General features: G+C 41.2%; 100 protein-coding genes and 16 pseudogenes (1 of these 116 running past the window's edge). 58 read left to right on the top strand and 58 right to left on the bottom strand.

Annotation, left to right across the window (positions count from 1 at the left end; genetic code table 11):
• Positions 1 to 527: 527 nt before the first annotated feature.
• Positions 528 to 1,737, bottom strand: a pseudogene (locus tag ACE1CA_RS06680) (IS1380 family transposase).
• Positions 1,738 to 1,912: 175 nt separating this feature from the next.
• Between ACE1CA_RS06680 and ltrA the strand changes: the two are divergent.
• Positions 1,913 to 3,664, top strand: a complete 1,752-nt coding sequence (gene ltrA / locus ACE1CA_RS06675; protein WP_486517694.1) for a group II intron reverse transcriptase/maturase — start codon at positions 1,913 to 1,915, stop codon at positions 3,662 to 3,664.
• Between the two features lie 211 nt (positions 3,665 to 3,875).
• Here the strand turns inward: ltrA and ACE1CA_RS06670 are convergent, their stop codons facing one another.
• Positions 3,876 to 4,781, bottom strand: a complete 906-nt coding sequence (locus ACE1CA_RS06670; RefSeq protein WP_486517693.1) for a tyrosine-type recombinase/integrase — start codon at positions 4,779 to 4,781, stop codon at positions 3,876 to 3,878.
• Between the two features lie 7 nt (positions 4,782 to 4,788).
• Between ACE1CA_RS06670 and ACE1CA_RS06665 the strand changes: the two genes are divergently transcribed.
• The 3 genes from ACE1CA_RS06665 to ACE1CA_RS06655 are packed head-to-tail and all read left to right on the top strand — an operon-like array spanning position 4,789 to position 6,748.
• Complete coding sequence (locus ACE1CA_RS06665; protein ID WP_486517969.1) at positions 4,789 to 5,175, top strand: double zinc ribbon domain-containing protein; 387 nt, start codon at positions 4,789 to 4,791, stop codon at positions 5,173 to 5,175.
• Between the two features lie 60 nt (positions 5,176 to 5,235).
• Positions 5,236 to 6,348: an IS630 family transposase gene (locus ACE1CA_RS06660; protein ID WP_486517692.1), complete on the top strand. Its 1,113-nt coding sequence runs from the start codon at positions 5,236 to 5,238 to the stop codon at positions 6,346 to 6,348.
• A 46-nt stretch (positions 6,349 to 6,394) separates the two neighbouring features.
• Positions 6,395 to 6,748 carry a hypothetical protein gene (locus ACE1CA_RS06655; RefSeq protein WP_413276555.1) on the top strand — a complete coding sequence of 118 codons (354 nt, stop codon included), beginning with the start codon at positions 6,395 to 6,397 and terminating at the stop codon, positions 6,746 to 6,748.
• 77 nt (positions 6,749 to 6,825) lie between these two features.
• Here ACE1CA_RS06655 and ACE1CA_RS06650 read toward each other — a convergent pair whose 3' ends face one another.
• Complete coding sequence (locus ACE1CA_RS06650; protein WP_413276556.1) at positions 6,826 to 7,665, bottom strand: HEAT repeat domain-containing protein; 840 nt, start codon at positions 7,663 to 7,665, stop codon at positions 6,826 to 6,828.
• Positions 7,666 to 7,982: 317 nt separating this feature from the next.
• On the opposite strand from ACE1CA_RS06650, the pseudogene ACE1CA_RS06645 reads away from it, so the two are divergent.
• The 4 genes and pseudogenes from ACE1CA_RS06645 to ACE1CA_RS06630 all read left to right on the top strand — a co-directional run.
• Positions 7,983 to 8,471, top strand: a pseudogene (locus ACE1CA_RS06645) (IS1634 family transposase); the annotation flags it as partial.
• A 129-nt stretch (positions 8,472 to 8,600) separates the two neighbouring features.
• Positions 8,601 to 9,077, top strand: coding sequence for a DNA polymerase (locus tag ACE1CA_RS06640; RefSeq protein WP_486517691.1), 477 nt, complete (start codon positions 8,601 to 8,603; stop codon positions 9,075 to 9,077).
• A gap of 289 nt (positions 9,078 to 9,366) precedes the next feature.
• Positions 9,367 to 9,636: a hypothetical protein gene (locus ACE1CA_RS06635; RefSeq protein ID WP_413275561.1), complete on the top strand. Its 270-nt coding sequence runs from the start codon at positions 9,367 to 9,369 to the stop codon at positions 9,634 to 9,636.
• Positions 9,636 to 10,013: a clan AA aspartic protease gene (locus ACE1CA_RS06630; RefSeq protein WP_413275562.1), complete on the top strand. Its 378-nt coding sequence runs from the start codon at positions 9,636 to 9,638 to the stop codon at positions 10,011 to 10,013. Before ACE1CA_RS06635 ends, ACE1CA_RS06630 begins: the two co-directional genes overlap by 1 nt.
• A 41-nt stretch (positions 10,014 to 10,054) precedes the next feature.
• On the opposite strand, the gene ACE1CA_RS06625 is transcribed toward ACE1CA_RS06630, so the two are convergent.
• On the bottom strand, positions 10,055 to 11,284 hold the full coding sequence (locus ACE1CA_RS06625) for an AAA family ATPase (RefSeq protein WP_413275563.1): 1,230 nt from the start codon (positions 11,282 to 11,284) through the stop codon (positions 10,055 to 10,057).
• A 134-nt stretch (positions 11,285 to 11,418) separates the two neighbouring features.
• Between ACE1CA_RS06625 and ACE1CA_RS06620 the strand changes: the two genes are divergently transcribed.
• The 3 genes from ACE1CA_RS06620 to ACE1CA_RS06610 all read left to right on the top strand — a co-directional run bounded on the left by ACE1CA_RS06620 (position 11,419) and on the right by ACE1CA_RS06610 (position 13,234).
• Positions 11,419 to 12,123, top strand: a complete 705-nt coding sequence (locus ACE1CA_RS06620) for a hypothetical protein (protein WP_413275564.1) — start codon at positions 11,419 to 11,421, stop codon at positions 12,121 to 12,123.
• A 173-nt stretch (positions 12,124 to 12,296) separates the two neighbouring features.
• Positions 12,297 to 12,728: an aminoacyl-histidine dipeptidase gene (locus tag ACE1CA_RS06615; protein ID WP_413275565.1), complete on the top strand. Its 432-nt coding sequence runs from the start codon at positions 12,297 to 12,299 to the stop codon at positions 12,726 to 12,728.
• Positions 12,729 to 12,916: 188 nt separating this feature from the next.
• The gene (locus tag ACE1CA_RS06610) at positions 12,917 to 13,234 is read left to right on the top strand and encodes a hypothetical protein (RefSeq protein WP_413275566.1); all 318 of its coding nucleotides are present in this window, start codon (positions 12,917 to 12,919) and stop codon (positions 13,232 to 13,234) included.
• Positions 13,235 to 13,603: 369 nt separating this feature from the next.
• Here ACE1CA_RS06610 and ACE1CA_RS06605 read toward each other — a convergent pair whose 3' ends face one another.
• On the bottom strand, positions 13,604 to 14,029 hold the full coding sequence (locus ACE1CA_RS06605; RefSeq protein WP_413275567.1) for a hypothetical protein: 426 nt from the start codon (positions 14,027 to 14,029) through the stop codon (positions 13,604 to 13,606).
• Between the two features lie 239 nt (positions 14,030 to 14,268).
• On the opposite strand from ACE1CA_RS06605, the gene ACE1CA_RS06600 reads away from it, so the two are divergent.
• The 4 genes from ACE1CA_RS06600 to ACE1CA_RS06585 all read left to right on the top strand — a co-directional run bounded on the left by ACE1CA_RS06600 (position 14,269) and on the right by ACE1CA_RS06585 (position 17,084).
• Entirely contained in the window at positions 14,269 to 15,297 is a 1,029-nt protein-coding gene (locus ACE1CA_RS06600; RefSeq protein ID WP_413275569.1) for an IS4 family transposase, read from the top strand.
• A 141-nt stretch (positions 15,298 to 15,438) separates the two neighbouring features.
• Positions 15,439 to 16,338: a glycoside hydrolase family protein gene (locus tag ACE1CA_RS06595; protein ID WP_413275762.1), complete on the top strand. Its 900-nt coding sequence runs from the start codon at positions 15,439 to 15,441 to the stop codon at positions 16,336 to 16,338.
• Between the two features lie 90 nt (positions 16,339 to 16,428).
• Positions 16,429 to 16,593 (top strand): peptidoglycan-binding domain-containing protein, encoded by a 165-nt coding sequence (locus ACE1CA_RS06590; protein ID WP_486517690.1) that lies wholly within the window; start codon positions 16,429 to 16,431, stop codon positions 16,591 to 16,593.
• Positions 16,594 to 16,745: 152 nt separating this feature from the next.
• Positions 16,746 to 17,084 (top strand): hypothetical protein, encoded by a 339-nt coding sequence (locus tag ACE1CA_RS06585; RefSeq protein WP_486517689.1) that lies wholly within the window; start codon positions 16,746 to 16,748, stop codon positions 17,082 to 17,084.
• Here the strand turns inward: ACE1CA_RS06585 and ACE1CA_RS06580 are convergent.
• Both ACE1CA_RS06580 and ACE1CA_RS06575 read right to left on the bottom strand, forming a co-directional pair.
• Positions 17,047 to 17,225 (bottom strand): annotated as a pseudogene (locus ACE1CA_RS06580) (C4-dicarboxylate ABC transporter). The gene ACE1CA_RS06585 and the pseudogene ACE1CA_RS06580 sit on opposite strands and share 38 nt — an antisense overlap.
• Before the next feature lie 132 nt (positions 17,226 to 17,357).
• A pseudogene (locus tag ACE1CA_RS06575) lies at positions 17,358 to 18,672 on the bottom strand (IS1634 family transposase).
• A gap of 279 nt (positions 18,673 to 18,951) precedes the next feature.
• Between ACE1CA_RS06575 and ACE1CA_RS06570 the strand changes: the two are divergent.
• Positions 18,952 to 19,482, top strand: coding sequence for a caspase family protein (locus tag ACE1CA_RS06570; RefSeq protein ID WP_459563547.1), 531 nt, complete (start codon positions 18,952 to 18,954; stop codon positions 19,480 to 19,482).
• On the opposite strand, the pseudogene ACE1CA_RS06565 reads toward ACE1CA_RS06570, so the two are convergent.
• From ACE1CA_RS06565 to ACE1CA_RS06540, 6 genes and pseudogenes are all read right to left on the bottom strand, one after another.
• A pseudogene (locus ACE1CA_RS06565) lies at positions 19,379 to 19,588 on the bottom strand (TnsA endonuclease N-terminal domain-containing protein); the annotation flags it as partial. The gene ACE1CA_RS06570 and the pseudogene ACE1CA_RS06565 overlap by 104 nt on opposite strands.
• On the bottom strand, positions 19,566 to 19,739 hold the full coding sequence (locus ACE1CA_RS06560) for a hypothetical protein (protein WP_413275765.1): 174 nt from the start codon (positions 19,737 to 19,739) through the stop codon (positions 19,566 to 19,568). The pseudogene ACE1CA_RS06565 and the gene ACE1CA_RS06560, both read right to left, overlap by 23 nt.
• Before the next feature lie 298 nt (positions 19,740 to 20,037).
• A complete protein-coding gene (locus ACE1CA_RS06555) occupies positions 20,038 to 20,244 on the bottom strand; it encodes a Mu transposase C-terminal domain-containing protein (protein ID WP_413275766.1) in 207 nt (68 codons plus the stop codon).
• A 526-nt stretch (positions 20,245 to 20,770) separates the two neighbouring features.
• On the bottom strand, positions 20,771 to 21,202 hold the full coding sequence (locus ACE1CA_RS06550) for an RrF2 family transcriptional regulator (RefSeq protein WP_486517688.1): 432 nt from the start codon (positions 21,200 to 21,202) through the stop codon (positions 20,771 to 20,773).
• Positions 21,203 to 21,282: 80 nt separating this feature from the next.
• Positions 21,283 to 21,750, bottom strand: a complete 468-nt coding sequence (locus tag ACE1CA_RS06545; RefSeq protein WP_413275768.1) for a YidH family protein — start codon at positions 21,748 to 21,750, stop codon at positions 21,283 to 21,285.
• 58 nt (positions 21,751 to 21,808) lie between these two features.
• On the bottom strand, positions 21,809 to 22,825 hold the full coding sequence (locus ACE1CA_RS06540) for a sulfate/molybdate ABC transporter ATP-binding protein (RefSeq protein ID WP_413275769.1): 1,017 nt from the start codon (positions 22,823 to 22,825) through the stop codon (positions 21,809 to 21,811).
• Between the two features lie 73 nt (positions 22,826 to 22,898).
• On the opposite strand from ACE1CA_RS06540, the gene ACE1CA_RS06535 reads away from it, so the two are divergent.
• The gene (locus ACE1CA_RS06535) at positions 22,899 to 23,486 is read left to right on the top strand and encodes a Crp/Fnr family transcriptional regulator (RefSeq protein ID WP_413275770.1); all 588 of its coding nucleotides are present in this window, start codon (positions 22,899 to 22,901) and stop codon (positions 23,484 to 23,486) included.
• 96 nt (positions 23,487 to 23,582) lie between these two features.
• Here the strand turns inward: ACE1CA_RS06535 and ACE1CA_RS06530 are convergent, their stop codons facing one another.
• The gene (locus tag ACE1CA_RS06530) at positions 23,583 to 24,023 is read right to left on the bottom strand and encodes an RrF2 family transcriptional regulator (protein WP_413275771.1); all 441 of its coding nucleotides are present in this window, start codon (positions 24,021 to 24,023) and stop codon (positions 23,583 to 23,585) included.
• A gap of 386 nt (positions 24,024 to 24,409) precedes the next feature.
• On the opposite strand from ACE1CA_RS06530, the gene ACE1CA_RS06525 reads away from it, so the two are divergent.
• Positions 24,410 to 25,216: a prohibitin family protein gene (locus ACE1CA_RS06525; protein ID WP_413275772.1), complete on the top strand. Its 807-nt coding sequence runs from the start codon at positions 24,410 to 24,412 to the stop codon at positions 25,214 to 25,216.
• A gap of 9 nt (positions 25,217 to 25,225) precedes the next feature.
• On the opposite strand, the gene ACE1CA_RS06520 is transcribed toward ACE1CA_RS06525, so the two are convergent.
• The 4 genes from ACE1CA_RS06520 to ACE1CA_RS06505 all read right to left on the bottom strand — a co-directional run bounded on the left by ACE1CA_RS06520 (position 25,226) and on the right by ACE1CA_RS06505 (position 28,864).
• Positions 25,226 to 25,690 carry a DUF7980 family protein gene (locus ACE1CA_RS06520; RefSeq protein ID WP_413275773.1) on the bottom strand — a complete coding sequence of 155 codons (465 nt, stop codon included), beginning with the start codon at positions 25,688 to 25,690 and terminating at the stop codon, positions 25,226 to 25,228.
• 164 nt (positions 25,691 to 25,854) lie between these two features.
• The gene (locus ACE1CA_RS06515) at positions 25,855 to 26,505 is read right to left on the bottom strand and encodes a hypothetical protein (protein ID WP_413275774.1); all 651 of its coding nucleotides are present in this window, start codon (positions 26,503 to 26,505) and stop codon (positions 25,855 to 25,857) included.
• Positions 26,506 to 26,564: 59 nt separating this feature from the next.
• Positions 26,565 to 27,272 carry a cadmium resistance transporter gene (locus ACE1CA_RS06510; RefSeq protein ID WP_413275775.1) on the bottom strand — a complete coding sequence of 236 codons (708 nt, stop codon included), beginning with the start codon at positions 27,270 to 27,272 and terminating at the stop codon, positions 26,565 to 26,567.
• A gap of 86 nt (positions 27,273 to 27,358) precedes the next feature.
• Positions 27,359 to 28,864: an APC family permease gene (locus ACE1CA_RS06505; RefSeq protein ID WP_413275776.1), complete on the bottom strand. Its 1,506-nt coding sequence runs from the start codon at positions 28,862 to 28,864 to the stop codon at positions 27,359 to 27,361.
• Between the two features lie 203 nt (positions 28,865 to 29,067).
• Here ACE1CA_RS06505 and ACE1CA_RS06500 point away from each other — a divergent pair, with 203 nt between their 5' ends.
• Together ACE1CA_RS06500 and ACE1CA_RS06495 are read left to right on the top strand one after the other, a co-directional pair.
• The gene (locus ACE1CA_RS06500) at positions 29,068 to 29,991 is read left to right on the top strand and encodes a LysR substrate-binding domain-containing protein (RefSeq protein WP_413275777.1); all 924 of its coding nucleotides are present in this window, start codon (positions 29,068 to 29,070) and stop codon (positions 29,989 to 29,991) included.
• 104 nt (positions 29,992 to 30,095) lie between these two features.
• Positions 30,096 to 30,368 carry a hypothetical protein gene (locus ACE1CA_RS06495; protein ID WP_413275778.1) on the top strand — a complete coding sequence of 91 codons (273 nt, stop codon included), beginning with the start codon at positions 30,096 to 30,098 and terminating at the stop codon, positions 30,366 to 30,368.
• 3 nt (positions 30,369 to 30,371) lie between these two features.
• Here the strand turns inward: ACE1CA_RS06495 and ACE1CA_RS06490 are convergent, their stop codons facing one another.
• The 3 genes from ACE1CA_RS06490 to ACE1CA_RS06480 form a co-directional block, all read right to left on the bottom strand.
• The gene (locus ACE1CA_RS06490) at positions 30,372 to 30,863 is read right to left on the bottom strand and encodes a DUF1634 domain-containing protein (protein ID WP_413275779.1); all 492 of its coding nucleotides are present in this window, start codon (positions 30,861 to 30,863) and stop codon (positions 30,372 to 30,374) included.
• A 1-nt stretch (position 30,864) separates the two neighbouring features.
• On the bottom strand, positions 30,865 to 31,701 hold the full coding sequence (locus tag ACE1CA_RS06485) for a sulfite exporter TauE/SafE family protein (protein ID WP_413275780.1): 837 nt from the start codon (positions 31,699 to 31,701) through the stop codon (positions 30,865 to 30,867).
• A gap of 640 nt (positions 31,702 to 32,341) precedes the next feature.
• Positions 32,342 to 32,599 carry a hypothetical protein gene (locus ACE1CA_RS06480; RefSeq protein WP_413275781.1) on the bottom strand — a complete coding sequence of 86 codons (258 nt, stop codon included), beginning with the start codon at positions 32,597 to 32,599 and terminating at the stop codon, positions 32,342 to 32,344.
• A gap of 199 nt (positions 32,600 to 32,798) precedes the next feature.
• Between ACE1CA_RS06480 and ACE1CA_RS06475 the strand changes: the two are divergent.
• A pseudogene (locus ACE1CA_RS06475) lies at positions 32,799 to 33,465 on the top strand (transposase family protein).
• A gap of 12 nt (positions 33,466 to 33,477) precedes the next feature.
• On the opposite strand, the gene ACE1CA_RS06470 reads toward ACE1CA_RS06475, so the two are convergent.
• Positions 33,478 to 33,609 carry a hypothetical protein gene (locus tag ACE1CA_RS06470; protein ID WP_486517687.1) on the bottom strand — a complete coding sequence of 44 codons (132 nt, stop codon included), beginning with the start codon at positions 33,607 to 33,609 and terminating at the stop codon, positions 33,478 to 33,480.
• A gap of 137 nt (positions 33,610 to 33,746) precedes the next feature.
• Here ACE1CA_RS06470 and ACE1CA_RS06465 point away from each other — a divergent pair, with 137 nt between their 5' ends.
• Positions 33,747 to 34,745, top strand: a complete 999-nt coding sequence (locus ACE1CA_RS06465) for an IS630 family transposase (RefSeq protein ID WP_486517479.1) — start codon at positions 33,747 to 33,749, stop codon at positions 34,743 to 34,745.
• A 7-nt stretch (positions 34,746 to 34,752) separates the two neighbouring features.
• Here the strand turns inward: ACE1CA_RS06465 and ACE1CA_RS06460 are convergent.
• The 19 genes and pseudogenes from ACE1CA_RS06460 to ACE1CA_RS06370 form a co-directional block, all read right to left on the bottom strand.
• Positions 34,753 to 34,869, bottom strand: a pseudogene (locus ACE1CA_RS06460) (aldo/keto reductase); the annotation flags it as partial.
• Positions 34,870 to 34,871: 2 nt separating this feature from the next.
• On the bottom strand, positions 34,872 to 35,084 hold the full coding sequence (locus tag ACE1CA_RS06455; RefSeq protein WP_413277527.1) for a hypothetical protein: 213 nt from the start codon (positions 35,082 to 35,084) through the stop codon (positions 34,872 to 34,874).
• 23 nt (positions 35,085 to 35,107) lie between these two features.
• Positions 35,108 to 35,368: a nuclear transport factor 2 family protein gene (locus tag ACE1CA_RS06450; RefSeq protein ID WP_486517686.1), complete on the bottom strand. Its 261-nt coding sequence runs from the start codon at positions 35,366 to 35,368 to the stop codon at positions 35,108 to 35,110.
• Between the two features lie 151 nt (positions 35,369 to 35,519).
• The gene (locus tag ACE1CA_RS06445) at positions 35,520 to 35,699 is read right to left on the bottom strand and encodes a Rossmann-fold NAD(P)-binding domain-containing protein (protein WP_413277529.1); all 180 of its coding nucleotides are present in this window, start codon (positions 35,697 to 35,699) and stop codon (positions 35,520 to 35,522) included.
• 42 nt (positions 35,700 to 35,741) lie between these two features.
• Positions 35,742 to 35,813 (bottom strand): annotated as a pseudogene (locus ACE1CA_RS06440) (hypothetical protein); the annotation flags it as partial.
• The gene (locus tag ACE1CA_RS06435; RefSeq protein WP_486517990.1) at positions 35,795 to 36,010 is read right to left on the bottom strand and encodes a hypothetical protein; all 216 of its coding nucleotides are present in this window, start codon (positions 36,008 to 36,010) and stop codon (positions 35,795 to 35,797) included. The gene ACE1CA_RS06435 and the pseudogene ACE1CA_RS06440, both read right to left, overlap by 19 nt.
• A 157-nt stretch (positions 36,011 to 36,167) precedes the next feature.
• Complete coding sequence (locus tag ACE1CA_RS06430) at positions 36,168 to 36,806, bottom strand: antibiotic biosynthesis monooxygenase (protein ID WP_413277526.1); 639 nt, start codon at positions 36,804 to 36,806, stop codon at positions 36,168 to 36,170.
• 247 nt (positions 36,807 to 37,053) lie between these two features.
• Positions 37,054 to 37,329: pseudogene (locus ACE1CA_RS06425) on the bottom strand (pentapeptide repeat-containing protein); the annotation flags it as partial.
• Between the two features lie 2 nt (positions 37,330 to 37,331).
• The gene (locus ACE1CA_RS06420) at positions 37,332 to 38,198 is read right to left on the bottom strand and encodes a calcium-binding protein (protein WP_413277524.1); all 867 of its coding nucleotides are present in this window, start codon (positions 38,196 to 38,198) and stop codon (positions 37,332 to 37,334) included.
• Between the two features lie 81 nt (positions 38,199 to 38,279).
• Positions 38,280 to 40,355 (bottom strand): glycosyltransferase, encoded by a 2,076-nt coding sequence (locus ACE1CA_RS06415; RefSeq protein WP_459563700.1) that lies wholly within the window; start codon positions 40,353 to 40,355, stop codon positions 38,280 to 38,282.
• Positions 40,356 to 40,500: 145 nt separating this feature from the next.
• Complete coding sequence (locus ACE1CA_RS06410; RefSeq protein ID WP_486517685.1) at positions 40,501 to 41,757, bottom strand: calcium-binding protein; 1,257 nt, start codon at positions 41,755 to 41,757, stop codon at positions 40,501 to 40,503.
• 274 nt (positions 41,758 to 42,031) lie between these two features.
• Positions 42,032 to 42,958 carry a calcium-binding protein gene (locus ACE1CA_RS06405; protein WP_413280816.1) on the bottom strand — a complete coding sequence of 309 codons (927 nt, stop codon included), beginning with the start codon at positions 42,956 to 42,958 and terminating at the stop codon, positions 42,032 to 42,034.
• Positions 42,931 to 43,068 (bottom strand): hypothetical protein, encoded by a 138-nt coding sequence (locus tag ACE1CA_RS06400; RefSeq protein ID WP_413280817.1) that lies wholly within the window; start codon positions 43,066 to 43,068, stop codon positions 42,931 to 42,933. Before ACE1CA_RS06400 ends, ACE1CA_RS06405 begins: the two co-directional genes overlap by 28 nt.
• A gap of 19 nt (positions 43,069 to 43,087) precedes the next feature.
• Positions 43,088 to 43,285 (bottom strand): annotated as a pseudogene (locus ACE1CA_RS06395) (calcium-binding protein); the annotation flags it as partial.
• Positions 43,286 to 43,477: 192 nt separating this feature from the next.
• Positions 43,478 to 44,743, bottom strand: coding sequence for a calcium-binding protein (locus ACE1CA_RS06390; protein ID WP_413280800.1), 1,266 nt, complete (start codon positions 44,741 to 44,743; stop codon positions 43,478 to 43,480).
• A gap of 54 nt (positions 44,744 to 44,797) precedes the next feature.
• Complete coding sequence (locus tag ACE1CA_RS06385) at positions 44,798 to 47,260, bottom strand: pentapeptide repeat-containing protein (RefSeq protein WP_413280801.1); 2,463 nt, start codon at positions 47,258 to 47,260, stop codon at positions 44,798 to 44,800.
• 65 nt (positions 47,261 to 47,325) lie between these two features.
• Entirely contained in the window at positions 47,326 to 49,290 is a 1,965-nt protein-coding gene (locus tag ACE1CA_RS06380) for a pentapeptide repeat-containing protein (protein ID WP_413280802.1), read from the bottom strand.
• 181 nt (positions 49,291 to 49,471) lie between these two features.
• Positions 49,472 to 52,537, bottom strand: coding sequence for a pentapeptide repeat-containing protein (locus tag ACE1CA_RS06375; RefSeq protein ID WP_413280803.1), 3,066 nt, complete (start codon positions 52,535 to 52,537; stop codon positions 49,472 to 49,474).
• A 616-nt stretch (positions 52,538 to 53,153) separates the two neighbouring features.
• Entirely contained in the window at positions 53,154 to 53,831 is a 678-nt protein-coding gene (locus ACE1CA_RS06370) for a response regulator transcription factor (protein ID WP_413280804.1), read from the bottom strand.
• A gap of 318 nt (positions 53,832 to 54,149) precedes the next feature.
• On the opposite strand from ACE1CA_RS06370, the gene ACE1CA_RS06365 reads away from it, so the two are divergent.
• The 7 genes and pseudogenes from ACE1CA_RS06365 to ACE1CA_RS06335 all read left to right on the top strand — a co-directional run.
• A complete protein-coding gene (locus tag ACE1CA_RS06365) occupies positions 54,150 to 54,668 on the top strand; it encodes a phycocyanin subunit beta (protein WP_413280805.1) in 519 nt (172 codons plus the stop codon).
• Between the two features lie 141 nt (positions 54,669 to 54,809).
• The gene (locus ACE1CA_RS06360; protein WP_413280806.1) at positions 54,810 to 55,298 is read left to right on the top strand and encodes a globin family protein; all 489 of its coding nucleotides are present in this window, start codon (positions 54,810 to 54,812) and stop codon (positions 55,296 to 55,298) included.
• A gap of 135 nt (positions 55,299 to 55,433) precedes the next feature.
• A complete protein-coding gene (locus ACE1CA_RS06355; protein ID WP_459563701.1) occupies positions 55,434 to 56,270 on the top strand; it encodes a phycobilisome rod-core linker polypeptide in 837 nt (278 codons plus the stop codon).
• A 190-nt stretch (positions 56,271 to 56,460) separates the two neighbouring features.
• Positions 56,461 to 57,231: pseudogene (locus tag ACE1CA_RS06350) on the top strand (HEAT repeat domain-containing protein); the annotation flags it as partial.
• A complete protein-coding gene (locus tag ACE1CA_RS06345) occupies positions 57,205 to 57,795 on the top strand; it encodes a HEAT repeat domain-containing protein (protein ID WP_486517968.1) in 591 nt (196 codons plus the stop codon). The pseudogene ACE1CA_RS06350 and the gene ACE1CA_RS06345, both read left to right, overlap by 27 nt.
• 276 nt (positions 57,796 to 58,071) lie before the next feature.
• Positions 58,072 to 60,645, top strand: a complete 2,574-nt coding sequence (locus tag ACE1CA_RS06340; protein WP_413280809.1) for a PAS domain S-box protein — start codon at positions 58,072 to 58,074, stop codon at positions 60,643 to 60,645.
• Between the two features lie 180 nt (positions 60,646 to 60,825).
• Positions 60,826 to 61,044 (top strand): annotated as a pseudogene (locus ACE1CA_RS06335) (pirin-like C-terminal cupin domain-containing protein); the annotation flags it as partial.
• A 146-nt stretch (positions 61,045 to 61,190) separates the two neighbouring features.
• Here ACE1CA_RS06335 and ACE1CA_RS06330 read toward each other — a convergent pair.
• Positions 61,191 to 61,898, bottom strand: a complete 708-nt coding sequence (locus tag ACE1CA_RS06330) for a helix-turn-helix transcriptional regulator (protein ID WP_413280811.1) — start codon at positions 61,896 to 61,898, stop codon at positions 61,191 to 61,193.
• A gap of 128 nt (positions 61,899 to 62,026) precedes the next feature.
• Between ACE1CA_RS06330 and ACE1CA_RS06325 the strand changes: the two genes are divergently transcribed.
• Positions 62,027 to 62,494 carry a DUF6220 domain-containing protein gene (locus tag ACE1CA_RS06325; protein WP_413280812.1) on the top strand — a complete coding sequence of 156 codons (468 nt, stop codon included), beginning with the start codon at positions 62,027 to 62,029 and terminating at the stop codon, positions 62,492 to 62,494.
• A 7-nt stretch (positions 62,495 to 62,501) separates the two neighbouring features.
• Here ACE1CA_RS06325 and ACE1CA_RS06320 read toward each other — a convergent pair whose 3' ends face one another.
• Complete coding sequence (locus tag ACE1CA_RS06320) at positions 62,502 to 62,657, bottom strand: hypothetical protein (RefSeq protein WP_486517684.1); 156 nt, start codon at positions 62,655 to 62,657, stop codon at positions 62,502 to 62,504.
• A 6-nt stretch (positions 62,658 to 62,663) separates the two neighbouring features.
• On the opposite strand from ACE1CA_RS06320, the pseudogene ACE1CA_RS06315 reads away from it, so the two are divergent.
• Positions 62,664 to 62,943: pseudogene (locus tag ACE1CA_RS06315) on the top strand (IS5/IS1182 family transposase); the annotation flags it as partial.
• Between the two features lie 230 nt (positions 62,944 to 63,173).
• Here the strand turns inward: ACE1CA_RS06315 and ftsH are convergent.
• On the bottom strand, positions 63,174 to 64,964 hold the full coding sequence (gene ftsH, locus ACE1CA_RS06310; RefSeq protein ID WP_486517683.1) for an ATP-dependent zinc metalloprotease FtsH: 1,791 nt from the start codon (positions 64,962 to 64,964) through the stop codon (positions 63,174 to 63,176).
• 454 nt (positions 64,965 to 65,418) lie between these two features.
• On the opposite strand from ftsH, the gene ACE1CA_RS06305 reads away from it, so the two are divergent.
• The 3 genes and pseudogenes from ACE1CA_RS06305 to ACE1CA_RS06295 all read left to right on the top strand — a co-directional run bounded on the left by ACE1CA_RS06305 (position 65,419) and on the right by ACE1CA_RS06295 (position 67,853).
• On the top strand, positions 65,419 to 65,808 hold the full coding sequence (locus tag ACE1CA_RS06305; RefSeq protein ID WP_413280814.1) for a hypothetical protein: 390 nt from the start codon (positions 65,419 to 65,421) through the stop codon (positions 65,806 to 65,808).
• Positions 65,809 to 65,986: 178 nt separating this feature from the next.
• Positions 65,987 to 66,277, top strand: a pseudogene (locus ACE1CA_RS06300) (transposase family protein); the annotation flags it as partial.
• A 187-nt stretch (positions 66,278 to 66,464) separates the two neighbouring features.
• Positions 66,465 to 67,853, top strand: coding sequence for a hypothetical protein (locus ACE1CA_RS06295; protein ID WP_486517682.1), 1,389 nt, complete (start codon positions 66,465 to 66,467; stop codon positions 67,851 to 67,853).
• 358 nt (positions 67,854 to 68,211) lie between these two features.
• On the opposite strand, the pseudogene ACE1CA_RS06290 reads toward ACE1CA_RS06295, so the two are convergent.
• A pseudogene (locus tag ACE1CA_RS06290) lies at positions 68,212 to 68,379 on the bottom strand (IS4 family transposase); the annotation flags it as partial.
• A 281-nt stretch (positions 68,380 to 68,660) separates the two neighbouring features.
• On the opposite strand from ACE1CA_RS06290, the gene ACE1CA_RS06285 reads away from it, so the two are divergent.
• A complete protein-coding gene (locus ACE1CA_RS06285; RefSeq protein ID WP_459563621.1) occupies positions 68,661 to 69,023 on the top strand; it encodes a PIN domain-containing protein in 363 nt (120 codons plus the stop codon).
• Between the two features lie 123 nt (positions 69,024 to 69,146).
• On the opposite strand, the gene ACE1CA_RS06280 is transcribed toward ACE1CA_RS06285, so the two are convergent.
• The 3 genes from ACE1CA_RS06280 to ACE1CA_RS06270 form a co-directional block, all read right to left on the bottom strand.
• On the bottom strand, positions 69,147 to 70,433 hold the full coding sequence (locus ACE1CA_RS06280; RefSeq protein WP_413278214.1) for a DEAD/DEAH box helicase: 1,287 nt from the start codon (positions 70,431 to 70,433) through the stop codon (positions 69,147 to 69,149).
• A gap of 182 nt (positions 70,434 to 70,615) precedes the next feature.
• On the bottom strand, positions 70,616 to 70,882 hold the full coding sequence (locus ACE1CA_RS06275) for a Precorrin-3B methylase (protein WP_413278215.1): 267 nt from the start codon (positions 70,880 to 70,882) through the stop codon (positions 70,616 to 70,618).
• Positions 70,883 to 70,939: 57 nt separating this feature from the next.
• Positions 70,940 to 72,682 (bottom strand): ABC transporter ATP-binding protein/permease, encoded by a 1,743-nt coding sequence (locus ACE1CA_RS06270; protein WP_413278216.1) that lies wholly within the window; start codon positions 72,680 to 72,682, stop codon positions 70,940 to 70,942.
• Positions 72,683 to 72,789: 107 nt separating this feature from the next.
• Between ACE1CA_RS06270 and arfB the strand changes: the two genes are divergently transcribed.
• The 3 genes from arfB to ACE1CA_RS06255 all read left to right on the top strand — a co-directional run bounded on the left by arfB (position 72,790) and on the right by ACE1CA_RS06255 (position 75,203).
• Positions 72,790 to 73,206, top strand: coding sequence for an alternative ribosome rescue aminoacyl-tRNA hydrolase ArfB (gene arfB / locus ACE1CA_RS06265; protein ID WP_413278217.1), 417 nt, complete (start codon positions 72,790 to 72,792; stop codon positions 73,204 to 73,206).
• Positions 73,207 to 73,672: 466 nt separating this feature from the next.
• A complete protein-coding gene (locus ACE1CA_RS06260) occupies positions 73,673 to 74,446 on the top strand; it encodes a 7-carboxy-7-deazaguanine synthase QueE (RefSeq protein ID WP_413278218.1) in 774 nt (257 codons plus the stop codon).
• A 28-nt stretch (positions 74,447 to 74,474) separates the two neighbouring features.
• Positions 74,475 to 75,203 (top strand): AIM24 family protein, encoded by a 729-nt coding sequence (locus ACE1CA_RS06255; RefSeq protein WP_413278219.1) that lies wholly within the window; start codon positions 74,475 to 74,477, stop codon positions 75,201 to 75,203.
• 68 nt (positions 75,204 to 75,271) lie between these two features.
• Here ACE1CA_RS06255 and ACE1CA_RS06250 read toward each other — a convergent pair whose 3' ends face one another.
• Positions 75,272 to 75,886 carry a DUF3611 family protein gene (locus tag ACE1CA_RS06250; protein ID WP_413278220.1) on the bottom strand — a complete coding sequence of 205 codons (615 nt, stop codon included), beginning with the start codon at positions 75,884 to 75,886 and terminating at the stop codon, positions 75,272 to 75,274.
• A 300-nt stretch (positions 75,887 to 76,186) separates the two neighbouring features.
• Here ACE1CA_RS06250 and ACE1CA_RS06245 point away from each other — a divergent pair, with 300 nt between their 5' ends.
• Complete coding sequence (locus ACE1CA_RS06245) at positions 76,187 to 77,476, top strand: family 10 glycosylhydrolase (RefSeq protein WP_413278221.1); 1,290 nt, start codon at positions 76,187 to 76,189, stop codon at positions 77,474 to 77,476.
• Between the two features lie 124 nt (positions 77,477 to 77,600).
• Here ACE1CA_RS06245 and ACE1CA_RS06240 read toward each other — a convergent pair whose 3' ends face one another.
• Positions 77,601 to 78,632 carry an AI-2E family transporter gene (locus ACE1CA_RS06240; RefSeq protein ID WP_413278222.1) on the bottom strand — a complete coding sequence of 344 codons (1,032 nt, stop codon included), beginning with the start codon at positions 78,630 to 78,632 and terminating at the stop codon, positions 77,601 to 77,603.
• 260 nt (positions 78,633 to 78,892) lie between these two features.
• On the opposite strand from ACE1CA_RS06240, the gene ACE1CA_RS06235 reads away from it, so the two are divergent.
• The 4 genes from ACE1CA_RS06235 (at position 78,893) to ACE1CA_RS06220 (ending at position 92,944) form a co-directional block, all read left to right on the top strand.
• The gene (locus tag ACE1CA_RS06235) at positions 78,893 to 79,036 is read left to right on the top strand and encodes a hypothetical protein (RefSeq protein WP_413278223.1); all 144 of its coding nucleotides are present in this window, start codon (positions 78,893 to 78,895) and stop codon (positions 79,034 to 79,036) included.
• A gap of 33 nt (positions 79,037 to 79,069) precedes the next feature.
• A complete protein-coding gene (locus ACE1CA_RS06230) occupies positions 79,070 to 82,867 on the top strand; it encodes a Yip1 family protein (protein ID WP_413278224.1) in 3,798 nt (1,265 codons plus the stop codon).
• A 553-nt stretch (positions 82,868 to 83,420) separates the two neighbouring features.
• A complete protein-coding gene (locus ACE1CA_RS06225) occupies positions 83,421 to 92,423 on the top strand; it encodes an ExeM/NucH family extracellular endonuclease (RefSeq protein WP_486517681.1) in 9,003 nt (3,000 codons plus the stop codon).
• A gap of 131 nt (positions 92,424 to 92,554) precedes the next feature.
• Positions 92,555 to 92,944: a hypothetical protein gene (locus ACE1CA_RS06220; RefSeq protein WP_413278226.1), complete on the top strand. Its 390-nt coding sequence runs from the start codon at positions 92,555 to 92,557 to the stop codon at positions 92,942 to 92,944.
• 86 nt (positions 92,945 to 93,030) lie between these two features.
• On the opposite strand, the gene metH is transcribed toward ACE1CA_RS06220, so the two are convergent.
• Positions 93,031 to 96,579, bottom strand: a complete 3,549-nt coding sequence (gene metH, locus ACE1CA_RS06215; RefSeq protein ID WP_413278227.1) for a methionine synthase — start codon at positions 96,577 to 96,579, stop codon at positions 93,031 to 93,033.
• A 153-nt stretch (positions 96,580 to 96,732) separates the two neighbouring features.
• On the opposite strand from metH, the gene ACE1CA_RS06210 reads away from it, so the two are divergent.
• Complete coding sequence (locus ACE1CA_RS06210; RefSeq protein ID WP_459563622.1) at positions 96,733 to 97,341, top strand: Uma2 family endonuclease; 609 nt, start codon at positions 96,733 to 96,735, stop codon at positions 97,339 to 97,341.
• A 32-nt stretch (positions 97,342 to 97,373) separates the two neighbouring features.
• The gene (locus tag ACE1CA_RS06205; RefSeq protein ID WP_413278229.1) at positions 97,374 to 97,796 is read left to right on the top strand and encodes a DUF433 domain-containing protein; all 423 of its coding nucleotides are present in this window, start codon (positions 97,374 to 97,376) and stop codon (positions 97,794 to 97,796) included.
• A 21-nt stretch (positions 97,797 to 97,817) separates the two neighbouring features.
• Here ACE1CA_RS06205 and ACE1CA_RS06200 read toward each other — a convergent pair whose 3' ends face one another.
• Both ACE1CA_RS06200 and ACE1CA_RS06195 read right to left on the bottom strand, forming a co-directional pair.
• Complete coding sequence (locus tag ACE1CA_RS06200; protein ID WP_413278230.1) at positions 97,818 to 98,561, bottom strand: hypothetical protein; 744 nt, start codon at positions 98,559 to 98,561, stop codon at positions 97,818 to 97,820.
• A gap of 538 nt (positions 98,562 to 99,099) precedes the next feature.
• Positions 99,100 to 99,807 (bottom strand): GUN4 domain-containing protein, encoded by a 708-nt coding sequence (locus ACE1CA_RS06195; protein WP_413278231.1) that lies wholly within the window; start codon positions 99,805 to 99,807, stop codon positions 99,100 to 99,102.
• 159 nt (positions 99,808 to 99,966) lie between these two features.
• Between ACE1CA_RS06195 and ACE1CA_RS06190 the strand changes: the two genes are divergently transcribed.
• The 4 genes and pseudogenes from ACE1CA_RS06190 (at position 99,967) to ACE1CA_RS06175 (ending at position 101,644) form a co-directional block, all read left to right on the top strand.
• The gene (locus tag ACE1CA_RS06190; RefSeq protein ID WP_413278232.1) at positions 99,967 to 100,488 is read left to right on the top strand and encodes a DUF29 family protein; all 522 of its coding nucleotides are present in this window, start codon (positions 99,967 to 99,969) and stop codon (positions 100,486 to 100,488) included.
• A gap of 60 nt (positions 100,489 to 100,548) precedes the next feature.
• Positions 100,549 to 100,794 (top strand): annotated as a pseudogene (locus ACE1CA_RS06185) (GAF domain-containing protein); the annotation flags it as partial.
• A gap of 90 nt (positions 100,795 to 100,884) precedes the next feature.
• Complete coding sequence (locus ACE1CA_RS06180) at positions 100,885 to 101,502, top strand: exopolysaccharide biosynthesis protein (protein ID WP_413281151.1); 618 nt, start codon at positions 100,885 to 100,887, stop codon at positions 101,500 to 101,502.
• 61 nt (positions 101,503 to 101,563) lie between these two features.
• On the top strand, positions 101,564 to 101,644 hold the full coding sequence (locus ACE1CA_RS06175) for a hypothetical protein (protein ID WP_486517967.1): 81 nt from the start codon (positions 101,564 to 101,566) through the stop codon (positions 101,642 to 101,644).
• A 45-nt stretch (positions 101,645 to 101,689) separates the two neighbouring features.
• On the opposite strand, the gene clcA is transcribed toward ACE1CA_RS06175, so the two are convergent.
• The gene (gene clcA / locus ACE1CA_RS06170; RefSeq protein ID WP_413281150.1) at positions 101,690 to 103,030 is read right to left on the bottom strand and encodes a H(+)/Cl(-) exchange transporter ClcA; all 1,341 of its coding nucleotides are present in this window, start codon (positions 103,028 to 103,030) and stop codon (positions 101,690 to 101,692) included.
• Positions 103,031 to 103,174: 144 nt separating this feature from the next.
• Here clcA and ACE1CA_RS06165 point away from each other — a divergent pair, with 144 nt between their 5' ends.
• The 8 genes from ACE1CA_RS06165 (at position 103,175) to ACE1CA_RS06130 (ending at position 109,405) form a co-directional block, all read left to right on the top strand.
• Positions 103,175 to 104,764, top strand: a complete 1,590-nt coding sequence (locus ACE1CA_RS06165; protein ID WP_413281149.1) for a hypothetical protein — start codon at positions 103,175 to 103,177, stop codon at positions 104,762 to 104,764.
• Positions 104,765 to 104,876: 112 nt separating this feature from the next.
• On the top strand, positions 104,877 to 105,119 hold the full coding sequence (locus ACE1CA_RS06160; protein WP_413281148.1) for an acyl carrier protein: 243 nt from the start codon (positions 104,877 to 104,879) through the stop codon (positions 105,117 to 105,119).
• A gap of 148 nt (positions 105,120 to 105,267) precedes the next feature.
• Positions 105,268 to 105,831 (top strand): HMA2 domain-containing protein, encoded by a 564-nt coding sequence (locus ACE1CA_RS06155; RefSeq protein WP_413281147.1) that lies wholly within the window; start codon positions 105,268 to 105,270, stop codon positions 105,829 to 105,831.
• Between the two features lie 182 nt (positions 105,832 to 106,013).
• The gene (locus tag ACE1CA_RS06150) at positions 106,014 to 106,781 is read left to right on the top strand and encodes a DUF1345 domain-containing protein (RefSeq protein ID WP_413281146.1); all 768 of its coding nucleotides are present in this window, start codon (positions 106,014 to 106,016) and stop codon (positions 106,779 to 106,781) included.
• Positions 106,782 to 106,812: 31 nt separating this feature from the next.
• Positions 106,813 to 107,484 (top strand): DUF1345 domain-containing protein, encoded by a 672-nt coding sequence (locus ACE1CA_RS06145; RefSeq protein WP_413281145.1) that lies wholly within the window; start codon positions 106,813 to 106,815, stop codon positions 107,482 to 107,484.
• Between the two features lie 19 nt (positions 107,485 to 107,503).
• Positions 107,504 to 108,214 carry an MntP/YtaF family protein gene (locus tag ACE1CA_RS06140; protein ID WP_413281144.1) on the top strand — a complete coding sequence of 237 codons (711 nt, stop codon included), beginning with the start codon at positions 107,504 to 107,506 and terminating at the stop codon, positions 108,212 to 108,214.
• Between the two features lie 41 nt (positions 108,215 to 108,255).
• A complete protein-coding gene (locus ACE1CA_RS06135; RefSeq protein WP_413281143.1) occupies positions 108,256 to 108,927 on the top strand; it encodes a MarC family protein in 672 nt (223 codons plus the stop codon).
• A 292-nt stretch (positions 108,928 to 109,219) separates the two neighbouring features.
• Positions 109,220 to 109,405 carry a PCP reductase family protein gene (locus ACE1CA_RS06130; protein WP_413281142.1) on the top strand — a complete coding sequence of 62 codons (186 nt, stop codon included), beginning with the start codon at positions 109,220 to 109,222 and terminating at the stop codon, positions 109,403 to 109,405.
• 118 nt (positions 109,406 to 109,523) lie between these two features.
• Here the strand turns inward: ACE1CA_RS06130 and ACE1CA_RS06125 are convergent, their stop codons facing one another.
• Genes ACE1CA_RS06125 through ACE1CA_RS06115 form a run of 3 tightly spaced genes read right to left on the bottom strand, consistent with a single transcriptional unit; the run spans position 109,524 to position 114,612 of the window.
• Entirely contained in the window at positions 109,524 to 110,504 is a 981-nt protein-coding gene (locus ACE1CA_RS06125) for a hypothetical protein (protein ID WP_486517680.1), read from the bottom strand.
• The gene (locus ACE1CA_RS06120) at positions 110,501 to 111,373 is read right to left on the bottom strand and encodes an SWIM zinc finger family protein (RefSeq protein ID WP_413281140.1); all 873 of its coding nucleotides are present in this window, start codon (positions 111,371 to 111,373) and stop codon (positions 110,501 to 110,503) included. Before ACE1CA_RS06120 ends, ACE1CA_RS06125 begins: the two co-directional genes overlap by 4 nt.
• A 29-nt stretch (positions 111,374 to 111,402) precedes the next feature.
• Entirely contained in the window at positions 111,403 to 114,612 is a 3,210-nt protein-coding gene (locus ACE1CA_RS06115; protein WP_413281139.1) for a DEAD/DEAH box helicase, read from the bottom strand.
• A 255-nt stretch (positions 114,613 to 114,867) separates the two neighbouring features.
• Here ACE1CA_RS06115 and ACE1CA_RS06110 point away from each other — a divergent pair, with 255 nt between their 5' ends.
• Positions 114,868 to 115,056, top strand: a complete 189-nt coding sequence (locus ACE1CA_RS06110) for a DDE transposase family protein (RefSeq protein WP_413281138.1) — start codon at positions 114,868 to 114,870, stop codon at positions 115,054 to 115,056.
• Between the two features lie 73 nt (positions 115,057 to 115,129).
• On the opposite strand, the gene ACE1CA_RS06105 is transcribed toward ACE1CA_RS06110, so the two are convergent.
• Positions 115,130 to 115,343, bottom strand: partial view of an S-methyl-5'-thioadenosine phosphorylase gene (locus ACE1CA_RS06105; protein ID WP_413281137.1) — the final stretch only. 659 nt of this gene lie beyond the right edge of the window; the window shows 214 of its 873 coding nt (coding positions 660-873); its start codon lies off the right edge, out of view; the stop codon is at positions 115,130 to 115,132.

Below are 115,343 nucleotides of genomic sequence, written 5' to 3'. Positions count from 1 at the left end.
TTGGGTTGGAAATAACCGACAAGGGGTTTGGACTGTTAGGATCTTGCAACCGAAGCAGCGTACCTCCTAGACCCCCGGTGGATAGACACCCTCTAAAGACTCAAAACAATGGATATCAGGAACGAAATAACCCAAATTATAGTTCCTATAGTGGTCGATATGTAGGTAAGCAGTCAAGCTAAAAGCTTTATTTGGGAGGGATGGGTTAAAAAGCAAAAGCCTAGACCGAAATAACGGTCAAAGCCTGAAAAGGGATGGAGTACCCGCATTTCTCACAAACAATAAAAAATCAATTTACATGACCTGATGTAAGACTTTTTTTTGATACATCATCAATTGAAATTTAGGTAGGGAAATAAGTTAAGTATAATTCAGGATTTATCAAGATAAAATAGTTACTCTATTTATCTTAGTACTGAAATCGAAATGCTGTGTTCATAAAATTAAACATTACAAAACCGGGCTTAGATAAAACCAAGCCAAAGTCTCATTAATTAGAGACTTAGAAAATGCACCTTGACTTTAGATTAAGCGGTATTTGGGAGCATTTTTAAGCATCTGTAAGCAGCAGCAAAGATATGTTTGTACGGACAAGAGCTAGTAATCGCAACTAAAATTCGCCCGGCGCTTACAGTAATCAATGCGCCTAGTTTTAGTAATTTAGTACGAATAGTTCCGACTTGAGCGTTTTGTAGTTCCGTCTTCGCTAAACATTGTTGACGCAATGCGTTCATCAAAACGTAAGCCAGAGAAGAAAACCATAATCTTAATTGATTTCCAGCGAATGTATGGGTGCTGGTTCTATCACTAAAAAGTTCAAGTTGTTGCTCCTTAAAGCGATTTTCCATCTCGCCTCGCTTACAATATTTTTGCGTGTAGACTTGAGCAGGAGGTACTTTATTGGTAGTTAGTGAAGTAACCACAAAACGAACCAGTCTGCGATTCACACCATGTCATGATATCGTCTCTGGAATAGGCACTATCTCCTCGGACTAAAATCTGGACATTACTCCATTTCTCACGAATTTGTTTAATAATTCTCTGTAATTCTTCTAAAGCCCCGGCTGCTGGATCTACATTTGAAGGTCGTAGCTTGGCTGCCAATAAGTGTTTTCCACAAAAAATATATAGTGGAGTATAGCAGTATCCTGCGTAATAAGTATTGAAGAAAACTTGCTCCTGATTACCATGTACTAAATCATCAGTTACATCCAAATCTAAAATAATTTGTCGTGGTTCTTTGGAGTAAGATTCTAGAAATATCTTCACAAATAGACTTTCAATTTCTGATGGAGAATGCCCAATTTTATGATAACGATTGTCTGCTCCTTGTTCTAGATCATCAGGACAATGTTCGAGACGGTTTAATGTACTTTTTCCGGCTAAAATCACTGGCTCATTTTCTCTACCAATTCTTTTTCCTAATGCTATAGCAAACATTGGCTCATGACGTAATTCCTCGTGATCATTTAAGTCTTCATACCCCATGACCAGACCGTATATCCTTTGTGTAATTAAGCTTTCTACTGTATGGTCAATTCGATTTGGTTTTCGGTAATCTTGGAAACACTGTGCAAACTGTGATGTTATTTGTAGTTTTCTGTCTATTTCAGCAATTAAACTTAATCCGGCATCCGATGTTACCTGTCCACCCTGGAAATTAACTACAACTGGGGGCGATTTTGGTTGCTCAAATTTGAACTGTTTTGGGAGTGAGCGCGAAGCTTGTTGGGTCATACTTTATAACTGCTGAAATCCTTGCTATCTATACATTTTAGCAGGTTTTTACCCCCTTTTTCTCAGCGTTTGTGAGAAATCCGGGAGTAATATCCGGGATAAGCAGACGTAACCCGCAATGTGTCTGTATATAGGGGTGTAAATAGCAATGAATAAGCCTAAATCAGATTCAACATTGAATACTGAGGGATGGAGAACTATCAACTGGCGACAAGTCGAGCGATATGTTTTCAAATTGCAAAAACGCATCTATGCCGCTTCACGTTGTGGTGATATAAAACGAGTTCGTAAACTCCAGAAAACCCTAATGAGGTCTTGGTCGAACAGGGCATTAGCGGTAAGAAGGGTAACACAAGACAACCAGGGGAAAAAGACCGCAGGAGTGGATGGGATTAAATCACTATCCCCAGCAGCACGTCTTGACTTGGTGAAAGGTCTATTCATTAACGGTAAATCCAAACCTACACGGAGGATATGGATACCAAAACCAGGGAAAACTGAATTTAGACCACTCTCGATACCCACTATTTTTGACCGTGCCTTACAAGCGGTAGTGAAAGCTACCCTTGAACCGGAATGGGAGGCTCGTTTTGAGCCATCAAGCTACGGTTTTCGACCCGGAAGGTCATGCCATGATGCTATCAAACACATCAAAAACTGCATAGTATCAAAATCTAAATTTGTTTTAGATGCAGATATCTCGCAATGTTTTGACCGAATAAATCAGGAAGCATTACTTCTGAAATTAAACATGAACGGTTCAGTCAGGCGACAAATCAAAGCCTGGTTAAAATCGGGAGTGATAGATTCAGGAAAATTTGCAGCTACTACAGCTGGAACACCACAAGGCGGTGTAATTTCGCCATTATTGGCATCCATCGCTTTACATGGATTAGAAAGCCTAATAAACCAAGAATTTCCTGTCAACTCAGCCGGGAAAATTAGAGGGGCTAAAAGCAAATTTGGCTGCGAAATATCTCGCGTAACCTGTATTAGGTACGCGGACGATTTTGTGGTTTTAAATGAATCCTTAGCGGTCATTAAGAGGTGTGAGGAATTAATCAAAGATTGGCTCAAAGGTATTGGCTTAGAATTGAAACCAGAAAAGACGCGAATAGCACATACGCTATATCCACACCTAAGTGAAGATGGTAAATCAGGATTTGATTTTCTGGGACATCATATTCAACAGATAAAGGTGGGGAAATACCGAGACAATAAAAATAGTCAAGGTAAAAAGCTTGGTTTCATCACCCTCATTACCCCTTCTAAAAAGGCAATTGAGGCTCATAAACATGAGATGAAAAGTATCATCACAAAACACAGGTCACGTTCTCAAGCAGAACTAATTAAAGACCTTAACCCTATTATCAGGGGATGGACTTCATATTATAGAGTCTCAGATGCCGGAACTACTGGGGACTTCTCCCGGTTAGATAGAATCACCTATCTTCGGCTGAGAAGATGGGCTAAAAGACAGACTGGGAGCATTAATTTAGGTCATCAAAAATACTGGCACACCATAGGCGATAACCATTGGGTATTTACTACTAGGTCAGAAAGTAATCCTTTACGGTTACTAACACATATCGAATTCCACTCTAGTGTGAACGATTATGTTAAAGTTCGCGGTGATAAAAGTCCTTTTGATGGTGACTTAATTTACTGGAGTTTAAGACTAAGCAAACACCCTGAGATGCCTACCACGAAAGCGAAACTTCTCAAACAACAACAGGGGAAATGTGCTTGGTGTAATTTGCATTTTCAAGAAGGCGATTTATTGGAAATTGACCATATTAAACCCATTTCTTGTGGAGGTAAGAAGGAATGGCAAAATCTCCAATTATTACATCGTCATTGCCACGATGATAAAACTGCCAATGATGGCAGCTTGAAGTCCCATATTGACAAAATGGAAACACATTGAGTAGCCGTGTGCCGGGAAACTGGCAAGCACGGTTTCGGACGGGAGGGGTGGAATAGTAATGTTCCCCTCGACCCTCTCAATAGGACACGACGTAAAGAAATGTAACAATCGCTGCTGGCACGAATACTCAGTCACCGAAAGCAGAGTAGTACTACTACTCTACTTACCCATCAAAAATTTAACTAAAAGTATATTTCTTTGTATATTGTCATTAGAGCGATTTATTTTCAGAATTAGTCAAAATATTTAAAGCCTTATGTGCAACTTCTTCAGCCCGAAGAGAAGTTACCTTTTGATACCGCAAAGTAGTCTGAATATTTTCATGACCCATCAAAGCGCGTAACTCCTCAAGTGCCATCAATCCCACCCTTTCAGTCGCAAAAGTATGTCGCAAGTCGTGGAGGCGAATGCCTTTAAGAATGTGGTGTTGAGCAATTAACTTATGAAAACAATGATGAGCTTGGCGATAGGACAAACGTGACACTTCCCCATTCAACGAGTGTTGCGCCGTAAACAATGCAGGTACACCAATCGCTCGTTCATATTTGATATATTCTGACATTACGAGCGCCGCATCCTCACTATAAAAGCACCAGCGACGCTTGTTACCCTTACCCACCACCTGAAACTTACGGGCTACCTTATCTACCTGTTCCAAATCTAACGCCAACAGTTCACCAATTCTAGCCCCCGTGCGGTGCAGCAACCGAACAATAGCGTGCATACGAGTATCATTTGCCACGACCTCATACAACACCGACAGTTGCTCCTCGCTCAAATAGCGAACCACTTGATCTGTATCATGCTCTCCTTTATCCAGGTCAGGCTTACGCCGCTTGAGTCCCGCAATGGGATTCACCGTCAAATAGCCTTGCTCTACTGCAAAATTAAACAGAGCTTGGATAATAGCCTGATGACGGTGATGAGTTGTAATTGACAGATGTGCCAAGCTTTCCAAATACTCAGACAACATCTGACGACTAATAATTGCTATCGGCCATCCACCATACTGGGCCAACAGCGGCATCAAGGTCAACTCGTAGGAACGCCCTGTACTTTGAGACAGCCCTCGGCGCTCTAAAAACTCTGTAGCTAATCTCGCTAAAGTAATCGTCAATTGAGTTATCAAAAGACGGCGAAAGGAAGCTCACATCAGCCAACAGCAGTTAGCAACCGCTGCTGGGATTCATCTGCAAAGCTTGGGCAAACTGGAACGGGGTAAGACGACCAAGCTCAATCAAAAAACCAAAGCCGGATTAGCCGCCGCCCTCTCCATTCCTATGGAGTATTTAGAGGCTATTTGTTCTGGTAAACCCGTATCGGAGGTAGAAACCCGTAAGTTTTGTCCACAATGCTGGACACCCGGAACTGAACCTGATTCAGTTTGGACGCTATACCGGGCTAAGTACTGTCTGCTGTGCGGAACTCAGTTACGCGCCCATTGCACTAGCTGTGGTGAACCACTGAGTTCTTTTAAACATAAATTCTGTCCCAACTGTGGAACTTCTTAAGCTGTTAAGCATTTAAATAGGGTAAAATGGAAAAGCCAATAGAGCCAAGTGGGTGGGGAAATGCCAGCAAAGAATCATCTGAACTTAGAACAAGTAGAGAAGCTACAAAAAGCCCTGAAAGAAGAAGAAGATGGAAATATTAGAGAAAGAATCTTGATATTACTGTTGCTAAATGATGGAAAAACTCAAGCTAAAATAGCGGAATTTGTGGGCTGTTCAATAAATAAAGTATCTTATTGGTGTGTACATGGAGACCCAGATAATCTAGAAAGCCTAGTCGATGAAAGGATGAAGGGGAATCATCAAAAAGCCACAGATAAATATAGAGAAATATTATTAGAGACAGTAGATAAAGAACCCAAAGAATTAGGATACGAATTTGGCAGATGGACGGCACAAAGGTTAGCGACATATTTAGCAGAAACGACAGGAATAAAATTAAGTGGTTCGCAAGTTAGGAGAATATTAGAGCAAAAAAAGTTCGTTTACCTCTGGGCAAAGTACAGCTTGGAGGGAAAGCGAGAACCGGAAAAAAGAAAAGCATTTAAAAAGAAAATAGCCGAATATTTAAAAATCGAAAAAGAGCATCCAGAACGTTTACAGGTATGGTTTTGGGACGAAAGTGGTTTTAGTTTAAGAGTGATGAGAAGAAAGAATTGGTGTAAGAAAGGTAGACGAAAAGAGGTGAGAGGAGAGCGAAGAAAGGGTCGGATTAATGTAATGGGAGGACTGAGGTATTCCGACAAGAAAAGGTTTGTAGAATTTCTCGATAAAAGCAATTCGGAAAGTTTTTATCAAGTGCTAAAACTGTTTTATCAAGAATTGATTGCTGAATGGGTAGCCGCTGGCAATGAAGCCAAGGAATTTGCGGAAAAAGGAGCCAAAATAGTGATAATTCTGGACAATGCTAGTTTTCCCAAAAAGGCAGAATATCTCCAGAAAATTGCCGCCGAAATGCCCAATATTCATTTAGAATTCCTCCCGAAATATAGCCCTGATTATAACTTAATTGAATTAGTTTGGCATTCAGCCAAAGAATTTATTGCCCATCGATTATTTAAATCAATAGAAGAATTAGAATATTTATTGCATAAACTTTTAAATGAAGGAGAATTAATTATTAAATGGGGGCGAAAACTTAAAAATAAAGGTAATGCTCTTATCCCTATTTAAATGCTTAACAGCTTACTCAGATCGTTCAACAATTGTTAGGAGGTTTATGAGAGATTGGAATGTTTTAAAGGAACGCTATTTAAAAGATGCAACTCCAACTCGTTTAGGAAATTTAGCCTCTAATTTGAGCCGAATTAAATCCCGTTGTCAAAATGTAGCGAATCGCGAGTTAGTCGAAAGTTTGCTGCAAGAGAGTAAACTTTTTATTGAATGGACAGCACCTGATGCAGAGGTGGAAATAGCTGCCCAGTTAGTCGAATTGCAAATCCAGTTAGCTTTGTGGCAGTACCGGATTGACCAGATTTGGGATGATGGTTCTCAACGGATGCTTTTTGCTGAACAAGCGAAAGTTTGGTCAGAACGGGTGCTAAATCTTTCCGGTTTGTTGTCTGTCAATTAGTTGATTGACATCAGAAATCTTTACAACCATCCTCAGCCAAAAAGCTGGGGTTTTTGTTATTTAAAGTAGAACTCGTCTTATTTTTTCTTCCGGTTCTTTTTACGTGATTTCTGTGCCTGTTTCCGCTTGGCTTTAGCTTTGAGATTGGCTGGACGACGTGGGGATTTTTCTAAAGGCATTCCTAGCATTGAAGCCATACCTTTCTTTTGTTTATCAATTTCAGACGTAGGAATGAAATTAAATGTTTTCCGAGGTACTTCACGCTCTGACTTCAATCCCAATTCTATTTGCACATCCTCCCAATCTCCTGAAATAAATTCTTCTACGCACTCGCTCATCAAAGCACGCTCGATAGTAGATGCAGATTCTACTGCTTTTAAATTAACTAATGCAGAGACTAAAAAAGCATTCAGTTCTATGTCATTTTCATTAAATTTTTCTAACTGTTGGGTCAGTATATTAACACACTCTGAATAATGCTCTGGGTGAACTTGTGCTATCTTTTCTAAACAGTCCATTGCACTTGTACGGGCAAACATTTCATTCTCGACGTTCGCCAAATAATCACTTAAGGCTGGAATCGCCTTTGGACCAATCATGCTGTAAACAATTGGTAATTCGTCAACCATCCAATCGTTATCTCTATACTCAAATAGTTTCAGGAGTGGCTCAATTGCTTCCTCAGCATGGAGTTGTCCGAGAGTACGCCAAGCATGAACAGGTGCCCATATTTCTAAACTGTCCGAATCAGCTTCATCGAATGTTTCATCTGTTGCCAAACGAATTAACTCAGGAATAAATTCGGAAGTAATACCCAGTTCTTCTGGATAGTTAGGCCAATTCTTCCCATCCATTTCCCGACAGTTGCCATAGTTAATTAATTTATCTAGAGTTGATGGATAATCTCTTTCTTGCATATCAATTTCCTTCTAATTTATTCAGAGCGACCCACGATCGATAAAAAAAGCTGGCTCAATCTTGAGCAAAAATTACACCTAACTTATAAATTTTACTTCCTATATTCAACCCTTGTACTTACGGTTCGCTCATTTGTTCGGGAGTTAGAGAAATTGGGCAATGGAACGTGAGAGGCATAGCACTAGAGGGAAGAAGGGAGTAGTGAGAGTTGGGTTGCACCCAACTCTCACTACTCCAGATCGTGTAGGGTACAAAGCTATGAGCAAAACAACCCTAAACGTCATCAACGAGCGAGTAGACGACATACCCCTGCTTTGTTAACGGTCAACTTGTTACTTGGACAGAACGGCTGTTAGTTGTTCGTTCCATTGCAGCAGCAGAATCGGGAGAAAAAGCACTGCTGTCGAGATTAGAGAAAGCACAAGTGGCTTTGGCGCAGTTAAATCAACCAAAACGAGGGAAAAAGCACCTCACTAATCTGTTATCGTGGCAACAAGCTGCTTCTGCGATTGTCCAACAATACCATGTACAAGGTTTGTTGCAATTAGATTATCAAGTGACTCATACTAAGCGTCACTTAAGAGGCTACCGCCAGCGTCCCCCTCGAATTGTCAGTGAATCTAAAATACAATTGATTGAACTACTGGCAGCTTTTGGCGATATTACTTTACTACTGATTGATGTCCCTGACCGGACATACCTACATCTGACTCCTTTATCGCCTCTGCAACAAAGGATTTTGTCTCTGTTATGTTTGACGGTGGAAATTTACACTCAACTTTGTGTTGATGATGCTGTTCCTTAGCTCGTAGAAAGGTTGAGTTTTAATTAATGAAAATTTAATAGAAAACTTTTTTACGGACATCAAGATGGCTTGATGTAATTTTCGCAAGCGCTTGTTTACTGTTAAGAATAATTTGACTTAATTTATGGCATGGGTGCTGCCAAATTGCAAGCTTATGCTGAGGAAAAGTATGATGTCCTTTTAACTTTGGAGGAAGCTAAAGAGTTTAGAAAACGCTTCTTTCAAGCTTATTCTGGAGTTAAAAGATGGCACGACAGAATTAGGAGAACGGTGTATGCCAAGGATATCAAACAAATCCGTACAATTGGCGGACGCAGGCGAAGGTGGGCAAAAAAACCCAGGCTTTCTGAGTTGTTAAATCACCCGGTTCAAGGAACATCGGCTGATATGTTGAAAGTGGCGATCGCTCGTCTGTTCGAGTTGCTACCCAAAACTGGAGCAAAGTTGATTGGTGTGGTACACGATGAAATTTTGTTAGAGTGTCCGCAAACAATTCTTAAAAAAACCACTCGCATTCTAAAAAAAGTGATGGTGGAAGCGGGGGAATTGTATTTGCAGCAAGTTCCGGTGGAAGTAGAACTAACTATTTCCTCTTCTTGGGGTTGAATCTGTTCAAGAGAGGAAACTGTTTTTTTAGCAAAGAAGATTTGATTGGTTTAATCATAGTGTCCTCTTAATCTTTAATTTCTGTTATCAGCCAGGGTTTTCTTCCCTGGCTAAAAATATTCGCTCGACATTAATTTAGTGAGAATTAATCACGCGCTAACCACCAAACTAATGCTATTGCAATTACTGACGCGATTTCCTTATAGAGGAATAACCCGATGCGAAAATCATGTTATAATACCTACTAAAATTATAAATTATCAACAGCAACCCATAGCGTAAAATAACCATGCAAGCTATTTTTTGGACGGCTGAAGAAGTTGCCCACAAAGGCCAAGAAATTTATGAAAATGATATTCGCCAACAAGTCGAGTCCAGTGAAAACCTTGGTAAAATGATCGTAATTGATGCAGAAACAGGTGAATATGGCATCGATTCTACTGGGGTGGAAAGCGCTTTAAAATTAAAGCAAAAGAACCCCCTAGCCCGATTATTTACAATACGTATTGGTTATGATGTAGCAGTCAGCTTCGGTGGTGCAAGTGAGCCTATTTTATAATGATTTATGGGAAATTTATTAACAACAAAGCGATCGTACCCGTAACATTCCGTTTACCCGAACAACCTGAGTTTTCTATAGATTTCGTCATTGACACGGGATTTAACGATCATCTGACCTTACCCCCGCAAGCAGTTAGTGCAATGAATTTACCGTTATATTCCACCACACTTGCTAGATTAGCAGATGGAAGTGAAGCCCTATTATCGATACATTTAGCGACTATTGTTTGGGATAATAGCGAAAAGATTGTCCCGATTTTAGGCTCTGGATATAAACCGTTATTGGGAACAGCTTTGATGACAGGATATCATTTAGAAATAGATTTTGTAGAGAATGGTTTGGTTTCATTAGAAAAGCTGTCAAGCTCGATCTAGTTTGTATCATAAAACATAGCCTCTGGATCGCTGAAGTCCCGCTAACCAAACAATTCTTGTAGCGGAAGAGAAAAACGCGATCGATCCTCTCCACTAGCCGATTTAGCATAAGTCGCTTGATTGCGAATTGCTAAAATCTGCTCCTCATCACGCAGCATCGATGGCGTAAACTGATAACGCTGTCGCCGGAGGTCATCCAACGTTACCTTCAATTCATCCGGTTGTTGACCTCGTACCTGATGGCGATAGTAGATTTCCTCAGCACATTTTCTCACCGCATTACCAATTTCGGCTGGCGTACAAAGCCTATAATCCCTTAACAAAATTCGCCATTCATCATCCGTCCAAGGCGAAATAGAAGCATGACGAAACTCTGGAAAATACTTTTGTAAATGTAGATTGAAAATCTCATACATCGCCCCTTCATGAGGCAAATCAACAAAGAAAATATCATCAAATCGACGGATTAATTCTGGCGGTAACATCCCCAAACGATTAACAGTCGCCACAATATAAATTGGATATTCGTGCTCCTGCATCCAAGTTAATAACTTCCCCGACAACCGCCGGGAAACACCACCATCAGCATTAGAATCCCAACCCGCAAACCCTTTATCAAAATCATCCCAGTAGAGAATAGTAGGACTTAAAGCCTGAGTTAGTTCCAGCAGTTCGCGCAGCGCAAAATCTGGTCTAGAAGCACCAACAATCGAACCCCAATCAGCTGCTAACAGAGGTACTCCCATCTTTTTTGCCGCAAGTTTAGCACTCAAACTTTTACCAGTACCCGGTGGCCCCCAAAGAATCATTCCCTTGGGAAACTTCAAACCGTATTTTTGGGCTTCAGGACTCAACAAGGAAGCGACCTGGGAAAGCGACTCATCCAAAAGGTCTAGACCACCTGCATCCGGCACATCCGGTTCGGCAATAAACTCCAAACCTCGCCCCCGCAGTTTGTTAACCTTGTGGTCGAGTACCAAATCTGCCAACTTCTCTACTGTATAAGCAAAAGCTAGCGATCGTTCCAACACCAACTCGATTTCACCTTCAGGTAAACCCTGACAAGCTCGAACAAGTGCTGAACTATCACAAATCTGGTTTTGACTACAAAAAGATGTTACTATCCTTTGCACAGTTTCGCGATCGGGCATTGGGGTAGTCAGCACTGGAATCAAAGGCTGCAACATCAACCAACTGTCTAACAACCACCCAAGTAATTCTAATTCTTCAGGATGAATTGACTCGTTTAATTGATCGATTCGTTTACGCATTTTGGCTGATTAATAAACTAACACAACTGGAAATTTTGAATTAATTGAATTAATTGAATCGAATAAGTAGGTGAAATTTGATAGCGCCTAGCGGCGCAAATAGCCGTGAAGTAGTGTAATTAAAATCAAATTTCATGGCTACAACTACTAAAAACGGCTCGCGTTCATCAAACATAACGAGTAACTCAAATGGCAAAAGCAATGGTGCTAATAGTGCTACTGCTAATTCTAAAAGTCGAGTGACAGCTTCTCAATCAAACGGCAGCAGTCGCCCAACACTTACTATTGAAGAGCAGGCAGATGCACTTTTAGCTCGCGTCCGAACTACTATCCTGAAAAAGTTTGGAGTCAAAATTCAACTTCGAGAAAAACGACTGCAAACTAAAATAGGTCATGCCACCAAAGAAAAGCTCGGATTGGATATTGCCGCACAGTTGAAAAAAAACGGCAAAACAATGAATTGGCAACGTTGGAATAACGAAGTGTTTCCTGCCTTATTCGGACAGCCGGATGCACTGCGTCATGATATCCAAGTCATTGCTCTTGTTATGGCTAAACTATACGACGTTTTCGAGCTTGACCCTACTGAAGCGATCAAAGGATTGGTCAAATTTAATCAAGAATCGCTCGCGAAACGCAATAGCTATAACAAGCAAGATGAATCCGATGATGATGATTTTGATGATTTAGACTCCGATGAAGATGAGGAAGAAGACGACTCCGAAGAAGACTTGGACGAAGACGGTGAAGAAGATTCGGACAGTGAAGAAGATGATGATTCCGATACTGAGGACGAAATGGATGATGATGAAGAAGAGGATGAAGAAGACTTAGATTAATCTGCTTCATTCGCTATCTATTTACTCATAGTTTAATCATAAATTGCTCTGCTAATAAATAGCAGAGTAATTTTTTTGTGCTGCTCAAAAGCAGTTTTAAACTGAATTGAAGTGGAAATAGCAGCGATTGCTGCTGTGGATATGAACTAATCTGAATTAAGGAAAACGGTAAAATGACTACAACTGATAAAGCTCGTAAAACCAATACAGCTAATACCAACAAAGCTCAAAAAGCTCACGTTAAAGCACTCGATAAGTGCATTAATTACAGTGAAAAATTGCGTTTAATGGTGTTAGAGGTTTTAAGGGAAGAATCGGGAAGAGAGCTAAATAATGAAGCTCGTTTTAATGGCACTGAATTTGATTGGGAAACACATAACATTCAGTTTCGTGCAGATTATAGCGACACACCACTAAAAGAATTGATGCGTGCTGCTCGCATATTGTACGGATTGAACGATATGGATGCAATTCGCGCTCGTCGTGCCAAGCATCGAGGTATCCGCAACGAACGGATTGCTCGCAGCGAAATTGGAGCAATTTCAAACTCACAATATGTGGATGAAGATGCTGATGTTGATGATGAAATTGATGATTTGGAATAAGTCGCTATCGCAATTAAGATTCAATTTTTGGTAATTCATCAATAACTCCTCACTACCGTTAGTTTGGTAGTGGGGAAGTTTTTTTATCAGTTTAACTACGAAATTCGACAACTAAAAAATTGAATTATTTAAGTGCAGCGATTGCTGCGATGTTGATGAACAATTCAACTGAAATTAAAGGAAAATCAATGGCTACTGCAACTGTAACTAAAGCACTTGACCGTGTAATTTCAATCGACGAGAAACGTCGCTTAATGTTAATTGAAGTATTACGGGAAGAAAGCGGACGCGAACTGGAAGCTCAAGCTCGTTTTAGCAATGGTGAAATCGAGTTCGACTGGAAAGAACACAATGCACAATTCCGAATTGATTATGCTGATGCTACTCTCAAAGAACTTCTCGAATATGCCCGCAAACTGTATGGATTAGCCGATATTAATGCAGTACGCGATCGACGCGCTAAACACAAAGCCCAAATTCGCACTCGACTTGAACGCAATCAATAACATCTTTCAACCATTCATGAACTATCAAAACCTGGCTCAAAAAGTCAGGTTAATTTTTTGCCCACCACCCACCCCTCGATTGACCACTGATTCAAACTATGGCAAGGGGGAAAACCCCCTTTTTATTGTAAAAAACTAGCTAAATGATACTCCAAATTGTCAGTGAATTAGCCAATACTTTTCGATTATTCGTTGATAACGAAACATGAAGATTGCCACTGCTTGTGCCTCTGTTTTATAGTTAAATTCGCTAACTTTGTTTTGAATTTTTAGCTTTCAATCCCCAGGTTTTCCAGGGGTTAGGTGATAGGTGGTAGGGGATGGGGAAAAAGACTCTTCCCCCAACCCCCAACCCCTAACCCCTAACCCCTAATCCCCAAACAAAGCATCGACATCAGCCACCGTCCCTTTACCCATAATTTGAGGAACAGGCATTTCTTTCCATTCCATAACAGATGCCACATCAAGCTTATTACCATTCACAGATATATTCGCTACTATCCCCGTCCCAGACTGAACCTGCACCTGGGGCAATTGTATCCTCAACTCTTGCGCCATCAAGTAAAAAAGCCTTTCAATTGTTGCATAAGTACTCCAATAAGCCTTTTCCACCTCCTCAGTTGATTCTCCACTATATTTCCTGGCTATGGGCAATAAAAATGTCAAAATATCTATCACCCGCTGATTAGCCTCTGGTCTATCAAGAGAATTCAAATAAGAAGCAATTTCAGCCAAAGGCGTTCCCTCATAAGGTTGTAACCGCAAACTCAGACTTTTACGCGCTCTTTTGGACATTTTTCGACCCCTCCATAACTTTAGCAACCATATAATCGTAAAGACCGTAAGCATCCACCAAACGGAACGTTAACACCTTTTCTTCATCTTCTCTGTTTCCCAAACCAAAAGTTTTTTCTACTAGATTGCCCTGACGGGGTGACAACAATCGGTAAACCCCTTACTGCGTGCGGGGTTTACCGATTGTTGTCAAAAAAAAGAGGTAGAATATTCTCAAGAAGACCTAATTAACGAAAATAATGAATTTATTACCATTATTTTACACCCAACACCTAAAAACTCAACTAAAAAAAGCAGAGTTTTTAATTTTATTGATATTAGTTGTGATGTTGCAACAGCATCGAAGAGTAAAATTGGAAGAATTGGCTAGTCAATTTCCTCAAAAAATTCTCTTTGAAAGTCGCCGGAAGAAGTTACAAAGATTTCTCTCGTTACCACACCTAACAATTGAAAGAATTTGGTGGCCTTTATTGACCTATTGGTTAACCAATAATTTTGCGCCAAACGAAGTATTGTACATTGCGATTGACCGCACACAATGGGGCTTAATTAATTTGATAGTTGTGAGTTTAATTTATGACAAAAGAGCTATTCCCATCTATTTTGAAGTTCTGCCGAATTTAGGCAATACAAATGCTGACAAGCAGATAGAAGTACTTTCTCAAGTCCTGCCATTATTAAGTAATTATAAAAAAGTGGTTTTAGGAGATCGGGAATTTTGTTCTGTGGATTTAGCCAAATGGTTGAAAAGCCAAGCCCAGACTTATTTTTGCTTACGCCTAAAACGAAATGAATACGTTGAAATTGCTCCAGAAATTTGGTGTCAATTACAAGAATTAGGTGTGACTCCAGGGATTTCAATTTACTTAGAGGGAGTTAAATTAACTAAAACTAAAGGTTTTGATCAAGCCAATATTGCCGCTAAATGGAAACGCAGTTACGGCGGCATTTCCACAGAAGAAGCTTGGTTTATTTTGACCAATCTTGTAGATTTAAAACAAGCTTTATCGGCTTATCAAAGACGATTTGGAATCGAGGAAATGTTTCGAGATTATAAAAGTGGTGGCTACAATTTAGAGTCAACAGGTGTCTCTGGCGACCGCTTAATTTCCTTAATTATATTGATTACTCTAGCCTACACTAGTTCGATTATGTCAGGAGAAAAAATCAAAAATAAGGGAGTAGTTAAATATGTCGGTCGCGTTCAGGAAAAACGTCGGAATCAGCGAGGTCGAAGAGCCGAGATGCTTATTCGGTCTACTTTTTAGCCATAGTTGTCACCCCTTCAGCTACCGGAACCAAAAAGTTTATCAAACAAAACTCTTCTCTAAAACTTTTCGGATGTATCCACAAACTAGGTGAATACTTTAATTACGATCCCTAAATCATTGTCTTCAAGAGATAATCAAATGACAAGACGGCTGGAAATTTTTGCTGATGGTAGTTTGTACGAACTAGAAGACGAACAACCAGTTAAAGTTACCCAAACTGAAGGACAGGTTCAATTACTAATTGAAGCTTTGCAGTTCACTGCTGCTGAGACATTTGCGATCGCACCAACTGACGCAATTCCTCGCGGAGTACCTGAACCAAGAGCATCGACTAGGAATACCAACCAAGAAGCTCTGAAAGTTATCAAATCATTTGAAGGGTTGCATAAATTAAAACAAGGGCCAGAAGGAACATACGTAGAGGCATATCTAGACCCAGTTAACGTACCAACTATAGGTTGGGGATGTACAGAAGGTGTTTTTATAGGAATGAAAATCACCGTTGCCCAAGCAGAAGAGATGCTGAAAAAGGAGTTACGGAAATTTGAAGCAGCAGTAGCTGATGCAGTAAAAATAGATATCAATGACAATCAATTTTCAGCGTTAGTTTGTTTTAGTTATAACGTCGGTGCTCGTTCCCTGTTTGAATCAACACTTTTGAAACGCTTGAATGAAGGCAAGATTCAAGAAGCTGCGGATGAATTTTTGAGGTGGGACAAAGCAGGCGGTCAAGTATTTCTTGGGCTATCTCGGAGAAGGAGAGCTGAACGAGCATTATTTTTGAGTCAGTCTTGGGAAGAGTTTTTGACTTGGGAACCTACCAGAGTGCTGCGGCTAGCCGAATCCGGTCAACCTCTTGTGCAGGGAGACGATGTTCGCCAAGTGCAGAAAGCTTTAATTAAAGCTGGATTCAATCTACAAGTTGATGGAATTTTTGGAAAAGATACTGATAAGGCAGTAAGGCAGTTTCAAAAACAAAAGAATCTCACTGTAGATGGCATTGCTGGTGTCCAAACACAGAAAGCATTGGGCTTGTAAACTTTTCACTTTATTAAACATTAAGAAGCACCTTGGGATGAGAAACCCAGAATTTTACGTTTATGCCGACCTTTGATGGAAGGTTCTGACGTGCGTAAACTTCAGCAGAAGTTGAAGGATGCAGGTTTTGCCATTTCAGTAGCCGATGGTGTTTTTGGGCCTGGAACCGACAAAGCGGTTAAGGAATTCCAACAGAAGAATAGTTTGGTTGCTGACGGAATGGTTGGGCTGAAAACCCGTGAACTAATGGCTTGAACGGCTACAGAACCAGCAATTAGAACTTGAACGAAAAGATGAGTTGCTGAATTAATGTTTGTTCCGAAGAGTCCAGTTTTGTGACTTCAGGACATTACTAATACAGCAATTCTCTCTCAATTAAACAGAGTTATTAAGACATTGGAGTCGAGATGGTTGACCAAGTTGCTCAAGCCCCAAACTTGTATGCTTTATTGATCGGAATTGACTGCTACATGCCTAACAGGTTACCTGATGGCAGCCGCTACACAAACCTGGGAGGATGTGTACGGGACATCAATCATGTGGAAGTCTTTCTCAAGGAGATGCGGAAGGTTCCAGAAACTCAAATTCTGAAATTAACGGCTTCTATCAATCCTGATAATTCAGAGCAGCCTCTGGAACCTTCAGAAAAGCTGCCCACGCGCAAGAATATAGTGGACAGTTTTAGCCCACATTCCGCACCCTCAACTGTCACACAGAGAAATTACGGAGGTAAAAAAGCCAAGTGAGCATAAAAACAAACATATTGAGTGAAAAAAGGCATTTGAGAAACAGTAAATCACCAAAAAGGCATCAAAACCTATTCTCAATAAGCAGCAATAAGAATGAACACTACCCAGAAGAGTCAACAGATAAATAGATGAAGATATTCAAGACAAAAAGCATAAATCAGACTAATATATGAAAGTGACAAACTGAAATAATGGACATAGTAAAATAGAGCTATAAATCAAATATATTAGCTCATTATCTGATAGAAATTCAATTAATGGAGGGAAAAATTAGGTGACTAATTGATAGTAACCTAAACAATCATCAGGTAAAAGATTTAAGATAAAGTCTCTCTCTTGAGTCCAGTTAGAGATATGTTTTTCTTGGTTAACTGCAACCAAATGAATAGACTGAAAGCATTGAAAAATCCAGCGTAAAGTGGGGCGGTCAGTCGCTTTACCTAACTGATTTTTAATGGTTAATTTAGACTCTCTGAGTGCGGCTCTGATTTGTCGTTGAGCCAAAGTATAAACCAGCAGACATAAACCCATAATCATTGCCAATGACTCTATTCTCTCTGGACTTTTGAGAAAAATACTGTCGGCAAAAAATAACGGATCTTTGAGAAAAGCAAAACCTCTCTCACATGACTGCTGGGCTTTATATTCAATCAACATAGAATCATTACTAAGCTCATTTGAATCCCAAACATTTGTAGCAATAATGAAACGCCCTGCACTCAGAACTTCTGTATTAATTTTACTTTCATTCTGGGAGACTGTGGCTGATATTTGGTAAGCTGTTTCTTCTATGTAATCTTTTTTATTAGATTTTATTTGAGTAACTTGACTCTCGTTAATTTGGTGATATTTGAATTGTTTTGATAGTTTAGATAACGCCTTGATAGCATCAGCTTCACAAGCAAATTCTTCTTGGGATAACTTTTTTAAATCTTGCAGAGCTTTTGATTCTGCCTTAGTAATTTTTTGTGAGAGTTTACGTAGGTCTGATTCTCTTCTTTCTTGACTCTGTACCACTAACCATCTTTGTTCTATTTCTGCATAATTTACGGTTTTTGATACTAATTTATATCCTGGCATTTGACTATCAATAAATTCTGAGTCTGGTAATGTCGATATTAATAATTGTGCTGCTTTTATGCTTAATGGTACTCGACATAACCAACGTAAATCTGACATCATTTTCAGATTTGATTCTGTATATAAGGCGCAGTCTGCTACTATAAGATAGGGATACACCAAATTTTTGGGCTGCCTTTACAGCAATCATAAAAAATATTGTATCCAATCCTTTGATAAATAGTTTATCCATGACTCTCCCCAGTTTATCGTCGTTGAGATATTCTGGTTTTACGCCTACTCCCACTAGATGCTCACAGGCTATTGTTTCAAAATATTGGGGAAACATATATAACGGTTTGGATACAAATCCTAACCCGTTTAATATCATGGCTTTTACTACATGACCCGGACTTACTTTCTCTCCTTTTTCAATTCCTATTATTTCGTTGATTATTCCTACTAATCCTATCGCATCTATTATTCCTGCTACTATCCCTAGATGGTCTATGTTTTGGATTTCCATTTCTTGAGGTTTTAATTTCACAACAGATTCCTCCACTACTTCTGTTGTGATTCTCTCATTTCTTGTTTTGTTATCAACTTATTTTTTTCATTATGAAAGTTTCTTTTTGTCTTTGTTACCAAACTTCACTTTCTCACACCACACCTTGATTAATACTAATTATTCTCATTAAGCCTCTTAACCTTTGATTTATCTTTAGTTATTATGTACTACTTCGGTGGCTTTTTTTATCTGTGACAGTTCTGGGTGCGGAATGTGGGTTTTAGAAAATTAGGTGAGATGGCACCAGAGAAGGCACAGGTTTACATCCATTACTCTGGTCATGGTGGAAGAGCAAAGATAGTCTATCCAGACATCAAAGTAGGAAATGATATTGATGAGGCGTTGGTGCCGACTGACATTGGGACTTCAGAAGGACAGTATCTCCGCGATCTTGAGCTTGCTCAACTCTTGAAAGAATTGGTGGATAAAAAACTCGTTGTGACGCTAGTGCTGGACTGTTGTCATTCAGGTGGTGCAACACGAGGAGACGTAGCAATCCGTGGGGTAGAAGGTGTGGACGATAAGCCACTGCAAGCAAAGTTTGAGCCTGTTGCTCCACAGGAGGTTTTGGCTGCGACTTGGCTGGACATCGCCATTTTCCTTCTTCTGTGCGTTGATAGCGACTGGGATATTTCTGGCTCAATTTCTCTAATTGTTTTTCTGTCTTCCACTCTTCCCAGGCGGCACTGTCGGTTCTCAGTACGAAGAAGTCTGGGGTGTGGTAGTGCGCTATTTTGCGTCCTGATAAACTTTGGTATTGAATTTTAAACTTCGGGGGCTGGTCGTAGAATTCTAAAACTAGTGGGTCATGTTCCATCTGGTATATTGCCCACAGTTCTACGGTGTGGCTTTCAAATTGAATGGTGACTCCCATTTTTCGGCTGGGGTAAGTGCCGAGTAGAGTTTCCCGCTCTTCCTTGGACGTGGCGCTCTGGTGGGGCGGCGCGAATCCTGGCAATTAGGTCACGGGTTTGTGCAACCAGTTGCAGTTGTTCGCACCATTTCTGAAACTCAGTTGAGTTCACTTCACACCTCCAGTGGTGGTGTTTCTCCTTATCGCTCACTATCAGCCAAGTCCGGCTAGAAAGCTCGAGGGTTGTGAATCATATCTTGGCTTGTTTGTATCATATATGATCACCAGAGTCCAAAATCTCCGGTGTTTTCTGGTCACTTTTGGTGACTTTTTCCCAGACCCACAGTTAGAGAACTGATAGTCGTATTATGATACATTCCACAAACTCTCGCCAGGTTTTGATACAAAATGTGACCATTGTTTGCGGGCTGAAACAACGCAATCTCGTAGATGTTTCGCCAAGTTTTGGTTCACAAACTACGCCACTTTTTGGGTAAAAGGACATTGCTCTCTAGTAGTTGGTAAATATATATGGTGGTGATGTCACGGGGGTTGTATCGGATGATCACTGATTCTCCGGCATACGCGGCTAGATGTTCTCCTTGGTAGGTGAGGTTGGCAAACTGAATGTAGCCACTCCGGTAAACGACTCGCCGATCTCGTCGCATCAGGCACATATAATTTTGCCTCTTCCTTCTCCCATCTCTACAATCCTCATTCCGCAACGTTTCTAGCCTGAACTTCTCCCGGACATTTATTTTGTTAACGAGGTTATTTAATGTGTTACGCGACACTTGGCTTCAAAAGCGACATTTATTGTGTTACTTTTTGTTTCTTTTTTTCACCCTCTATCTCTCTGTTTTCCTCTACTTTTTTTCTCTTTCACCTACATCAGTTCCTTCTGGGGCGACATTTTTCTCGATACTTTTTCTCTTATTTTCGCTTCTTCTCAGCCAATTACTCCCGTACTACATCCCTCAAACCCTTACTGTGCTTTCTTTTCATCCCTATTTTTTACCCGACATTTATCGTGAGATTTCCGACACTTACTGTGACACTCGACAGATGTCTAAACTCCAGTTAATAGTAGATAGCTGCGAAGATCCCGGTGAAAGACCAACAGAGTATCAACTTTAATCTGAGCCGGAATTCGGCTTATTTGCAAACCCATTCCTTCTTGTTTGCAAGCCGCTACAGCTACATTTAGATGTAATACATGGGATTATTATGTTTACGCTCATCCCTCAGCTGACACAAGTCTTGGAGAGTATAACGACTTAGAATTGCTTCAGAAGCAGAATTAGCTTGCTGCCAAACTTTATAAATTGCTTCTTTTTCTAAAGTGCAATAATTTGATCGCTTTTTCTCTTTCTGCTCACCTTCTAAAGAAATCACAACTTCTAATACAGTAATCTCCCAAGGTTCACGGCTTAATACATAACCACCTTTAGACCCACGATGACTGTGTACTAAACCACCACGCCGCAGACTAGTAAAAACTTGTTCTAAGTAACGTTCAGGAATTGGCTGTTTAGTTGTAATTTCACTAAGGGTTAACGGAACTTTTTTAGTCGTATGGCTGGCTAATTCTATAAGTGCTAACAAGGCATATTCCAGCTTGGAAGATAGTTCCATAAGACTGTAAGTTTGGTTGTTTGGGGCAGAATCTAACATGATATCGTTGTTAAATAAATGAACAAAACAATTTTTGCTTTTTAAAATATTGAAATTTTTAAATTACTTGGCATAGTTAAAAGAACATAAATTACACCTGTTCCTAAAAGCATTACTACTAAACTAAAAAGAATTACCCACCGTTTTGAAGGTTGGTAAGTATCGGCATCAATGGCACTTAAAACCCAAAAATAGTGCTGGGTTGAAAGTAAGACTGTTAGTAAACCAATTCCGGCAAAAAGTAAGCCCAGTGCCCAACCGTAACCTGTTCCTGGTACATCAGGTGAAATCAAATAGCGTAGGCGTGCAATTAATACTCCAAAACCTGTGAGAGCGATCGCAGTTCGCATCCATGCCAAATAGGTTCTTTCGTTGGCTAAATGATCTCTGGTTCGCTCCGAACTTGTTTTTGCCCTGGTTACAGCTTTTTTTGCTGCTAATTCTGAATTCACCTGTGCTAACGGCTCAATAGTTTTGGGATAATCGCTAGTTTCTTGGGGTGGTTCCATAAGTCTAAAAATTTGAGGTTAACGATTGGCACTTGTTAATTTTTTAGGTGCAAAACTCTTATTTCATAACCGCATAAGGGAAGATTTTGATTTTCTTAGGTTGCACGTAAACTTGTTGATTTGGCTGCAATTGCAGTTGCAGAAAATGCTCTCGGCTTAGATAAGCATTTACTCTTTCTCCTGATTGCAAAACTAACTCAACGCGAATTTCCCAACCTAAATAAATAATTCGGTCAACTCTCGCCGATACAGCACCTTTAACTGGTTGTAACTGAACTAAAATATCATGAGGTCTGAGAAAAATCTGCTCTTTTTCTGTGAGTTGTTTATTACTAACTAAAAAACCTGCATTACTTGGTAAAACATTCACTGGCCCAAGGAAACTCATCACAAAAGGAGTTGCCGGATTATCATAAATTTCTGATGGTTTACCAACTTGTTCTACACGACCTTGATTCATTACCACAATTTCATCAGCTACTTCCATTGCTTCTTCTTGATCGTGGGTAACAAATACAGTCGTTACTTGTACTTCTTCGTGCAGCTGTCGTAACCAATTCCGCAATTCTTTACGGACTTTGGCATCTAACGCACCAAAAGGTTCATCTAATAGTAAAACTCTCGGTTGTACCGCTAACGCTCTGGCTAAAGCTATTCGTTGTCTTTGTCCACCGGAAAGTTGAGCGGGATAGCGATCGCCTAATCCCTTCAACTGAACTAACTGCAAAAGTTCCTCAACTCGCTGCTGAATCTTGTTTTTCGCTACTTTGCGAATTTCTAAAGCAAAAGCTATATTTTGGCGAATTGTTAAATGTTTAAACAAAGCATAGTGCTGAAACACAAAACCAATGTGGCGTTCCTGCACTGGCTGGTAGGTAGCATCTTCTCCAATTAGCCAGATTTTACCCGTATCAGGAAGTTCTAACCCAGCAATCATCCGCAACAATGTGGACTTTCCCGATCCAGATGGGCCTAACAATGCCACCAAAGAGCCTGTTTTCACTTCCAAACTTACCACATCAACGGCTTGGAAAGAGCCAAATCGTTTAGAAACATTCTCGACTTTAATACCCATATTGTGCCTTGACAAGAAACTGCTATATTTAAAACTACGCTAAATACATCGACAAACAGTATTTTACACTACCATGCTCTTTACACCACTCTCAACGAAACAATCTGTAAAACCAATTCGGCAGCAATTCAGTCCCCGCTCAATACTGCCAATAAAGTCAAACCTGCTTTGGAAAATTGAGTCAGGTGTGGTGAAAGCAACTACTTGGTTAGAAGACGATACGACCGTTACTTTGGGAATTTGGGGGCCAGGAGATATCGTCGGTAAAGCTTTATCAAAGGTGGAGGCTTACCAAATTGAATGCTTAACCAAAGTAGAACTAATCCCATTTCACCCCCAAGAGTGGCAAGAAATCACAGAAGTTTTACTGACACATATTAAACAAGCTGAAGAATTACTGCTAATTCGTAGCTACAAAAAAACCGATTTGATGGTGATTAAACTATTAAGTTGGCTGGCAAAAAGATTCGGTCATGAAGTTAAAAACGGGCATTTAATTGATGTACGTTTAACTCACCAAGATATAGCGGAAATGCTTGGTGCTACTCGCGTTACTGTGACTCGTGTCTTAATTCAATTAGAACAACAAGGTTTGATTGAACGCCTTTCTTTACATAGATTTTTGGTCAAAGAAGAGGAATTATGGCATTACGAAATTTAGGTAAATAGTGCTAGTTATCAGTATTTGTATAATCTGCAATAAAATTTTAGATACCTCTTTGCTGACAGTTAAAAGAGGTAGATTCTTCTGAATTAATTAAATATAATACATTTGATTAGATTTGCGGCTTTCTTTTCGTTTATCAGATAAAGATTTTAAAGAATAGCTGGCGAAAAGCTGCATTACTGATTGATTCGCTTCCAACCAGATATCTTCGATTAATAAATTATCTAAAGATTCAGATGTTGCCTGACCTGGCTTTTCCGGCTGAGGAACACCTTCTAAGCAAGTGACTATTTCTAATAAAGTAATATTTTCTGGGGCTTTAGTTAAACAATAACCACCTTTTGTTCCTCGATGAGAACGAACAATTCCACTACGTCTCAGGGAGATTAACAATTGCATTAAATAACGGTAGGGAATGTTCTGAGCAGCGACAATTTCATCTACTTGTAAGTAACTGCTTTCTTGGTAATGATCGGCTAGTTCTAACAAGGCTAATAAACCATATCTTACTTTAGCAGATAGTTTCATCATTTTAACGTTAATGCTGAATTTTTTTAATACCACGATTTGACGATTTGTTTTGTGTAGTTTATAGCAATCGCTAAATTCTACTTTTTTTCTTATCCGGTATTTGGGAGAAAAAATTGCAAAAAAGCTACTTTAACTTGTTTCGTAACCATTTTCAGCTTTACTGTCTACTGATTTGTGTAAAAAGCAAGAGTTGTGAGATATTTCTATTGTTTAAGCCAAACTACAGTAAACCGATAAACTTATCGTATTTAAGTATTATACTATAATTTTTCAAAATCACTTACTATTTTTTAGTCTTGGTAATAATAGAAATATTGGTTAATTTCTAGGTTGATTTAGAGATAATATTTAGAACAGAGGTTTTAATAGGCAGGTATACATTAAAAATGAAAAAGAAAACTTTTAACAGAGCCAGCAAGATAATTGCTTTTCTGCTACTATCTTTAATTTTTTTCTCTCCTTTTGTAATTGTCAATGCTGGAGAAAGAGGAGTTTTAATGCAGTTTGGAAAGGTACAAAATCGTATTTTCGGAGAAGGGATTCACCTGATTATTCCTATTGTTAATACCGTTAAAAAACTGAGTATTCGAGTACAAAAACAGGAAATTTCCGCCGAAGCTTCCTCGAAAGATTTACAGGATGTTTTTACGGATGTCGCTCTTAATTGGCACATTGTACCCGAAGAAGCAAACTTAATTTACCAACAAATTGGAGATGAAACAGCAGTTATAGATAAAATAATTAATCCAGCAGTAGAAGAGATACTTAAAGCTGTGATGGCGAAATACACAGCAGAAGAAATTATTACTAAAAGGGAAGAGGTAAAAACTGGAGTAGATAATAGTTTAACTACCAGACTAATAACTTATCACATTACAGTTGATGATATTTCTTTGGTTCATGTGCATTTTTCCCAACGCTTTGGTGATGCTGTAGAAGCCAAACAAGTGGCTGAACAAGAAGCAAAAAGAGCAGAGTTTGTGGCACTTAAAGCTACTAAGGAAGCGGAAGCTAAAGTAAATTTTGCCAAGGGAGAGGCAGAAGCACAAAGGTTAGTTCGCGAAACTCTAACGACAGAAGTGTTAGCGAAGCAAGCTATAGAAAAGTGGAATGGGAATTTACCTTTAATTATTGGTGAGGGTGGGCCAAAAGTGTTGGATCTGAGCCAATTAGTAAACACTCTCCAAAAGTAAGGTTTTTCATCACAAATTACCCAAAAATTCTAAGGGAGTGTCGAGAATTTTTAGTTGAAGGAGTGCCAGAATTACTAGGGTGTAGGCAGTGGAAGTAGCTATACCCATCAATAATTCTTTTTTGAAATTACGTTCTTGAGATTGATCTTGAAAAACGTCTATAACTCCGGCTTGCATGAGTAGAATTCCGGCGATACAGGAGATCCAATAACCAATTATTGTGCAAGGTAGAAGTAATTTTGGTGACAGTAAGCTACAGAGATAGCCGAAACCGTAGGCGATCGGTAAATTGAAAAATAAGTCATTCCACCAAGACAAAGGTGAAAGCAAAAATCCTATAACCAGGAAAAATCCACCTTTGAGCTTTTTGAATAAAACTGCTGCAAAGTCCTTCGATATACCTTGGCGTAACTGTTTTGGGTTCAGTGCTTTAGTAAGCCTAAGCTCTTGACCAACTTTTTGGCTGCTTTCCATATAACTTCTTAATTCCAATCGGTTTACCGTATTTTAAACTAAAAATAATTAAAAGTCTAGTAGAAAACACTATGCTGACGCAAAAAATCAGCCTGAAGGAAACTCTCCTGGCTGATTAAGGTTGACAATTCCGGGTAACGTACCTAAGCTACCCAACTTTAAGGTTAGTCGTTTTCTATTGTTGGTGCATTGGGAATTCTAGCGGCTATTGCGTCCGGCGAAATATTGGGAATGAACCAATTAGCATCACCAGTGCTGAAAATTTCCGATGGAGGAACGTTTAATTCTACTACGCTTGTGTCGGGATTGCTTTTTACTACTAATTGGGTACCATCAAGGATTTTAACAGCTACAGGATTTGCCAATTCTTGTGTTTTTCCGTTACTACCTAAACCTGCAACTTTGATTCCGCTTGGTAAATAAACCCCATCACAATCCCATTCATCATTGGTGGTTTCGCCATCTGCGAGAAAATAGATGGAATTATCAAATGTGGAGGTCGATTTTTTGGGTTTAGCGCCATAAACAGCTAGGGTTCTCCCAGTTTCATTGCGACATTGACCCCAGTTAATCCCAGATTCCAAAGCATATTTTTGAAATTCCAGATTGGCAATTGATTTTTCAATGTCCTCTTGGGTAACACCTTCCGGTAATTCAGGGGAATTTTTAACTTTCAACAATTCATCTAAAGCTTGAGTGACTTGGATGTAGTCGGGGTTGTTGGTGAATTTTGGTGGGTCAGCAAATGAAGGTTTGGCAATTAATAGGTTAACAAAAATTACCAAAGCTATAAGAAATATTTTCAAGTATTTCATGGTTCTCTCCTTGTAATTAGTCAAAAAAGTTGAGGTTAAATCGAAATCATGGGGGGAATTTAATTTTTTTCGATTTGTGGCGATCGCCAATAGTTAATCGCCTGAGTAAGCACACAACCACCGATCGCGAGTAGAGTCATCACAGTTAAGGAACTGCTTTCCAGTGTATGACTTTTACACAAAATCAACACACCTAAACCAATCAAAACAAAGGGAACAATATTTTTACCGTAACTAGTCAACGTGGAGGCGATCGCAGGTAAATTAGTTAATCGGTAAGCAGCATAACACCAAACACCAACCATTGAGAAAAATACAGCCAGAATTACTGGAAGACTTGCTAAAGTACTGCTAGCAAATAATGGTACATAAATGCTGATATTGTCACTACCATTAGCAACAGTAACCGCTGCTACACCGTAAACTTGAGGAGAAAAAAGATTTGTTAGTACAGAATTATGAGATTTTGTTTCTACTTCATTATCTGAATCATCATCTCTATTTATCAAGCTGTTAATACCGATCGCGATCGGAACAATACCTAACATTCCAATCCAAGCTTGAGGTACGATTAAACTGCTAAAAAAACCAGGGAGACTAGCCATCACTAATGCAGTAAAACCGAGATATTGTCCAGCAACAATGTGCCAACGGCGAAAATTGCTATTTACTTGGGAAAAAAACAGGCTGAGAATGACAATATCATCAATATTGGTAGCACTAAAAGCTGTTAATCCAGAGGGAATTGCAGTTATTAATCCATCCATTTACAGTTCATCCTTTTTGTTATGTTTCGAGCTTAATCATTTAGTCATGAATAAGTTTTATTCCGAAGTATTCATGACTGGTAAATTTATTCAAAGTCCTCCTGATCCAGTGAAATTGCATTTAATGGAGAACTGTTGTATGAGGTCTTAGATTTTTCAAATCTGGAGTGGATTGAATCAACTCCTCGCTGCATTGAAGTCACAATTTCTGGGGAACGAAATCTTTGCATGATAAACCAGCCACAAGTTGCAGCTAAATACAGTAAGAATAGATAAGGAAAAGCATCGTAAGGTGCTTCTGGAACTGGGAAAAGTGTACTACCTGGAATTCCCACACTACCCAAAACTGGTATTGCCATGAATCCAATTGCTAAAACTGAAACCATTACATTAATAGGGCGCAATTGACCAATATTGCGGAGATAAACTGGTGCAGCAATGGATATGAGAATGTACACAGTTAAAAATCCATAGCTACAAATTGCCCCTAAATATCCCATACTTTCAAACAATTTGATGTGAAACAGAGACATTACAGCAGGCACTAAAAACATGATGAAGGTACATAAAGTGACTGCAATATGAGGGGTTCTATTAGAGGAATGCGCTGAACCTAAAGAAGAGTGAAATAATCCGTGACGTGCCATCAAAAAGAAGATTCTTGCAGCCGGATTAATACAACCTAAGACACAAGCAAAGAAGCTAAATAAAGCACCAAAGGCAATTAATTGTCCTAACCAACCCATTCCTAATTGTTGTGACAAGAAACCCAGAGGTTCTTCGGTATTAACAATGGATACTCCTGTACCTCTAAAACCCAAAACTTCAATGTAGGTCATGAGAATGAAGAATAAACCAGCCAAAATTGTGCTGCCAGTTACAGCTTTGGGAATAGTTTTTAGAGGTCTTTTTGCTTCATCACCCAAAGAAGTGGCACTTTCAAAACCAGAGAAACCAAACATTACTAAGACAAGTCCTGTTGCTACGTTACCAGGAGTTACGCCTTCTAATGTTAATTGAGGTAAATCTAAAGCAAAGCCTGTATGTGACCAAATAATTACCCCTAAAACTGAAATTAATACCAGAGTAATTCCTTCTAACCACAACATTGCCATTGCTGAAAGTTGGATGTCTTTATAAGCTGCGTACCAAGCAATTCCTGCGCCAAGTGATAACAGCGTAATGCTGGAAGGATGAATTCCTAAATGACCAATTAAAATGCTACTAAAGTTAGCTAAACCACATAAAACAGACATTCCAGTAAATAAGTAAGCTAGCACTAAACTCCAGCCGCAAATTACGCCTGCTGTTGGCCCTAAACCTTTGACAATGTAAGAATAAAGTGAACCAGGAGAGGCTGAACGACTAGCAAATTGGTTAATGTTAATACCAACAAAAATTAACCCGATTAAGCCAATCAAAAAACTTAACCAAGTGCCATTTCCCGCCAGGGCAACAATTAAGCCAAGATTAGAAGCTGGTATTGTGGTAGGTGCAATCACAGCAAAGGATTGCGCTAAGACTTCTCCGAAGGAAAGACAGTCTGGTTTTAAACCGTGAACACTGTGATTATTTAATTTTTTAGTCGTCATTTAACCATTTCCTTTTATTTATTGAATTGAATTGCGGCTAAGTTGGTTTCTGCATATTTGCTTTAGCTTGAGTTGAATCCAGGGTGTCTCATTGTTACTTTAAACTCTTTTTTTGTATAAAACAAACATTGTTTTTTGTTAAACTGATAAATTGAATTTATGGAAATTTCTAAAGTACAGTTTTGAGGTAGGAAATGTCATCAATGACGCTCGATCAGCTACGAATTTTTTTAGCCGTAGCAGAACATTTGCACTTCACTCGTGCAGCAGAAGTTTTATACATTACTCAGCCTGCTGTTAGTGCAGCAATTCAAAGTTTGGAGACAGAATATGGTGTGAGGTTATTCGATCGCATTGGTCGCCATATTGAAATCACAGAAGCAGGTAAATTACTGCAATTAGAAGCAAAAAAAATTCTCGAACAAGTTGCCTTAACAGAACGGGGATTGCGGGAATTAAACAACCTCCAAAGGGGTCAATTAAAATTAGGAGCGAGCTTAACTATTGGAAACTATTGGCTACCAGAAAAAATTAGCCAATTTAAGCGTTTGTATCCCGGTATTTTTGTTAATTGCGCTTTAGCTAATGCTGATGATATTTGTGAAGGAACAGCATTGGGGTTGTTTGATATTGGATTAATGGCAGGGGAAGTTAAACCATCTGTGAAAAAAAGTTTAGATAAAGAAGTGGTGGGAAGCGATCGCTTACAAATTGTTGTTGGTAAATCCCATCCTTGGTTTGAAAGTAAAGGGATTTCTTTAACCGAACTTTTCGCCACAGATTGGGTAATGCGTGAATCTGGTTCGGGAACCCAACAAATGTTTGAACAAGCTTTAAAAAATAGGAACATAGATCCGAGTGAATTGCAGGTAATTTTGGTTTTAACTAGTAGTGAAATGGTCAAAGCGGCAGTAGAAAATGGCGTAGGTGCAGCTGCTATTCCTGAATTGATGATTAAAAAAGAATTACAACTTGGTACTTTACGCTCAATTCCTATCATCGATAACGTCAACAATTTGAATCAAAAATTGGATATAGTCCGACCAATCTTAAAGTTAAAGCATCAGCAGCGCTTCCAAACTCGACTCGCCAAAGCTTTTGAAGAAATGTTGATCGCATTAATTTGAAACTCCCGCTCCAACCAACTTTTAATTGTTGTAAAAACATAATTAGATGGTAGTTATAATGGGAAAGCTTACCCCACTGGATATAACTGAAAAAGTTTTTTATCATGACTAACACCTCCTTAACCACTATTTTGTTAATCTCTGGACTGGTTTTACTTTCGATCTCTATAATCGGACAATCCAAACTTTTGTTTTTGGAAATCAATCCAGGATGTTGGGGAAGATTTCTGGCTTTTATCCTTGGTGTACTCGGCTTGATTTCGTTCGCTATCTTGTCAGTTGCACCAACACAGAACTTAGATGCGATCGCTACTTCGTTATTTGAGCAAATTCAATTAAACTTTCAGAATTTGACTCAACTTATCCAACCGGATTGAATGTTAATGATAAGCTCCAATCATGCTGTAGATTAATCCTGATAACACCAACAAAGTCACTACGACGTAGACATAATCTCGTTGACGTAGAAAAGCTAAAAACGAGATTGCTACACGCACGATCGGAGTAGCTACTAAGATTAATAAACCTAATTGAATAATCCCACGCCGACTACCTGCTAATACCGCATTAATCACTCCTTCTGGCGAACGAAACTCTGATGGTACTCCATGAAAAACTTGGTAATCAGCAGGTTCAGTACCGTGACGTATTAAATACAAGATCCCTCCCAGTAAGACAACAGCACTAGCTAGAAAAACTCCATATTTTAAAAGATTGCTGAGTAACAATCCTAGTTGTTGTTCTCTTTTGGCTTTGCTGTATTTTATCTCTTCATCAATTTTACATTTAAGAGAGAATTCATTTAGCCCTATATCTAAATTATCCTGAATTAAATTAAATTCAATTGTTTCATTTCCTCCTAATTTTTGCATTTTAAATTCCCCCTAATAAATTGTTATAAACCATTTTCAAAGCCATTAATACGAGAACTAAGCTAAAAACTATTCTTAAAACTTTAGTTTTAGCTCCTACTAAAACTTTTGCTCCCAATAAAGCGCCTGGTAATACTCCTAACATCACAGGCATAGAAAGACCCGGATCGATGTAACCTCTTGCTAGATAAACACCCGCCGAAGCTGCTGCGGTGACACCAATCATAAAGTTACTTGTAGTTGTTGAAACTTTGAATGGCAAACGCATCGCTTGATCCATTGCTAATACTTTAAATGCTCCTGAACCAATACCTAGTAAACCGGAAATTACACCTGCAACTACCATCACACTGAATCCTATAGGAACAGAGTGAACTTGGTAAGGCATTAGTCCGTTAGGAGTTGGACAAGTACCATTAAGTTTTAAATAGCTTACTAACCCATCTGTTGACTCACTTTCTGGCTGTTCAGAACGTGGTTGTTGCGATAAATAAGCTGAATACAGTAGAACAACTGCTAACACAATAGTTAGTGCTTTAACAGAAATAAAAGCAGCAATTATGGCACCAATTAATGCTCCCATTGTTGTTGCTACTTCTAAAAACATTCCTAACCGTAAATTAGTGAAACCTTGTTTAATATAAGCAGATGCTGCACCGGATGAAGTAGCAATTACAGAAACTAATGAAGCACCAACTGCATAGCGAATATCAACAGCAAATACTGAGGTTAATAAGGGAACAATAACTACGCCACCACCTAAGCCAGTCAATGCTCCTACAAAGCCAGCAGTAAATGAACCTATCCAAACTAATAAAGTAAATTCCCAAATATTCAATGTTTGCACCTCTTTTTTATATGTTTTTACTACTTAGCCATATCAGCTTTAGATGTTTCAACAATATCTGTAAAGCCATATACGCCTTAAGTTAACTCCAGCTTGTTCACTTCAGCTACTACATAAATAGCAATAGTTGTATTAACTATTCTAGTAATGGCTATAGTGAACCCCTTATATCTATTAATATAGAGGTTTCAGTATTATCCTTTATGGATAAAGCTTCCATTTTGCAATTACTCCTTCACCTATATATCCTGTCTAATGATAGATGTATTTTCATTGAACTTAAGCATTCTCCATGAATAAAAATAGTAAATTAATCTTGAGTAAAAATCAAGGGAATTACTAATTAGATTTATGTTTTTTTTATTATTATTAAAGTCCGATAATATTACCAATTTAGTAATATATAACCTAAATTTATGCCTTACTATTTTTTTGTCAACTTTGTTACATTATTGCTTTTTGAGAAGTAAACATCTTCTCTCGGTTAGCTTTCCCAGAGTTAGGTTTGATAAGGCAACCTTATAATCTAGCTGTATCATGTTTTCAGTATTTTCGCATTTAGATAAAAATAAAAAAAAGAGGTTATTGCCCAATTAATAACCTCAAAATCGATTATTGAACTGTACAATATCTAATCAATCAGTTGGGGAGTAGGAGTTTGAGCATTAATATCTGCTTGAGATAAGTTAGGAATCATCCAGCTAATTTCACCTGCTTTAAAGACCTTTGCAGGAACGAGATCAAATTCAACTGCACCTGTGGGTGGATTGGTTCTAATAATTGATTGCGTTCCATCTACAAACTTAACTGCAACTGGTTCCGTCAAGGTTTGTGTTTCGCCACTCAGACCGAAAAATACTTGAGTTCCCGCAAGTAAATAATAACTCAAGTTGCTAGTTACCCGGAGCGATCGCACGACGCGGGTAACAGAGATATAGCAACGGACATAAGGTTACTTTCCCGGGTCGTGCGATCGCTTCCCTGAGATGAGGCAGCACTATCTCTCATATTTGGATTTTTTGAGCATTTTTCACAGAGCGGGTCGGCTATAGAATAAAATCCCCTCAAATGAGAAATTGTGAGAGGAAATGATTAACGAAATTATTGCTATTTATGCTATCACTGATGACGTACAAGGAAGCGATCAATCACCAAGATGATAGAAGGCGACTAATGAGTGATGCGGAAGTCTTAACTACTGCATTGGTAGCCGCTTTATTTTTTCATGGTAATCAAGCTCATGCTAGAGTGTATCTGCAAGAAAGTGGTTTAATTCCCGCAATGTTAGATAAGTCGAGATTTTGCCGGAGATTACACGCTTTATCGGAATTAATGTACGACCTATTCCATCAAATTGGTATGCTTCTCAAAGCAACAAATTCTGATGTAGAATATCTGTTAGACTCCTTCCCCGTAGCGGCTAATGATGTGCGTGGGTTAAATGCTCTCCCCCTGAATCTGCCACCATTAAGTGAAATTTATGCCGATTCAGCCTACACTGATTATCAGGCAGAAGATGCTCTCTTATTGATTGACGAAATTGGTTTAAAAGCGTTAAGAAAAAAGAATTCGCATCGAGCAGCTCCTCCTTGGATAAGCTTTTACAAACAAGCTACTCGACATCGAATTGAGACGGTTTTTAGTGAGATTACCCGTCTTTTTCCTAAATCTATCCATGCCGTTACTTTTTCTGGATTTTTAATAAAAATAACCTGTTTTATTTTGGCTATAACTTTTAAAAAAGCCTTTATATAAAACCTGCCACACTTACAAATTCCACACTTTTCTACCTAATAAGCTGGTGGGAGCTTTCCCTGATAAGTAACTTAGGTAGGCTTGGTTGCTGCGCTTCTTTTTGTCTTTTTCTCGAAATGCGATCGCACTTTGGGTAACTAGCAACTTGAGTTAGTACTGAGATCGCGCTTTATCGACAAGCAACTCTCTAAACTTACATCTAAGTACCTATGCAAAAATAATTGTATATTACAAAGATAATTGTATATAGTAAAGCTAGGAACAGTAAAGGGGAGAGGGAAATGCGATTTATTAGAGACTTGACACCAGAAACAATCAAACTGCTCCAGAGAATATATAAACAGAGCGCACATTATCAAGTGAGAGAGAGAGCGCATTGTATTCTATTAAGTTATCAAGGAAAAAGAATTGAGGAATTAACCGAAATATTTCAAGTAAGTAGAAATACGATATATAACTGGATGAACGATTGGGAAGAACACAGATTAGTAGGATTATATAATCGCCCAGGTCGGGGGAGAAAGCCAACATTTACAGAAGAACAAAAGCAACAAATAAAAGCCTGGGTAAAACAATCGCCTAAAAATTTAAAAAAAGTAATAGCAGAGATAAAAGAAGAATGGGAAATCACCGTGAGCAAGGATACAGTTAAACGAGTGATAAAAAGTCTAATCATGTGCTGGAAAAGATTTAAAAGAGGATTAGCAGGTCAGCCAGACCCCTTAGAATATGAAGAAAAGAAGCAAGAGCTTACCTTATTAAAACAACGGGAAGAAGCGGGAGAGATCGAACTAAGATATTTGGATGAAACTGGATTTTGCTTAACACCTTATGTGCCTTATGGATGGCAAGAAAAAGGCGAAATAAATTCCCTAAAAAGTAGCCGAAGTCGGCGGCTAAATGTCCTGGGGATAATGAGTCGCTCTCAAGAATTATCTGCTTATATATTTGAAGGGAGAATCACTAGTGAAGTCGTCATATCTTGTCTGGATAAATTTGCGGAAACTCTGACAAAAAAAACGTTTGTTGTTCTGGATAAAGCCTCATTTCATCGAAGTCAAAAAATTGCGGAGAAAATCAGTGAATGGCCACAGAAAAATTTAGAGATATTTTGGCTCCCATCCTACTCTCCACAACTTAACTTAATCGAAATTCTCTGGCGATTCATGAAATATGAATGGATAGAAATAGATGCTTATTCTAGCTGGCAAAATTTAGTTGATTATGTGGAAAAAGTCATTCGAGACTTTGGCAAAGAATATACAATTAATTTTGCATAAGTACTTAGATCGTTTTGGATTCATCAAAGGAAGCACCCCAGCCCCAATCCTCACCAAAGGTCATCGTGCCCAGACACAGTTCAGAAACGCGCAAGCCGCTGTTGCCAAGAAGTTTGTAGCGCATGATTAGTTCTCCTGAATAAATTTGAGAAAAGAATAGGTTTCTTCTAGAGAAAGTCGAAAGCGTTCTCCTCTGTAATCAATGATGTAAGTTCCCAGAACTTCACCGCAGGCAGTACAGGTCACAGCATTGGATTTGAGCGTGTCTACACTCAGTTGTAGAATTTGTGCTTTCAACCAATCCTGAAACACTTCTGTAATTGTGGAATTTGAAATCATTGAACGTTTACTCCGAATTGAGATTAATGATTCAAGCTAAAACTTTGAGCGAGTTCTGTCGGATCTCCAAACGCTTCTGTTAAGACGATTGGGTTGTAGTATTCGCGGAATAGACAGATTTTGCCATTGTGAAGCTGAAATAAGCCGCAGTAGTGATTATTGTATGAACGATCGGTTGCCAGCACTTCTATCTGACCACGATATTCTACTAACACCCAATTCGGATCAATCATGGGGTAGAGCTTTAGATCGAGGAACTCGATCGCACCATACGCTTTTGGCAACCCGCTGTAATGTTTAATCAGTGCATCACGTCCCTCTACTTTTGTCTTTCTGCACCACTACCTAAGATGATCCGGCGGCGAGAAAGCTCTGTCATCTGTTCCTCCATCTCCTTGAGGTTGCTGTAATATCTCAATGAAGCAATCAATCAGGTCAATCCAGCATCCCGCTGGTGACATCAACCAACGAGCCATGTAAAGCAGTCGCATTATTGGACGCTAAGAACATGACTGTACGTGCCATTTCCTCAACGGTATTGGTTCGCCCGATCGGAATTGCCTGTGAGCCTTGTTCAAACGTCATCCCTCGCTGTTCTCGTACACGACGGAGCATCTGCGGAATTTCGTACTTGAGTGAGTAGAATACACCGATCGCATTTGTATTCAGGACATCCAGAAAATCGGTACTGGGTTGCTCATGCAACCTGACTAATTTAGGATTGACAATGCCCGCATTGTTGAAGGCAATGTCAATACGTCCATTCTGCTCCACACAACGATCGCAAAGCTAGGATAGCCCCGACGACCTGCCAAGCCTGAGATGAACGTAATAGAACCTTCAGCCCGAATTTGAGAAACACTATGCTTTACGACATGGAAAGCACCCCAAATTTTGCTATCTAAGGTTGGGCGAAGTTTCTCCATCGTGGTTTCGGATAACGGGGCGGTGGAAGCGTCTTGAGCCGAGATGAATAAGTCCAACCACGACTACAATCTGGTTTGATAACCGCATTCGTCCCTCACATAAGCGATTATTGTTGCTCCGTTGGATAAGACCAAATCCTTCAGGTTGCATTTAGCCTTACTCAGAAGGCTCTGTGTAAACAACCTCATATAGATGGAATTCATTTTCAGCCAGCCCCTTCCAGTACTCCCGCACCGATTCGTACTTCGGCTCCTTGAGTAAGGCATCAAAGTTGTCCAAACTGCGCCATTGTCCGTAGTTGGCGGTGCGAGTGCCGTCCAGCGATCGATGGAAGTTGGCAGACATCAAATCGGGATGTTGCAGCGCAATTTCAACGTTCTCCCGCTCCAGATCAATCAATCGTTGCTGGTTCTCTGGTTTGACTCGAAATTCGGCAAAATGGATGCGATCGCCCTTCCTAATCCTCAAATCCGCATCATCTGGTTTGGAAATCACCACTTCGTAAATGTGGGAGTCGCGGAGTTGAAATTGGGATAGTTGAGTAGCGATCGCCCGATCCTGGGCACTTTGAGCAAAGGTTTCGTAGTCTGCCTGGGTGCGCCACTGGGCGTAATTGAACACCCGCACCCCATCCAGGCTTTTGTGAAAACTGGCACAGACGAATCCGGGCTGATGTCTGGTTGTGGTTTCCAGTGCATCAATCATCCGATCGATCAGCTCTTGCTGCTGTTCTGGCTCTACGGCAAAACTGAAAATGACGGTAACAACATCGTTAGTTTTAGAAATGATTGGCATGACTACTTTCCTCGCTGAACGTTAGGTAATTCGATCGCTGACTTAATTTATCCCCTGTTCCAGTCAGAATCACAACTTTATTTTCGCGATCGGCGGCAATATCTGCGAAGGCAAAACCAAGTTCATCATGAACCGTTTTGCTAAATACCATTGAACCGCCGTTTGTGTGTAAAGCAACTTCCAAAACTCCATCTTTGCGTTCCATCCGAAATGATTCGTACTTATTTGCGTAATTGTCTAAGTGAATAACTTGCCATAACCGAATTTCACCATTAGCATCCCCCGTTGCCAACAAGTGACCATCTGGGCTAAAGGCTACCGACAAAACCTGTGCTAATTGTTGAGCAAAAACTGACTTAGCCAAATCAGCACCCATAAAATTTACATTGTGTAAATTCACATCCTGTAAGTAAGCTTGCCAAATCTTTAAATGTGAAAAATCATAGCCACTTAAATCGGTCTGAAGTTGACAAAAGAGATTGAGGATATTTCCAGCAGCATAGCCAGATTCCTGGGAAGATTGGCTTAGATACTTGACAAATCAATCTGTTCCCCTATCATATCTAAAAATTTCGTGCCATAATGCTGAATTTCCAAAAAACTTGCCTGTTTCGGTATTGATTTGTAAACTAAAAAATTCTTCATAATTCCTAAAGTAGCAGCACTTTCTAATGGGCCAATAAAACTAGGATCGCGATCGAGAAAATCCGGCTGACTCGCCCAATGCTTCATTTGATTAGCATTCAAAAAATAACAACCAGAATGGGGATTCAAAGCGCGACGGAAAACCATCGGTACACCCATAATTTTGCTTTGTAATTGGGGACGATCGCTCAAATCTTGAAACTTTTCCGTTGTTTTCGGATTTATATCACCATCAACATAAGCTTTATAAGAAAGCCCGTGAGTAGAAATTTCATAACGATTTGGTTGTAACAAACAGCGATCGCCAGCTTCCTTATTAAACCAATATAATTTTACAAAAAACCAAGGATCGTGTATGATTAAATCATCTTCCAAAAAACAGTAATAATCATAATTTCCTAAAGAATCTCGCAACACTGCTTGACACTCAAACCCTAAAAACATCGGTTTTGCTTCTGTGGGATAATGATGATAAAAATGAGCAGGTACATTCAGCCGATCCAAAAGATGACAATCTTGAGTTGTACAAATTACAATATCCAAATCATTAGCTAAAGGTTGGTTAGCCGGAAAAGCCAATTTTTCTTTAATATTAATAATGCTTTGCGACTTACTAAATAACTGATGTAAAGCAGTAAGACTTTGACTTAATGCTGCTAAACGAGGCTGAGGATTTTTGCGTCGAGAATCATGCCGACTATTATCTTCCGGTTTGAAAAAATGAGCAATTGTAATTAGGATTCTCATAGATAAAAAATCGAGGCTAAACTTCCAAGGTACGTAGTTGCGCTTCAGCGCTCTTGTTTAGCGCTGAAGCGCAACTACGTACTAACTGGCAATTAATTGCAATGGACTAGGTTTTTTCAATTGTTCTTTGAGCCAATTATCGAACAATTCATCGAGCAATTTTTGCTGCATTTGTTCATCGAATTGTGCGGGAATAATCTTTTCAACTTGGACAATTACCCAGATATCTTCGATCGCACTCGGAACACTTAATTCCCCTAGTTCACTAGTTTGCAAAAGTTGCGCTAATTTAGGATGAGATAAACTCAATGGTACAGGGCCAATTAAACCACCAGTTTTGGCTTCTAAACCTTCCGAATATTGTTTAGCAAGTTCTGCAAAGCTTTCTTCTCCTGTTTGCAAACGCGAGTAAAGTTCCTGAGCAAAAGCACCATCTCGCACTCGAATTAAGGAATAAACATATTGATCGAGTTCTGATTTATGTTGGAGAAAGTAGTTTTCTAAATTCTGACCCCAAGTAGCTTGTTTAAACTTTTCAATTTTCAGTTCGCGAGTTGCCAGATTAATTAATTGTGCTTCCGTCATTCCTTGTTCTTGTAACCATTGTTGACGGGCAGTTTCACTGTTTAATTGCCGCTGTTTGCAGAACTCTAAATAACATTCCGTTTGCTCTTTTAGCGTACAATCAAAAGGTGCGATCGCTCGCTCGATAATCATCTCTTCCCGAAGTTTTGGCAGCAGTTCGTATTGCTTCAACAAAGTAACTAAATCTATGCCTTGAAATTCGTGATTTCCGGTTCCATTTCCTACAGCAGAATTACCAATTTGTAAAAGACTTGGTTCGGCATTACTATCAGCGATCGCCAGTAAATGCGAATTATCATCTTTCCCATTCAAGCCATTTGTTTCACTCTTTGCCATTCTCATCCACAATGGCACCGAACTACTGCCAATTCCTGACTGAATCCAATTTAAATGTTGCGGTAATAACAGCGATAAATCGTATTTTTCCACAATTGTGTGTCTGGCTTTCGCCCGAATTTCACTCATTTTTTCCGGGTGATTTAAAGTTTCCTCAACGCGATCGGCAATTTCTTCAGGAGAGAAGAACTCAGCTAATAAACCATTAACTCCATCTTGAATTACTTCAGTTACCGGAGCAGTATTAGAACCGACAACTAAACAACCAGTAGATAAAGCTTCCAACAAAGACCAAGATAAAACAAACGGACGAGTTAAATAAACATGAGCCGAAGAAGCTTGTAAAACTTGCAGATATTCATCATAAGGCAGATGTCCAGTAAAGTGAACCCGCGACAAATCTAAAGGGAACTTCTCTAACATTAACTGCTTATAAGTTTTCCCATCCGGTAAAGTTTTACCATAAGCAACGCGATCTTCTCCAACAATGACAACATGACATTGAGGGCGACGTTGTTGGAGTAAATAAATTGCCTCAATAAATTGGGGAAAACCTCGGTAAGGTTCCATACCTCGACCGACATAAGTAACTAATTCTTCCACATGAGAAAGGTCAAGGTTGATTCTGGGTAAAACTAACTTTGCTCCAGGTTTAGGACGAAAGAAATTAGTATCAATTCCATCATGAAGAACTTTAATTTTATCTTGATATTCGTCAGGGAATTGTTGCTTCTGCCAATATGTAGGAGACAGACCCCGATCGCAACTATACAAATCTAATAAAATCGGCGCATTTTTAATTCTAATTCTGGCTTCATCATCAGCACTTAAGCGATCGCTAGGATCGAAATCCGCATCAGTGCCATGAGCATGATAAAACCACTCGAAATAACATAATAATTTAGCTTTGGGAAATATATCTTTCATTAATAAAGTAGGCCCCCAACCCGAATGACCATAGACCACATCGGGAACAAAACCCCTAGCCTTGAGTTGTTCAGCCATCCGATACACCGCCTGACCTTGAATCACCGCACTTTCCAAAGGACGGACATAGTGGTGAGTTTCCGGTTTTACTTCTCGTTTCGGTTGATAAATCATTTTGCTCACACCAGGAAGATGACCATCACGGCGAGTAGTACCGAACACAACTTGGTGACGTTTATCTTTAGCTAACGCCCCAGCAACATGACGGAATTGGGCGGGAAAATTAGGATGTAAAAAGAGGATACGCATAGTTAGTTTTGTGTGAGTAGTAGTATCCTACTGTCTGGTTGGTCAAAAGACAGCAGGAGATGAACAAAATTAATCTGAAACTAGCGACAGAGCGATCGAGCATCAGATGCCTGTATCCGGTTGACCCCAGATACAGACCCATTTCTTAGATAGATGAAATAAAATCTGATGCGTCGAAGGCTCCAGGAAGTACGCCTTGGACAACAGCTAAGGTTTCAGCTTGCGAAATCGGAATGCCAGCAGCCGGAGTAACGTAGATCCGAGTACTCGCCGTAGCAACACCAGCAACCGTGAGGTTGATGCGCTGGAAGCCTAGATTGGAAAATTCCAGACCCTCGATCACGAAGAAGTCAGTACCATTTTGGAAATCAGTGATCCAGTCACCCGAAGGAGGAGCGATAATTGGCTCACCTGGATCGATCGGCTCTGGCACAAATTCCGCATAATTCAATTGGAAGAAATCAGTCTCAGTTCCACCAGTCAGCGTATCGCGTGCAGTTTGGGTTTCTGCGTCTTCACCACCATAGAGAATATCAATACCAGCGCCACCGATAACGCGATCGACACCAGCACCACCATCCAGGAAGTCATCCCCAGCACCACCATTGAGGACATCATTGCCAGCCAGAGATTCAGCGGCATTAGCATCGCCATAGATGGTGTCATTACCACCGAGTCCCTGAAGGTTATCAGCGCCCTCACCACCATCGATGTAGTCACCTTCAACACCACCCCGGATGGTTTCTAAACCAGCACCTCCGAACAGTGTACTTGCGCCAGCACCCCCATCCAGAACATCGTTGCCGTCGCCACCATCAAGGGTGTCAAGACCATTACCGCCTACGAGGGAGTCATCACCAGCATAGCCATAGATAACGTCATCGCCATCGCCACCCACCAGGGTATCGTTGCCGCCGCCACTCAAGCTGTCACCTTCACCGTAAATGGTGTCGTTGCCAGCACCGCCATATACGGAGTCAGCACCACCAAAAAGTGAGTCATCCTTTGTGCCATCCCCGTACAGTTGGTCATCATAAAAGCTACCAACTACAGTGTCATTTCCCGCACCGCCCTTTGCCGTATCCTCAAAGCCGCCATATACCCAGTCGTTGCCAGCACCACCATCGAGCAGGTCTTTGCCATCGAGTCCATCTTGGGGGTCTGACCCGCCATAGAGAGTGTCATTGCCAGCTTCACCATACAGGGAATCTTCACCTGCATCCCCAAAGAGTCTGTCAGCGCCAGCACCACCAAACAGGGTGTCTTTATCAAGTCCACCTTGGAGCAGGTCATTACCGCCTAAACCATATAGCTCGTCTTCACCAGCAAAGCCGCGTAGCGTGTCGGCACTATTAGTACCTGTGAGAGTATCCTTGTCTGCTGTGCCATTTCTGATCGCCATAATTTACCTCTTTTGTAGATTCAAATTGTTTTTTGGCAGGAGATAGTTGATGCACTTAAAGATTCGATTAGTTGATTTTTAATTCAAATCCCTACGATTTACGGATTACGTTTCAATAGGATGTAAAAATCAATTACTCATCGCTTTGTTTAGTAAGTTCCTACTGTCTGGTTGGCCTCCAGACAGCAGGAGATGAACAGAATGCGAGATTTGCTCAATCGAGTTTGAGCATCAGGTGTGTGTATCCGGTTGGCGCTAGATACACACACATTTCTTAGATAGATGAAACAAAATCTGTTGCGTCGAAGGCTCCGGGAAGTACGCCTTGGACAACAGCCAGAGTTTCGGCTTGCGAAATCGGAATGCCAGCTTCAGGAAGAACGTAGATCCGAGTACTCGCCGTAGCAACACCAGCAACCGAGAGGTTGATCCGCTGGAATCCTAGAGAGGTAAAATCAATACCGTCAAGCAGGAAGAAGTCCACATTATTTTGGAAGTCAACAATCCAGTCACCAGGAGGAGGCGAGATGATTGGCTCACCTGGCTGGATCGGCTCTGGTACAAAGTCTGTGAATAGCAATTGGAAGAAATCAGTGTCAGCCCCGCCAGTCAGCGTGTCGCGTGTGGTTTGGGTTTCTGGGTCTTCACCACCAAACACAAGGTCAACGCCAGCGCCACCGATAACGCGATCGACACCAGCACCACCATCTAGGAAGTCATCCCCAGCACCGCCATTGAGCACATCATTGCCAGCCAGAGATTCTATTGCACCCAAATCGCCATAGATGGTGTCATTACCACCAAGTCCATTCAGGTTATCAGCACCCTCACCACCATCAATGAAGTCACCTTCAATACCACCCCGGATAGTTTCTAAGCCAGCGCCGCCCAACAGCGTACTAGTACCAGCACCGCCATCCAAAACGTCGTCGCCGTCGCCACCGTCGAGGTAGTCAATACCATCACCACCCAAGAGGGAGTCATTACCGCCATAACCAAAGATAGTGTCATCGCCACCTTCGCCTAAGATGGTATCGTTGCCGCCGAAAACTGTGTCGTTAGCTTCGCCGTAAATGGTGTCATTACCTTCTCCACCTGCGATCGAATCAGCACCACTGGCAGCTAAACCTTCTGCATCGTCGCCGTACAATGCGTCACCAAAGAAGCTACCAACTAAGGTGTCATTTCCCGCACCGCCCATCGCGGTATCCTCGAAACCGCCATATACCCAGTCATTGTTAAGACCACCATCAAGGAAGTCTTTGCCATCGTTGGCATCGTCAGCAGTCGTCCCACCAAAGAGGGTGTCATTGCCAGCTTCACCATACAGCACATCTTCGCCTGCATCCCCACGCAGTCTGTCAGCGCCAGCACCACCAAACAGGGTGTCTTTATCTAATCCACCTTCGAGCAGGTCATTACCGCCTAAACCATTCAGGAGGTCATCACCAGCAAAGCCGCGCAGTGTGTCAGCATTCGCTGTTCCTGTAAGAGTGTCGGGATTTGCTGTTCCATTTCTGATAGCCATGATTTACTCCTCTTTCCAAATGAAGTTGTTTGTTGACATAAATATTGATGCAGTTAACATTAAGCAATTGCTTGCTTTTGTGAACCTCCTCCTCTCTCCCCCTCTCCCAGATTTAGGAGAGGGGTGTCAAAGGCATAGAGAAGAGAGATGAAAAGTCAAAGTTAGTCATCATCAAAGAAACTCCTATTTAAATCACGCGGGAACAAAGTCTGTTGCGGTAAACCTTCCGGGGAGTAACCCAGCCACAACCGCTAATTCTTCGCCAGTTGCAGTTACACTGATTCGAGTACTACCCGTTGAAACACCATTAATCGTCAGATTGACACGGGCGATCGTCAGGGCTTCAAAGCTGAATCCTGTTTGTAAGAAGTCAATGCCATCTTGGAAGTCAGAGATGTAGTCGCCCGATTGTCCACTCAACCCGGAGTTTTCCAAGGTAAAGTAATCAGCGCCCGTGCCGCCTGTCAGAGTGTCGCGTTGAGTTTGTTCGGGTAGGTCATTGCCGCCAAACAGGGTGTCACTACCAGCGCCACCAAGAATGCGATCGACCCCCGCACCCCCATCAAGCAAGTCATCGCCCAAACCGCCATTGAGTACATCATTGCCAGCCAGGGTATCAGCAACGTCTTCACCATCGCCATCAATGGTGTCGTTGCCATCACCCCCCAAGAGGCTGTCAGCACCTTCTCCTCCCTCGATCGCATCTCCATCTAATCCGCCGCTGATGGTATCTAAACCTGCACCGCCCAACAGCGTATTTGCGCCTAGCTCATCTACCAGGAAGTCATTCCCTTCGCCACCTTCCAAGAGGTCATTACCATCGCCTCCATTCAGGTAGTCATCCCCAGCAAAGCCATAGATTTCGTCATCCCCAGAATCACCCAGCAGGGAGTCATTACCACCCGCACTTAAGGTATCTGCATCACCGTAAATGGTGTCACTGCCATCTCCACCCAGAACGGTGTCAGCACCCGCAATACCCAAGGTGTCATCACCTAACAGGAAGTCATTACTCAAGCTGCCATCCAGAAAGTCATTGCCACTCCCGCCATTGAGCGTGTCTTCAAAGAAGCTACCTGTGAGGGTATCTGAGCCAGCTTCGCCGTTCAGGGAACCTTCCCCGGAAAGAACATCATTGCCATCACCGCCAAATAGTTCATCCTCAGTTCCACCAAACAGCCAGTCGTTACCAGCACCACCATTGAGGGTGTCTTTGCCTTCCCCACCATTGAGGGTGTCAGCCCCCGCCTCGCCTTCCAGGAGGTCATCACCTGCATCACCGAAGAGGCGATCGTTACCTCCCCCACCAAACAAATCGTCACTGCCATCTCCACCTAGAAGCAGGTCATTGCCGCCTAAGCCTGATAGAATATCATCTCCGCCAAAACCGCGTAGTGTGTCGGCATTCGCCGTCCCTGTTAGAGTATCAGGAGCTTCTGTTCCATTTCTGATTGCCATTTTTTACCTCAGTTGATTAGATGAATTTGCTTAATGCACACACTAAAAGGGAAGTTATGAGAACAGGAACGTCGTTCCAGCCGAGTCGATAATATTGGTAGCAATATTTGCTTGGGTAAAGTTAGTACCAACTAGAGTGAGTAAAAGCTCACCTGTATTAAAGCCTGCGTTTCCAGCGATGCCGTCGCCCACTCGGAACACAGTATTAGTAACTCCCGTAGTCGCATTTGTCACAGCACGCACATCGATCGCAGCAATCCCACTAAAGGAAAGGAAGTCTCCCCCTACGCCTGTGGTAAATCCGTTAATTCTGTCTTGTCCATCGCCAAAGGCATAACGAATCGTATCGCTACCTACACCGCCTGTAATGGTGTCAAGACCTATACCGCCGACCAAAACATCATTACCATCAGCGCCATTGAGAACATCATCACCAGCCCCACCCAGGAGCGAATCAGCGCCGATGCCACCGTTGAGGTTATCATCGCCGTCACCGCCATCAAGACTATCGGCACCACCTGCGCCCTGAAGGGTATCAGCACCACCATTACCAAACAGGATGTCGTTACCCAATCCTCCATTCAGGCTGTTATTACCTTCGCTGCCTGTAATGCTATTAGCGAGATCGTTGCCTGTGCCATTGAGCGCAGTTCCTACCAAAACTAAGTTTTCCAGGTTGCTGCCCAAAATGTAGTCGATGCTAGAAAGGACTGTATCAGTGCCTTCACTCAGGTTTTCTGTAATGCTATCTCCGGTGCTATCTATTACATAAGTGTCGTTGCCTAGACCACCGCTCATGGCATCGTTACCTGCGCCGCCATCCAGGGTATCATCACCGCCAGCGCCACTCAGAGTATCGTTGCCACCAGCACCATTAAGGGCGTTGTTGGCTTCGTTACCTGTGATGATGTTGGCAAGTTCGTTACCTGTACCACTTTGGGCAACACCGACTAAGGTGAGGTTTTCCAGGTTGCTGCTTAAGGTATAGGTGGAAGCACTAGACTGAACTGCATCTGTGCCTTCGTTGGCATTTTCTGTAATGGTGTCGCCTGTGCTATCTACTATATATGTGTCGTTGCCTGTGCCACCAATCAGCGCATCGTTGCCAGGGCCACCATTCAGGGTGTCATTTCCGGCACTGCCACTTAGGGTATCGTTGCCGTCACCTCCAGTGAGGTTGTTGTTGGCATTGTTACCAGTGATGTTGTTAGCTAGGGCGTTACCCGTGCCGCTAACGACGTTACCCAGTAGGATCAGGTTTTCTAGGTTGTTGCCTAAAGTATAGTTAGCATTGGCGCGGACAGTATCATTGCCTCCGTTAGCACTTTCGATGATGGTATCACCAGCAGTGTAAACGTAGGTATCATTGCCACCGCTACCGATCATCCGGTCATTGCCTGCACCACCATCAATATAATCATTGCCCCCACCACCACTGAGGGTGTCGTTGCCTTCGTTGCCAAATAGGTTATCGTTGGGGCTGGTGTCGCCGCTGCTGTTAAGGACGTTATCGCTGGCATCTCCGATGTATAGACCGATCGCATCAACTGCGATCGCACCCGTCAGAGTCGCTCCCGTAAAGTTGGCACTGGAAAAGTTGCCTTTTGAGAAGTCAGCGTTAGTTAAGTCGGCATTAGTGAAATTTGCACCAATAGCAGTACCACTGATAGCCATGCCTTGTGCGTTGGCTTGGGTAAAGTTCGCCCCATCCAAACTAGCACCAGAGAATCTCGCTCCAGTCAAATTTGTGACCGTTACTGTACCATTAGTAGCCACAAAGGGACTAAAGTTAGTGCCGCTAAAATTGACATCTTCGACCAACAAATTACTCAGATTCGCACCCCGAAAGCTGGCGTTAGTAGCCGTTGCTGGATCGAGGGGGTTGGTATCCGTCAAAGCAACGCCACTCAAATTAGCTAAATCAAAGATCGCATTTTGCAGGGTCGCATCTGTGAAATTTGCTAGTTGAAAATCAGCGCTTGTGGCGTTCACATTAACCAGGACAACGTTTTCAATATTCGCATCTAAGAAACTGGCATTGACTAAGGTTGACCCAGTGAAATCAGCTGCTTTGAGATTCGCTTTGAAAAAATCAGCCCCGGTAAAGTTTGCCCCAGTCATGTTAGGTCGCTCGGACTGTTCACCATTAATATTGGCTTCTCGCAGAATGGCATTGGTGAGGTTGGCACCTGATAAATTGAGGTTGAATGTGTTGATCAGCGACATATCAGCCTGTCTGAGATCTGCGCCACTGAGATTGACATTCTCTAAGGTTGCCTTGAACAAAGTAGCAGGGCCAAAGGTAGCATTAGGGGCAAAGATCGCTGCACGGGCATTAACACCAATCCAAATCGATTCCGCAAAATTAGTACCTCTGAGTTGGGTGCGAGTCCCCGCATTGTTCGGATCGAAGCGGACGTTTTCCAGTCGGGCTTTAAAAAATGTGGAGCCGTTTAAGTTTTGACCTCGGAAGCTATTTCCGACTAAGTTTTGTCCTTCAAAGTTTAATACTGCCATGATGCTATTTTGCTTGGTAAAGTTTTGTCAGATCTGAGCAGCTATTGCTCTGTAACATTTTTTTCTTAAGAGAACTGGAAGACAGGACGGTTGATTGGGTCAACGTTGCTGTTGATATGTGCAGAGGTAAAGGAGGTATTGACCAGGGTAATCAACAAATTACCTGTGCCAAATCCCCCGTTACCCGCAACGCCATCTCCAATGCGGAATTCTGTACTACCATTGACTACACGCACGTCAATTGCAGCAATGTTACTGAAGGAAAGGATGTCTCTTGCTGTTCCTGTTCCGGTGACAAATCCGTTAATCCTGTCTGAACCATCGCCACGACGGTAGATAATGGTATCGCTAAGAGCACCACCAGTAATGTTGTCATTACCTAAGCCACCCAATAAAGTATCAGCACCAGCCCCGCCATTAAGAACATCACTACCTGCACCGCCATCGAGATAATCATTACCTTCATTGCCGCTGAGGGTATCATTGTCATCAAAACCGAAGAGATTATCTTTGGCGGTTGTTCCGGTGAGGGAATCAGCAGAGGCAGTTCCCAGAGTTAGACCAACTGTATCGATCGCGATCGCACCCGTCAAATTAGCCCCAACAAAATTGGCATCAGTAAAGTTGCCTTTGGTCAAGATTGCATTACTTAAATTCGCATTCCTGAAGTTAGCACCAATGAAACTACCAACCTCCAAACTAGCGCCGCTCAAATTTGCATTGGCAAAACTGGTTAGACTATCTCCACTAGACTCTTTTAAGTCAGCACCAATCAAGCTAGCACCTGTAAAATTGGCTCCTGCAACAATGCTTTTCTGAATAAAACCATTATTTAAATTGGCATTTCTCAAATCGGCTCCACTTAGGTTAGCAAGTTCCAGAAAAGCATTATCTAACTGCACACCGCCCGTTAGATTTGCTCCCGTTAGAATCGCTCCTGCTAAGTTTGCGTTACTCAGATCGGCTCCTACAGCTACGGCATTAGTGAAATCAGCCCGTTGTAAAAATGCGCCTTCCGCCACTACCTGAGTCAGATTGGCTCCCACAAGATCAACCCCAGGGAGATTAGCGCCATTTAACTGAGTCCGAAATACTTGACCATTAGAAGCAGTAAAGGGACTAAGGTTAACACCATTCAGGTTCAAATCTTCCCCTCTGATGTTATCTAAAATTGCCCCATTAAATTTACTGTCGCTAAAGTTAGTATCTGGCAAACTCACACCAGTCAAATCAGTAGCTTTGATGACTTGCACACCATTCCGCACCGCGTCAAAGGGGCGAAAATCCGCATTAGCAAAAGTAACATCTTCTAGACTAGCGCCCGCCAAAGTTGCACCCCGAAAACTGAGTATTGTTGGGATTGCTAGCCCAGTTTGCGGATCGATTGAAGGTCTTGTATCGGTAATTGCTAGCCCACTCAGATTGGCAAGGTTAAAATTAACTGTGCCACCCAGATCAATATCAGTGAAGTTGCTTAACTGGAAGTCAGCACCAGTAGCATCTACATTTATAAAGAGTACTGCTTCCAAGTTAGCCGATTGTAAGTTGGCATCTATCAGCCTCGCACCCGTCAAGTCAGCTGCTTTGAGATTAGCTATAGATAAATCGGCACGGGTAAAGTTAGCCCCTCTCAAATTGGGTCGTTCCGACTGTTCCCCACTGATATTGGCTTGGCGCAGAATCGCATCAGTCAGGTTAGCGTTGGAAAGGTTGAGAAATTTTGTGTTGATCAGCGTCATATCAGCCGCTGTGAGATTTGCGCCGCTTAGATCAACATTATCTAAAGTTGCCAAGGATAAATTAGCTGGGCCAAAGGTAGCATTAGGAGCAAAGATCGCTCGACGGGCATTGACACCAATCCAAACTGATTCAGCAAAATTAGTACCTCTGAGTTGGGTTTGAACCCCGGAAGCGTTGGGATCGAAACGGACGTTTTCCAGTCTCGCTTTAAAAAACGTTGAACCGTTGAGATTTTGACCCCGGAAGCTATTTCCGACTAAGTTTTGTCCTTCAAAGTTTAATACTGCCATTATGCAATCCCCACACAAAAATTCCTGATCTCGAAGCCCCTAGATATAGATGCAAATTTAAAAATTCTGACTGTCGCTAAAAGTTAGGTTAAAGAGTTAGTTTTGCCAAACTTTTACACGCATAAGTTCGATGCACCCTTGACAAAAGCGATCGTCTGCCTACAACAGATCGCCCTTTCAATTACGAGAACAAGAATGTAGTTCCAGCCGAGTCAATAATGTTGGTAGTGATATCCGCTTGGGTGAAGCCAGTACCAGCGAGAACAATTAATATTTCCCCTGTTCCAAAGCCTGTGTTTCCGCTAATCCCATCACCTAATCGGATCTGAGTATTAGTTCCTGTAGCAGTAGTGACAACACGCACATCAATATTGGCAATCCCACTAAAGGAAAGGAAGTCTCCACCCGCACCAGTGGTAAATCCAGTAATTCTGTCTTGCCCATCACCACTGGCATAACGAATCGTATCGCTACCTACACCTCCTGTAATGGTGTCATTGCCAACACTGCCGACTAAAATATCATTACCATCAGCGCCAGTTAGGACATCATCACCAGCCCCACCCAGAATCGAATCAGCACCGATGCCACCGTTGAGGTTGTCATTACCATCACCACCATCAAGGCTATCCGCACCACCTAAGCCCACGAGGGTATCAGCACCACCATTGCCAAACAGAATATCGTTACCCAATCCTCCATTCAGACTATTATTGCCTTCGTTGCCTGTGATGCTATTGGCAAGATCGTTGCCTGTGCCATTGAGCGCAGTTCCTACCAAAACCAGGTTTTCCAGGTTGCCACCCAAGATGTAGTCGAGGTTGGAAACAACAGTATCAGTACCTTCACCGAGATTTTCGGTTATTACATCGCTGAGACTATCAATAATATAAGTGTCGTTGCCTAGACCACCTATCAGGGAATCATTACCAGCCGCTCCTTCGAGGGTATTGTCAAGCTCGTTACCTGTGATAATGTTATCAAGCTCGTTACCTGTGCCATTTTGGGCTGTGCCAATCAAAGTCAGGTTTTCCAGATTGCTACCTAAAGTATAGGTAGAAAGGCTAGAACGGACAGTATCAGTGCCTTCAGCAGCATTTTCAGTAATACTATCTCCAGCGCTGTCAATAATATAGGTGTCGTTGCTCAGACCACCAATCAGGGCATCATTACCAGCCGCACCGTCGAGGATATTGTCAAGCCCGTTACCTGTGATAATGTTGTCAAGCTCGTTACCTGTGCCGTTTTGGGCGGTGCCAGTTAAAGTCAGGTTTTCCACATTGGCAGCCAGGGTATAACTAGCAGCGCTAGACTGAACTAGATCCGTCCCTTCATTAGCATTTTCAGTAACAGTATCTCCAGCACTATCAACTATATATGTGTCGTTGCCTGTACCGCCGATCAGGGCATCGTTGCCTACGCCGCCATTGAGGGTATCATTCCCACCTGCACCACTTAGGGTATCGTTGCCACCAGCGCCGTTGAGGTTATTGTTGCTCTCGTTGCCAGTAATAACGTTAGCCAGTGCATTACCTGTGCCATTTTGGGCAGTGCCAATTAAAGTCAGGTTTTCTAAGTTGGCACCCAGAGTATAACTTGCAAGGCTAGAGCGGACAGTATCAGTGCCTTCATTGGCATTTTCGAGAATCACGTCGCTGGCACTATCAATAATATAGGTGTCGTCGCCTACACCTCCTGCCAAGCTATCATTGCCTGTGCCACCGTCGAGGGTATCATCGCCACCAGCACCACTTAAGGTATCGTTTCCGGCTTCACCTTTCAAGTTGTTGTTGCTGGCGTTACCTGTAATCGTATTGGCGAGATCGTTGCCAATGCCTTCTATAGCTGTACCTGTGAGATTTAGCCTTTCTATATGGCTGCTTAAGGTATAGGTAGTAGCGGTAGATTGGACAGTATCAGTGCCTTGGCTGGCAAGTTCAATAATGACATCGCCAGAAGTGTTGACTGTGTAGGTGTCGTTACCTGCTCCACCTTTCATGGTGTCATTACCAACACCGCCGTTGAGAGTATCATTACCTGCGCCCCCGTCGAGATAATCATCTCCCCCGAGTCCAGTCAGGTTGTCGCTGCCTTCAAAGCCGAAGATGTTATCGTTATCTGCTGTACCACCCAGGACGTTGTTACCGCTATCCCCTCGAATTATACCAACGACATCAACCAGATTTGCACCTGTGAGGTCTGCACCTACTAAGGTTGCACCTGTGAAGTTGACTTTCGACAGGTCAGCATTATTCAGTTTGGCATTAGTGAGATTTGCACCAATGGCAATTCCATCAACCCACTTTACACCTGTGAAGTTGGCACCAGTCAGGTTAGCGTTTGTAAAGTCGCCTTTAGATAAATCAGCGTTAACTAAACGAGCATTGGTGAAATTCGCACCAATGGCAGTTCCATTGAAGAATAAGCCTTCGGCGTTCGCTTGGGTGAAGTTGGCTCCACTTAAATCAGTATCAGCAAATTTAGCGCCAGTGAGGTTGGTGACGGTAACGGTGCCATTGGCAGCAACAAAGGCACTAAAATCAGCCCCAGTCAAAACGGCATCATCTGCCATAAAGCCGCTTAAATTAGCACCGCGAAACCTCACATTGCCTGTCTGTCCAGGTTCGAGTGGGGCATCACTCAAGAAGACACCACTGAAATTAGCTAAATCAAAGATCGAGTTTTGCAGGGTGATATCTGTTAATTTTGCTAACCGGAAATCTGCACCCGTTGCATTAACGTTGACTAAAAGCGTGGCTTCTAAGTCGGCTTCTTCAAACTTGGCATTCGCTAAAGTAGATCCGGTGAAGTCAGCCGCTTTCAGCTTTGCTTTGTAGAAATCGGCTCCGGTAAAGTTGGCTCCTGCAAGGTTTGGACGCTCTGACTGTTCGCCACTCAGATTCGCTTCTCGTAAACTGGCGTTGGTTAGGTTAGCGTTTCTTAAGTTGATTTGTTTGGTGCTAACTAATGATAAATTTGCTCCGGTTAGGTTGGCTCCCTGGAAACTGACAAATTCTAAGGTTGCTTTAAAAAAACTAGCTGGCCCCAAGTTGGTATTAGGTGCAAATACGGCTCTCGCTGCATTCACATTGTTCAAATATGCTTCTTCAAAGTTGGTGCCTCTTAGTCCTGTCTGGACGAATTGCACACCATAGAGTTTAGATTTGAAAAATGTCGAGCCATTCAGGTTTTGACCGCTAAAGTCATTTCCTGTTAGTTGTTGTTCGCTAAAGTTTTGAGCCGCCATTCCAAATCATCCCCAATCAGGTCTGTAAAAACACGGAAGAATTTGTGTCAAGTAAAATTTTGCTTGCACAAATAGGTTGATATATGCAAAGGCATAAGAAGTGTAATCAAACTCAAAGCTAAACTCTGATTTACGTAATTACACTTACTTGATAGATAATGTGAAAGCCAGAGCTCTATCTATAAAAAGTACTATTAGTAGTACTTTGGGTTCGCTTGTTACAAACAATTAAGTTTGGTTGATTTATTTATAAGAATACAAAAACACTATTACCCAGTCAAGGGAAAAACAATAGGTAGTTTCCCTGAATAAAATTTTTAATATAGAGAATTCTTTAAGTAACTTTACTTAATCTTCATAATTCCTAACAAATTAAAAAAGAGTCAATTTTGTCAATACTTCTAAATATAGATATTGAGTGAGGGAGAACGATCGGAAATTTCCTATTACAAAAAAAAACTAAGGATACAAAAAAAATACTACGAATACTAAACAATAAATCAAATTCTCAATTTCTTAAGGGGATTACCACGAAAGAATTACCTGATGAAAAAACATTACTTGAAATGCTTGAAGTCTTTAAAGATGCTGAAGTAAAAGCTAGAGAAATATTAATTTAGGTTAATTGTCGCAAACGATAACCCATACCGTGAACTGTTTCGATTAAGTTTTCTGGAGCACACGCAGCTTTTAACTTTTGCCGTAAACTCCGAAGATGCACTTTTACTGTGTCTTCTTCTGGGGGTGCTTCCAACGACCAAATATGTTCAATAATGACGCTGCGACTGAGAACGCGCCGCCCACTTCTGAGTAATAATTCTAACAAGCTGTATTCTTTAGGGGTTAAATGTAGCGGTTTGTCTGCATAATTTACTTCGTAAGTACTCGGGTCTAAACGCAGTTTTCCCCATTCTAAAATCGGGGGTGAACAGGAATTTCCGCGCCGCAATAAAGCACGAACTCTAGCAAATAATTCGCCTAAATCTACAGGTTTAACAACGTAATCATCAGCACCCGCATCTAAACCATTAATTTTGTCGGTGATGGTATCGCAAGCGGTGAGCATGAGCACGGGCATATTGTAACCGTGCGATCGCAAACGCTGACAAAGACTCATCCCATCCAACTCTGGCAACATCAAATCTAAAAGCATCAAGTCATAGTTGAGCAACTTGACTTGTTCCCATCCCGCTTCCCCATCACTCACCACATCAACAACATAGCGCTGATCGGTCAGTGCTTCCGCTAACGTTTCTGCAAGGCGGAAATCATCTTCAACCAGAAGAATCCTCATAAGCGCAAAATTCTCTCAACAAAATTAATAACCTTCTGGCAGTAAGAGTTCGGGTATTGAGAAAATCTTACCCCCTTTGGTGAACATTATTTTGGCTTAATATTCGCAATAAAAGTTAAGAATTTTTACAAAATTTGGTAATAATAACTTAAGTTATTGTTTCTGTTTGTAACAATTTACTCAATTTGTTACCATCTTTCCGATTTCTTTACCTTTTCCTCACCAATTTTTTTACTTTTGGAATGTAATGTTCTATGCAAGCTGAACTTTTGACAGCCGCAATTTATAAAACCTAAGCAACTTAGGAGATTTAAGAAAATGCTCGACGCTTTCTCCAGAGTAGTTGATCAAGCTGATAAGAAAGGTGCTTACCTAAGCGAAGATCAAGTAAATGCTTTGTCCAACATGGTTGCCGAAAGCAACAAACGCTTGGACGTAGTGAACCGTCTCACCAGCAACGCTTCCACCATTACCGCTAATGCTTATCGTGCATTAGTTGCAGAAGAACCCCAAGTATTTGGCCCCGGTGGTGCTTGCTTCCATAACCGCAACCAAGCTGCTTGCATTCGTGACTTAGGATTTATTTTACGCTATGTCACCTACTCCGTACTAGCGGGCGATGCCAGTGTAATGGATGACCGTTGCTTAAATGGTTTGCGCGAAACTTATCAAGCTTTGGGAACTCCCGGTAACACTGTTGCTAAAGGCATCCAAAAAATGAAAGATGCGGCGATTCAAATTGCTAACGATTCCAATGGTATTACCAGAGGAGATTGTAGCGCTTTAATGTCAGAATTGGCTGGTTATTTCGATCGAGCCGCTGGCGCAGTTGCCTAGTAAAAAGGCAGAAGGCAGAAGGTAAGGAAAAGTTCTTTAGCCTTTTTCATCTGCCATCCTGCACAATGAATCGAATTTAAGTTACACACCTCAGATTACACCCTACAGCTTTATCAAAGCATTGAGGAGAAAAAAGATATCATGAAGACCCCGATTACAGAAGCAATTGCAGCAGCAGATTCTCGCGGCGCTTACCTCAGCAATACCGAAATGCAAGCGATTTTCGGTCGCTTTAACCGTGCGCGTGCTGGATTAGAAGCTGCCAAAGCATTTAATAATAATGGCAAACGGTGGGCAGAAGCTGCTGCTAACCATGTGTATCAAAAGTTCCCTTACACCACCCAAATGCAAGGGCCACAATATGCTTCTACCCAAGAAGGCAAGAACAAGTGTGTCCGTGACATTGACCACTACTTGCGTACTATTAGCTACTGCTGTATTGTTGGTGGTACAGGGCCGATCGATGAATATGTATTAGCTGGCGTGAAAGAATTTAACGCTGCTTTGGGATTGTCTCCTAGCTGGTACGTTGCAGCATTAGAATTTGTTCGTGACAATCATGGTTTATCTGGCGATGCCGCAGGTGAAGCCAACATTTACCTCAACTACGCAATCAACGCACTAAGCTAACTCGTTCTTAGTCATTGGTCAAGTGTCATTTGTCATTAGTTATTTGTCATGGGTGATTAATTCAAAAATGATAAATAACAAAAGACAAATGACTATTGACCAATGACAAAAACGTTTTTTAATGGAGTAGAAAACATGAGTCTTTTAACGGAAGATCGCTTAGGCATTAGCGGCGCAGTTGGGAAAAAATATGAACTGCGCCGCAATTGGACAGAAGACGAATTGCAACAAGTTTTTCGCGCCGCTTACGAGCACGTTTTCGGACGGGAAAGAGTGTATACCAGTGGTGTATTTTCCAGTGCCGAAGCTTTGTTAAGAAATGGCAGCATTAACGTGCGGCAATTTATTGCGACTTTAGCAAAATCAGAATTTTACAAAGAGCGCTTTTTCTACAACAAATCTCAAGTGCGGTTCATTGAATTGAATTATAAGCACTTATTGGGACGTGCGCCTTACGATCAATCAGAGATTGCTTATCACGTTGATATTTACGCTTCTCAGGGCTACGAAGCAGAAATCGATTCTTACATTTATAGCCCAGAATATGACAGTGCTTTTGGTGATTATACCGTTCCTTTTTATCGGGGATTTCAATCAATTGCAGGGCAAAAAACCGTAGGATTTAACCGTTTGTTCAGCCTATATCGGGGAAATGGAAATAGTGATAATGCCCAGTATGGAGGAAGAGATTCCAAACTGCGGATGCGAATTTCCATGAATTTGTCAAATGCGATTACTCCACCAACGGTTACTACCAGAAGTGCGCTTAGCAATGTGGGAACTTTACGCAGTGCGCCCAACAGAGGGGATTCTCGCGTATATTTGGTAGAAGCAATTATAGGCGGAGTTGGTACAAAAGTTGCGGTGCGTCGCAGTCGCCAAATTTATTCTGTACCCTTCGATCAATTGTCGGAAAAATACCAAGAAATCCATAAGCGGGGCGGAAAAATTGTTAGTATTTCACCTGCTTAGGGATTGGGTGTGACAGGCAGGATGCCTGTCCTACGGGACTGGGTACTGGGGACTGGGGACTGGGACGTTCCTTTTTCTTTTACCTTATCTAAAGGTATCGATAATAGGTAAAAACCCAAATTTCAGGTTGAAAAATTTTCCTAGTCCCCAGTCCCCTATCCCTAGTCCCTAATAATAAACAACAATTTTTATGACTACTACTTACTCGACTGAACCCATTAATTCGGCAAAAAGTGCGATCGCTGCTTTAACCGGAGATGATAATCAAACCCGTTATTATGCTGCTTGGTGGTTAGGTAAAAATAAAGTGCAGTCAGCTTGTCCTTTTTTATGTGCAGCTTTGCGGGATGAACGCTATCGTACCGAACAGGGTGGTTATCCTTTAAGAAGGCAAGCGGCGAGGGCATTAGGACAGTTAAAGAATCCTCAAGCTTTGCCTGATTTATTAACAGCTTTAGATTGCGAAGATTTGAATTTAAGGGAAGCTGTGGTACAGGCGATCGCAGCGATCGGCGATCGACAAGCAATTCCCGCTTTAATTACTCTTTTAAAATCCGATTCTGAGCAACCTTTTGAGGCAATAATTGAAGCTTTAGGAACTCTAGAAGCTTGGGAAGTTCGGGATTTAATTGAACCTTTTTTACAGGATAAATCAGAACGGGTGCAATGTGCCGCAGCGAGATATCTTTATTTGTTAACTCAGGAACCGCAATATATAGAAAGGTTGATCCAAAATCTCAGTCATGAGAATATTTATTTGCGGTGGGCAGCTGCTTTTGATTTGGGTGCGATCGGACATTTAACCGCAGCAGAAGCGATAATTTCTGCGAAAGTTGCTGATAGTTTAAAGTTGTTGAATTTGAGGCGAATTTTAGAAGCTGTGCTGGCAGATGAAGCAGAGAATGGGACATCTGGCGAGGGGAAAAGCTTTTTATTGGGTGCGATCGATCGATTGCTACTACCGGAAAATCGGGAAGTTAGTGTAATTCGTGGGGAAGCGATCGCTTCTTTAATTGAACAATTGCACCATCATCATCCAGCGATTTCAGTAATAGCAGTAGAATCATTAGTAGAAATTGGAACCGAAACAGTAGAACCTTTAATCGCTGCGTTTTTAACTTGTAAAGATCACGGAGTTCAAGGTTTTATTATCCAAGCATTAGCAAGAATTGGTGACATTCGCGCCCTTGATTTATTAATTGAAGTTGTGGGGATAGAAGTTGCCAATCACTGTCAAGGAAGCGTGCGAAGAATGGCAGCGAGAGGATTAGGAAAAATTGGCAGCACAACAAACGATATTTCCGCAATTAATCGTTGCATAGAAAAACTAAATTGGGCATTATCTAACGTTGAAGATTGGGCATTACGTTATGCTGCGATCGTCTCATTACAGGAAATCAACACCCCAGAAACTCAAGCAATTTTAGCACAGTGTTTACAACAACAAACAGATCAAATTGTCAGCTTACGTTGCCAAACCGCCTTAGAAAATTGGCAACCTGCTAAAATCAAAATCAACAACTAAAATTCATCTGTATTAATCTGCGGTCAAAAACATTTTTCCCTATAGCTTCCATCGACTACGTTAAACTCCTACTCCGTACTTGTTGAAGTGAAAGTCAATTATCCCACTCCTTTTTGGGGTGGGAATTTCCTGTATAGAATAAACTTACTACAATAGCTAAAATTTCGGATTTTTAACCACAGATGAACACAGATAATATTTCATCTCTCTTTCTTCCCTCTGTTTCCTCTGCGTCTGTAGCGGTTTTAATAATAAAATCTTTCAACCTCACCCAAAATGTTAATCATCCTCCTAATTAACCTCCTGATTTTAATAGCAGCATACTACTTATTAAACCGAGAAATTAGCAAACGCCAACAAACAGAAATAGTGCTGCGCCAACAAACAGAAAGAGAAAGATTAGTCACCCAAATAGCCCATCATATTCGAGAATCGTTAAACTTAGAAGAAGTATTAGTCACAACTGTAGCCGAAGTTAGGCAATTTTTGGGATGCGATCGCGTTTTAATTTACCGCTTGTGGTCAGATGGAACAGGTACAGCAATTACCGAAACAGTATTACCAGAATGGCCCTTAATTTTAGGACAATCTTTTCCTGAAGAAGTATTTCCTCAAGAGTATCATCAAGCTTATTCAAAAGGTAAAACTCGCGCCATTACTGATATTGAAAAATCAGATATTGAACCTTGTTTAATCGAATTCGTCAAACAATTTGGCGTAAAAGCAAAGTTAGTAGTTCCCATTTTACAAGGAGAAAACCTTTGGGGATTATTGATTGCTCATCATTGTAGCGGCCCTCGACAATGGGAAACATCGGAAGTAGAATTAATGAAACAATTGGCGACACAGGTAGCGATCGCAATTCAACAATCAGAACTTTACGAACAACTGCAAGAACTCAACGCTGACTTAGAAATTCGCGTCCAACAACGCACCGAAGAATTAGCATTAGCTAACGAAGCATTGCGCCACACAAATCATACCTTACAAGCATTAATTTTTGCATCACCTCGCGCCATTTTCACTTTAGATTTAAATGGTAACGTGAAAATTTGGAACCCGGCTGCCGAAAGAATGTTTGGGTGGACAGAGGCGGAAGTTTGCGATCGACCAAATCCCATTGTTCCCGAAGATAAAATCGAAGAATTCCAGTCATTAAAAGAAAGCGTATTGCAAGGAACAATTCATTATACAGGCGAATTACGCCGCCAGAAAAAAGACGGAAAACCAATAGATATTAGCTTTTCTGCTGCACCTTTAAAAGATAGCGAAGGTAATGTTAATGGTTTAGTTGCGGTAGTTGCAGACATCACCGAACAAAAACGCCAAGAAGAAGAATTACGCCTACTTCAATCAGTAGTTGTTAACACAAATGACGCAGTTTTAATCACTGAAGCAGCACCAATTGATGAACCCGGCCCCCGCATTCTTTATGCTAACAAAGCATTTACCAACATGACTGGTTATACATTAGAAGAAGTGTTAGGAAAAAACCCCCGAATTTTCCAAGGTGCAAAAACCGATCGCAACGAATTAAACAAAGTTAGAGAGGCACTTTCTCGTTGGGAGTCTGTCACAGTTGAAGTCATTAATTACCGGAAAGATGGTTCAGAATTTTGGGTAGAATTTAGCGTGGTTCCAGTTGCAGATAAAACAGGTTGGTATAGGCATTGGATATCTGTGCAACGAGATATTACCGAAAGGAAAGAAGCTGAAGAAGCATTGCGAAGAAGTGAAGAAAGATTCCGATCTTTAATCGAAAATGCTTTAGATATTATCACTATTATTGACGCTGATGGTACTATCAGTTACGAAAGTCCATCCGTTGAAAAAGTGTTAGGTTATGCTTCTGCTGACTTAGTGGAAAAGAACATTTTTGAATACATTCACCCAGACGATGTTACCAACGCTTTACGAACTTTTACTAACACCATTCAAAATCCTGGAACTGCTTTATCAATAGAATTTCGTCGTCGTCACAAAGACGGAACTTGGCGAATTTTTGAAGCGATTAGTCAGAATTTTGTAGACTATGCAGAAACTACCCGAATCTTTGTCAATTCTCGTGATATTACCGAACGCAAACGTTTAGATGAAATTCGCCTCGCCTGGGAAAGAGAGAAAGAACTTAGTGCTTTAAAAGTGCGCTTTTTCTCAATGGCATCCCATGAATTTCGTACTCCTTTAAGTACAATTTTAGCAGCAGCGCAACTTTTAGAAAATAGCAGCATTCAATCAGAGCAAAATGAGAAAATTGCCAGGAATTTAAACAGAATTCAATCTTCTGTAAAAACCATGATTCAATTATTGGATGATATTTTAACTATTAATCGCGCTGAAACCGGGAAATTAGAATTTAAACCGCAGTTTTTAAATTTAGAAAATTTTTGTTTGAATCTTATTGAAGAAATTCGGTTAAGTCAAGGTGGGAATCATCAAATTAAATTTCGATGTGTTGGGGAATGTAGTCGTGCTTATTTAGATGAAAAATTGCTCAAGTCGATTTTATCAAATTTGCTTTCTAATGCGATTAAGTATTCTCCCCAAGGCAGCGATATTTATTTTAATTTAGAGAGTGATGGAACAAATGCCGTTTTGCGAATTCGCGATCGAGGAATTGGCATTTCGGAAGCGGATCAAAAACTGTTATTTGAACCATTTCATCGGGGAAAAAATGTGCGGAATATTCCCGGTACTGGCTTAGGACTTGTGGTGGTGAAAAAATGTGTAGAGTTGCATGGTGGGAGTATTAATTTAAAGAGTGAAGTAGGGGTGGGGACGACTTTTACTGTTACTTTGCCTTTGGGAAGCGAAAAAACTCCACACATAAATCTGAAATTAGAGACTTGAACAAAGATTTAGAAATCCTTCTCCCAAAGGCTGCTTGAGAGTTTCATTCACGGGTATTGATTTTAAGTTGGCAATTAGTGCAGCACTACTAACATTGGAAGAGCATCATCTGCCATGCTAAAAAAACGCAAACTTACCTTGCTGCCTTGAAATTTTCTGCTTTGATCCGTATTATGTACTGATGGTGATGAGGTTGTGATTACCAACCCTATTGATGTTCAACAACCGCTCGATTTCCTGCTGATTGGTGGAGTACCGTTGAATAAACCTGTGGTGCGCTATGGGCCATTTGTGATGAACACAAAAGCCGAAATTATGCAGGCGATCGAAGATTACCAAAATGGGGAAATGATTTTGCTTATAAGTATGACGCAGCTTTGCAACGTAATTCTGATGTAGTGTTAGCTCATGCTGATGTTGTCATGCTTCTAGCATCAGATTTTTAGCCATTAATCGATTGAGTTCGTCCAGGTTGAATGCAATCTGGATGAGCTATTTTTTGAAGGACATATCGGTTAGAGGTCGTAGTTAAAGCAAGCCATACACTAACGCATCACTGCAATATCTAGTTCGGCAATTCTGGCTACCAGTTGGGCGCGGGATACCACTCCCAGCTTGCGAAACATCCGCTTTAATGCTTGCTTAACCGAATGTTCCGTAATCCATAATTTAGTGCCAATTTGAGCATTCGTCAGCCCTTGTGCAACCAGTTCGGCAATTTCCATTTCCCTTTGTGTGAGGGGATTTTTTCTAGAAGAGTCTACGCTAACAACATTTTGTTCAAGAGTAACTGGTTTAGAACGTATTTGAGCGATTCGCGTCGAAAGATGCAGACATAGCGCACTTAAATCCGCCAGATTATCCCCATTAAAAGCAGATTCATCCCGATGGCGAGTAAAGGCAATCCCAGCCACTAGTTTACCATGAGTGACGATCGGACCGACCATAACGTGCCCATGATCGGCGCGAGGGCAAATTGTCTGCCAAACTCCATTCGGTAAAATAATTCCCTCATGCACAGCCGCATGGCGCTGTACTAAGTAACGCAATACTGGATTGTAGTCCAGCGACAAAGCCAGTTTCACCATTCTTGGTGTATTTTCATTAACAGCAGGAAGCTGGTCTAGAAAACTCAATTTCCAGCGATTAGCCGCAAAATACTCGCCTAGTGCTGCCATTATCGACACTTTTATTTCGGTTTCATCCTGTGCTTGAGCGATCGCTGTAAATAATGGCTGCAAAGGACTTTCCATTATAGTTTCCATGAAAGCTGACCAACGGCTCTAGAGCTAAGTGTACTCGATCGAGGTCTATTCAGACAGAGGTAGCCAGTTTAATCTGACTTTAGTGTTGCAAATCAACTTGAGGCTTTAGCAAATTTATGGATTCTTCTGCCAACTCACTTGATGCGATCGTCAATCCAACTCCAGAAAACTCCCAAACTTCCTTATCACCAGCGATAATCGGCTTTTATATTATTGCTGTTTTGTTCAATCTCTGTCTAGTTGCCCAAGTGCTGACTGTGGGACTAGCTTATTTTGATAATTCTGGTTGGTGGAATACTCACGTCTGGCTTGTGCGAAGCTACAGCGGACTGTCCCTAATTTTACTGCTATGGGTTTACTTGGTTCCATTCCCTCAACGAGTCCGAATGCTAACCTTGAGCCTACCCATTTTATTAGGATTGCAATTTTTCACCATTCATGCACAACTTCCCCTGCCTTTTTCCTTAGCCATTCTTCATCCCTTGCTTGGATTCTCCCTTTTTTCTGCTTCCACAACACTGGTACATCGGGTAGGAAACATTCTCTCACCTGCGAAAAACGAGAACAAATTTACAACAATTTAGGGGAATTTTATGATAAATAATGGTAATTCAGAGGTCGTTGTTGATATTCAATGGCTTGCCGATCGCCCCGAGCAAATACTCCTAGAGCGCCAGTCCAGTAAAAGAGGTTGACAAAAAGGCTGTGATCTGGTGTGGTAGAAAAATCGTCAGGCTCAACACCCATTTAGCTATGAGACCACCAATCTGGAATCCGCCCATAGAACTGTCAGTGGAAGAACAAAAAGTAGCCAAACGTATCCGAAAAGCCAAACTGTTCTTATTTCTAAGGCAAAATCGCCACATCCTGTTCGATGCTGAATTCCAAGAAGAACTGGCTAATTTGTTGTATAAAGACAGCTCTTCGGGGGAAATGTCCGGTTGCACCTGCACAACTGGCACTGTGCATCATTCTACAAGCCTATACAGGAGTATCTGATGATCAAGCAATCGAAGCAATAGTGATGGATAGAGGAAGAGATTGAATTATTGCCATTCAAAGCCATCAAAATCGACTTCCCGTGAGTAATAACACTCAGATCTTGCACTAGGGCTAAAAACCGGGTTTCTTGCAAAGAGCTAAATCTGAAAGTCCAGGTTTTTCATAAAGAAAGCTGTTCTCCATAAAGATGTGCTTAATATTTCGTAACTAATTTTCCTGAAATCCTTTTTTCCTGAAATCCTTGTTTGATGAGGAACAATCTTAACCTTTCATCAACCAGGCATTCAATTCATCTGGTGCTTTCACTCTTTCTAAAATCCCTTGCAGTTCCTCACCTTCTAACACTTCTTTTTCTAACAAAAGTTGAGTAGTATATTCCAACAAACCGCGATTTAGTTGTAGGATTTCTAGTGCTAGATCGTGAGCTTTATCGATGTTTTGTTTAACTTGACGATCGATCTCCGTAGCCACTTCTACACTAATCGCCCGTCGAGAACTACCACCTTCTAAAAACTGTGCAGCATTCTTTTCAAAAGCGATCGGCCCAAGAACACTACTCATACCATACTGCGTCACCGCACGTTCGGCTAGATCAGTTGCTTTTTGAATATCATCACTAGCCCCTGTAGAAACCTTACCAAAAATAATCTCTTCAGCCGATCGCCCACCCAACAAAGTCGCCAGTTTCCCACGCAACTCATCTTCAAGCATCAAAAAGCGATCGTCAGAAGGCATTTGCAAAGTATAACCCAAAGCCCCCAAACCACGAGGCACAATTGATATTTTTGTCACCTTATCGCCACCAGGCATCAGTGCGCCCACCAAAGCATGACCGACTTCGTGATAAGCTACAGTTTGTCGCTCAGTTGGAGTAAGAATTCGAGAGCGTTTTTCCAATCCAGCAATTACCCGTTCGATCGCTTCAAAGAAATCTGCCATCAAAACCGCTTGACGATTATTGCGTGCAGCCATCAGCGCCGCTTCATTAACCAAATTAGCCAAATCTGCACCAACAAAACCAGCGGTTTGAGCAGCGATCGTCTCCAGATTAACATCTTCACCAACAGCGATCGCACGAGCATGAACCTTTAAGATCTCCAATCTACCGCTTTTATCAGGGCGATCGACTAACACTTGGCGATCGAAACGACCGGGACGACGTAAAGCCGGGTCAAGGATTTCGGGACGATTAGTGGCTGCAATCACGATAACGCCATCATTACCATTAAAACCATCCATTTCTGTGAGTAATTGGTTCAAAGTCTGTTCCCGTTCGTCATTACCGCCATTGGGCATCCCGGCGCTGCGAGTTTTACCGATCGCATCCAATTCATCAATAAAGATAATACAAGGAGCCTGTCTTTTAGCTTTATTGAACAAATCGCGTACCCGTGAAGCACCCACGCCGACGAAGACTTCCACAAACTCAGAACCGGACATATTTAAGAAAGGAACACCAGCTTCACCTGCAACAGCTTTCGCCAACAAAGTCTTCCCAGTTCCCGGAGGGCCAACTAAAAGGACTCCTTTAGGAATTTTAGCGCCAATTTTGCGGTATTTCTCGCCATTAGCCAGGAAATCAACTACTTCTTGCAGTTCTTGTTTCGCCTCATCTACGCCTGCAACATCAGCGAAAGTGGTTCCAGTTTTGCCCCGATTGTAAACCCGTGCGTTACTTTTGCCCAGTCCCATACCCACACCGATGCTACCACCGCCTGTGTTGGTGAATTTCAGCAACCATGCAAAGAGTCCCATGAGAACCCCAGTAGAAAGGAGTAAACCCAAGATACCTGCGGCAGTTTCGGAGTTTTTGGGAATGATGAAATTCACACCATGACTATGCAATAAATTAGTTAGTTCTTCTATATTTCCAGTGAAATAAGTGTAGTAATGTTGAGTATCAAATCCCGATTTAACAGTGTATTCAATGCGATGCGAAGCAGTTTTTCCTTGCGAAACATCGGGTTTAATAATTACCCGTTGAACTTGGTTGGATTCTACCTGTTCGATAAAAGTGTTGTAAGTTGCTGCTGAACGATTTTCCGTCTTCATAGAACCAATTTCCAGAGAAAGGAACATCAGAAGCCGGAAATTGAATTATTTATCTCATCCAGACTTCTTACTAGTATTGATTCTCCTGTAACCCTTTTTAAAATGACGGATGAGATTACGCTATTTTTTTTAGTGTTTTCCGAAAAACAAGTTAATAAGTGCGGTTATTACGCTTTTTTAGTTCGGGCTTTTAACGAAGTTAATTGGCTACTGACTGCTGGGTATTTAACGTCACTACAATGATGCGGAATAAGGCGATCGCAAACTGAAGTACCTTAATGTAGCATCATTTGTTGCCATGCCAGCGAAAATTCACAGCTAATTTCCCTGCACGTCGTGTAACGATGGTTTGTAGGGGCAGGCATTCTTTGTACAAGCTACCCCAGTAAGTAGGGTGGGCATAGAGTTTTTGGTCTTGGTTTTTTTTACCACAGATGTCCACAGATAAACACAGATGAACACAGATGTAGATTTAGTAAGTAAGATGGGCATGGCGATGAATGATTTTGATTCAACTCGACATTTTTTTGGCAATCTCTACTTTACTTTAGAGCGATCGCCACCAGGATCGTCTATTGAGAGTAATATTAACCAAGGGGATATTTATTGGATCGATCTGGGGCAACCGATTGGGTCAGATCCAGCACAAATTTTAGCAGGTTTGGCACTGGTGACAGAACCAGAAGCGATCGGTAATATTGTCGTCCGAGTTCACTACGGTATTGAAGTTTATGGAAAAATATTTGATAATCTTTCCAGCTTTGGACTATCACCAGAAGATTGGGTCAAAGATTTTAGTTCTTTTTCTAATAACTTTGAAGTAGAAATAATTGAAGAGTTTTAAAGATTCCGATTCAATGGGGTTAATTACACTAATGAGTACATTATTTGATCTGCTAGAAAAAATCAAAACTAAACCTGAATTATACCTGGGAACTGGCTCGATTACAAATCTGCTGATGTTCGTTCAAGTAAGCAAGAAATGAGCGATCGCGCTACAAAAAACCTTTCCTATTTAAAAGTTTAAAGGCGACAAAGGTTACGTAGGCGAAAAACAAATAGAAACTCCACATAAAAGAAAGAAAAAACAAGAATTAACCCCAGAACAAAAACAAGAAAATAAAAAATTATCCAGCCAACGCATTGTCGTAGAACACGCAATTAGATTAATCAAAATCTTCCGAATTGCACAGGAAAGATTTCGGTTGAGGCCGTTACATTATGAACAAGTAATTTTGACAGTGTGTGGCTTAGTTCGTTTACGACTTGGCACAATAATACTACCAATAAAATCAGCGATTAGCAGCGGATGAATAGTAGTGCAACTATCTTTATCTTTTTTTTGGAAATGTCTAATGATAATTGCTTCGCGATTTTATAACGCGAAGCAATTTTTCTTTTGTCCAAAGTCCAAGCTTCTAACAACATTGTTACGGTGGTAGGCTTGCCAAAAGGGGGACACCCATAGCACAATTTGGGTGTCGTTAATGAGCAAGCCACTTGAATATTAATGAATTAAAGAGTTCACCAGATAAAGAAAATTGGCGGCTAACACCAGGTTATTTAAGTCAAGGTTGTTCAGACTTTGAATCGGTACATATTCTACTGGGACGTTTTTTAGCCGATCGCCATTCGGAAAACCCTTTGCAGGAAAAATCATTACTCTCTGAGAATGGTAGTTTTGACTGGGGTCAAAGTCAGCCACTAGAAAAAGTGATTAACTCTCAGGAAGACTTTGAATTCTTGATGAAACACCCGCGACTATTTCGTAATGCGATCGCGATCGTTGAACCCTGGGACCACGTTGGTTATAACCCATTAGGAGAGCACGTTCGTGCTTCTCTCAATGTTGCTTATATCGCTCAAACTATTGCTGATTGTGACTCGATTTTATTCCCATTATGGTCATCAGGATTGCTAGATCCAGAAGCGATTATTCCTGTGATCTCTTCTGGTTTAGCGGTAGTGCTAGAAGGCGGCGAACCATCGGTGCGAGATGCTTCTACCTTTGCTGGAGGTAAATCTTCACTAGCAGAATTGCACTTATTTGTAGAGAAATTATTACTATCGCGCTCGCCTACCAGTGCGCCTGCAATTTTTATTTGTTTGAGTCATCAATTAGCAGCCCAAGCACATATTCGTCTAATTCAAAAGGCTGTGCAGCAAGTGCTGAATTTAACAGAATTACAACGCGACCCTCAAGGTAAAGCTCTAAAAGCATTGCAAACTGTTTGTCAGAAAATTGAAAGTGTTGGTAATTCTCTACAAGTTAAGAAAAAAAATGGTAATGTAGTTGCCCAAAATTGGCACGAACCAGAATTCACTGTTGCGCCTAATGAATTCAAAGAAGTTGGCGATCGCCAGTTACTTCACTATCAATCTCCGAATAGTGAAACATCGGGAATTCCCCAAGAGTTAATTACAGCCCATGAAGTAACAGCAGATGAGTTCAAAGGGGTAATTGATACTTCGATCGAGTACGAACACGAACTGAATATTGCTATGTTTCATTCTGATGAAGTGAATGAAGAAGCAATATTGTTTGCTAACTGGGCATATCTTCTGTTACACAATACCATTATTCCCCACCGTCATATTTTAGCCGGAAGTTCTTTATCGTGGCTGATGCAAATGCCATATACGATCGAAATACTTTGTTCAACTGCTCATGAAGGTGAGGTGTTAACAGAATGTTCGGCTACTTGTATCAATTACAAAGATTTTGAAAGTAAACTAATTCGGCGTTCTTTTACCTGCCAATTTCACCCAGAATTATTATCAGATTTGCGAGTGGTTGGTTTTCGACAACCTCCCGCTTACAGCGAACTGAAAAAAGATGATGGTGCGCGATTATTTGCCCGATTGTTATACGAAGGGATGCAGGAATAAGCTAGAAACAGCAGTGAAGTTTATATGATTAATTCCGTCCTCAACTGTTAATCAAGTAAGTCGTCATTAGAATCGAGGTGAATTCCGGGTAAAAAGTCAGAGTTTGTCACTTGCAACATAATTTGGCGTAAAACGCCAAGTTATACTTCACAACAGGAACTTGAGTTCAACTGATTTTAGCCCAATACGGTTCAGTTAAGGCTGAAAGAGTGAATAGTGATATGAAATTTAGGAGATTTAACTCGTTGTCCAGTACCTCTGTGTTTTGGCTTTTTAGAACGAAACTTTGATACAGGTTTTTTCACAACTCAGGGGTTATTACGTGAAACTCCTTCGGGTAATAACGTATCTAAAATCTCTAGGGTGAGCCAATCGAAAAAAAAGGGAATTCTTCTGGTTGTAAGCGTTGAAACTTAGGAATGGCACGACGGATGACTCGTAATGTGCCTGTAAAACCCAGGCGTAATGGTGGAACCCCAGCAGTGGTTGCAGCTTGAAACATTAATACCCTAACTGACCAATGCCCGCACTCGTTCTCCGATGCGATATGGACACTCTTATTGCATCAAATATTAAGTGCGTTCCTGCTTCTACCAATATGACTAATCTAACGCAAGGGAAACGCTGCTTGTGTACCTGGACGACTACTGGGGCGACCAAAAACTCATTGCTATTACCAGGCTCACCACTAATTGTGCTAGTAACGATCGCCTACGTTCCTCTTCGGTTTTGGTATTAGCGATCGCCTCTTCGATGGCCAAAGCTGGAATCGCTGTCTCGATTGCTTTGAGTACGTCACTACTTTGTATCTCTGGAGACACCAATGAGAAATCTTTGAGGGGAGATGTCAATCAAGAGATAGCTGTATGTTCAATTGTCAAAGCAGAACTCTGCTTTGGAGCGATGAAAAGTGCCAACCCAGAACGCAACTTTGCCCTACAGCAAGCATTCTTACAACAGTTTATTTCACTTCCTTTTGACGATCTTGCCGCTATTACCTTTGGGGTGGTTCGGGCACAGTTAGAAACTAGAGGCATACCCATTGGAGCTTACGACTTACAAATTGCCGCAATCCCTCTGGCAAATAATTTAACTCTGGTGACACATAATACAGGGGAGTTTGGGCGGATTGAGGGGTTGCAGGTTGAAGATTGGAAAATTGAGGCGTGAGCGATCGCTCACGCCTCTAAATATATAGCAATTCTATTTGAGTTGTGAGCCAGCGGAATAGATACCCGACTTCTCTTGTGAAGTCGGGTATCTTGCCCTGATTATGCGGCAATTGCTAGGTGTTTAAGCAGTGTGCAGCTTTTTGGGAGCGCGACCTGGTGAGGTGGGCTTTTTGCTGCGGGTGGGTGTAGATGGTGTCGGGGACTTAGCACGATTACTGCGACGTTGATTCGATCGCTGACGCTTCGGTTGGTCTGCCTTAGATTTGACAATTGATGCTGGCTCATACCCTGGAATTACAGATGAGACAAGGGTTTGATTGAGCAACCGTTCGATGTCCTTCAGGAGTGGATATTCATCTTCACAGACTAGCGAAACTGCTCGTCCCGCATTTCCAGCACGACCTGTGCGACCAATGCGATGCACATAGTCTTCTGGGACATCAGGGAGTTCAAAATTCACCACAAATGGAAGTTGGTCGATATCTAGACCCCGTGATGCGACATCAGTGGCGACTAATACCCGCACTTTCCCTTGCTTAAAGTCTTGCAGGGCACGGGTGCGGGCTGCCTGACTTTTGTTACCATGAATTGCAGTGCTTTTCAGCCCATCTTGAGCAAGCTGCTCAGCTAAACAGTTGGCTCCGTGTTTTGTGCGGGTAAAAACTAGCACCTGTTGCCAATTGTGGAACCCAATCATATAAGAAAGCAGTTCTCGCTTGCGCTGACTATCGACTGGATGAACTACCTGTTCCACCTGAGAAGCAGCAGTATTACGGGGAGCGACTTCGATTTGGGTTGGAGATTTCAGCAGAGTCTTGGCAAGTTGCTGAATCGGAAGAGAGAAAGTGGCAGAAAACATCAACGTTTGCCGAGATGAAGGCAATTGCGCCAAAATCTTGCGAATATCGTGGATGAAACCCATGTCTAACATTCGATCGCATTCATCCAGCACTAGTATCTCTACGTGGGATAAATCTACGGTCTTTTGCCCCAGGTGGTCGAGCAACCGTCCGGGTGTAGCGACTAGAATATCAATTCCCCGACGCAGCATTTGAATTTGCGGTACAATTCCCACACCGCCATAGACTACAGCCGAGCGCAAAGACAAGTATTTACCATAAGTTTTGACGCTATCGTTAACTTGATCTGCCAGTTCGCGAGTCGGAGTGAGGATAAGGGCGCGAGGCGTGCGATGTCCCCCTTTAGGGTTGGTGGTGCCCAAAAGTTGCAGTAGAGGTAGGGTAAAGCCAGCCGTCTTTCCCGTTCCAGTTTGGGCACTGGCGAAAACGTCTTCTCCTTGCAGGATGGCGGGAATTGCTTGCTGCTGAATGGGGGTCGGCTCTGTGTAGCCAGAGTCGGCAACAGCACGAAGCAGGTCGGTCGAAAGACCGAGGTTACGAAATGTCATTGATGTAGTTACTCCTAGTGGTGCCCCTATCCCAAATCAAATACCTGGGGCCAGTCTAAGAGCAGGAAATTTATGTTTCAGTGGGATGGCTTGAATCAGCTTTTCTCCAATGCGCCAGTAACAGACCGGAATGTAGATGGCAGATATTGATTCTAACAAGAATTATGATTCTTGTAAAAATACTATTTCAACTTTCGTTTTGATTTAGGTGGTGTTCGGTGTGTACCAAAGTATTTTTCACTGCGGTAACGCAACCATACCCTCAACTGCTGCGGAATCTGGTCTTTTTGTTCTTTAGTCAGCGTGTTGTAAAGGGCTAATGCTTTCTCTCTTTCTCCCCGACAAGCTGCATTGTTATGGGCATCCCAGTAGCTACGAGCTACTCGAATCCGCCGACAAACTTCCTTAACAAGTGCTTCTCCCGTGAGTGGTTCTTCCTGCTTTGCCATAGTTCAATTTTTCTTACTGGTGAGGAAAGGAAACAGACCGACTACTATGTAGAATTATCAAGTGGTTGATGGAAGTTCAAATAACTGGGACTGTTCTTTGGCAATAGACACAGGTTGTTTTATCTGCCAGGTTTTGTCCTGAGACAGTTCTAGCAAAGATTGATGGTAAGAAACCAATGTAGAGCGATGCCCCACACTTAAAAAAGTAGTCCCTTTTTCCCGCAAATGTTGATATAACCGTTCCTCATTACCAATATCTAACGCGCTGGTCGCTTCGTCCAGAATAGCGTACTTGGGTTGGTTCAGCAGTAACCGAGCGAAAGTCAACCGTTGTTGTTCGCCCAACGAGAGGACATCTGCCCAATCCGGTTCGGCATCAAAGCCACCAAACCTTTCATCTAAATCTGCTAAATTCACTTGTTCCAGAACTTGCTTTAAGTGTTCGTCCTTAACTTCGAGATGGGTGTTGGGATAGAGCAGTTGATCGCGGAGAGTACCCAGTACCATATAAGGACGCTGTGGTAAAAATAGGATCTGGTCAGATGCAGGACGAATAATCTTACCTGTACCAGAATTCCATAGTCCTGCGATCGCTCTGAGCAACGAACTCTTACCGCAACCACTTGGTCCCATCACCAAAAGTCCTTGTCCAGCAGGAATTTCGATCGACAAATCTTCCACCAACGTCCGCTGATAATTGGGAGTTTGTAGACTCAGGTGTTCCACTACTAGACGCTCTGCCTCAACCGTCTCAATTCTGGGCTTTTGCTCGTCGGATGCTCGATCTGCTTCTGTTTGTTCTAAAAACTGAGCAAAGGTATAGAGACGATTAATTCCAGCGCCAAACGTAGTCAATTGTTGAAAACGGGCAACAACAACATTGAGCGAGAAAAAGACGCGGATAAAAGCTCCCTGCGCTTCCGAAACTTTACCCACCTCCATCTCTCCGGCAAAAATCGCAGGTGCGACAACCAAAGCAGGCAGAATAAAGGGGATGAACTCATAAGCGTTCGTGACAATGTTTAAGTTCAATTCCCAAACCAAAAGCCGTTTGACATTCTCAAATACCTCTAAAAACCGATGTTTAACCTGATTTGACTCTTGCTCTTCTCCGCGATAAAAAGCGATCGCTTCTGCATTCTCCCGAATTCGCACTAAACTAAAACGAAGATTCGCTTCTTTCTTGAGTTGTTCAAAGTTGAGTCGGACAAGCGGCTTACCAAACACAAATGTTGTTACCAAAGTTCCAATCAGAGCATACATTACCAGAAAAAATACTAAGGGTTTAGAAATGCCCCAGAGTACGCTGCTAAAAGCAATCACCGACAGCACCGACTCCACTAACACCAGCAAAAAGGTAAGTGATTCTTGGGTAAAACTGCGAACATCCTCGGCAATCCGCTGATCTGGGTTATCAATCTCGGTTTCTGAGATATGTAGGTTGTAATAAGCACGGTTGCGAAAGTAGTTATCTACGAATCGATGAGTGAGCCATTTGCGCCATTGTAAACTGAGGCGATCGCGCAGATAAGTATAACCCGCCAGCAATGGTGCATAGATTACCAGCACAGCAATGAAAACAATTACCGTTTGCCAAAAGCGGCTTTCGTCCTGGGCGGAAAGGGCGGAAATTAACACGCCTCGCTTGTTGTTGAGTATTACGCTCAATCCCGTGTACGCCAGCAGGAACAGCACGACTCCCAGCAGCAACCCTCTGGCTCGCCATTTTTCATCCCCTGACCAGTAGGATTTGGCGATCGTCCAAAATTGCTGCAAAACATTGAAATTCAATCGATCCATTGGCTTATTTTCCTTACTCAGTCTGCCAGGAGATAATAGATAAAGATGAACCAGAGTAAAATTTGCTTAAAGACTAGCGTGACTCATCTCTGGACAATTGTTAAATTATGATACAAATTTCTCAGAATGTGACTATTCCAGAGTGTGAGATTGAAATGAGTGCAGTTCGCTCTCAAGGGGCTGGAGGGCAAAATGTCAATAAGGTGGCGACTGCCATTCACTTGCGCTTTGACATTATTGCTTCTTCGTTACCTGAGTCTTACAAAGAACGGCTGTTGAAGCTTTCCGACGGGCGGATTACCAAAGAAGGTGTGATTGTCATTAAGGCTCAAGAACACCGCACTCAGGAGCAGAATCGAGAAGAGGCGTTGCAGAGATTGCAAGAATTGATTAAAAGTGCGATCGCACTCCCCAAACCTCGAAAAAAAAGCAAGCCAACTCGCAGTTCTCAAAGAAAACGTTTAGATAGCAAAACGAAACGAAGTCAGATTAAGACTCTCCGAGGAAAAGTGGTCGATGAATAATTGGTACAGAGAAGACCTCGCTTACATTCACGATGTTGGCTTTAGGCTCTAATCAATTAGTCTGGCAATACATAACTCAAAATAAGTCCGTGAAGGAGGAGAGATTAATAACACTTTGAGAATCAGAATTCCTAAAGTTAAGGCGGCATTGTTCGATCGCTTAACTCATGATATTAATTTATGGTTTTTTCTCTAAATTCTGTGATATCCATCACTGGAAACAGTTTAAGCTAGGCAGTGAATCTGCGTTTAATTAATTTTAAGTAACATGAAACCAATTGGTTTATACTGAGTGCGATCGTCATAAATTACCGTATTTAACACATTTATAACCCGATCGAGCAAAAATACTAGTTCCCACTTATACTGAAAAATTCCGATCCAGAAGGCACGAATGCTTTTCTACTTAAGTAAAACAGTTAGAAGAATAAAAGTTAGCATGGTTTTCAGCAGATGAGACTAATAAATGACCGATAATTTTCTGAAAGCACGATTAATTGAACTATTTTCCGCCATTCAGGGCGAAGGTTTGAACGTTGGTACACGCCAAATCTTTATCCGCTTCGCAATTTGCGACTTGCGGTGTCATTATTGCGATAGCGCCCACACCTGGCAAACACCACCAACCTGTAAAATTGAACAAACACCAGGAAAACGCGATTTTGTCAACTATCCCAATCCAGTAGCACTACCATCTTTATTAGACTGGGTAGAAAAGCAAAACCAACCGGGGTTGCATGACAACATCAGTTTGACTGGTGGGGAACCGTTACTTCACGCAAGTTTTTTAGTTGAATTTCTTCCGCAAGTACGCAACCTTACTGGATTGCCTATCTACTTAGAAACGGGTGGACATCGCCCAGAAGAATTAGCAATGGTGTTACCTTATTTAGATTCTGTGGGTATGGATATCAAATTACCTAGCGTCAGCGATGAAAATCATTGGTCAGCCCATCAAAAGTTTTTAAACTTATGCCATGATGCTAATTTGGAAACTTTTGTCAAGCTGATTATTTCCAGCGAAACTAATCCTCAAGAGTTAGAATTAGCTGGAGAATTAGTAGCAGCTTGCAACCCGGAAATTTCCATATTTTTGCAACCTGTAACACCCATTGCTAATCAATCAAGCATCTTAGCACCTCCGCCAGATTTTGTTTTAGAATGGCAAGGTTTAATGAAACGTTTTGTTAAACAAGTGCGGGTAATTCCCCAAACACATAAAACGATCGGTCAACTTTGAAAATTTTTGCAAAAGTTTTGTTACAGTTATGGAATACCTAGTTAAAGTTTTAGAACCGACAGATTTGTGGTATCTGCAAAATAACATCAACAAAGAAACTAACAAATATTATCATCCCACAAAAACTATTCCTTTTGTTCAGCAAGTGGAAATTCATCTGGAAAATTCGGGAGTAATTATTCAAAAAGGAGCTTTACATAGATGTGTTGGTAGATTATCTTATGAGATTTACAAAACTGATAATCGTTTAAGGGATATTTGGGTTGCTTTGACTACAGATATTGAGTACAATGCTCCGGTTTATAAAGGGACTGGTACGGTACATTTAGAGCCAAGACAAAAGGGGAATTTTTTGCATTATACATCGATCGCAATAGCAGACCACGAACAATGGGAATTTGATGATGACATATTTCAATTTTGCTCGGATAATGTAGTAGTTGGGGCAAAAAGATTGAAGTATCGACAAACGATCGGTTCTAGCGATGGTAAATGGAGAATTGCCTTGAAAGCTTTACCAAATAAGGCAGCAAAAGCTGTATTGGGAACAATTACACCTGCAAAAGTGGTGGAATTAAACAGAGGTGAAATCCTCATTGCTGATTTTGATATGGTAAAAGGTTTCACCAAAGGAATTGTCGAAGATTATCGCAAATTAGGGCATTTTGGTAGAGGTGGTGGTGAAGGTTTTGTCTGGGTTTATGAGGGAGAAGGTAGATTATTAGTTTCGGAAACTGAAGGAATGGGATTAGGTTAACTGAGACTTGCACCTTGAGGCAGAGCCTCTGTTTTTCGTTACCAGGTTCAACCTGGTAACGATTCTGATTATTGACGATTTAGCCAGTTAATTACACTTAAAGAAGTTATAGTTCCGACAAAGTGAGCGGTAATTGCATTCATGTTTGCTGCTGCTACGAAAATATCTAAAGACCTAATAATTCTACTGGGGTCATAAATTGCTACACCTTGAGGTTGGGCGATCGATTTTGCCAATAACATACCAATGGTTGCACCACCGCCTAAAATACTTAAAAGCATTCCCACTAAACCAATAATTACACCCCAACGGAGCACTTGTAAAACCTCTGATTTTTGGGGATAAATTGCCTCATTAGAGTTAAATAATCTTCTGGCTAAACGAGTTTGACGGAACGCCATAAAAAGACCAAATAATAATGCTAAAATTCCACATCCCGCCCAAAAAATACCAATTCCAATTCCGGGTGTTGTGCTTTGATTAAAATTAACTGCTTGTCCTACAGGGGTAGTCTCTGCGGTACGATTGAAAGTGCGACCGGAAATTGCCAATATTAACATTAGGGAAGTAACAGCAAGCAAAATTAGCTGTACCCAAAAACTTACCCAACCTGTCCATCTTAAAGCATTAGCAATTCTCTTTAGTTTGAGATCTTTTGTGGCTTTTTCTACGTGAGTTTGCATGAGATTTTCCTATCTTTATATGGTATTGACATTGGGAAATTGCAGGACTGAAGTCCTGACAATGAACTAATTTTTATCGGGATACATATATTTACGGTAGTGATGCGATCGCCAAATTTCGACTTCCGTAAGAAAGAAAATTTCTTATTTAGGTAAAATCCGTAGAGCTTAATAAATAATTTGTAGGTAAGATTAAATTAAATTATTTTGCTCGCAAGCCAAAATAGCAATCTTAAATCAGCTATTTACTTACTGAGTAAAAATACTTGTATAATTACTTCAAAGTTTTGTTAAGAAGGTATGCAACTAAGAGCTTTGGTAGCAAAATCACGATTAAAGTCAAGTAAATCACTTTTAACCCGTAAAGGGTGGCGACGCTCGCCTCAATACTTTGGCTTGCTCGTTCTGGCATCACTAATCACAGTTTTGCTAATTGGTCAACCAATCAAAGCATTTGCTCAACTGATTCTCTTTCCCGAAGAACAGATTGCGCCACCAGTTGCACGACCTCCAGCACCGGAAATTCGCGGAGTTTGGATGACGAGCAATGATACTGATGTGCTCATGGATAATGCCAAACTGCAAAATGCCGTGAATCAATTAGCACAACTGAATTTTAACACAATTTATCCAGTGGTATGGAATTCTGGTTACGTGCAGTATCCTGACAGTCAAGTAGCAAAAAAAACAGGAATTTATCAATCATATATCGGTAAAGGTTCGCAGGGACAAGACATTTTGGCAGAATTAATTAAATTTGCTCATCGCCAAAATTTGCTAGTAATTCCCTGGTTTGAGTTTGGTTTTATGGCTCCGCCTACCTCTGAATTAGTCTTAAATCATCCCGATTGGTTAACCAGAAAACAGGACAGGAGTCTAACATCAATTAGTGCCGCTGGCGAAGTAGTTTGGTTAAATCCTTTCCTTCCAGAGGTGCAGCAATTCATGACTGATTTAGTGTTGGAGGCTATCAGTAAATATAATGTTGATGGCGTTCAATTTGACGATCATACCTGTTTACCAAAAGAGTTCGGGTACGATCGCTACACCCTAGCCTTATACAAACAAGAAACAGGCAAAAATGCACCAGCAAATCCCGAAGATCCCGATTGGATGCGTTGGCGTGCAGATAAAATTACTGCCTTCATGACACAACTGAATCAAGCAGTCAAACAGAGAAAACCCCAAGCAATTTTCTCCGTTTCACCTAACCCTTACATCACCGCTTACAATGGTTATTTGCAAGATTGGACGACTTGGGTAGAACAAAATATTGTTGATGAATTAATTGTGCAAGTTTATCGTCCCGATATGCCCAGTTTTCTCGATCAGATTGGGCGATCGGAAATTCAAGCAGCACAACAAAAAATTCCTACCGCAGTCGGTGTTCTCACAGGTTTAAGAAATCGCCCAGTGTCTATGCCATTAATTAAGTCTAAAGTGCAAGCCGCACGCGATCGGGGTTTAGGCGTAACTTTCTTCTTCTACGAAAGCCTTTGGGACTATGCACCAGAACCTAGTGTCGAACGCAAATCCAACTTTAAAGCCTTGTTTAATTCCCCAGCCTCTCGCATAACCGCACAGCAATAAAGCAGGGGAGCAGGGGTGCAGGGGTGCACAGGGGAGCAGAGGAGCAGGGGAGCAGGGGTGCAGGGGTGCAGGGGAGATAACTTAAAACTCGTAACTTCCCCTTGTCCCCTTGTCCCCTTGTCCCCTACTCCTCCTTCGGTTGCCATTGATTAAGTATGTCTTTGACCAAAGCTTCTCTTAACCAAATTTGCACTACAATTAATAGCGGAATTGCTAAAAACAAACCCAAAAACCCGAAAAAGCTGGAAAAAACTACTACTGACAAAATAGTAAATACTGGTAACAAAGATACCTGTTGCTTCATTACCATTGGCACCAAAACCAAGCTTTCAAACTGCTGAATTATAATGTACAAAATGATCACTGCCACCGCTTTCCAAGGTGCATCAAGAAAAGCCAATAATGTAGGTGGAATTAAACTTAAAGTTGGGCCAACATTAGGGATAAATTCTAATAAACCTGCTAACAAAGCATTAACTAACGGCAATGGTACTCGTAAAATTAACAGCCCAATATAACTAACTATAGCAATAACTAACATATCAAATAAAGTGCCTTTAATCCAGCCAACTAAAGAAGTTTCGCACTCCGAAAGAATCTCTTCAACTCGCCGTCGATAAAATGCCGGAAACGCTAAGACAAAAACTCGACGGTATGGTGCAGGATTTACCAAAAACATGATAGTTATTACTAAAAAGAGTAGAAAATTTAACACGATACCTAACGAATTGTTGAAGAAAGCAAAAAAGTTACCAAATAACCGACTTGACCAAGTTTGTAAATTTTGCGTAAAACCTTGCAAATTACGAATATTATCTACTAGTTGATGCGGAACTACAGTTTGTATCCAATCAAACCAGAGACGCACACTTTGTAATGATTTTGGTAATAAGTCAATTAATTTTCGTACTTGATCGATAATTGGCGGAAACACTATCGCAAAAAAAGCAACTATAAATAATAGTAAAAATAGAATGGTTAAAGCTACAGCAATACCTCGTTTTATGCGAGATCTCTGAAGGAATATCACTACTCTATTTAAAACTGTTGCCAGTACTACTGCACCGAATACCAATAGTATGATTTGGTTAATTTGCCACAATATATAAACAGAAATAATAAAAGCAAATAGTCCTAACCATTGCTCGAAACGCACAATTACGACTCCTATTTATAGAGATTTTCAAAGATTATCTCGACTTTACTTCTGGTTGACATCTATCTTAAGAGTCTAATAAATAAATCTAATTAATTCTTGGAATACTTTATTTATCAGAAATCCCAGTCGTAGGGGCGATTCATGAATCGCGAATACCCCAGACCCTTTCCCCCACAAGTACAAAAGAACCAATTTGGTAGCCTAGTTTCTTATATTTTGCTTATTGTATTTGGATAAACTAGTGCGGCGTAGTAGAAATGATAGAGCAGTTAAAAAGGAAAAAGCTGAAAATCAAAGGTTTTGTCCCCTTCTGCCTGCTGCCTGGTTGCGCTAGTGCCACCCGATCGGGTAAATATGTGCTAACGCATACGCATTGGCGATCGATCGGCATCATATCTTAATCTCGCAACTCATTCTATTAGGGAAATACTGCCATGAACACAACGGCTTCATCTAAGTTCTGGGAATTAATCGGAGGGGTATTTAGTTTTAATTCAGAAACATTTCAAGCTATTGTTAATCTAAGGGATGGAATGTTTTTAGCTTTGCTGGTGGTGGTATTAGCTGGTTTATCTTTGAGTATTGGACAAAGTATTATTTTGTTTATTAACCGCATTAGGCCAGTCCGTTTCGTTTTTAGCTTGTTCCTGAATGCAATTCTTTATACTTTCGGGTTTCTATTTTTAGTATTTAGTACCTGGCTGATTTGCTTGTTACCTTGGTCGATTAATGTTCCCTTTTTGCAACTGATGAAGGTGTTGGGACTAAGTTATGCACCTTTGTTGTTTAGCTTTTTAGGGGCGTTACCCTACGTAGGCGTGCCAATTTTGAATTTACTATCGGTGTGGCGGTTGCTGGCAATGGTTGTGGGTTTTAGTGCTGTTACTAATGTGAGTGAGACGATCGCCCTTGGTTATGTAGCATTTGGCTGGGTAGCTCTTCAAGTATTAGAAAGTACGATCGGACAACCGATCGCTAAACTAGGTAAAAAAATTGCCGATCGAGTTGCCGGAGTTCAATTAGCTACCAACTATGAGGAACTTCGGGAAATTATTAAATCCGGTATCGCCCAAACTTCTTCACCCATCATTACCCCAACTCAAACTACAGTACCAGAAGTTAACGCCACCCCTCCCCGTCAACAGGGTAGATCGGCAACTGATGCCATCCAAGCAGTAGCCCAAAAAGTAACCCATCAATCAACATCCCCAGAAATTAAAGTTACTCAAAGCGTTGACACCTCCGATCCCATTGTTCAGCTAGAACAGGATAGCCGCAACATTTCCGCAATTATTAAATGGGTTATCAGTCTGTTAGCAATGGCAGTCATTTTTATTCTCTTAACCGATCTGATGCGCCCAATTCGCAATTTCTTTTTTGGCTGGTATGATGACTTACCTAAATTGTTTCGCTTAATTTTTAATTTAGTTTGGATTGGCGTAGTGGCGATCGTCTTCGCTGGCTTACTCGCACCCCTAGAAACCCTTGGCTGGTGGGCTGGTTGGTACGGTGACGATTTAAACACGGTAGAATCGCAAACCTCCCCAGTCCCCAGTCCCCAGTCCCCAGTCCCCAATCCCGAAAAACTCTCCCGCTACATAATTTACTTAGATGGCATTGGGCAATCTGGCGAAGAGTACACCCCTGATGTTGAGGACTTTCTCACTGCTTTTAAAGCGGTTTTACCCGAAGATATGAAACTGATCGAGGGATTAATGATGTACTCCGTACTCAATAAACCCTTGAATCAAGACCGACCTTTAGCATTTTTGTGGCGACTGGCAGATAAAATGCGTTGGAGCAACCCAACTGCATTATTGGGAGTAGTACTTAATTTGCGAAATGTGTTTATAGTGGCAGTTTCCGCAGATCAACGTTACGGCCCGATCTACAATCAAGGCATTGCACAGGTACTTTACAACGGGTTAATTAAAGAGGGTTATCAACCTGGCAGCGGCGTACCGATTACGCTCATTGGTTATAGTGGGGGTGGGGAAATGTCCGTTGCGGCTGGGCCATACTTAAGACGGGCAACGGGGGCTTCGATCGATGTCGTCTCGTTAGGTGGCGTAATGAGCGGCAATAACAACATCCTGAAATTACAACATCTTTATCATTTAGTCGGAGATAAGGACAGTGTAGAACGCATTGGGCCGATTATGTTTCCCGGTCGTTGGAAGATATTTTTCTTGTCTTACTGGAACCGAGCCAAACGCAAGGGAAAAATTAGTATCATTTCTTTAGGGCCAGTGGGACACCAAGTTCCAGGCGGGATGATGGACCCGAACGCTTTTTTAGCTGATGGATGTAGTTATTTAGAGCAAACGATCGAAGTAATTTTGCAAATTCTCCAAGGTCAAGCTTTAAGGGCTGACCAGCTAATGAAAAGGAAAATCAGCGACTATACTCTTTATCAAGCAGCAGATTTTAACCATCCCAATTATTATCCAATTAATCAAACTGTAGATCCCGTCCTATATCGCCCCATTGGTGATTGGGTGGGTCGCTTGATTTTACCCAAACCCGAACAAAGACATCAAGTGCGGGGAGCATTGATAGAAATTTATCACGCCCCTGATAATTTTCAGCACTTAGTCGGGCAGGTAGTAAACTTGCGTTGGAGCCACGAACCTTTTGTGCAAAAGCTAATGGCAGCAGTCACCAGAGACGTTCACTTTAGTGCTGATGCTGAGTATAGCAGCAAGTATGGTGGGTTAATTCATCCCGATCGCTTAAACCACTGGCAGCGAGTAAACCCTCTAGAATCTCTAGCTGGCTCCCATCCCGCAGATGATGTAATTGTAATGCTCAATGAGCCAGTCATTGTAGAAGAGCAGGGGAGCAGAGGGGCACAGGGGCAAGAAAACTCTTTAACTCAAAACTCAAAACTCAAAACTCAAAACTTTATCACTTCCCTCTACATCTCCAGTACACCTGTGCAAATTACTGGGCGTTACTATGCACTGGTGAAATTTATCAAGCCGATCGCTGATACAGACAAATTTCGTGTTTGGCATTTTAATCAAGCAACGGGAAAGTTTGATGGCGCTGCTGAAATTGTTAGAATGCCGCAGGTAAAGGCAAATATTAATGGTTGTTTTCCTTCCACTAGTCGCAGTATTGAGAAGGTTTCACTTAACGAACAAGGTTGGTATATCTACGGTGCCAAAGATGCTTCGGGAACTTTTGTAGTTCAGTCTATTGCTCCCCGTGCTTTGTTGCGCCTGCAACCGCAAGAGGTAATTTTTGGACGCAAACAAGGGGAGAAATACATCCTCAAAGGTGCTTGGGCAGATGCAGCCGCCAAGAAAGGTAGAATTACTTCTGTGTTACTCAGTCCCCGTCGGGAGGGAATCGCAGAAGCGATCGCAGATTGGCAAGAAAACGACCTCGCTTTGGTTATCCACACCTACGGAGGTATTGGGGGGAAAAAGAAAGAACCTGCTGCTAGTACTCCCATTTTCTTTGGACATTTTGCTTACGGTGTCGCTCAAGTTGTTCGGGAACCTTTAGCTGATGAGTTGAAATTTGATATTCGCTATTACCAGATTTATACTCATAACACAGATGGTCTGATTGCGGGTATTTTGGATTGGTCGCGTTACATGGGCGATCGCCAATTTGGTTGGGCGGGTGTGCGTCCAGTGTGCGATATTTTGATAAAACTCGATTCTTTTACAGGTATATACAACATTGATGGCTTCCAAGCTTCTCCTTTAGTGGAAATGTTACGACAATTGGAAGTTATGGCGGCTCGTTATCGCATCGGAGATGGCACTGGGGGAACTTTTGTTGGCCCTGCTAACAACTGTGCCCAAGACTCTAATCAAGCATTGTTTGCAAGTTTGACTCAAACCACCAAATTTTTGCAAGCTCACCCGGAACTAGTGAAAAAATTACTCGCAGTTAGTCCAGAACAAGAAGGACGTTTTTGGCAACTCAATCAGCTAAAGAAAGAATTGCAAAAACAACTGCAACCTTTTGGTGGGCCGCGTTCTGATTGGGAAAAAAACGAGTATAATTTGGGCAGTACTCTGGAAGATAATCCATTACAAAATCTCTTAACTGGTTTAGGCAGTTGGCGCACTCTTCTACCCCGGATTGCTAGTGATGCGATCGCTCAAATTTTCCTCAAACATGGGGCGACAATTTGGGTTTTACGTACTAATCAAATCGGCGGTTACGATCGGGATATTCAACCGATCGCTCCTACGAGTTTTCCCTTAGTTTAAGTGAATCTGGAAACTTTGCGGTTGATGTCAAGTTCACATAATTTGTTGTCCTTACTACAAAGTTAAACCCCACCCCTTAATTCCCTCCCCATTTACGGGGAGGGGAGACAAAGCGTAGCTTTGGCAGGGGTGGGGTTTTTCTGGCTTTGATGACCTACTATTTAGTACAAGGAAAATTTATATTTCTCTCTCCGTGAATGTACTCTGGTTTCACCAATAATTCTCATGGTATTTTGAGATTGTTGGTTAATAAAGATTTACATATTTACCTGAAAAAACTAGTAATAAATTAGCTGGGTTTAGTTTCTGTGCGAGCTTACTTAGCTAGTTTGTCGCTAGTAATTTTTGTGGGTAATCGATCGATTAATCAAAGGAAATTATTTGATGTTTCTACAGTTAACTAAATAGAAACCAAACATTTCCGTTGCGGTGTATTCTAACTTTTTCATTTAGTCAAATCAAGGTTGCGACCAACTCACAAATCACTAAATTTTTGGGTTTCAGTTGTTTTTTGATTTACTTGTGTTTCTATCATTCAAAGAGGTATTTTTCAATGACTGCCATTTTATTTATCGATCCTACAGTTCCCGATTACCAAAGCCTTCTCCAGGGACTAAATACTGACACCAAACTGGTGATTCTCGATCCAACTAAAGATGGTGTAACACAAATCAGCGAAGCCTTAAAAACAGGTATATTCGACACCGTACACATTGTTTCTCATGGAACTTCAGGAAATTTACAACTGGGAATAGCGCAACTAAACTCCCAAACTATTCAAAGTACATACAGCGATTTACTACAACAGTGGTCAAATTCTCTCACGCCCGGTGCTGATATTCTGCTTTACGGGTGTAATGTAGCGCAAGGCGACACAGGTAAAACCTTTGTTCAACAGTTAAGTCAAATTACAGGTGCAGATATCGCCGCCTCAGATGATGCAACTGGTAGCGTCGTTTTGGGTGGAGATTGGAATTTAGAATATGCCACCGGTAATATCACTGCTCCCCTCGCCTTTCAGATTGGGGTAAGGTCAGCTTACAACTCAGTTTTAGCTCCTTTCACGGCTGGAAATCTTGTTATTTATCGGGTTGGAGATGGAAGCAACACCCTGGTTAACACTGGCAACCCTGTATTTTTGGATGAGTACACACCTACAGGTACGATCGTCCAATCGATCGCCCTACCAACTACAGTTAGTGGCGCTAACAAACGATTGATTGCGAGTGGTACCGCAACGTCAGAGGGATTACTTACACTTTCCGCCGATGGGAAATATCTGTTTCTAACAGGATACGATGCGCCTATACCTACAACTGGATTAACAAGTTCAACAAGTGCATCTGTTAATCGGGTTGTTGGTCGTGTTGATGCTAATGGTCTAGTTGACACTTCAACTGCATTATCTGATTTTGCAACTGGCAATAATGCGCGATCGGTTGTTAGTACAAACGGAACAGATATATGGGTTGCGGGTGGTGCTGGTGGTGTACGTTACACTACTTTTGGATCTACAACCTCTACTGACCTTAGCAGTACGGCTGCCAGCGGTACCTTTGGAAATGTGCGTCAATTAAATATTTTCAACAATCAGTTATATGCTTCATCTAGTTCTGGTACTAATACCTTTAAGGGGATTGAAACGGTTGGTACGGGTTTGCCAACAAGTGGCGCTCAGACCATTACACGATTACCTGGTTTAACAGATACCAACAGCCCAAGCGCATATAGCTTCTTTTTCGCTGACCTTAATGCTGGCGTTGCAGGGGTTGACACACTTTACGTTGCAGATGATAGTGCAAATCAGATTAAAAAGTATTCCCTTTCATCTGGTAGCTGGTCTGCGAATGGAACGATCGCAGCTACTGGTGTCAGAGGTTTAACGGGTATTGCCAATGGCTCAAATGTTACCCTTTATGGCACTACTGGTGGGTCTACGGGATCTGGTGGTGGTTCATTGTATAAATTGACTGACACTTCTGGCTACAATGCAACTCTGACAGGCACTCTTTCAACCATAGCAACGGCTGCAACTAACACAGCCTTCCGAGGTGTGGCATTTGCGCCTACAAATCCGTTTCCTGATTTAAGCACTGGGATTTCCACCCCCGGCCCACTAACTGTAGGTACACCTTTTAACTATACATTAGATGTTCAAAACAATGGCACTGCTAATGCTACTGGCATCGAATTAAAATTCACTTTACCTGCCAACGTTACCTACAATTCCTCCAATATTCTCGGTGGTGGTTTTAGCACTCCAACTATTAATGGTTCTGAACTAACTTTCACTGGTGGCAGCATCAACGCAGGTGCATTTGCCCAAATTAACGTTAACGTTACACCCACCCAAGCAGGTACTCTTGGTAACGCTACCTTAGTTGTCGATCCTAACAACACCATTGCTGAAAGTAACGAAACAAATAACTCAATTACTACTCAGATTCCTAGTACAGTAAACCCTGCCGTAACTTTAGGAGTTCTCAATGGGCCAAGCGGTTCTCCTGATGCAGTTGGGCCAACAAATAACAACGATGACTTTACTAATAAATCTTCCCAAGTTCCCGCTAATACATCACCGGGAACTTTCTTAAACCCAGCATCAATTACCTTTACTAATACTGTTACCAATACAGGTACTGCTTCAGCTAATATATCTTTATTACCTGCTGTGCCAACCAACCTAGCTGACTTGCCTAGCAGTACAGTTGTAACTCTCTCTTATGGTAGTTCATCTGCTACCTACACATACAACGGCACAGCCTTTACATTAACAAGTAGCTCTGGCTTTGTAGGCGGCAACCCAATCAGTCAATTTAACCCCCTCCAGATCGGGTTATTAGCCGCAAATGCGACTGCTAACTATACAGTCAGTATCGATCTGCCCTCCGGTACGCCCCTTTCAACCGATCCCAATATACAACGCGGCTTCCCTGTAACAATCACCGCATTCCTTGACAGTAATTTTAATGGCGTTGCAGATGACTCAGTAAAAAACAACACGATCGATCGCGTGTACACAGGTTTCCTGCAACAAGTAACACAAAGTCGAATTTTGCAAGGAACCGGGCCAGCCGTTCAAGGAACTGATGGTACTCTCTCCACCACATCAAAAACATCTGCCTCTGGCAACATTGTTGAGTACGTTGTGCAGTACCAAAATATTTCCGAAGCACAACCAGCCAGTGGTAACGGTAATATAATCTTGAATGCTGACAGTGTGGTGATTAGCGAAGACGGCACTCTAAATAATTGGGCAAAAGATAATAATAGCGATAGTGTAATTGATACCAGTCACGTTACTGGTTCGGCACAGGGAGCAGGAACAATTCAATATTTTAGTGGCGACCCTGCTACTAATCTTTTGGGTGGCGAACAAAGCGGTACTACGGCAGCTAATGATGTCACTAAATATATCAATACTCTGGCTAATTCAGTTGTACCAGGCGCGTCGGGAACATTTACATTCCAACGAAAAGTTAATCAGTCTGCTACTGTTCAGGGGATTATTAATATCGCAAAGGCAACTTACCAAGATCCAAATAATTCATCTGTAACGGTCAATGCTACTTCTAACCAAGTAAATGTGATTAACGCTGCTTTACCCACAGTTTCGATCGCAGCTACCGATGCCAACGCCGCTGAAGCAGCACAAGACACAGGCACTTTCCGCATCACTCGTACAGGCAGCACTACCAACGCTTTAACAGTAAATTACACCATAGGTGGATCGGCAACCAACGGTACAGATTACGACAACTTAACAGGTACAGCGACGATCGCAGCCGGACAAGATTTTGTTGATGTCACGATTACACCAGTTGATGATACCGCAGTCGAAGGGAGTGAAAACGTTACCCTGACTTTAGCTGCTAATGCTAACTATACTTTGGGGGCAAATACTTCGGCTACGGTAGCGATCGCCGATAATGATGTTGCGCCAGGGGCTATCCGCATCACCGAATATATGCGTGGTGGTGCGAATGGTGAATTTGTTGAATTTACCAACGTCGGTAGCAGCACAGTAGACATGACTGGCTGGAGTTTCGATGACTCTTCGCGCATAGCGGGTTCGTTTTCCCTCTCGTCTTTCGGTGTCGTACAACCTGGAGAGTCGGTTATCCTGACAGAAAGCACAGAAGCAGCATTTCGCACTGCTTGGGGTTTACCTAACACCGTGAAAGTGATTGGTGGACTGATTCACAACTTAGGTGCTTCCGATGAGATCAACCTGTACGATAACACGAACACGCTGATCGATCGCCTCACTTATGTTAGTGCCACTTTTGACGCGAATAACCGTAGTGCCTGGACTGGTAATGCAAATCTCGGTAGCAATAACCAGGCAACTTGGCAATTATCGGCTGTCCCGGATGCTAAAATTTCCTACACATCTACTGGTGGTGACATTGGCAACCCTGGTGGTTACATTATTCAGCCAGGAGTTACCATTCGTCAATCTAGCGCCAGCACTGACATCGCCGAAGGTGGTGCAACAGATAGCTACACCGTTGTCTTAAATACTCAACCGACTGCTGACGTAATTATTGCGATCGCTTCCGGTACTCAAACTAGCACCAATACCAACAATTTAACCTTCACTTCTGCTAATTGGAATATCGCGCAAACTGTCACCGTCACCGCAGTTGATGATGCTGTACAAGAAGGAAATCATACTGGCACAATCACTCATACTGCGACTAGCACTGATGCCACCTATAACGGAATTAGCATTACTTCCGTCACTGCTAATATCACCGATAATGACCTCACCAACAATCCCCCAACTATTAGCGAAAATAGCACCACACCATTTTTAAATCTGGCAACTACGGGGACGGGATATGTTAGTGCTGTGATTAACGATCCTACCGATCCAGCAAAAATTTTAGGCATTGATTTTACAGTTGCCGATACGGAAACTCCTAACCCAACTGTGTCGATTCTTAGTAGTAGCAATACTGCTGTTGTACCGTTAGCAAATTTAAACTTGACGAACACGGGAAACAATTACAATCTGAAAATTAATCCCGCTGGTGTGGGGTATTCAGATATTACGGTTAGAGTTACCGATGGTGGTGGCGCAACTGCGGATTACGTAATTAAATATGCTGCTTCTGCTGCTTCGGTGAATCCGACAACAACGAGATTTTTGACAGGTGCGAGTGATGCGAGTACAGCGATCGCGATCGACTCCAATTATATGTTCGTTGCTGATGACGAAGATCAAAAGATTAGATTGTACGATCGCAACAACTCCGGTTTACCCCTCACCAGTTTTGACTTTACATCTTCACTGGGTTTAACTGATATTTCCGGCGGCGTTCCCAGAGAAGTTGACATCGAAGCATCTACTAAAATTGGCAACAGAATCTATTGGTTAGCTTCCCATAGTAACTCTAGTAGCGGCAGTTCTCGACCCAACCGTTATCGGTTATTCGCCACCGATATTTCTGGAACTGGTGCAAATACCACACTTAATTATGTCGGTCGCTACGATAATTTAAGAACCGATTTAATTACTTGGGGAGATGCTAACGGTTATGGTTTTAGCAATAGTGCTGCTACTGGTGTAATTCCAGAAACAGCTGATGGTAGTGGGTTTAATATTGAAGGATTGACGATCGCACCAAACGGCACCACCGCCTACGTTGCATTCCGAGCACCAAATGTACCCACCATAAATCGCCAAAAAGCCTTAATTGCACCCATAATTAACTTTACTGACTTAGTAACAGGTGCAGCAACCAGCGCAAACATCGGCGCACCAATTGAATTAGATTTAGGCGGACGAGGAATTCGCAGTATCGATCGCAATGCTAACAACGAATACCTGATTATTGCTGGCCCTCCCGACGCTGCTACAGGTACAGCACCCAGAGATTTTCGCCTCTACAGTTGGACGGGAAATGTTAATGATGCGCCGCAATTACTGTCAACTAATTTAACTGGATTAAACAGCGATGGTAGTTTTGAATCCATCGTCGAAGTTCCCAACTCACTCACTTCAGGAACGCAAGTTCAACTATTAGTAGACAACGGTGATAGTGTATTTTATAACGATGGTGTTATCGCCAAAGAACTCCCTCAAGATAACTGGCAAAAATTCCGCAGCGAAATCGTTACCATCACCTCACTAACCAAAATCAACCAAATTCAAGGAACTGGCGCAACCAGTCCTTTAGTTAACACCACCCAAACCATTGAAGGTATCGTTGTCGGTGATTTTCAAACCCCTACAGCATCGGGAGGTTTAGGCGGATTTTTCTTACAAGAAGAAACGATCGATGAAGACGGCAACCCCTCAACTTCCGAAGGGATATTCGTATTTGCTAATAGCAGTTTCCTTGATGTTAGTGAAGGTCAAAAAGTTCGGGTAACAGGTATAATTTCCGAATTCTTCAACCAAACCCAAATTACTCCTACTAATGCTGCTGCAATTCAAATTCAAACAGGTGGTTCTTTAGCAGAAATAACACCCGCAACAGTTAACTTACCCTTTGTTAGCAACATTTTTGCCGAACAATATGAAGGAATGCGGGTAAGATTTCCGCAAACACTCACCGTCAGCGATACTTTTGAATTAGTCAGATTTGGGGAAATCACCTTATCCAATGGCAGATTATTTCAACCTACTAATATAGTCAGTCCGGGTGTAGCAGCAACTACCCAACAAACTGCAAATGACCTCAACAAAATTATCCTTGATGACGGGAAAAATAGTTCTTATCAAGTTCCCTTCACTTACGGTTTTAACGCTACCAACCCAATCCGAACTGGACAAACTGTGACCAATGTTGAAGGTGTCTTAACTTATTCTTTCAACAACTACCGCATTCACCCAACTGCCACTCCCACATTTACCGGAAATCCCCGGACAAATGCACCAGAAAATGTTAACGGAAACCTGAAAGTTGCCTCTTTCAATCTCCTCAATTATTTCAATGGTTTAACTTTTCCCACTGCTAGAGGTGCGAGTAGTTCAGCAGAATTTACCCGCCAAAGAAACAAAACAATTGATGCCATTCTCAAGATGAATGCCGATGCGATCGGACTCATGGAACTAGAGAATGATGGATATGGAAATGATAGCGCCATTCAAGATTTAGTTAATGGTTTAAATAGTTCGCCAAACCTACCAGTTGGTGCTAATTATGCTTTCATTAACCCTGGTTCAGCGCAACTCGGTACTGATGAAATTACAGTTGGAATAATCTACAATTCTGCCAAAGTTACCCCTGTAGGAAATGCAGCAGTTTTAACTACTGGCGCTTTCGATCAAGGTGCAAATCGTCTGCATCGTCCAGCTTTAGCACAAACTTTTCAAGACATTGCTACTGGTGGTAAATTTACACTGGTAACTAATCATCTTAAATCAAAAGGTAGCGCTCCTGCTGCTGGCGATCCGAATGCTGACCAAGGCGACGGACAAGGTGCTTGGAATTTAGCAAGAACTCAAGCTGCTAATGAATTAACTGCTTGGTTAGCTACCGATCCAACTAATAGCGGTGACTCTGACTTTTTGATAGTTGGTGATTTGAATTCCTACGCTAAAGAAGACCCAATTACTGCTATTCGAGGTCAGGGTTACACTAACTTAATCGAACAATTCATTGGTCAAAATGCTTATTCTTTCCTTTTCCAAGGACAGGTAGGATATCTCGATCATGCTCTATCTAGCAGCAGTTTAACTTCTCAAGTTACTGGTGCAACAGAATGGCATATTAACGCCGACGAACATCGCTTAATTGATTATAACCAAGAGAATTTACCTAATGGTGGGCCTGCTAAACCAGCCAATTTCTATAATGCCGATCCTTACCGTTCTTCGGATCACGATCCTGTAGTAATTGGTTTGAATTTAGCTGTACCTTTGGTAACAATTCAAGCAATTGATGCGAATGCTTCGGAAGCTGGAAATGATGCGGGAACTTTCCGTATTAGTCGCACTGGTGGCGGTTCGGTTGGTGCTTTGAATGTAACTTACACGGTTGGGGGACAAGCTAATTCAAATGATTACACACCAAGTTTAACTGGTGTGGCTACAATTGCATCTGGTCAATCTTTTGTTGATGTAACTATTACACCAGTTGATGATAATTTGGTTGAGGGAAATGAAACTGTAATTCTCAGTTTAGTTGATGCCGCTGATTACGATTTATCTGCTAATAATTCCGCTACCGTAACCATTTCTGACAATGATACTGCGGGAGTCATAATTTCCCGATCGAACACCAATGTTACTGAAGGCGGCGCAACTGATAATTACACAGTAGTTTTGGCAACTCAACCCACCGCACCAGTAACCGTAAATGTTACTCCTAGCAACAACCAAATTAACTTAGGTGCAGGTGCAGGAACCGCAATTTCTCTCAACTTTACTCCTAATACTTGGAATACTGCTCAAACCGTAACAGTAACGGCAATAGATGATACCCAATTTGAAGGAAATCATAGCAGTAGTATTGGTCACAGTTCGACTAGCAGCGACAGTAATTACAACTTAAATCTTGGTAGTGTTGCTGTTAGTATTACCGACAATGATACACAACCAAATCCGCAACCCAACCCACAACCAAATCCACAACCTAACCCGCAACCAGAACCACAACCCAATCCACAACCAGAACCACAACCAGAACCACAACCAGAACCACAACCCAATCCGACTCCTAATCCAACCCCAACACCTCAAACCTATAATTGTGGCTGTGAAGACTTAGAAAATCTAGTAAATAATAGCCATAATGGAACAGTTTTTAATGGTAATCCTCCCAATGATTTGATTGTTGGAAGTGATAATTCCGATCGAATTTTTGGAGGAATTGGTAATGACAGTATCTTTGGTAGGTCTGGTGATGATGTGATTTTTGGTAATCAAGACCGAGATTTCATTAATGGCAACAAAGGTAATGATACGATTTTTGCTGGTAAAGACGATGATTTTGCCAGAGGCGGTCAAGATAATGACTTGATTTTTGGTGATTTAGGCAATGATACTGTGGCTGGCGATCGCGGAAATGATACCCTATATGGCATGGTTGGCAATGATGTTTTAGTAGGTTTTGAAGGCGACGATTTTCTCAATGGAAATCAAGGTAATGATACGGTTTCTGGTGGAGAAGGTAACGACATTGTACGTGGTGGTCAAGATGATGATAAATTGTGCGGTGATGCTGGAAATGATACTTTATATGGCGATTTAGGTAATGATACCATTTGCGGTTGTGAGGATAACGATTTAATTTTTGGTGGTGCTGGTGATGATTTATTAAATGGTGGTGCTGGTAATGATACGATCGAAGGTGGTGCAGGTCGTGATACTTTTGTCTTAGCTTATGGTGCTGGAAGCGATCTTTTTGTGGATTTTGTCATTACTCAAGATAAACTAACTTTAGCTGGTGGCTTAAGTTTCCAAAGTTTGACAATTACCCAAGGAACAGGTGTTCAAGCAAATGATACCCTGATTCGCGTTGGTTCCACTGGCGAACTGTTAGCTTCCTTAGTGGGTGTATCAGCAAGTTCGATCGCTTCTAATCTGTTTACTACTGTCTGATAATTTCCTCATTCATTAGAGTAGAGATGTTTCTATAAAATGTCTCTACTTTTTTGTTTGGGGGATTGAGAAAAAGTGCTAAAATTACGCTATTAGTTCAAACTACCATAGCAAAATTTAGGAAAATTGCGATGGAAGTGGACAAAATTATTAAAAAAGTGACAGGGTTATATTTAGGTTCTGCGATCGTGGCGGTAGTCGTCGCTATCTTAACTCTGGGACAACCTTTTGTGGTACTTCTTGGCATAGGTGCGTTCGGTTTGGTAACGCTTTTAGGAGATGCGATCGCAGAATATGGCGTTGACGCAGTACTGATTGCCATCTACATAGAACGTAGCAAAAAAGAATCTGTGGAGTCTCTGACTAAAGAAATCGAAGGTTTATTGATTACAGAACCCCTAAAGCTTAAACTGAAAAATGTACTAATCGCAAACAATACGATCGACAATACTCAAACTCAAACTCAAACTCAAAATGGAACTGAAGTGGGAAAAGCTAGGACAGTTATAATCGAGAATTAATATCAAATCCCAAAAGATAATGCTACAACCAGACATGATTAAGAAAAGAAACCCGGTTTCTTCAAGAAACCCGGTTTCTGAAATCACTAAGCAGTGAAGTATTTCGCCACCGGATGATAAGTGATAATCGCAGTTGTAGACTGTTCGGGATAAAGCTGTTCGCTTTCATCCATAAACAGATTAATTCGTTCAGTTCCTAACAAATCCAACTGCTTATATTGATCCTGAATATTCGGACAAGCAGGATAACCAAAACTGTAACGAGAACCGCGATATCTTTGCGCCAAAATATCACGAATATTATCCGGTTCTTCCCCACCAAAACCCAACTCCCGGCGAATTCTAGCGTGTACCCATTCCGCCAAAGCTTCCGCAGTTTGCACAGCTAAACCATGAAAATACAAATAATCAGTATATTGATTATCTGCAAACAACTTTTGTGCAAACTCCGTCGCAATATTCCCCACCGTCACCGCTTGCATCGGAAACACATCAACCTTTCCACTTTCCACAGGCGCAAAGAAATCAGCAATACACAAACGCCGCCCAGATTTCTGACGCGGAAAATCAAACTTCGCTATCTCTTTCTTCGCGTCATCGCGGTTCAAAAATTCCCAATCATAAACTAACAAAGAATTCCCCTCACTTTGACAAGGAAAATAACCATAAATCAGCTGCGGATGCAACAAATTTTCCTCAACAACTCGCCCCTTCCAATATTCCAAAATCGGGTAAACCTTCTCCTTCAAAAACTGGTCATATTCTTCCCGTGACTGTTCCTTTGGTTTGCGGAATTGCCATTGCCCAGCAATCAAAGCTTGCAAATCCAAATACCCAAAAACCTCCTCGATTGGAATCTCTTCCGACAGCAAAAGTTGCGTACCCCAAAAAGGCGGAATTGGACGTTCAATATCAACAGCAACCGCCTCAGAACGCCTAGTATCAACCTCTTTTAGTTCCTCAGATACACCCTTACCATTAGATGAAGTAGACTTCTCTTCCTTCTGCGTTAAACTGTCTGCATCTGCGGTTGCAACTTCATCCAAAAATCCCTTCAAATCATCCCAATTTCCCGCAACTTTCGCAGGCATTAACTTATCCATAAAATGCAAATCTGCAAACGCATCTTTGCCGTAAATCACCTTACCTTTGTAAGTATTCTGGCAATCTTCATGGACAAACTTCGGAGTTAACGCCGCACCACCTAAAATTACCGGAACAGTAATTCCTTTTTCGTTAAAAACCTCCAAATTCTCCTTCATAAAAGCAGTAGATTTCACTAACAAACCACTCATAGCAACGCAATCTGCTTTATGTTCTTGGTAAGCATCAATGATGTTATCGACTGGTTGCTTAATTCCCAAATTCACCACTTTGTAGCCATTATTAGAAAGGATGATATCAACCAAGTTTTTCCCAATATCGTGAACGTCACCTTTTACAGTGGCAATTACCACAGTTCCCTTAGAATTATTGCCAGATTCTTGCTTTTCCATCATCGGTTCTAAGTAAGCAACTGCTGCTTTCATTGTTTCCGCTGATTGCAATACAAAAGGTAATTGCATTTGTCCAGAACCAAATAACTCACCGACAACTTTCATGCCATCTAATAAGAAAGTGTTGATGATTTCTAAGGGTTTATATTGTTCTAATGCTTTGGCTAAAGCGTCTTCTAAACCAATGCGTTCGCCGTCGATAATGTGACGTTTCAAACGTTCTTCAATGGGGAGATTTGCATCCTCCGATCGATCGCGCTTTGTAGTCTTCCCTTCAAACAGCTTAGTTAACTCTGCCAAAGGATCGTAAACACAAATCTCACCATCGAATTCCCGTTCATCATAAATCAATTTCTGGCAAACTTCTTGATGTTCCGGCTCAATTTTTGCCAAGGGTAAAATCTTGCTGGCGCTAACAATTGCTGCATCCATTCCCACCGCCATTGCTTCATGCAAAAACATCGAATTAAGAACAATTCTCGCCGCCGGATTTAAACCGAAAGACACATTAGAAACACCTAATAAAATATGACAACCTGGTAATTCTTGGCGAATGCGCCTAATAGATTCAATTGTCGCTTTACCGTTCGATCGATCTTCTTCAATCCCAGTAGAAATTGGCAATGCTAAAGTGTCAAAAAATATCTCTTCCGGTGAGATACCATATTCTACAGCTTGACGGTAGGCACGTTGAGCAATTTGGAATTTCTTCTCAGCAGTTCGCGCCATTCCTTCTTCATCAATTGTTCCAATTACTACTCCCGCACCATACTTTTTCGCTAACTCTAAAACCTTAAAGAAACGTTCTTCGCCATCTTCATAGTTAGTCGAATTAAGTATACATTTACCGCCAACAACTTTCAGCCCCGCCTCCATTTTTTCCCATTCGGTCGAGTCCAACATCAAAGGCAAAGTTACATTTGTTACTAGCCTTGATGCCAATTCCCGCATATCCCGCACACCATCCCGACCAACATAATCCACGTTGACATCGAGGACGTGCGCCCCTTCCCGGACTTGGGCTTTCGCCAAAGCGACCAATCCATCCCAATCTTCAGCGTTTAGCAAGTCACGGCATTTCTTAGAACCGCTAGCATTCAACCGTTCGCCAACAATCAAAAATGAGTTATCTTGTTCGTAAGGCTGTGCAGTATAAATTGATGCTGCGGAATGTTCGTAACTAAAATGACGTTCTTTCGGATGCAAAGATTTACCAATTTCTGCCAACTGTGCAATGTGTTCGGGACGAGTACCGCAACAACCGCCAATTACTTGCACGCCCCAATCTTCGATAAATTTCATCAACGCCATGCGTAGTTCGATCGGGGTAAGTTTATAATGTGCATGACCGCCGATATTTTCCGGTAAACCTGCGTTAGGAATGCAAGAAACCACGAAGGGCGAACTTTGACAAAGATATTTGATATGTTCTGCCATTCTGTCTGGCCCTGTTGCACAATTTAGACCTAAAATATCGATCGGGTAAGGTTCTAAAATTGTCAAAACTGCGCTAATGTCAGAACCTACCAGCATAGTTCCAGTTGTTTCCATTGTCACCGAAACCATCAGCGGACGGCGATCGCCTTTTTTGCGAAACACCTCTTCAATACCATTCAACGCCGCCTTAATTTGCAGCACATCTTGACAAGTTTCCACAATGAACAAGTCAACCCCACCATCAAAAAGCCCTTCCGCCTGTTCGACAAAAGCGTTTTTCAATGTGTCAAAATCAATATGTCCCAAAGTCGGTAACTTAGTTCCGGGACCCATTGAACCAGCAACAAAACGAGGTTTTTCTGGAGTAGAGAATTCGTTAGCGACACTTTTGGCAAGTTCAGCAGCAGTTTTGTTGAGATAGTACGCTTTATCCGCCAAATTATATTCCGCCAATACAACAGAAGTTCCGCCAAAAGTATCAGTTTCAATCACATCTGCACCAGCTGCGAGAAAGTCGCGGTGTACTTTAGCGACTGCTTCCGGTTTAGTGTGGACTAAATACTCGTTACATCCCTCATATTCTGACCCTCCAAAGTCGGCGGCGGTGAGGTTTTGCGTTTGTAAGTTAGTTCCCATTGCGCCATCGAAGACGATGACAGGGCGATCGGGACTGTGAAGACGTTGGAGGAAAAGATTACTCATAATATAAACTAAGAGGTTTGCCAGAACAGGATATAGAGCTTAATCTATTTTGCAAAATTATTGAGTACAGGAGCAATAGCAAAAATGAATGTGCAAACAATTGTAGATGCTAATTTTCCCCAACAGCAAGTCGCGTCACCTCCGACTATTGTGATGAACGGTGTGAGATGGGAAACTTTTAAAGCTTTGATGGCAGATGTGGGAGATGGGAGAGCTTGGAGAATAGCTTACGATAAAGGAGTGTTAGAAATCAGAATGCCACTTACAGAACATGAAGAACCTAAAATCCTAATTGGGAGTTTTGTTGAAGCTCTAGCAGATGAGCTTGAAATTGAAATCAGACAGCTTGGTGCTTTACTTTTGGAACGGGAAGATTTAACTCGTGCTGTTGAACCAGATACTTGTTTTTACATTCAAAATGAATTTATAGTCCGAGGTAAAAAAAGCATTGAACTTCCCAACGATCCACCACCAGATGTAGTAGTTGAATCTGATTATACCAGTTCTTCTTTGAATAAATTTACCATTTATGCTTCTTTAGGTGTTCCTGAATTATGGAGATATCGAAATGAAACTTTGCAAGTTTATCAGCTTGTTGAGGGAAAATATGAGTTAACTAATCAAAGTTTAGCTTTTCCATTTTTGCCGCTAACAGAAATTCCCGGTTTCATTGAACAAAGTAGAACTATTGGACAAAGGTCAGCAGTGCGGTTGTTTCGGCAGCGAATTCGCAATATTTTGGAAAATTATTCAGAGAGTTGAGTTATATTTGCTATTGAAGGGAGGTATGAAAAATGCAATTAGAAGATTACTTTGACTTTCTCGCACCAAATGACATTCGGATTAAGGGAACACGAGTTGGCATTGAAAGTATTTTATATGAATATATCCATCGAAAGTTGCCTCCAGAAGAAATTATTCCGAAGTTCCGCACTGTGACTTTGGAGCAAGTTTACGCGACAATTTTGTTTTATTTGCACAACAAAGAAGCTGTTGGTAAATACTTCGCTGATTGGTTGGAATGGGGACATCAGCAAAGGAAAAAACAGGAAATGAATCCCGATCCTGTTATTATCAGGTTACGCGAAAGAATAGCGAAATATGGAAGAGATCCAGAAGTACATAAAGCACTTCGCCGTCAACGCCAAATGCTTGCACCAGAAAACATAAAAGGATTAGCTGAAATTAATCACCATGATTTGCTATCTGAGCGATGAAAAAGTTAATTACCGCTAAAATTATGGAATCAACAAGCTAGCTGCTTTATAGAAATCTTGTTTGACAGCCTCCAATTCCCAATAAGTAATTATCAAGGCATCCCCTGCTTTTTTTCGTTCAGGAATAGCCTCTTTGTCGAGTAACTTAATTTCTGTGGCTCCTTTGTCCCATTTTTTAATATCATCAGTTCGTAGAACACCATTATTATGTTGAAAAATATTCCGAACTGTAATATGTTTTTGGATAGCCTTTTTAAGCTCGTTAGGTATTGTCTTTTTCCTTTCTAGTGCAGTAATAATTGTATCAAGCCTTTTGTCAGCAGGTTCAAAATTGAATGTGCTTAAAGCGCTTTCTTGAACCTTTGTAATTATGTTGTTAGCTTCGGCTGTTGACAGATCTATCTTTTTAATTGAAACATTATTAAGTGCAGCATAAGATTTTTTACCACCTAACTGTTCGATAAGAATTTGCTCATACACCTTGCCCAGAAAATCATGCCATTTCTGCACCAACTGTGTATGAATCATTTCTTCAATTGCACTTTGATTGTGACCATATATATTTAAAATATCTCCAAAGTTAACTAATTTTGAAGTAACTGATGGTAATGATTCAGACTCATGTCTTACATGAACACTAAATTCTGTATTTGGATCGAATTTTTCCAGGTAAAACTTTCCGAAATTTATCAGTGCAATAAATCCTTTTGCTAGTAGTAGTAGTTCGTCTAATTCTTTTTGAAATGTATCGCGAATATCTTGCATATATCAAGTTTTCTTTTATTGAATGTTCAAACAGATTTTAGTTAACAGTGGTCTAGTTGTGGTTGCATCTATACCTTGTCCATTGTGGATGATCTTTATAGAATGAATCCGGTACTGGTATACCTCGCAAAGAAGCAGTTTCGTTGACATTTACAGAATAAATTTTGGATGTCATAATTTTTTTTCCTTCTGGTGCTTACCTGTTTAATAATATTGTAGGGCAATACTTCATTGTGGATTTTGACGAACTAAACGTTTAAAAGCGCGAATAAATGGTGAACTCCAAACTAAATTATATCTAGGGAAACCATACTAACTATTTTAATGATCTTTCGCTAAAATCTTCAGTCCGTTTTAACGGACTTTCGCTATTAGCCTGCGAATTGATTCGCAGGCGGGCTGACAACACAAGTGTAATATATTAGTAGAAAATAGAATTCCTATTATCCGACTTCAGTGCCAGGTATCGGAAACCCAGAATCCTCATAGCTTCGAGGAATTTCCCTCTGTTGCAATTCTTAAAAATTTTCGGAAAGCCTTATAGGTTACAATTTACAAGTCTCGACGCGAGAGAAGAGACCACCAACGCTCCCCCCCACCCAACACCCCCACACACCCACCACCCCCCAAACACAACGCAAGCAGGGAGATGCCCCACTGGGGCATTAAGAGAGAAGATGATGTCTTCGTATGATTTCCACTCTTCTTTTTTTCGATCATACCAGCCTACGCGATCACAGAACTTCTTGTAAATTTCCGGCCCCCACAGAAGCCACTCACCCGGTTTAGCCCCGACACTTTCCAAAATGGGCTTTTGTACAGAAAAGCCAAAGCGACCATTGCTGTATTTTACCCAAAGTCTGTCTATGGTGCGAAGGTCGGTACAGGGAAATTGGTTGATGAATTCGACATCCAACCAACCTTCCTTTTCTCTTGCTGCTACTTTAAGCATTACTCTATTAGTCTCTTGATCAGCTTCTCGCCAATTTCCCGCTTTGAGTAAATCCCGTAAATTCTGGTAATCTATCCCTTTATCCGAACTTAAATCATCCTCTGGCTCAATTTCTACGATCGCATCCTCAAAACTAATCACTTCATCATCAGCAGCTTTTGCCTTGTCGAAAGCCCGAATTGATTCTAACTCTTCCAATTCTTCCAGAATTTTTTGGTAATCTGCAATATCCAGAAAAACGCCGATGCGCTTCCCACTTTCATCTACTAAATATCGCTCTTTATATCGAGTCATATAATTTCCTGTAGATTAGTTAGTTATTATTATAATAACTGGTTCGCGATTGGCGAAGCCATCCTTTTGGGAATCGCACTCTCCAAAACCTTAAACTTACGAGTGCGATCGCCATGTTGTAAAATTAAACTTAATTACCCCTAACAGTGGTGATAAATTATGACTCAAGAACTAATTGATTTAAGAGCCAGCATTTTAGAAGGACGCTATGAAGATGCTTTGGCAATTGTTGATGAGTTGGATTGGATGAGTAAAAAAGCAACACTGCGGAGTATTAAATCATTTCTTCTAAGGATGCTGATTCATTTAATTAAAAACCAACTCGAACAGCGATTAACAAATTCTTGGGCTGCTTCGATTCGCGGATCGATCGTTGAAATTAAAGACCTGAATCTGCAAGACAATAAAACTTCCTATTATGTCAAACAAGATGAATGGGAAACCATGCTAGAAGATATCTTAGAACAGGCTGTTCGTGATGCAAGTGTGGAAGTATTTAATGGCGCATACAACTCGTTTCAACTATCAGAAATGGTAGACAGAAACCAGATAATACTCATTGCTAAAAGCTTGTTAGATTTGACCTATAATTACTCTGCTAAGGAATTTCCCGCAGTAGTTGATGATTATTTGACTCGATTACCTGGGGGTGAAGATTGGCAGTTTGGTAGGCAAAGATAGAAATGGAATTAATGCGATCGCACTTCCCCAAAACCTTAAACTTATGAGTGCGATCGTTCAGCAATTTTAATTTGTCCGATTTTTGATGGACAATTAGAACAACTGAAAGTCATTGGTGTCCTTTGGATATTTAAGTCAATTAGTTCTAGCTTTAGTGAGATGGAAATTCATTTGGTACAACAGGTTGCTAATCAATGTGCGATCGCTCTCCGGCAAGCTAGATTGTATGAAGCGGCTCAATTTCAAGTTAACGAACTCGAACGATTAAATAAGCTCAAAGACGATTTTCTTTGTACTATTTCTTATGTTGTTGCGCTTTAGCGCTATTATTGAAATAGGTAATAATAGCGCTAAAGCGCAACAACGTACCTAATCTTAATTTCAATTATCGTAATTGTGAATCAGTTGAATAATTTACCAGTTTTCTACAACGAAAATTCCCAAACTAATAGCAGCACCTGGCGCGTTTCCCAACTATTGCAGCAATTTTTGGAACAACATCAGGAACAGGAAGTACGTTTGCGGGATTTGTTGAATGCTTTAGGCGATCGAGCTTTTGGGCCAACTTTACTAATCTGTGCCTTGCCGGAAGCTTTACCATTGCCGATTGCAGGTATTTCTGCCTTGGTTGCCATACCCTTAATTTTAGTTTCCGGTCAGTTAGTGCTAGGATTTGAGCAACCCTGGCTACCTGACCCACTTTTAGACCAACCCTTCAGTCGAGAACTCTGCGAACCAATTATTTCCGGGGCAATCTCTTTTCTGCAACAGATGGAAAAGTTTACTGAACCTCGCTGGCCTATCTTTACCACACCTTTGGCAGAACAGGGTGTGGGAGTAGCATTACTAATTTTGGGAGTAATTATTGCTTTACCAATTCCTTTTGGCAATATGCTGCCTGCGATCGCCATTGTACTAATTAGTCTGGGCTTAATCGAAAAAGACGGATTAATTATTGCCATTAGTGCATTAATTACAGGAATCACTCCCGCACTTTTACTGTTATTTATTTAACCTGAATTTAGAAGAAAGCAGAGTTTATCGGGAAGCTAAAGAAAACTTACTGCTATCTGTATTGGAAGATTTAAGTGAGGCGTTTTTAAATTTTAGTAGTCGGGATGATTTGTCAGCTTGGTTAGAGGCACATAGAGAGTGATAAAAGAGCCAAAGAAAGGAATCTCTCTCGCTAATCCCCAAACATTCACTTCTGCAATTTTCGCTCCAAAAGTACCGTGTAAATCGGTCTTCCTCCCATGCCATGAGCTGTCATACTTGCGGTAAAACAACTGACTAGAATCGGCAAAATTAATAGATAGTTAGCTGTAATTTCTAGTGTTAATAAAATTGCTGTTAAGGGTGCGCGTACTGTTGCGGCAACTAAAGCTCCCATTCCGGCGATCGTCAAAACTTCGGGATAAGGTAAAATAGTGGGAAACCAAATATGGGTTTGTTTGGCAATGCCTAAACAAAATAGGGTGGCGATCGACAACATCGGCGCAAAAATTCCCCCAGGAGCCCCTGAACCGTAACAAAGAATTGTCATGCCAAATCGAACTGCAAATAATAGCAAGAGGATGTGACTAGGTTCGACATTGTTAAATGACCAAATGATCATCTCCTCACCACCACCAGTAGTAGGAGTATAAAACCAACTCATCAACCCAATAAAACTGCCTACAAATAACCCCGTTAGATGGTAATAAATGCCTCGCAAACTCGAAAAAAAGTTTAAACTTTTGACTAGAAAAAAGTTAAAGTAATATCCAATTATGCCAAAGGCAACTCCTAGAAGCGCAAAAATCCACAAAGAAGCTAAGGGCGGAGTTTCAAATTGAGTGAGTTTTAAGACAGGTCCAGTACCCAATATTAATTGCAGTCCAACTGTTGCGGAAATACAGGATAATGTTACGGCTCGGTAAGCATGAACTTCATCCTCAAACACAGGTTTAAGTTCTTCAAATACAAACATAATTCCTGCTAAAGGAGCGTTGAATGCAGTTGCTAATCCCGCTCCACCACAAGCAGCTACCAGCACCCTGGTTTGTTCGTGGTTGGCACGAAACCAAGTTGCAACCATTTTACCGATACTGCCTCCCATTTGGATAGTCGGCCCTTCACGCCCCATGACCATGCCACTGCCCAAGATGAGAATGCCAGTGGTAAATTTAACGGGCAGTACCCGCTGCCAAACTAGAGGGAAATGCCGGGATAGCATTCCTTCAATTTGGGGAATGCCGCTGCCGGAAGTGTCGGGAGAAAAACGGCGCATTATCCAAAATCCCAGGTAAGCCATGATTCCTGAGAGAGCGATCGAAATAATTGCTCCCAATATTTTATCTAAAGAATCAATCCAGTGTACCCGGCTGTTTAGGATTGCTGAGATGAGAAACCGAAAGCTACCGCCAATCACTCCAGTAAGAAATCCTGCTATAGCTGCCCAAAACAGAACGGGGTTGAGTTTTCCGATAGTTTCTTTGAACCGTCTGGATTGGAGAATTGAGTTAAGCGGGTTGATGTTCTGATTATTGGGTTTGGACTCCATAGCTGAATTAATGGTGGTGATTATCAGTTAAAGTATCAATGGGGATTGGTAGATCGGATTGGTTTTGTCTGACAATTGATGCACAACCCCTGGAAGACTTTACTGAAAAAAAGTGTAAAAATAGTGCAAATTTTGAGTTAAGTTATGAGTTACGATCGAGTTGTTCATAGTATTCCAGGGCGTTGTCGTCTTCGCGTTGATAAAATTGCTACCGATCGCGAATTTGCCCAAAAACTGAAGCAACTGATTGAGTCTTGGGAGATGACGATCGCAGTTCGTGTAAATCAAGCGGCACGATCGCTCGTTGTCACTTACAAAGAAGATGCCATTACTATTGAAACTGCCCACAATTACCTTAATTCCTGCATTCAATTGGCAAATTTAAGTACAACCAATATCTCAGATTTAGGTCTTGATTGGGAAGCGGATTTGTCCGAAACTGAGGATCTGATCCCACTGGTTAACCAATGGCGAGATTTGAGTTTACCCTTACTTAGCCTCAGTTTGGCATTATTGGCGACTCCCTTGGAATTGCCTGTTGTGTTGGTGGGAGGTGCGATCGCAGCAGCAGCAATGCCTTGGTTTAATCGAGCTACAGAAAGCTTGCTTAAAGCTCGTCAACCCAACATTGACTTGCTAGATTCGCTCTGGATGGGATTGCATACAATACAGGGTAATTTTGTTGCTCCCGCCCTAAAAACCTGTTTAGTAGAATCTCGACGCAGTTGGCGGGGAACAATTGCCCAAAACCAAGAGCATCAGGCAATTCTAGCCGCAGCAATGGACAATAATACCCAAAGCTTAATTGCTCATCAGATCCAAACAACTCCGGTTCATAATACGCAATTGGGGATTACTCAAGCTAACTTTTTGCGAGAGGCGATCGTACCAACAATACTGATGGGAGGAGCGATTTTTGCAACTACGGGGAATTTAAGTGCTGCGATCGCACCTTTCCAACTAGACTTCGGCAGCGGTATTCCCATCTCTATTTCTACAACTTTGCTATCTGCTTTAGTGTTTGCGGTTGAGCAGGGAGCTTACATCCGTAGCGGTCGAGTTCTGGAAAAGCTGGCACAGGTAGATACTATCGTATTAAATGCAGGATTGCCAGAGCAGGAAATTTCTACTTTTGCCAGAGATGTAATTCCAACTTTGCAAAACCAAGGAATCAGCGTTTATTTGCTATACGATGCTAATCTTGATTTTCAAGCAATTGCTATAAAGGCGAAATGGTTGGGCATTTCTGTTAGTGAAATTATATCAACAAACCATGTCAAAACCCTGCAATCTTCAGGGAAACGAGTGTTAACGATCGGCGATGACAATATATATGCTGATGTTTCTGTAGCAATAGCACCATCAAATTGGACAATGGAGGAAGTAACCAAAAATTCAGCTGATGTAGTGCTGTTAAAACAGGATTGGTTGGGGTTGGTGAGCGCGATCGACATTGCGAAAAAGGCTTTTGAGCGCATATATCAAAATACGACAATCATCGTTTTTCCCAATTTAATAGTCACTTGTGGCGGCGTATTCTTCGGATTAAATCCAATAGTTAATGTGATAGTCAATAATGGGTCGGCTTTTGTTGCAGAATTCATCAATGGTCAACGTCCTTTGTTTGCACCGAAAACTGTCAGCTTAGAGTCAGAGTTAGCGATCGATGCTACACCCACACAAGCACAATTAAGCTATCATACCTCTTCCGTCAAATCGGTGAAATCCTGTTAATCCTTGAAAATCCCCGATCGAGCCAGTCGATAAATTAGCAAATTTCTACTGCACTAATTACCCTTTTGTATAAAATAGTATAGGTCACATCCTAAAAAGAAGCAAAGAAACCATGAGTGAAATCGCTGAGAAAGTAAAAAAAATAGTTGTAGATCACTTAGGTGTTGAGGACAGCAAAGTGGTTGAAAATGCCAATTTTTTTGACGATCTGGGTGCTGACTCCTTAGATGCTGTTGAATTGGTGATGGCATTTGAGGAGGAATTTGGTTGTGAAATTCCTGATGATGCGGCAGAAAAAATTCTCACTGTTAAAGACGCTATTGACTTTATAAAGGCTAATACCAATTCTCTATGAAGATGCGCTGCAAGGCACCCCACCCCAAATCCCTCCCCGTCCACAGGGAGGGGATATGATTAAGCGCAATTTTACGGAGAATTGGTATAACTCCTCTACAATTTAAACGTCAATAGTCAACAACGATTAGAAGTATAGGATAGCAACGATGACATCTGCATTTGCAACACCGGAAGAGTTTAAAAATCTAGCTCTAGCAAACGGTGCTTTCGGAATTAGAGAATACTTAAAAAGCGGCTATGAAATTGTGCATCAAATCAAGGGAAGAATTCGTCTTCGGATTCCCCGACTAGGTTACGATCGCAACTATGGCGATCGACTAATTCAAATGCTCAAAGCCGTTGTTGGTATAACACAAGTTAATATCAACCTCCAAGCAAAGTCTCTGACAATGCAATATGAGGAAAATACAAATGCAGCAACGTTAATTCGATCGCTGATTCTTACCGCACCAAAAGTGGTCGAGGTAGTTGTTTCCCCAATGCCTAATCAAACAACATCTGATTCTAAAATTTTGGACAATTGGACTCAGATACACTATGAAATTAACCCTTTATTCCCAAGACTGGCGATCGTTCTCTTGGAAGTCATGGGTACAATTTGTTTCTTTATCGGAATCATCGGTCTATTGTTGCCTGTTTTACCAGGAACACCTTTTTTAATTTTAGGTTCACTATGCTTTTTGGCAGCTTCAGAGTTGTCTTTATATTGATTAAACATCTTCAAAAAAGATTCTAGAGACGTTGCATACAACGTCTCTAGAAGGGTTCCAAGTAGGGGCAATTTATGAATTGTCCGTACCCCAATCCCCAGTTCTCTATTTTTGTCATCATTTTTGCACTTTTGTTTGGTAAATTAGTCTAAATTTATCACTACTGGCTAAGATGAGTCACAATGAAAACTTTTCCTACAAGGAAGTCTGGTTATTCTGCCATTAGACAACTTTTGCGCCAGTTAAACCAGGTGCTGAAGCTGATACTTATCAATAGTTTGGATTTGGGAAAACGGAGCCTAAGCAATTTAAATGCAGAAGGTCGTCTGGCTTTTTCGGTTAAGGTGGCAATGGTACTGTTTTTAATATTGCCAAATTTCGTAGAGCTTGATAATCGGATTTTAATTAGTTGGATTGGTGGTGTACTTTGCTTTTTAGCTTTAATTCTGCTGGTGATTGGCATCAAAACACCTCAACAAACCTGTGATTATGTCCAGTATCAAGAACAAAATGCCGATCGCTTATTTCTCCCTATTACGATCGCAGCTTGCGTGAGTTTATTTGCGATCGCGTTTATGCAATCCAACAGTCAAGAAATATCATCATCTACCATCACCTTTCAAGTGATTCTCTCCCTAACAGCAATTGTTTGTTCCTGGTTTCTTACCCATACCATGTTCGCATTGCACTACGCCAGCTGTTACTATCAACAAGATTTCTCTAGTCCAACAGGTTATGCTGGTGGGCTACTTTTTCCTGGTGAAGAAATGCCGAATTATTGGGATTTTATGTATTTTGCTTTTGTCATGGGTATGACATTTCAATCAGCTGATGTTTTGATTTCGTCATCATCAATGAGAATGTTAGCCTTAGCTCATGGAGGAGTAGGATTTCTATTTTCAATGGTAATTTTAGCCTCTAGCGTTAATGTCGCATCAGGATTAATTTAGATTTGCAAAACAATTTTTAATAAGGAAATAAATGAAGCTTGCTGTTATAAGAAACCGAATTGAACAACCAAAATTTCGTTTAGTAATATCCTTGGGAATTGCAGTTATAATTTTTATGTGTTGCGTTCCTAGAGGATTGGAATTTCAGTTGTTAGCAGCTTGGACGGGAGGGGTAATTAGCTTTTTGTTTCTGATTTGGTCGATGATGCTGAGAGCAAATGCAGCACGAACTCGTCTTCGATCGCAACAGCAAGAACTGGATAATTGGTTAATATTTTTCATGGCGATCGCTGCAACTTTTAGCAGTTTATTTGTCATTGGATTTATTGTAGTCAGATTCAAAGATACCCTGAGTATAGAAGTGGGTTTATCAATTTTAGCCGTGTTTTGTTCTTGGCTATCGATCCATACTTTATTTGCTCATCACTATGCGTCCTTTTACTACCGTCCAGTTGATGAGAATTCGGCAGCAAATTCAAACACAAAATACAATGGTGGGTTACAATTTTCTGGGGGAATGCCACCTTGTTACAGCGACTTTTTATATTTTGCCTTTGTCATTGGCATGACTGCTCAAACGTCTGACATACCGATTGTTAAATCGGCAATGCGACGATTGAGCTTAGGACACATGGTAATTTCTTATTATTTCTACAGTGTGATTTTAGCGTTAGGGGTCAGTGTTGTCATCAGATTAATTTAAAGGAGAGCTTGGGTTTATTATGCAAGGTTTTGCTACTCTCATATTAGCTATAGCTGCCATTGTAGATAACTTTGCGATCGGCACTGCTTACGGTAATAAAGCCCTAAGAATTGGTAATCGCACTAATGGATTTATCGCCTTAGTCTCAGGTTTAGGCACGTTTTTATCTATGTCTGTAGGCAAAGAAATTAGCAGCTATTTGACTGCGATTCAATCTGCAAAATTGGGCAGTTTCGCTTTAGTGACAGCAGGTGTGTGGGGACTGTGGGCGGTGTTTCAGCGAGAGCAGAAACAAGCTAAAAGATTATCATTCTTACGTCAAGAATTACAAGCTGAGAGCGCAAATATTAGCAATATTTCTGTTTCTAAGATTGCTAATAGCTCTCAAGAGGAAACTGATAAATGTTTGGAAGAATTTGCTTACGAAACCTTTCTCGAAAATCCCGAAAGAGCCGATCGCGATCGCTCTGGTTACATTGATATTTACGAATCAATTACATTAGCATTTGGGTTAAGTGTGAATAATTTGGCGATCGGAATTGGTGCGGGAATTTCCGGTTATAGTGCGATCGTCACCGCTGGACTGGTAATTTTATTTAGCTTTTCAGGATTAGCTCTAGGATATATTCTTGGAAATCGCTTCGCCTTAAAAATGCCCGGACTTTGGGCAGGATTACTTTCTGGAGGAATGGTAATTTTAACGGGTATCTATGGATTTTTGAGTCAATAAGCCATATCATTGAATTCATCAAAAAAGCGTCACCATAACAAATGGATAAACAACTTCTCAGTACATTTGCAGCCAGTTTATTCGCACTACTTAATCCCTTGGGGATTTTGCCCGTTTTTATCAGTTACACTGCTAAAGAAAGCAAAGCCGTACAAAAATGGTTGGCAGTATTACTTTCACTTACTGTATTAGGCTTGCTGCTGCTATTTTTGTTTACTGGATCGGCTCTGCTCAAATTCTTTGGCATTACCTTAGATTCATTCCGCATTGCTGGAGGAATTCTGCTGTTACTGATAGGAATTAACCTAGTGACAGGCGAGCAAAAAAGTAAACCGCAAGATGCTGCAAATCAGGATAATCAAAGTGATTTTCAAGAAGCGGAGTCTGTTTACCGAAAAATTGTAATTCCATTGGCAATGCCTCTATTAGTGGGTCCTGGTGTAATTGCTAATGTGATTCTCTACGCCAATGAAGCTCAGGCAAAGAAAGGTGGATTTCAGATTATTGAATTGGCTGGTGTTTGTATTTTTATTTCATCAATTGTCTGTGCAATTTTGCTCTCAGGTCGATGGTTGCAAAAAATATTAGGCAATGTAGGATTAAGTATTGCCACTCGCATTTTAGGTTTATTAGTTGCCTCGATCGGAGTACAATTTGTTGTGATTGGATTAACTAACGTTATTGTAAAGACGATCGCCCCTCAACTCCGATGACCTTTGCGCCAAAAGCTTGTTAATTGCACGAGTTTTTTGCTTTTTTAGATTATCTTTAATTAGATTTCTAATAGAAAACATTTGTAATTTTAGTCAGGAAAAATTGATGCCATTCGACTTTCAACGTGCTAAAAAGGTATTTTTTCAAACAATCCAATTTAAATGCGGAACAGCTTACTTTGTCAACGGGGAACTTCAGATTAAACAAGATTAGTTCGTTTAACAAGTAAAATATAAACATTAAGCTGTTTAATAACAACTGATAAACAATCAATCAAAATATTAGCGAACTATGGCAGATTCAGATTTAACTGGTGGTTTGCAGTGGAGTGCTGAAGCTCAGAGAAAGCTGAAAAATATTCCCTTTTTTGTGCGGAGTCAGGCGAGACAGCGAATTGAGCAATTGGCGCGGGAAGCTGAGTTGGAAGTGGTAACGCCAGAGATTGTGGAACAGGCGCGATTAGAATTTGGACAGTAGCAAAAATCCGATCGCACTTCAAACTCTGTCAATGTTTTGAAACCGGGAAACTTAAGAAAGATCGATCGCACTTTAAGCTTAGTTTAGAAAGTGCGATCGATCCCCCATCCTTTCAACACTAACTACTTGAATTAGATCCACCTCCAAACCTAGCTAAAATTTCCTCACGAGAAAGAGTTAACAACAGTTGACTCAACTCACTTGCTGGTAACTCCAACATAGGATTTATACATCTATTTAGTTGGTCATCCAAAGCACCAAACCGAACTCGCAAAACGTTTTCGATCATCTCGCGTCGTTCTTGTTGGCGACCTTCTTCACGACCTTCTTCACGACCTTCTTCACGACCTTCTTTACGCCCTTCTAATCTGCCTTCAATCCGACCTTCTCGTAAAGTATCTTCGCGCCAACGTACATAAGCTGATGATAAGTTCATAAGCAATTCCTCTTCATCTTCATTTAAATTTTGCGTCGTTTCTAAACCAACCCGCCAGTTAGCTACAACCTCCAAAATATTTCTTTTGAAAGGGTGGTTTTCTGGCAGTGAATTCACCTCATTCATTGCTTGCTTCTGAACGGTTTTCCGTCCCAAAAGCCGCAACCAAAGAGTGTCTTCTGTAGCCGGAAGTTGGTTAATTGCTACTATCCCTGACCTCAGAGCTACTGGTAATAAATATACACCATTAGGCCAATTTTCTTGGGTATCAAGTTTTGCGCCAAAAGCGTCTAAGACATTCTCAGAACAGGAAGGCGTTAATATCCACAAATGAGGTAATTCCTCTTCTGTGATCGATCGATCTTCTCGCCTCGCCTGACGCTGATGATCGCTTTGCATCGCAAATAATTTAATCAAACATCTCCGCACTTCCGACCAATTTGGCGGATTGCGAAAAGGTTCAATTAAACAGGCAGTTGATGCCATTTTACCCAATAAACCGAGTAATTCTTGATTGGTTTTAGGTTCCGGTACAGGCGAAAACCAAACATCAATTTGGCGAACTTCTGCCATTACCTCACGGCTAACTATTACCTCACCCAAAGGCGTTAATAGTTCGCTGAGATACTGTTTAGCAAATTGGTCGTGAAAATTTCTCGTCATTCTCCCATCGTCATTGCTGAAATAATTGCCTGTTGACTAACTGCCTTATAAACTGAATCCAAGTATTGCATTACTGCGTCAGATGTAGCAGCTGTTTGAGGTTTTTCTGTTTCATCATTACCTAAAGGTATTTTACCCAAAATATCCAAAATTGTCTCGCTAGTTGGCGATGGTGCAATTACCACTAAACCGGATTCTAAAGGTTTATCATATTGCCAAAACTCCTCAATCTTTAAAGGATATTGTACTTTTTGATTTACCGGAATATCAGTTTCTTTGTCTCCCTGTTCCTCTTTTCCCTTGCTGCGAAACTTGCGTAAAGCTTCAATAATTTGCTCTTTGCTGCGTCCTCTTAATTGAAACAACACAAAAGGATCTTCACCGAAGCGATCGCCTAACAAATAATAAACTGCCCCAATATGTTTACAAGGATTAGCTTTATCAGGACAACTGCAACGACTCCGCACATCTTCCAACGTAAAAGGAAACAAACTTAAACCATTTGCCGTAAATACTTCCTCAATATTTTTCGGCATTTCTCCAGCTAATAACTTAGCCGAAAAAATAGCTCTTTCCGACATACTTTCAATGACATAATCCCATTGTTCATCAGTAAAAGGTTCCAAGAATATCGAAAGTTGATAAGGTTCCGGTTCTGTACCTTGAACTTTAGCAAAAACCTTTTGATCTTGAAAATCAATACTCAGAACATTGCCTTGCCTAGCATAAATCCGCGCCCGTTCCAAACGCTTTTTAAACCGATACTTATCCAACAACTCTAACCACCGTTCCACCCACCATTCCCGACCAGAAATAGAAGTATTATCTTCCTTTGTAACCCTCTGCATTCCAGGATCGTAATCTCTCATTTTCTTTGCGTCCTTTGCGGTTTAAAAAATTAAAAATCCGAACTATCAATTACAGCATTGCGATCGAGCAATAATAAATTTCTTAATTGGTCAGTATCTAACTCAGTTAACCAATTTTCCCCACCACCTACAACTTGTTCTGCCAGTGCTTTTTTACTCTCAATTAAATCATGAATTTTCTCTTCCAAAGTACCTTGACAAACAAACTTATGCACCTGAACATTGCGCGTTTGACCAATCCGAAATACCCGATCGGTTGCCTGATTTTCCACCGCAGGATTCCACCATCGATCGAAGTGAAAAACATGATTTGCACGAGTCAAATTCAACCCAGTACCACCAGCTTTTAAAGACAAAATCATTACTCTTGGTGCTTGTGGATCGTTTTGGAAGCGATCGATCATTTCCTCCCTTTGATTCTTGGAAGTGCTACCATATAAAAACAGCATTTCTCGATTAAATTGCTTTTCTAAATATGGTTTTAACAGTTTTCCCCATTCCGCAAATTGGGTGAAAATCAAAGCGCGATCGCCTTCCGAAATAACCTCTTCTAACATCTCTTCTAAACGCAAAAGTTTAGCCGATCGCTTCTGATTTCCCAAACTTACTTCCTTCAAAAATTGCGCTGGATGATTGCAGATTTGCTTCAGTTTAACTAACAACGCTAAAATTTGACCGCGCCGTTGAATCCCTTCCGAACTTTCAATTTCTGCCAAAGATTCTTCGACTAATTTCTGATATAATTCTGCTTGTTCTGCTGTTAAACCGCAAAATACACTCATTTCCTGCTTTTCGGGCAAATCTTGAATGATATCGCGATCTGTTTTTAAGCGGCGCAGGATGAAGGGTTGGACTAGCGATCGTAAAGTCTTTAACGAAGAAGTATCCCCGTATTTTTCCACAGGAATCGCAAAACGCCGTTGAAAGAAATTTTTTGGCCCCAAATAACCAGGATTGAGAAAATCTAAAATTGACCAAAGTTCTGACAACCTATTTTCTACCGGAGTTCCTGTTAACGCAATCCGAAAACTCGCTTCTAATTCCCTCACTGCTTGCGACTGTTTCGCCTCTGGATTTTTAATATTTTGTGCTTCATCTAACACCACACCTTGCCAAGAAACGGTTTTTAAATCATTGACATCTCGGAAAATTAATTGATAACTAGTAATTACCAAATCTTGATTTTCAACTGCTTTAGCAAACGCCTTTCCTTTGGGACGTTTATCACCGTGATGGACTACAATTTTTAAACTAGGGGCAAATTTTTTAACTTCCCTTTCCCAGTTACCTAAAACTGAAGTTGGACAAACTAAAAGAGTCGGTTTTTCCAGCGCATTCTCTTCTTTTAAATGTAGTAGAAAAGCGATGAACTGAATCGTTTTTCCCAACCCCATATCGTCCGCTAAACAAGCACCTAATCCCCAGCGTTCTAAAAATGCTAACCAACCTACACCTCTCGCTTGGTAAGGGCGTAATTCTCCTTTGAAAGATTGGGGAGGATCGATCGCCTCCACCGCCCGATTACTTGTTAAAGCATTCAACAAATCTTGCAAAACTCCCGAAGCTTCAAAACTCACCACAGGCAACTTTTCCACCATTTGGGTATCGCCTGTACTGAGACGCAAAGCATCTTCTAAAGACAGAGACATTTCCTCTTTTCGAGAAGCAAAGAAATTCTTCGCTGACTTCACATCTTGCGGGCGTAACTCCACCCATTCCCCATTAATTTCTACCAGAGGACTATTCTGTGCTGCTAATCTGTCAAACTCTTTTTTAGAAATAGTTTGCCCACCAATAGATAACTGCCATTTGAAATTTAATAAACTCTGCAAACCTAAGCGTTGATTCGGTTTTAACTCAGGAGTTTGGGCGCGAATACTTAAACCTAAACGACTCGCCCAACCATCTCGATTTGCCAAGCTTGGTGGTAAAATTACCCCTAAACCGCTATCTTGAAAACGCCACGCACCAGCTTTAATAAACTCGTAAGCTTCTAAAGGATTCAATCGGCAAAATATCGGAGTCGCAGTTTCTAAACTGAGTTCAATTACTGGCATTAATCGAGAAGCTAAACCCAATCCTTGCAGAAATGTTTCTTGCGGACGTTCTATGGTTCTTTCTTGATAAATAAAACGTTCAACTGGATTCTGCCAAATAGTCGCAGCATCTACAATAAATTCAGGATCGTCAACAGCTTGCAAACAATATTCTAAAGTCCAATCTTGCTGATTTTCTGCGGGAGGATGGACTTTAAAACAAGTGCGAAATAAACTTTGTCCTGTTAGAAATGGTTGTACGGGTGCAATCCAAGCATTTAAAATTGCTGCTAAACGTTCTGGTGTTTCTCCGGTTACTTGCGCTGATTCATTTCCCAATCCTTCTAACCATTTTTGCACCAAATTTTCTGTAGTTGGTACAGAGTTTTCTTTCGCCACACTTCGCACTTGTAGATCGATCGCGCTACTTAAAAAACTCAACAGCAATTCTTTAGATTCTGGCGGTAATTCTAAACTAATAAATGGCGAAGAATTATCATTTTCTGAACCTTGATAAGTGCGACAAGCAGCAGGCATTTGTCGGGCAAAGTTTTCCAACCGAACTTGATCTACTCCGCTATCAAGTAAAGGTTGCCAAACAGCAATGAATTCATTTTCTAGCTGTTTTAATCTTGGCAAAAACTTGCTTCTTGCTAGTAAATCTACACTCCATCTTGTTATATGATTCCAAAATTGTAAATCTTTCCCTAAAAAAGAATCTGATTCATCGATCGTCGTCAGTGGCAAAGCATTTAAAAATTCCCTAGCTTCCTGTCTATTTAAAGTAATTCCTTCCACTTGCCAAGGATACAAATAACAAGAAGATATCTCTTCTTCGTTTCCTTTTAATATAGTTCCCGAATGCAACGGCAACAAAGCATTATTATCAGCTTCTAAGATTCTAGTTGGTATTCCTAAAACTTGCACTTGCCAACGGTGATTTTGGCTTTCTTCTGCTTTCTTTTTCCCTTTTTTAGCTGTACTTTTTTCGACAGTTAAAGTATCAGCTGGTAGCGCCTTGCTAATTTTTTCCAAACTCTGTAAATATTCGACTAATTCCGCTTTACTCATTGCCAAGGGATGAGGTAAAAGCGTCGTGAATCCCTCAGAGTTTGCTGGATTAACTCTGCGCCACGTTTCTCCCCAAACGAATAGATAATTGCCTTGAGATCGATCGATCCAACTACCGTGTAAAATTGCCATTTAGAAACTGCTCAAATTTTGTTGGTTAGGTTTTACTTGTCATTAGTCAATGTTGAATAATCACTGATTAATGATTAAGATTTTTTGATGATTGTTTTAGAATATTTTCGCTTGATACTTTAAGCGTTGCTGAAGATTAGCTAGTAAAATTGTGGATATCATTTTATGATAACCCTAAACATCGCAAAAAACAACAAATTATCATTCTTTCTAGTTAATTGCGGTTACAAATTTTTACAACAAAGGTGAAATCTGATGAGCGATTCTCAAGGCTGGTATATTATTAGACGTAATGAGGGCAACTGTGATATTGTTCCTAGTCAACAATTGGAAAGCCAGGAAGATAGTACCATTTTAGAACGTTGGGGGCCTTTTAGTTCTGTTGAAGATGCGATCGCTCGTCGTGTTGGATTAATTCGCGCTGGGAAATGTAAACCTGTTTAGGGACTGGGGACTGGGGACTGGGGACTGGGGACTGGGAAAAGGGAAAAATTAAAATCTTTCCCTTTTCTCCTATTTATATATATTTTTTCAACAACAAAGCTAACTTTTCTTTTGTTGTTGCCGGAGCTTTATCCAATGGGGTGAGAATAGCATATTTCAAAGCAGAATGAGCTTCAGAAACAAAGGGATTTTCTGTAATTCTTCGCACCGTTTCTTGAATTACCTTTTGAGCATTAACAGCATTACGTTGTAAATTATCAATAATCATTTCTACAGTCACGCTGTCA

Origin of the sequence: Floridaenema evergladense BLCC-F167 (assembly GCF_041929205.2) — a bacterium.
GTDB lineage: Bacteria > Cyanobacteriota > Cyanobacteriia > Cyanobacteriales > Aerosakkonemataceae > Floridanema > Floridanema evergladense.
This window is presented reverse-complemented; position numbering and strand designations above follow the sequence as displayed.

Bases quoted from the DNA above. Each gene is read 5' to 3' on its own strand.
- ACE1CA_RS06660 (WP_486517692.1), top strand. From the start codon at position 5,236: ATGCCAGCAAAGAATCATCTGAACTTAGAACAAGTAGAGAAGCTACAA.
- ACE1CA_RS06655 (WP_413276555.1), top strand. From the start codon at position 6,395: ATGAGAGATTGGAATGTTTTAAAGGAACGCTATTTAAAAGATGCAACT.
- ACE1CA_RS06650 (WP_413276556.1), bottom strand. From the start codon at position 7,665: ATGCAAGAAAGAGATTATCCATCAACTCTAGATAAATTAATTAACTAT.
- ACE1CA_RS06640 (WP_486517691.1), top strand. From the start codon at position 8,601: ATGGGTGCTGCCAAATTGCAAGCTTATGCTGAGGAAAAGTATGATGTC.
- ACE1CA_RS06635 (WP_413275561.1), top strand. From the start codon at position 9,367: ATGCAAGCTATTTTTTGGACGGCTGAAGAAGTTGCCCACAAAGGCCAA.
- ACE1CA_RS06630 (WP_413275562.1), top strand. From the start codon at position 9,636: ATGATTTATGGGAAATTTATTAACAACAAAGCGATCGTACCCGTAACA.
- ACE1CA_RS06625 (WP_413275563.1), bottom strand. From the start codon at position 11,284: ATGCGTAAACGAATCGATCAATTAAACGAGTCAATTCATCCTGAAGAA.
- ACE1CA_RS06620 (WP_413275564.1), top strand. From the start codon at position 11,419: ATGGCTACAACTACTAAAAACGGCTCGCGTTCATCAAACATAACGAGT.
- ACE1CA_RS06615 (WP_413275565.1), top strand. From the start codon at position 12,297: ATGACTACAACTGATAAAGCTCGTAAAACCAATACAGCTAATACCAAC.
- ACE1CA_RS06610 (WP_413275566.1), top strand. From the start codon at position 12,917: ATGGCTACTGCAACTGTAACTAAAGCACTTGACCGTGTAATTTCAATC.
- ACE1CA_RS06605 (WP_413275567.1), bottom strand. From the start codon at position 14,029: ATGTCCAAAAGAGCGCGTAAAAGTCTGAGTTTGCGGTTACAACCTTAT.
- ACE1CA_RS06600 (WP_413275569.1), top strand. From the start codon at position 14,269: ATGAATTTATTACCATTATTTTACACCCAACACCTAAAAACTCAACTA.
- ACE1CA_RS06595 (WP_413275762.1), top strand. From the start codon at position 15,439: ATGACAAGACGGCTGGAAATTTTTGCTGATGGTAGTTTGTACGAACTA.
- ACE1CA_RS06585 (WP_486517689.1), top strand. From the start codon at position 16,746: ATGGTTGACCAAGTTGCTCAAGCCCCAAACTTGTATGCTTTATTGATC.
- ACE1CA_RS06570 (WP_459563547.1), top strand. From the start codon at position 18,952: ATGGCACCAGAGAAGGCACAGGTTTACATCCATTACTCTGGTCATGGT.
- ACE1CA_RS06555 (WP_413275766.1), bottom strand. From the start codon at position 20,244: ATGTGCCTGATGCGACGAGATCGGCGAGTCGTTTACCGGAGTGGCTAC.
- ACE1CA_RS06550 (WP_486517688.1), bottom strand. From the start codon at position 21,202: ATGGAACTATCTTCCAAGCTGGAATATGCCTTGTTAGCACTTATAGAA.
- ACE1CA_RS06545 (WP_413275768.1), bottom strand. From the start codon at position 21,750: ATGGAACCACCCCAAGAAACTAGCGATTATCCCAAAACTATTGAGCCG.
- ACE1CA_RS06540 (WP_413275769.1), bottom strand. From the start codon at position 22,825: ATGGGTATTAAAGTCGAGAATGTTTCTAAACGATTTGGCTCTTTCCAA.
- ACE1CA_RS06535 (WP_413275770.1), top strand. From the start codon at position 22,899: ATGCTCTTTACACCACTCTCAACGAAACAATCTGTAAAACCAATTCGG.
- ACE1CA_RS06530 (WP_413275771.1), bottom strand. From the start codon at position 24,023: ATGATGAAACTATCTGCTAAAGTAAGATATGGTTTATTAGCCTTGTTA.
- ACE1CA_RS06525 (WP_413275772.1), top strand. From the start codon at position 24,410: ATGAAAAAGAAAACTTTTAACAGAGCCAGCAAGATAATTGCTTTTCTG.
- ACE1CA_RS06520 (WP_413275773.1), bottom strand. From the start codon at position 25,690: ATGGAAAGCAGCCAAAAAGTTGGTCAAGAGCTTAGGCTTACTAAAGCA.
- ACE1CA_RS06515 (WP_413275774.1), bottom strand. From the start codon at position 26,505: ATGAAATACTTGAAAATATTTCTTATAGCTTTGGTAATTTTTGTTAAC.
- ACE1CA_RS06510 (WP_413275775.1), bottom strand. From the start codon at position 27,272: ATGGATGGATTAATAACTGCAATTCCCTCTGGATTAACAGCTTTTAGT.
- ACE1CA_RS06505 (WP_413275776.1), bottom strand. From the start codon at position 28,864: ATGACGACTAAAAAATTAAATAATCACAGTGTTCACGGTTTAAAACCA.
- ACE1CA_RS06500 (WP_413275777.1), top strand. From the start codon at position 29,068: ATGACGCTCGATCAGCTACGAATTTTTTTAGCCGTAGCAGAACATTTG.
- ACE1CA_RS06495 (WP_413275778.1), top strand. From the start codon at position 30,096: ATGACTAACACCTCCTTAACCACTATTTTGTTAATCTCTGGACTGGTT.
- ACE1CA_RS06490 (WP_413275779.1), bottom strand. From the start codon at position 30,863: ATGCAAAAATTAGGAGGAAATGAAACAATTGAATTTAATTTAATTCAG.
- ACE1CA_RS06465 (WP_486517479.1), top strand. From the start codon at position 33,747: ATGCGATTTATTAGAGACTTGACACCAGAAACAATCAAACTGCTCCAG.
- ACE1CA_RS06455 (WP_413277527.1), bottom strand. From the start codon at position 35,084: ATGATTTCAAATTCCACAATTACAGAAGTGTTTCAGGATTGGTTGAAA.
- ACE1CA_RS06445 (WP_413277529.1), bottom strand. From the start codon at position 35,699: ATGCTCCGTCGTGTACGAGAACAGCGAGGGATGACGTTTGAACAAGGC.
- ACE1CA_RS06435 (WP_486517990.1), bottom strand. From the start codon at position 36,010: ATGGAGAAACTTCGCCCAACCTTAGATAGCAAAATTTGGGGTGCTTTC.
- ACE1CA_RS06430 (WP_413277526.1), bottom strand. From the start codon at position 36,806: ATGCCAATCATTTCTAAAACTAACGATGTTGTTACCGTCATTTTCAGT.
- ACE1CA_RS06420 (WP_413277524.1), bottom strand. From the start codon at position 38,198: ATGAGAATCCTAATTACAATTGCTCATTTTTTCAAACCGGAAGATAAT.
- ACE1CA_RS06415 (WP_459563700.1), bottom strand. From the start codon at position 40,355: ATGCGTATCCTCTTTTTACATCCTAATTTTCCCGCCCAATTCCGTCAT.
- ACE1CA_RS06410 (WP_486517685.1), bottom strand. From the start codon at position 41,757: ATGGCGATCAGAAATGGCACAGCAGACAAGGATACTCTCACAGGTACT.
- ACE1CA_RS06405 (WP_413280816.1), bottom strand. From the start codon at position 42,958: ATGGGCGGTGCGGGAAATGACACCTTAGTTGGTAGCTTCTTTGGTGAC.
- ACE1CA_RS06400 (WP_413280817.1), bottom strand. From the start codon at position 43,068: ATGACACCCTCTTTGGTGGGACGACTGCTGACGATGCCAACGATGGCA.
- ACE1CA_RS06390 (WP_413280800.1), bottom strand. From the start codon at position 44,743: ATGGCAATCAGAAATGGAACAGAAGCTCCTGATACTCTAACAGGGACG.
- ACE1CA_RS06385 (WP_413280801.1), bottom strand. From the start codon at position 47,260: ATGGCAGTATTAAACTTTGAAGGACAAAACTTAGTCGGAAATAGCTTC.
- ACE1CA_RS06380 (WP_413280802.1), bottom strand. From the start codon at position 49,290: ATGGCAGTATTAAACTTTGAAGGACAAAACTTAGTCGGAAATAGCTTC.
- ACE1CA_RS06375 (WP_413280803.1), bottom strand. From the start codon at position 52,537: ATGGCGGCTCAAAACTTTAGCGAACAACAACTAACAGGAAATGACTTT.
- ACE1CA_RS06370 (WP_413280804.1), bottom strand. From the start codon at position 53,831: ATGAGGATTCTTCTGGTTGAAGATGATTTCCGCCTTGCAGAAACGTTA.
- ACE1CA_RS06365 (WP_413280805.1), top strand. From the start codon at position 54,150: ATGCTCGACGCTTTCTCCAGAGTAGTTGATCAAGCTGATAAGAAAGGT.
- ACE1CA_RS06360 (WP_413280806.1), top strand. From the start codon at position 54,810: ATGAAGACCCCGATTACAGAAGCAATTGCAGCAGCAGATTCTCGCGGC.
- ACE1CA_RS06355 (WP_459563701.1), top strand. From the start codon at position 55,434: ATGAGTCTTTTAACGGAAGATCGCTTAGGCATTAGCGGCGCAGTTGGG.
- ACE1CA_RS06340 (WP_413280809.1), top strand. From the start codon at position 58,072: ATGTTAATCATCCTCCTAATTAACCTCCTGATTTTAATAGCAGCATAC.
- ACE1CA_RS06330 (WP_413280811.1), bottom strand. From the start codon at position 61,898: ATGGAAAGTCCTTTGCAGCCATTATTTACAGCGATCGCTCAAGCACAG.
- ACE1CA_RS06325 (WP_413280812.1), top strand. From the start codon at position 62,027: ATGGATTCTTCTGCCAACTCACTTGATGCGATCGTCAATCCAACTCCA.
- ACE1CA_RS06320 (WP_486517684.1), bottom strand. From the start codon at position 62,657: ATGGGTGTTGAGCCTGACGATTTTTCTACCACACCAGATCACAGCCTT.
- ftsH (WP_486517683.1), bottom strand. From the start codon at position 64,964: ATGAAGACGGAAAATCGTTCAGCAGCAACTTACAACACTTTTATCGAA.
- ACE1CA_RS06305 (WP_413280814.1), top strand. From the start codon at position 65,419: ATGAACACAGATGTAGATTTAGTAAGTAAGATGGGCATGGCGATGAAT.
- ACE1CA_RS06280 (WP_413278214.1), bottom strand. From the start codon at position 70,433: ATGACATTTCGTAACCTCGGTCTTTCGACCGACCTGCTTCGTGCTGTT.
- ACE1CA_RS06275 (WP_413278215.1), bottom strand. From the start codon at position 70,882: ATGGCAAAGCAGGAAGAACCACTCACGGGAGAAGCACTTGTTAAGGAA.
- ACE1CA_RS06270 (WP_413278216.1), bottom strand. From the start codon at position 72,682: ATGGATCGATTGAATTTCAATGTTTTGCAGCAATTTTGGACGATCGCC.
- arfB (WP_413278217.1), top strand. From the start codon at position 72,790: ATGATACAAATTTCTCAGAATGTGACTATTCCAGAGTGTGAGATTGAA.
- ACE1CA_RS06260 (WP_413278218.1), top strand. From the start codon at position 73,673: ATGACCGATAATTTTCTGAAAGCACGATTAATTGAACTATTTTCCGCC.
- ACE1CA_RS06255 (WP_413278219.1), top strand. From the start codon at position 74,475: ATGGAATACCTAGTTAAAGTTTTAGAACCGACAGATTTGTGGTATCTG.
- ACE1CA_RS06250 (WP_413278220.1), bottom strand. From the start codon at position 75,886: ATGCAAACTCACGTAGAAAAAGCCACAAAAGATCTCAAACTAAAGAGA.
- ACE1CA_RS06245 (WP_413278221.1), top strand. From the start codon at position 76,187: ATGCAACTAAGAGCTTTGGTAGCAAAATCACGATTAAAGTCAAGTAAA.
- ACE1CA_RS06235 (WP_413278223.1), top strand. From the start codon at position 78,893: ATGATAGAGCAGTTAAAAAGGAAAAAGCTGAAAATCAAAGGTTTTGTC.
- ACE1CA_RS06230 (WP_413278224.1), top strand. From the start codon at position 79,070: ATGAACACAACGGCTTCATCTAAGTTCTGGGAATTAATCGGAGGGGTA.
- ACE1CA_RS06225 (WP_486517681.1), top strand. From the start codon at position 83,421: ATGACTGCCATTTTATTTATCGATCCTACAGTTCCCGATTACCAAAGC.
- ACE1CA_RS06220 (WP_413278226.1), top strand. From the start codon at position 92,555: ATGGAAGTGGACAAAATTATTAAAAAAGTGACAGGGTTATATTTAGGT.
- metH (WP_413278227.1), bottom strand. From the start codon at position 96,579: ATGAGTAATCTTTTCCTCCAACGTCTTCACAGTCCCGATCGCCCTGTC.
- ACE1CA_RS06210 (WP_459563622.1), top strand. From the start codon at position 96,733: ATGAACGGTGTGAGATGGGAAACTTTTAAAGCTTTGATGGCAGATGTG.
- ACE1CA_RS06205 (WP_413278229.1), top strand. From the start codon at position 97,374: ATGCAATTAGAAGATTACTTTGACTTTCTCGCACCAAATGACATTCGG.
- ACE1CA_RS06200 (WP_413278230.1), bottom strand. From the start codon at position 98,561: ATGCAAGATATTCGCGATACATTTCAAAAAGAATTAGACGAACTACTA.
- ACE1CA_RS06195 (WP_413278231.1), bottom strand. From the start codon at position 99,807: ATGACTCGATATAAAGAGCGATATTTAGTAGATGAAAGTGGGAAGCGC.
- ACE1CA_RS06190 (WP_413278232.1), top strand. From the start codon at position 99,967: ATGACTCAAGAACTAATTGATTTAAGAGCCAGCATTTTAGAAGGACGC.
- clcA (WP_413281150.1), bottom strand. From the start codon at position 103,030: ATGGAGTCCAAACCCAATAATCAGAACATCAACCCGCTTAACTCAATT.
- ACE1CA_RS06165 (WP_413281149.1), top strand. From the start codon at position 103,175: ATGAGTTACGATCGAGTTGTTCATAGTATTCCAGGGCGTTGTCGTCTT.
- ACE1CA_RS06160 (WP_413281148.1), top strand. From the start codon at position 104,877: ATGAGTGAAATCGCTGAGAAAGTAAAAAAAATAGTTGTAGATCACTTA.
- ACE1CA_RS06155 (WP_413281147.1), top strand. From the start codon at position 105,268: ATGACATCTGCATTTGCAACACCGGAAGAGTTTAAAAATCTAGCTCTA.
- ACE1CA_RS06150 (WP_413281146.1), top strand. From the start codon at position 106,014: ATGAAAACTTTTCCTACAAGGAAGTCTGGTTATTCTGCCATTAGACAA.
- ACE1CA_RS06145 (WP_413281145.1), top strand. From the start codon at position 106,813: ATGAAGCTTGCTGTTATAAGAAACCGAATTGAACAACCAAAATTTCGT.
- ACE1CA_RS06140 (WP_413281144.1), top strand. From the start codon at position 107,504: ATGCAAGGTTTTGCTACTCTCATATTAGCTATAGCTGCCATTGTAGAT.
- ACE1CA_RS06135 (WP_413281143.1), top strand. From the start codon at position 108,256: ATGGATAAACAACTTCTCAGTACATTTGCAGCCAGTTTATTCGCACTA.
- ACE1CA_RS06130 (WP_413281142.1), top strand. From the start codon at position 109,220: ATGGCAGATTCAGATTTAACTGGTGGTTTGCAGTGGAGTGCTGAAGCT.
- ACE1CA_RS06125 (WP_486517680.1), bottom strand. From the start codon at position 110,504: ATGACGAGAAATTTTCACGACCAATTTGCTAAACAGTATCTCAGCGAA.
- ACE1CA_RS06120 (WP_413281140.1), bottom strand. From the start codon at position 111,373: ATGAGAGATTACGATCCTGGAATGCAGAGGGTTACAAAGGAAGATAAT.
- ACE1CA_RS06115 (WP_413281139.1), bottom strand. From the start codon at position 114,612: ATGGCAATTTTACACGGTAGTTGGATCGATCGATCTCAAGGCAATTAT.
- ACE1CA_RS06110 (WP_413281138.1), top strand. From the start codon at position 114,868: ATGAGCGATTCTCAAGGCTGGTATATTATTAGACGTAATGAGGGCAAC.